This window comes from Amycolatopsis sp. NPDC048633, assembly GCF_040650695.1.
Lineage (GTDB): Bacteria > Actinomycetota > Actinomycetes > Mycobacteriales > Pseudonocardiaceae > Amycolatopsis.
The window spans coordinates 1,059,907-1,172,672 of the sequence record NZ_JBEZHS010000001.1 but is presented as its reverse complement, the minus strand read 5'-3'; the positions used below and the strand labels follow the sequence as shown (position 1 = coordinate 1,172,672).

Below are 112,766 nucleotides of genomic sequence, written 5' to 3'. Positions count from 1 at the left end.
CCACCGCGCCGATCAACGCGCCGTACTCGACGCCGATCCCCAGCAGCAGGGCCGCCGCGCCGCCGGTGAACGCCAGCTCCGACGTCCCGTGCACCGCGAACGACATCCGCCGCATCACGATCAGCGGCCCCAGCACGCCGGCCACCAACCCGAGGATCGCCGCCGCGAGCAGGGCCGTCTGGACGCCGTCCAGCTCGGTGATCAGCTCCCACGTCTTGCCGAAGTCGAACAGATCCAAGACTCAGCCCACTTGCTCTTCGACGTCGTGTTCGTGGTGGTGCGGCTCCTGCTCGCACAGCGAGCTCTGCGCGCCCGCGATGTGGATCTGGCCGCCCACCTTCAGCACCTCGACGCGCGTGCCGTACAGCTCCGACAGCGTCCGGGTGGTCATCACCTCGTCCGGCTTGCCGATCCGGAAGGACCCGTTGACCAGGTACAGCACCCGGTCGACGAACGGCAGCACCGGGTTGATCTCGTGCGTCACGAACAGCACCGCGGTGCCCGATGTGCTCCGGCGCCGGTCGATCAGCTCGCTGATCGCGCGCTGGTGCGCCAGGTCCAGCGACAGCAGCGGCTCGTCGCAGAGCAGCACCTCGGGGTCGCCGACCAGGGCTTGGGCCACCCGCAGCCGCTGCTGCTCGCCGCCGGACAGCCGCCCGACGGGCTGCTTCGCGTACCGCGTCGCCCCCACCGCTTCGATGGCTTCGGAAACCCGGCGTCGTCGTGCCCCCATGCCGAACAGGCCCGGGCCCCAGCGGTGGCCGTCGAGGCCCAGCCCGACCAGGTCGACGCCGCGCAGCGTCAGCGACTCGTCGATCGCGCGCTGCTGCGGGATGTAGCCGACCTTGCGGTTCGCGCCGCCCGGGCGGCCGCCGGCGATCTCGACCGTGCCCGCCGACAGGCCCTGCATGCCGAGCAGCGCCTTCAGCAGGCTGCTCTTGCCGGAGCCGTTGGGGCCGAGCACGGCGAGGAACTCCCCCGGCTCGACGACGAGGTCCAGCCCCGACCACAGGGTCCGGGGACCGAACGCGAGCCCCGCCCCGCGGACCCGGACCGCGGGGCGTACGTCGTCGGAGACGGAGGTGGGAGGCATACCTACTTCAACGCTCCTGCCAGCGCTTCGACTTCCCCGGTCATCCAGCCAATGTAGTCCGTCGCACCCTGCGGCAGCGTCTCGGTCACGTCGACGACGCCGATCCCGGCGGCCTTCGCCTGCGCCACGACGTCCTGCGTGAGCGGCGTGACCGTCTGGGCGTTGTTGATCAGCGCCTTGACCTGCTTGGTGGCGATGAGCTGCTTGTACTCGTTGACGGCGCCGGCCGGGACGTCGGTGTCGTTCTCCACGGCGTCCGAGAAGGCCTTCGGCGTCGCGTCCGTCAGCTTCGCGCTCTCGAGCAGGTAGTGCGCCACCGGCTCGGTGACGACGACCTTCGTGCCCGGGTGCGTGGTGCCGAGCTCGCCGAGCCGCTTCTCCAGCGCGTCCACCTTCGCCTTGAACGCCGTCGCGTTGTCGGTGAACGCCTGCTTCGACGCCGGTTCCAGCTCGCCGAGCTGCGCGGCGACCTGGTCGGCCACCTTGTCGACGCCCGGCAGGTCGTACCAGACGTGCTCGTTCTCGTCGCCGGTCGCGGCGATGTCGTAGGCGACGAGCTTCTTCGCGTCCCCGGCCTGGCCGGTGAGCTTGTCGAAGAACTCGTCGTAGCCGCCGCCGTTGGACAGCAGCAGCTTCGCGTCCTTCGCCGCGAGGGCGTCGTCGGCGGTGGTCTCGTACGAGTGCGGGTCGGCCGACGGGTCGTGGATGATCGACTTGACCTCGACCTTGTCGCCGCCGACGGCGCTCACGACGCTGCCCCAGACGTCCGTCGAGGCCACGACCTTGATCTTCCCGGAGCCGCCGGACTGCCCGCCGCCGTCGGAGCCCGACGTTCCACCGGAGCACCCGGCCAGGGCGAGGACGGACAGAGCCGAAGCGGCGGCGAGCACGCTCCTGGTGCGGCGGGAACTCATCGAGAACTCTCCTGGATCGAGACCGAAACGCTAATGGAAACCGTTGTCAGATTCACCTTACCCCATCCGGATGACTTCCTGGCCATCCGATCGCGGTTTGGTGTATGCGTCTTCGTGCATGCGGATCGAGACATCGACCACCCGGGGTGTCTCTTCATGAATTCGATCTGAACCGTTACGGTTTGCTGATGGGACGTCCTATTCGCACCCGGAGGCAGGCGACGCTGGCGTCGCTCGCGGCGGAGCTCGGTGTGTCCAGGACCACGGTGTCCAACGCCTACAACCGGCCGGACCAGCTGTCCCCCGAACTGCGCCGCCGCGTCCTCGAGACCGCGCGCCGCCTCGGCTACCCCGGTCCCGACCCGGTCGCCCGCTCGCTGCGCACCCGCCGGGCCGGCGCCGTCGGGCTGCTGCTCACCGAGAACCTCTCCTACGCCTTCCGCGACCCCGCCGCCGTCGGCGTGCTCGAAGGACTGGCCCTGGCCTGCGAAGACGCCGGTGTCGGCCTCCACCTGGTGCCGGCCAGCCCGGGCCGGGAAGACGTCGCCGCGGTGCACCGCGCGGGCGTCGACGGCTTCGTCGTCTACTCCGTGCCGGACGACGACCCGCACCTGGCCGCCGTGCTCGAACGGCCGGTGCCGACGGTGATCATCGACCAGCCGAGCATCGAAGGCATCGACCGCGTCGGCCCGGACGACGCGGCGGCCGTCGGCAAGATCGCCGAGCACCTCGTCGGCCTCGGCCACCGGCAGGTCGGCGTCATCTGCATGCGGCTGGCCCGCGAGCGCAACGACGACTTCGTCTCCCCGACGCGCCAGAGCGGCGCGCACTTCCACGTCCAGCGCACCCGGCTGGAGGCGCTGGCCGTGGCGTTCTCGGCGGCCGGCGTCGACTGGGCGGGCGTCCCGGTCGTCGAGCGCTTCGACCACACGGTGGACGACGGCGCGTCCGCCGCCCGTCAGCTGCTGGACGCGTACCCGCAGATCACGGCCGTGATCTGCACCTCCGACATCCTCGCGCTCGGCGCCATGGCCGAAGCCGAGCGGCGCGGGCTGCGGGTGCCGCAGGACCTCACCGTCACCGGCTTCGACGGCATCGCCGAGGCCGAGCGGATCGGCCTCACCACGGTCCACCAGCCGGTGCTCGAAAAGGGCAAGATGGCCGGACGGCTGCTGCTCAGCTCGGGCGAGCGGAGCGCGCCGAAGGTGATCACGCTGCCGACCGAGCTGCGCGTCGGGCGCACGTCGGCACCCCCTAGAACGGTCGAGGAGCCCTGGTTCGGGGGCTGACCCGTGACATAGCTCGTAGTGCATTGCTCGTAGAGGTGCGCACCAGGTCAAATGGAGTGGTACGCCCGCGCCGCGGGGCCACTGGCCGGAAGGTGACCGATGACCTCGATCGACGTTCTGCTCAAGCGCAACCAAGAGCTCGGCGAAGTGACGCCCGGCGACCGCTCGTCGCCCAAGCCGTCGCTGCACGTGGCCATCCTGACCTGCATGGACGCCCGGATCCGGGTGTTCGAGCTCTTCGGCCTGCTGCAGGGCGAGTCGCACGTCCTGCGCAACGCGGGCGGCGTGGTGACCGACGACATGATCCGCTCGCTGGCCCTTTCGCAGCGCAAGCTGGGCACCCGCGAGGTGCTGATCGTCCAGCACACCGAGTGCGGCCTTTCGATGGTCACCGAAGACGACTTCAAGGACGAGCTGGAGAGCGACACCGGACTGCGGCCGACCTGGGCGGTCGAGGCGTTCCGCAACGTCGAGAACAGCGTCCGGACGTCGGTGGAGCGCGTGCGCCGCAGCGACTTCCTGCCGCACACCGACAACGTCCGGGGCTTCGTCTACGACGTCAAGACCGGGAAGCTCACCGAGGTCGAGTAGCATTCCCGTTCAGATGTCGTCACCATCTGAACGGGGATCTCGTGCGCGTCCTCTTCGCCGGGCTCGCGTCCGCCGGCCACACGTACCCGATGATCCCGCTCGCGGTCGCGGCGCGGGACAACGGGCACGAGGTGCATTTCGCGGCGGGTGAGCACGTCCACCCACCGCTGCACCGGCTCGGGCTCAATCCCTTCCGGCCCGCGGACTCGTTCTACGAGATCTACGCCGAGGACCTCGAACCGGACCTCGCCCGGCTGCGGCCGGACCTGGTGGTGCACGGCTGGGGCGTCCCGGAGGTGGGCGTCGCCGCCCGGCGCGCCGGGATCCCCGCCCTGTGGCACGGGTTCGGCCGGATGATCCCCGACGGCATCGGGTTCGAGCGCCCCAGCGGCGGGGCGCACCTGGACGTCTGCCCGCCGTCGTTGCAGGACAAGGACTTCCTCGCGACCGCCGAGCGGATCGCCCTGCGTCCGGTGCCCTTCTCGGAGCCGGCGCCGTCCGTGCCCGGCCGCCCGGTGATCTACCTGACGCTCGGCACCGCGTTCGGCACGCCGGAAGTGCTCACCACCGCGATCCACGGCCTGGCCGCCCTCGGCGAGCACGTCGTCGTCGCCACCGGCCGGGTGCGGCCGGAGGAACTCGGCAGCGTGCCGGGCAACGTCACGGTCCGGGCGTGGGTGGACCAGGCCGAACTGCTGCCGCGCGCCGGTCTCGTCGTGCACCACGGCGGCAGCGGGACCACGCTGGGCGCGCTCGCCGCCGGCGTCCCGCAGCTGCTCCTGCCGCAAGGCGCCGACCAGTTCGCCAACGCCGAGACGCTCATCGCCGCGGGAGCCGCGCTGCGGCTCCTGCCTGGCGAACTGAGCGCGGACGCCGTCACCGAACAGGCCCGGAAAGCGTCCTCCTGCCGGGACGCGGCCCGCGCGATCGCCGACGAAATCGCCGCGATGCCGTCGCCCGGCGAGGTCGCTCGCGAGCTGCCGAAGTGGGCGAAGTAGCCTCCCGGCGTGGCTGTGGACGCTGACGTACTGCTCGACTGGTTCTCCACGCACGGCCGGGACCTGCCCTGGCGCGAGCCGGACTGCTCGGCCTGGGGCGTGCTGGTCAGCGAAATCATGCTCCAGCAGACGCCGGTCGCGCGGGTGCAGCCGATCTGGCACGAGTGGATGGCGCGCTGGCCGGTTCCGTCGGCGCTGGCCGCGTCGTCGCCGGGCGAGGTCGTGCGGGCCTGGGGCAAGCTCGGCTACCCGCGGCGCGCGCTGCGGCTCCACGAAGCCGCCGGGGTGATCGCGCGCGACCACGGTGACGTCGTTCCGTCCGATGTGGACACTCTGCTCGCGCTGCCCGGCATCGGCGCCTACACCGCTCGCGCCGTCGCCGCGTTCGCCTACGGGCAGCGCGCACCCGTAGTCGACACGAACGTGCGGCGTGTCGTCGCGCGGGCCGTGCACGGGGCCGGGGACGCCGGGCCCGCGTCGAACACCCGGGACATGAACGACGTCGAGGCCCTGCTGCCCGCCGACGATGCCCCCGCCGCCCGGTTTTCCGCCGCGATCATGGAGCTCGGCGCGCTGATCTGCACGGCACGAAGTCCGCGGTGCGCGGACTGCCCGGTCTACGACGAATGCGCGTGGCAGCTGGCCGGACGGCCCGAGTACGCCGGCCCGGCCAAGCCCGTACAGCGGTTCGCCGGCACCGACCGGCAGGTCCGCGGCCTGCTGCTGGACGTCCTGCGCGGGTCCGAGGGCCCGGTGGAGAAGGCCCGGCTCGACCTGGTGTGGCACGACGGCGGCCAGCGCGACCGCTGCCTGGACTCCCTGCTCGCCGACGGCCTCCTCGAACAGACCAGTGGCGGGCTGTTCGCGCTCCCAGGTGAACACTAACGCGCTACAACCAAAGTTGGTCAATAGTTGTCAACGGCGCGGTCCGGAGCTACCTTTTCCCGCATGGTCCATGTAGACCGCCGGACCCTGCTCAAGGCGGGGATGACCGTTACCGCGGCCGGCGCACTGGGGATGACGACCACGGGTACGGCCGCTGCGGCCGTGCCGACACCGACGATCCACCCCACCTCGGAGTGGGGCGCACGGGCCGCCACCGGCCCGATCGTCGTCGAGAACCACAAACCGACCTACATCGTCGTGCACCATGCCGTCGATCCGCCGATGAACAACGACTTCTCGCTGGCGCGCGCGTTCTACGTCGCGAAGTTCATCCAAGACCTGCACATGGACAAGAACGGCTGGATCGACAGCGGCCAGCAGTTCACGAACAGCCGCGGCGGGTTCGTCACCGAAGGCAGGCACCGCAGCCTGGAGATCCTGCGCGGCGGCACCCAGCACGTGCAGGGCGCGAACGTCGGCAACCACAACAGCGAAGTCATCGGCATCGAGAACGAAGGCCTGTACAGCACGGTCGACGTGCCGCAGGCGCTGTGGGACTCGCTGGTGAACCTGGTCGCCTACATCGCGCACCAGTACGGCATCGCGCCCGAGTTCATCAAGGGCCACCGCGACTTCAACTCGACCGAATGCCCCGGCCAGGTGCTCTACAACCGGCTGCCGGAGCTGCGGACGGCGGTGGGCCGCGTCCTCGGCGTCTCGGTGGCGCGGTCCGAAGCCGAATGGCCGCTGCTGAAGCCGGGCGACACGGGCCGTCAGGTCCAACAGGCACAGCGATTCCTGCGCACGTCGGGCTTCGGCGTGCCGACTGATGGCGTGTTCGGTAAGTCCACAAAGGACGCCGTGGCTGCTTTGTCCGTTCAGGCCGGGCTGCCGCGCGACACCTGCACAGCGGCGAAGGCGGCCGACGAGACCGGCTTCCTCGGCTCGGACGTCTGGCCGCTGATCGTCCCGTCCGACCGCTCGACGGCAGCCTGGCGAGCGGACCTGACCCGGGACTGAAGGGTCGACACGCGTGATTGGGGCGACGACACGGCGACTCAACGGCGCGCTCGGCGTGTCGTCCCTCTGATCACGCGTGTCGACTCCGCGATCACGCGTGTCGACCTTTTCAGCGCGCGAGCACCTGGGCGAGGAACGCCTCCACCGCGCCTCGGTAGGTCTCCGGGGCTTCGTCGTGGGGCAGGTGGGCCGAGCCCGGCACCACCAGGTGCTTCGCGCCGGCGACCCGTGACGCGACGAGCGCCTGCTGGCCGGGCGGCATCGCCGTGTGCTCGCCCTCGACCAGCAGCAGCGGGCAGCGGATCGCGTCGACGACGTCCCAGTAGTCCCGGCGGCCCCATTCGGCGGCGATGACGTACAGGTCCTCGAGGTCGGCGACCAGGTGGAACCCGTCGGAACGCTCCTCGACGCAGTCTGCGAAGTACTCGCCCGCGTCGCCGAAGAACTCGCGGACGTGCTCCAGGGACTCGAACGGCACCGGCCAGCTCTCGAAGTACCCGCGCCACGTCTCGACGGTCCGGCCGCGCTGGTCCGGCGCGAAGTCCTCGGACACGACCGCGCGCACCAGCTCCGGGTACTTCGCGGCGGTCGCCCACGCGTGCAGGCCACCCATCGAGTGGCCGATCAGCACCGCCGGGCCCGCGTCGAGGGTCCGCAGCGCGTCGGCGACGTCGTCGGTGAACCGCTCGGTCGTCCAGGGCCCGACGCGCGGCGCGCTGCCGTGGCCGCGCGCGTCGAGGCCGTACACCGCGCCGTAGGGCCGGAGCCACTCCGCGACACGCCGCCACGTCCGCGCGCGGCCCATCAGTCCGTGGAGCAGAACGATCGGCACGCCGGTGCCGCCGAAACAGAGCACGCGGCCACCTAACCACAAACCCGCTGGTGCGGAACGTGACCGAACCGTCGCTGTGGATGACCTAGGCTGGGTCGGTGCGCCGCCGACTGACCGCCCTCGCTGTCTGCGCCGCGGTGATCGTGGCCGCGGCCTGCAGCGGTGACGCCGTCACCGCGGTGCCCCCGCCTCCGCCCATGCACCCGGCGCCGGGCGCGTCCGGTGCCGGTGATCCGTATTACCCGGACGACGGCAACGGCGGTTACGACGCCCTGAACTACCACGTCGACGCGACTTACGACCCGCCGAGCGGCCACCTCGACGGCGACACGACGGTCACCGCGAAGGCCACCCAGGACCTCAGCCGGTTCGACCTCGACCTGCGCGGGCTCGACGTCCACAGCGTCGAGGTCGACGGGCAGCCGGCCAAGTTCACGCGCGAGAAGGCGTTCGAGCTGGTCGTCACACCGGCGGCGCCGATCCGCGCCGGGACGACGTTCCGCACGCGCATCCGCTACGGCGGCGACCCGGCGAAGACGCCGCACGACGGCGGCAGCGAGAACGGCTGGCAGCACTCGGGCGACGGCGGCGCGTACATGGTCGGCGAGCCGCACTCGGCCGCGTTCTGGTACCCCGTGAACGAAACCCCGCGCGACAAGGCGTCCTTCACGCTCACCGCGCACGTCCCGGCCGGGTGGACCGTGATCTCGAACGGCCGCGAGGGGCCGCCGGGGACGTGGACCGAGCCGAACCCGGTGGCGAGCTACCTGACGACGATCGCGATCGGCAAGTTCAGTGTCGACAGGTCGACGTTGCCGGACGGCACCCCGGTCGTCTCGGCGTACGCGCCCGGCACCGAGGACCGCCGTGCGATCGGCGACCGCCTGCCGGAGGTGCTCGGCTTCCTGAGCAGCAAGTTCGGGCCGTACCCGCAGTCGGCGGCCGGCGGGATCTTCCTGAACGAGGACGTCCACTTCTCGCTCGAGACGCAGACCCGGCCGACGTACGCGAAGTGGGCCGACCTGCCGACGCTGGTGCACGAGAACGCCCACGAGTGGTTCGGCGACTCGGTGTCGCTGCGCGACTGGTCCGACATCTGCCTGAACGAGTGTTTCGCGTCGTACGCGCAGTGGCTGTGGGCCGAGCGCGAGGGCCAGAGCCTGGACGACCGCTACCGCGCGGCGATCGAGATCACCCGCGGCAGCACGGACTTCTGGGCGCAGAAGCTGGTCGGCATGGGCCAGGGTCACGAGTTCGAAGGCGTCTACAACAAGGGCATCCTGGCGCTGCACGCGTTGCGCCGCCGGATCGGCGACCCGGCGTTCACCCGGCTGCTGCACGACTGGCCGTCCCGCTACCGCCACGCCAACGCGACCTGGGCCGACTTCGAGAAGATGGCTTCGCAGGTCAGCGGCCAGAACCTGCGATCGTTCTTCGACGAGTGGTTCCGCGGCACGAAGCTCCCCGCGGACGCCGACCTCTTCCCGGGCTCACTGCGCAGCTGAGCTGCCCAGCAACGACCGCGTCAACGCACTCCGCGCCTCCTGCATCTCCCGCAGCGCCGTCGTCAGCTCCTCGTCGCCCACCGCGACGTCCGCGTCCGGCCGGGCCGCCAGCGACAGCAGCGACGCCCGCCGCAGCAGCTCCTTCGCGAACGACGCCGTCACTCCCTCCGTCGCCGCCACGATCGGGGCCAGGTCCGCCGTCAGCTTCAACCCCCGCGCGTACAGGCGAAGCAGCGCCTCGCGGCCCACCGCGTCCGGCAACGGGATCTCCACCGCCAGGTCGACGCGGCCCGGGCGGTCGGCCAGCGCCTTCTCCAGCTCGCTCGCGCGGTTGGTGGTCAGCAGGAACGTCACGTCGGCGTCGCCGCCCACGCCGTCCATCGCGTCGAGCAGCGTGAACAGCAGCGGGTGCGCGCCCGGGCCGTAGCTGCGGTCCTGCGCGATCAGGTCGACGTCCTCCACCACGACCACGCTCGGCTGCAGCCGGCGCGCCAGCTCCGCCGCCTTCGCCACGAACCGCATCGCCGTGCCGGTCAGGATGATCACCGTGTTGCCCGGCAGGCGACCCATCAGGTACCGGACGGTGTGCGTCTTGCCGGTGCCGGGCGGGCCGTGCAGCAGCAGGCCACGCTTGAGGTGCTGCCCCGCGGCCAGCAGCCGCTCGCCGTGCCGCGCGATGCCGACGGTGTGCTGCTCGATCGCGTCGAGCACGCCGTCCGGCAGCACCACCTCCTCACCGCCCAGGGTCGGCCGCGGCAGGAACGTCAGCAGGTCGTTGCCGCGGTTCTCGCTGGTCCCGAAGGCCAGCACCTGCCCGCGCAGGACGTCGTGCTCGGCCATCAGGCGCTCGACGCGGTCGCGCACGCCGGTGGCGGTCGCCCGCGACGTCGCCAGCACCTCCAGCCGGCACTCCATCTGCCCCCACTGCGGGTTCGCGCCGCGGATCGCCACCAGCACCGGCTCGCCGCCGGGGGCGCTCGTGCCGACGAGCCCCAGCTGCACCGCCTCGGTCGCGTCTTCGGGACCGATCGCCGTCGTCGTGTAGTCCACCGAGCCGAGCTCGAAGGTCCCCTGCTTGCGCGCGATCACGAGCATCCCGATGAGGTCCTCGTGCGTGCGCTGGCCACCCGCGATGCCGAACCAGTCGACGGCCGTGCCGTGCTCGGCGAGGTAGGCCTCCACCCCGCGCTGGATGTTCGCGTGCTCCCACGCCGGCCAGTTGCGGGTCACCACCACGACTTCCGTCAGCGGGGCCGCCAGGTGGCCGGTCACGCGGTCGATGAGCTCGCTGCCCCGGCCGGTCGTCACCTCGTCGGCGGTCGCGCGGATGATCCGGGCGAGGTCGGTCGCGAGGTCGCGCTCTGTGCTGCCCATGTGATCCACAGTGGCACGGATCACAGCGCCGGGCCAACTAGGCTGGAGCCCATGAGTGTCGTGAAGATCAATGCGATCGAGGTCCCCGAAGGTGCCGGCCCCGAGCTGGAGAAGCGGTTCGCGGCGCGGCTGCACGCCGTCGACCAGCAGCCGGGCTTCCTCGGGTTCGAGTTGCTGCGCCCGGTCTCCGGCGAGACGCGCTACTTCGTCTACACGAAGTGGGAGACCGAGGAGGCGTACCAGGCCTGGGCGACGGGCGGCCCGGCCGCGGCGGCGCACTCGGGTGAGCGGGCCAAGCCCGTGTCGACCGGGGCGAACCTGCTGGAGTTCGAGGTCGTCCTCGGCTCTAACCCGGGTGAGTGAGCTCGCCAGGGCCGCGGAGCTCCTGGACGGCGCCGGCGCGCTGCTGATCTGCGCCGGCGCCGGCATGGGCGTCGACTCCGGGCTGCCGGACTTCCGCGGCGGCGAAGGGTTCTGGCGCGCGTACCCGCCGTACGCCCGGCTCGGGCTGCGGTTCGAGGAGCTGGCCGACCCGCGGCACTTCGCCGACGACCCCGAGCTGGCCTGGGGTTTCTACGGACACCGGCTGTCGCTCTACCGGAAGACCGTGCCGCACGAGGGTTTCCGGATCCTGCGCGAGCTGGGCGCCCGCCTGCCCGGCGGCACCGGCGTGTTCACGTCCAATGTGGACGGTCAGTTCCAGGAGGCGGGCTTCGGGCTCGTCTCCGAGGTGCACGGCTCGATCCACCACCTGCAGTGCCTCGCCGGGTGCACCCGCGCGATCTGGCCGGCTCCCGAAGAAACCGACGTTTCGATCGACCCCGAAACGATGCGCGCGGTGCCGCCGCTGCCGTCGTGCCCCCGCTGCGGCGGCCTGGCGCGCCCCAACATCCTGATGTTCGGCGACGACTCGTGGGTCCCGGACCGCGGCCAGGCCCAGCTCCAGGAGCTGACGGCGTGGCGCCGCACGGCACGCGACCTCGTGGTGGTGGAACTGGGCGCGGGCCAGGCGATCCCGACGGTCCGCCGCTACGCCGAACTGGCGAGCGCGGCGACCGGCGCGCTGATCCGGATCAACCCGCGGGAGCCGGAAATCCGCCACGACCGGGGTGTCTCGATCGCGGCCGGCGCCCTGGAAACGCTCACGGCGCTGGCCGCAGCCACAGGTCCCGGTTCCCCGCGAGCATGACCCGGCCGTCGGCCAGGGTGGCCGCCATCCGCACCGGGGCCTCCGCGCACCCCAGCTCGCCGCGTTGCCAGCCGGTGGCGTCCCGGACCAGCACAGCCGAACACGAGCGCGGGCGGGCGTTCGCCGGCACCGGTTCGAAGGTCCGCGTGGCCAGGACCGGGTGCCGTGCGCGTCCAGCGTGCCCGCCACGACCCCACCCGGCCCCGGAGCGTCCACTGTGGACCAGGCGCCCGGCTTGCCGGTGACCGCGAACGGCGTCTGCTTGAAACCATCCGTCGTTTCCCCGTAGAGCAGCCACTGCCCGGCCACCGGCAGAATGCCGTACACGAGCGTTTCGTCCGACGGCGTCGGGAGCTCCGACACCGTCAAGCTGCCGCCGCCGTCGTGGGACGCCCAGATCTGCAGCCGCGGGCTCGAATACCCGGCCGCGAGCAGCTCCGGCCCCGCGGCCGCCACCGTCGACGGCCCGTTCGCCCCGGTCACGCCGTCGAGGAGTGGCATCACAACCGTGCGTTCCGTCTTGCCTTCGTCGGGCGACACCCAGGCCACCGGCCGGGTCGTCTTCGCGTCGAGGAACGCCGTCCCGACCGCCACGAGGTTGCCGCCCGACCGGGTAAGCGCCTTCGAGTCACGCCGGCCGCGCAGCTCGCCGAGCTCGGTGACGGTGCCGCCGGCGTCCCGTTGCGAGAACTTCGTGCCGACCCCGGACACCGAGCCGTCCGGGCCCGGCACGGCGGCCACGGCCGGCAGGCCGCCGCCGATTGGACCGATCCGCAACGTCGTGCAGTCCGCACCGCCGGTCCAGTTCACGGTGAGCATGCGGTTGCCGGTCGCGTAGTCGCCGACGCCGAGCACACAGTCCTTCACCGGGACCAGGGCGTTCAGCCCGCCGGTCGTGGGAATCCAGTCGGTGTCGGACGGGAACTCCACCGCGCCCGCGCGCGCGGTGAAGCCGAGCGCGCTCTTCGGGCCGTCTTCCGGCGACGCGGCGGACTGCCCGCAGCCGGCGACGAGCAGGACCAGGGCCAGCGGCACGAGTCTTCGCATGCCCGTCAGCCTGCCAGGAACTCGATCACGGCAGCCGGACTTCCGCGAACACCGCGCGGTGGTCGCTGCCCGCGACGTCGAACACCCGGTAGTCCTGGACCGCCGCCCGGTTGTCGACCACCACGTGGTCGATCGTCACCACCGGGGACGACGACGGCCACGTGGGCGTCAGCGCCGAACCGTGCTCCTCCGCCGCGTCGTTGTAGCCGCGCGACAGCACCGTCCGGAACGCCGCGTGGTCCAGCGTCGCGTTGAAGTCGCCCGCCAGGATGCGCAGGCCGTGCTCGCCGGCCGCCCGCGAAAGGTCCTTGATCTCGCGCTCCCACTGCGGGGTGTCGACGTCCGGGGAGATCGGGTGGACAGCGACGATCTCGGCCACCACGCCGTCGCCGAGGTCGGCCTGCGCGCCCGGCTGCTTGGCCGCCGAATCACCCGTCAGGTTGACCTCCTTCAGCGGGAAGCGCGACACGATCCCCGAGCCGAACGCGCCCGGTGCGGGGTGCAGCACCCGGTACGGCAGGGCCTGGAACAGCCCGGCCGCGGTCAGGCCGTCGACCGCGCGGGGCGTCAGCTCGACCAGGTTCAGCACGTCGATCCGCTGCTCGCGCACCAGGTCGACGACGGCCTTCGGGTCCGCCTGGCCGTAGAGCAGGTTCGACGCGAGCACGCGCAGGGTCTTGCCGTGCAGTTCGCGCTGGTCGCTCGCCGCCAGCCGCGGGAGCACGAGGACGGCCAGCGCGATCGCCAGCACCAGCGCGGTCCCGCCGACCCACCAGCGCCGCAGGGCCAGGGACAGCCCGCCGAGCAGCGCGCCCGCGGCCGCCACGTACGGCGTCAGCGACAACGCGACGAGGGTGTACCAGTCGCCGTCGTAGCCGATCAGGCGCAGCGTGACCAAGGCCGCCAGCAGCACCAGCGGCACCACCAGCAGGGCCGTGACCAGCGGGTTCTTCCGCCGGACCCGCGTCTCTTCCGCAACGGTCATGTGCCGAGTATGCCGAGGCGGCGGGCAAGCGGCCCGGGCGCCGACAACTCCTCCACAAGATCTCCACCAGCGGCTGCCAGCGCCTGCCAGCGCGCTGTGCGCGGCTTGCCAGCGCCTACCACCACAGTTGCCCTCAGACAGCGACAGTGAAGGAGGAACGCCCATGTCGCACGCGATCCAGGCCGAGGGCCTGGTCAAACACTTCGGGGACACCAAGGCGCTCGACGGGGTGGACCTCGAGGTCCCGTTCGGGCAGGTCGTGGGGGTGCTCGGGCCGAACGGCGCGGGCAAGACGACCGCCGTCCGCATCCTGGCGACCCTGATGAAACCCGACGCCGGCAGAGCGACGGTCGGGGGCTTCGACGTCGTGACCGACCCGGTGCAGGTCCGCAGCCTGATCGGCCTGACCGGGCAGTACGCGTCCGTCGACGAGGACCTCAACGGGATCGAGAACCTCGTCCTCATCGGACGGTTGTACGGCCACTCCCGCGCCCAGTCCAAGGCGCGCGCGGTCGAGCTGATCGAGCGCTTCGAGCTGACCAAGGCGGCCAAGCGGCCGATCCGGACCTACTCGGGCGGCATGCGGCGGCGGATCGACCTGGCCGCCAGCCTCGTCGGCCGGCCCGAGGTGCTCTACCTCGACGAGCCGACCACCGGGCTCGACCCGCACGCCCGCAACGAGGTCTGGGACGTCGTCCGCAACCTCGTCACCGAGGGCGCGACGGTGCTGCTGACCACGCAGTACCTGGAGGAGGCCGACCAGCTGGCCGACAAGATCACCGTGTTCGACCACGGCCGCGTCGTCGCCGACGGCCGCGCCGACGAGCTGAAGCGCCGCGTCGGCGGGCAGACGCTGCAGGTCCGGCCGACCCAGCTGTCCGACATGGACGCCGTCAACCGGATCCTCGGCGACCTCACCGGCGTGCACCCGACCCGCGACAACGCGACCGGGCTGCTCACCGCGCCGGTCAGCGACCCGGTGCTGCTGTCCACTTTGGTCCGCAAGCTGGACGAAGCCGGGATCACCGCGGACGAGCTGGCGCTGCGGCTGCCCAGCCTCGACGAGGTCTTCCTCGCCCTCACCGGGCACGCCGCCGAAGCACCGACCGAAGACACCACCCGCGATCTCGAAGGGAGCCTGGCATGACGACGCTGGCGCTCGACCGCCCGGCCCCGCCGCGGCACATCAGCCCCGCCAAGGGCTTCCAGCACGCGCTTTCGCTGGCCTGGCGCGGCATCCTGAAGATCCGCAAGAACCCCGAACAGCTCGCCGACGTCACCTTGATGCCGATCATCTTCCTGGTGATGTTCGTGTACCTGTTCGGCGGCGCGCTGTCCGGGTCGACCGACGCCTACCTGCAGATGGTGGTGCCCGGCATCATCGTGATGAACATCCTGCAGGCCTGCCTCACGGTCGGCACGAACCTCAACACCGACATCACCAAGGGCGTGTTCGACCGGTTCCGCAGCATGCCGATCGCCCGGTCGGCCCCACTGATCGGCGCGGTGCTCGCCGACGTCGTGCGCTACATCGTCTGCCTGACCGTGCTGATGGTCGTCGCGACGATCATGGGCTACCGGATCGCGACCAGCCCCGGCGAGTTCATCGTGGCGATCCTGCTGGCGGTGGCGTTCGGGCTCTGCTTCTGCTGGGGCTCGGTGTTCGTCGGCATGATCATGAAGTCGCCGGGCGCGGCGACGGCGCTGATGTTCGTCTTCATCATGCCGCTGACCTTCGGCAGCAACGTGTTCGTCAGCACGAGCACGATGCCGGGCTGGCTGAAGGCGTGGGCGGACATCAGCCCGGTCAGCCTGATGGCCAACGCGTTGCGCGGCCTGATGAACGGCGGCGCCGTCGCCGGGCCGCTGGCCGGGGCGCTGGCCTGGATGGCCGGCGCGGTGATCGTGTTCTTCCCGCTGGCCACCTGGGCCTACCGCCGGCGGGTCTGAACGGCGCCGACCCACGGGGGTGAGTCGCGCCAGGGGGAGCTGAAGGGGACGTCCGCGAGGGCGTCCCCTTCAGCCTATTTCGACGTACACCCCGGCGATGGCGTCCACTTTGGACATGGCGCGCACCGCCGCGATCAGCTCTTCGTACCGCGCGTCGGAAAGCTCCGCGCGCAGGTGGGCGATCAGCTCGCGCACCTCCGGGCTGCCGAGGTCGAACCGGCCGCGGATCAGCGCCGACGTGCCCAGCATGCGGGCCGCCTGGACCGGCCGGCCCTGCGCACCGCGCACCAGCGCCAGCAGCTCCACGGCGCCGGCGAGATCCGGCATGTCCCCGCGGTCGCGGGTCGCGAGGATGGCCTTGACCACGTGCGCCTCGGCCACGTCCGGCCGGTGCTCGGCGAGCGCGACCCGCCCTTCGAACGCGCTGACCCACTCCACGCCCATGCCCTCGGGGAACGCGGTCTCCCACGTCAGCGCCCGGAGCTGGGCGAGCGCCGCGCGCGCGTCGGCCAGCCGTCCGCTGCGCAGGCACAGCTCGATCCGGCCGAACATCAGGATCGCCCGTTGCTGCGGGCTCTCGACCCCCTGCCCGTAGCGCTCGGCGGCCTCTTGGTCGCGCCACGCGCCCTCCATGTCCCCGAGCCGCGCCCGTTCGACGGCCAGGCGCCACCAGTGCTGGACGACGTCCTCCTGCGAGCGCAGCTCCATCGACAGCGCCAGCCCCTGCTGGTACACCTCGATCGCGCTCTCGCCCTCGCCGTCCTGCGACAACGCGTTCGCCTTGAAGCTCAACGTCATGGCCGTGCCCCAGCGGTCGCCGACCTCGCGGAAGCCCGCATACGCCAGGTCCCGGGCCCGGTCGGCGCCCTCGACGTCGCCCGCGTCGTCGAGCAGGAAGCTCTCCACCCAGAACCCGCCGGCGCGGGTCCACGGGTCGTCGGCGGCCTGCGAGCGGCGCACCTCCCGCATCGCCAGCTCGCGTTCGCCGCCGAGGAACGCCAGCATCGGCAGCGCCACGGCCAGCCCGGGGTACTTCCCCGCCGCGCCGGTGCGGACGCACTCGTCGATCAGCTCGCGGACGCCTTCGAACGGGAACCGGGACGGCATCTGGTGGAACAACCGCGTGATCGCGCGGTAGGCCGCCAGGACGTCCGGGGGCAGCCGGTCGCCGAAGGCGAGCACCGCGTCGATGAACTCCTCGGCCCGTTCCCCCTGCCCGAGGATGGTGTAGTACCAGAACAACCCGTTGAGCAACCGCACCGACGTGTCCACTTCGGACATTTCGATGGCCGTGCGCAGGGCACCGGTCAGGTTCGCCGACTCCGCCTCGTAGACGTCGATCGCGGACAGCTGTTCGCCGGTGCGCAGCAACGGTTCCGCCCACTCGGCCAAGTCGACGTAGTAGCCGGCCATCGCGCGCTGGAACGCGTCCCGCTCGCCGGACTCGGCCAGCCGCTCGCCGGCGTAGGCCCGCAGGGTCTCCAGCATCCGGTACCGCGGCTCCCCGCCGCGGTTCACGGTGTCCACGATGGACTTCTCGACGAGCGTGCCGAGCACGTACGGGACGTCCGCGGCGGGCAGCAGCCCATCCGCGCAGACCCGCTCGACGGCGTCCATCGGCGCACCGCTGGGGAACACCGCGAGCCGCCGCGCGAGCACCAGCTCGGGCTCGGTGAGCAGGTCCCAGCTCCACTCGACGACCGCGCGCAGCGTCCGCTGCCGCGGCAGCGCCGTGCGGCTGCCCGAGGTCAGCAGCCGGAACCGGTCGTCGAGCCGGGCGGCGATCTGGGCCGGCGTCATCGACCGCAGCCGTGCGGCGGCCAGCTCCAGGGCGAGCGGCATCCCGTCGAGCCGGCGGCAGATCTGGCCGACGTCGTCCACAGTGGACTCGTCGAGCACGAAGTCCGGCCGGACCGCGCTCGCCCGGTCGAGGAACAGCCGCGTCGAGTCCAGCTCGGCGGCTTCGGCGGGCGCCGCGCGTTCGGCGGGCACGGGCAGCGGCCCGAGCGGGCAGAGCGCCTCACCGGTGATGGCCAGCGGTTCCCGGCTGGTCGCGAGGATCCGCAGCCCGGGCGCGCGGCTCAGCAGCTCGTCGGCCAGGTTCGCGGCCGCGTCGATGACGTGCTCGCAGTTGTCCAGCACCAGCAGCGCCTCCCCGCCGGCCAGCACCTCGACGGCGTGGCGGAGCAGGTCCGGCCGCCGCCGCACCTCGGTGTCGGCGCTGCGGATGTCGCGCACCTCCAGCGCGCCGACCACCGCGCCGACGACGTCGGCGGAGTCGCGGACGCCGGCCAGCGGCACGAACCACACGCGGCCGCGCGCGTGGGCCGGGTGCCGCGACGCCGCCTCGGTGGCCAGCCGCGTCTTGCCCGCCCCGCCCGGGCCGGCCAGCGTGACCAGGCGGGCGCCGCCGAGCAGCTCGGCCAGCAGCTTGAGCTCGTCGTGGCGGCCGACGAAGGTGGTCAGCCGGGTCGGCAGCCGGTCGGTCACCGGCGACGGCGGCGCGAACTCGCCGCGCAGCGCGGCCAGGTGGATCTCCTGCAGCTCGGCCGACGGGTCGACGCCGAGCTGGTCGGCCAGGGTGCGGCGGATCCCGGTGTAGACGCCGAGGGCCTCCGACTGCCGCCCGGCCGCGCACAGCGCGCGGATCCGCAGCCCGGCCAGCCGCTCGCGCAGCGGGTCGGCGTCGGCCGCGGCGGCCAGGTCGGCGAGGACGCCGGCGTGCTCACCCAGCCGGATCAGCGCTTCGAAGCGGTCTTCGGCCGCCTCGGCCCGCAGATCGGTGAGCCGGCGGGCGGGCGCCGGGGCGAACGGCGCGTCGAGGACGTCGGCGAGGGCGCCGCCCTGCCAGAGCCCGAGCGCTTCGGCCAGCAGCTCGGCCGCGCGGGCGTCCCGGCCCGCGGCCAGCTCCCGGCGGCCGTCGGCGGCGAGCCGTTCGAAGCGCTCGGCGTCGACGTCTTCGCGGGCCACGGCGAGCCGGTAACCGCCAGGACCCGATTCGACGGCCACCGGCAGCGCCTTCCGCAGCCGCGAGACCAGCGACTGCAGGGCGTTGGCGGCGTCGGCGGGCGGCTCGGCGCCCCAGAGGCCGTCGACGAGCGCGTCGGCCGGGACCGCGCGCCCGGCGTCCAGCGCGAGCCTGGCCAGGAGCATGCGGAGGCGGGCTCCGCCGATGTCGATCGGCGTGCCTTCGTCATCGGTCGCCCGCAGCGGGCCCAGCAGCGCGACGCGCACGTGTCCAGCTTTCCAGACCTCGCCGGGGCGCCGGGGGCGGATGGCCGGAGCGGCACCGACGGAAGTGCTGATTTTCCGGACAAATGCGACGTCTGACCGCCCGGCGGGACGTTCGTGGCGATACGTTGCGGTTCCACGTCCACCCCAGACAGGAGCGTTCATGAGGGGACAGAAACCGGTCGTGCTCGCCGTCGCGCTGCTCACCGGCATCTGCTTGAGCAGCGGGGTCGCGGCCGCCGGGAACGACTGGGGCGCCGCGAAGCCGGGCAGCGACGGTGCCGGCGACAGCTACTACCCGCAGGACGGCAACGGCGGCTACGACGTCGCCGACTACAACCTGAAGGTCACCTACGACCCCGCCTCGCACCAGCTGAAGGGCGCGCAGGACATCTCCGCGCGGGCGACGCAGTCGCTCAGCTCGTTCAACCTCGACTTCCGCGGCCTGACCGTCGACTCGGTGAAGGTCGACGGCCGCGGCGCGAAGTTCAGCCGGACCGGCGACCACGAGCTGGTCGTCACGCCGTCGCGGTCGCTGCGGCGCGGCGAGCACTTCGAGGTCAAGATCGACTACCACGGGGTGCCCGCGCCGATCAACGACCCGTCGCTCGGCAACAACGGCTGGCAGTACGCCCAGGCGGGCGGCGCGTTCGTCGCCGGCGAGCCGAAGTCGGCCACCACCTGGTACCCGGTCAACGACACTCCGCTCGACAAGGCCACGTTCCACCTCGCGATCACCGTGCCCGACGAGTGGGGCGTGATCGCCAACGGCCGCGAGCACCCGTCCTTCAAGGCGCCGGGCGGCACCACGCACGTCTGGGCCGAGGAAACGCCGATCGTGCCGTACATGACGACGGTCGCGATCGACAAGTGGACCTTCGACCGCCAGAAGCGCAAGGACGGCACGCCGATCGTCAGCGCGTTCGCCCCGGGCGTCCCCGACTCGACCAAGCAGGCCGAGGCGCGGCTGCCGGAGATCCTCGACTTCCTCGAGTCGAAGTTCGGCAAGTACCCGATCGACGCGGCGGGCGGCATCTTCCTCAACGAGCAGATCGGCTTCTCGCTGGAGACGATGAGCCGGCCGATCTACTCCGCGGGCTGGGCCGGCACGGTGCCGACGATCGTCCACGAGAACGCCCACCAGTGGTACGGCGACTCGGTCGCGGTCGAGCACTGGCGCGATGTCTGTCTCAACGAGTGCTTCGCGTCGTACGCGACGTGGCTCTGGGACGAGGGCAAGGAAGGCGTCGACCTGAACAAGCAGTACGCGGACGACGTCAAGACGGCGTCGACGGCGTTCTGGAACGGCAAGCTGTACGACATGGGTGCCGGCAACGAGTTCACGTACGTGTACTCGAAGGGCCCGATGATGCTGCACGCGCTGCGCAACTACGTCGGTGAGCAGGCGTTCTCCCGGGTCCTGAAGACCTGGCCGTCGCTGCACCGCAACGGGAACGCGAGCATGCAGGACTTCCAGCGGTACACCGAAAGCGTCGCGCACAAGAACCTCAAGGGGTTCTTCGACGCGTGGGTGTACGGCGCCGGCAAGCCCGCCGACCAGTACCTCTTCCCGGGTGGGCTGAAGCCCGCCGCTTGACCTACTGCCGTGAGGGGCACCTTCAGGGACATGATGTCCCTGAAGGTGCCCCTCACGGCTTTTCAGGAGGATGCATGGCCGAGGTGCTGATGACGGGGTTCGCGCCGTTCGGCGGCGAGTCGGTGAACCCGTCGTGGCAGGCGGTTTCCTTGCTCGGCGCGCGCCGGGACGACGTCGCCGCGGTGGAGCTGCCGTGCGAGTTTTCCGCGGCACTGCCCGCGTTGCGGCGCGCTTTGCAGGAGCACCGGCCGTCGCTGGTGGTGTGCGTCGGCCAGGCGGGCGGCCGTCTCGAGGTGACGCCGGAGCGCGTCGCGGTCAACCTGATCGACGCTCGCATCCCCGACAACGCGGGCGAGCAGCCGGTGGACGTCCCGGTGGTCCCCGGCGGACCGGCGGCGTACTTCACGACGCTGCCGGTGAAGGCGTGCGTGGCGGCGATCCGCGCGGCGGGTGTGCCGGCTTCGGTGTCCCACACCGCCGGGACGTACGTGTGCAACCAGGTCTTCTACGGGCTGATGCACCTGCTTTCGGCCCTGCCGGACGTCCGCGGCGGGTTCGTGCACGTCCCGTTCAGCCCCGAGCAGGTGGCGACGTCCGGCAAGGCCGCGGCGTCGCTGGGGGTGGACCGGGTGGCCGACGCGCTGGAGGTGCTAGTGGACACGGCGTTGAAGACGACGGAGGACATCGTCGTCAGCGCGGGCGCGGAGCACTAGCCGCTCCCGTGATCTGGGGCACACCGGCCGTCAATCATCCTGCCGGGCGGCTGAACGGTGTTTACATGGCGGGATGGCAGACCGCTCGGAGAAACCGGACCGCGAAGCCCTTCTGGGCGAGCTTTCCGCGCTGTCGGCGACGGCGACGTCCGCCGATGGCGCCGTCTCGCTGTCGGTCAACACCGACGGCGTGCTGACCAGGCTGCGGCTCACCGACGCCGTCTCGCGGATGTCGCCGGACGAGATCGCCGACGCCGTGCTGCGGACCTACGTCGAGGCGCAGCGGGACTCGGCGAAGCGGACCGGGCAGCTGCTGGCGCCCCTGGGCTCCGGCGGGTATCTGATGGACCGGCTGCGCTGGCGGGAGCAGTTCGAGCCGGCCCCTTCGGCGCCGCCGTCGCCGCCCCCTCCCGCGGGAGACGCCGTGCTGCAGGACCGTTCTTCGGACGCCTCGGCCGCCAAGCCGCCGTCCGGGCCCGTCGGGGACGACGACTGGTACGGCAAGGGCATGCGGTTCGACAAGGCCTGGTGAGTCAGGCCTGGTGAGTCAGGCCTGGTGAGTCAGGCCTGGTGAGTCAGGCCGGCTTGAGCTGGTTGGTGAAGAACGTGACGAGGTCGTCGGCGCGGCGGTCGCCGACGTCGATCGAGACGTAGAGCCCGGCCGCTTGGCGGTTGTCCGCGCCGAAGAGGACGATCCCGGAGAAGCTGCCGACCCCGGCGACGTACCGGCCGTGGAGCCCGCCGCCGTCCCAGGTGCCGCGCTCGACATCGCCGTCACCCATCTGCAGCTTCGCGCCCGCCTCGATCGCGTCGACGGTCACGCCCTGGTAGTAGCTGACGACGTTGCCCTGGCCGAACCCACAGGTGACCGCCGCCTGAGCCTGCACCAGCTTTCCCACGGAGTCGGCGGCCTGGCAGGTGGCGCGGTCCGGGACGCTGCCGGCGAGCGAGCGCAGGCAGGGGGTGAAGCCGGCCTGGTCGCGCTGCGCCGTCGTCGTGCAGTCCACTGTGGACTCAGCCGAGGAGTCGCCGCTGGTGGCGAGAACGATGACGGTGACCACGATCGCGACGACGACGAGCACCGCGAGCGCGATGAGCCACGGCTTGCGGTTCTTCTGCGGCCTCGGCGGCGGCGCGTATTGAGGCGGCCGGACCAGCTGTTGCTGTTGCCAGGGCTGCGGCCGCGGCGGCGTCGCGGGCGGGCGCACCGGCGCGAAGGCGGGCATGGTGACGTCGGTGCTGTTCCCGAGCGGAACGTGGTGGAGGCCGAACGCGACGGCCGTCTCGGGCTGGTCCTGGGTGGTGGGCGCGACGCCGAGCTGGCGTCCGAGCAGCGTGGCCAGCAGCGGCATCCGGCTCGGCCCGCCGACGAGGTAAACGCCGGCGAGCTGACCGGGGTTCAGGCCGGCCCGGTGGATCGTCGCGGCGAGCAGCTCGGCACTGCGGAGCAGGCTGGGCCGCACGAGCGCTTCGAGCTCGTCTCGGCTGACCAGGACGTCACCGAACGGCTCGGGCATCGGCACGTGGGTCTGCGTGTGGCGGGAGAGGCTTTCCTTGGCGTCACGGACGTCCTGCAGCAGCGCACGCCGGGTCCGGCGGTCGGCGGTGGACTGCGGGCGCAGAAGCCGTTGCCACTGCGCCGGATCGGCGTGCGAGACCGAGCGGCCGATGTGCACGAGCAGCGCCTGGTCGATGTCGAGGCTGCCGAGGTCGGGCAGGCCACCTTCGGCGAGCACGGCGAAGCCTTGCTGGGACACGCCGACGACGGCGCAGTCGAAGGTGCCGGCACCGAGGTCGTAGATGCCGATGGGGCCGGCGTTGCGGTTGCCCATGCTCGCGTAGTGCGCGGCAGCGGCCACCGGCTCGGGGATCAGCCGGACATCGGTGAACCCGGCCTTGGCGGCGGCGGTGCGGATGGCGTCCTGCCGGGTGGCGCCCCAGCCGGCGGGGTGCGAGATCCGCGTCTGCCCGGGCGGGCGGCCGAGCTGCCGTTCGGCTTCCTCGCCCAGCCGGCGCAGGACGGCGGCGAAGGCGTCGGTGATGTCCACAGAGGTCTCGCCGAGCCGCAGGGTGCCTTCGTCGATGCGCCGCTTGGGATTGGGCTCGAACCGGCTGGGATCGAGCCGCGCCCGCCGTTCGGCATCCTGCCCGACGACGAGCAGGCCATCATCGCCGGCGAAGACGGCGGAGGACATGGTGACCGACCCATCGACCTCGATCGCCCGCGGCCCGCGCCCGAAGGCGGAGAGGACACCGACGGTGCTGGAAGTCCCGAAGTCGATCGACAGCACGTCCAAGCGGATTCCCCTCCCGAGCCCGCGGGCATCGTCTCATGCGCCCCGATGTGGCTTTCGGGGCCCGGACAGCGAGAAGGGCGGCTCCCCTTCCGGGGAACCGCCCTTCTCGCGTACTACGTCAGCCGATCACTCGCTCTCGGCTTCGCCGGTGTTCTCCTCGTGGCCCGCGCCGATGCTGACCGGCGGGGCGTCCGGGACCGACGACGGCTTGCGCTCACCGCGGAAGGTGAACTTGGCCTGGTCGTCCTTGTCCTCGGGGTTGCCGCTCCAGCCTTCGACGTCGACCAGGATGATCTGGCCGGGCTCGACCTCGCCGAAGAGGATCTTCTCCGACAGCTGGTCCTCGATCTCGCGCTGGATCGTCCGGCGCAGCGGCCGAGCGCCGAGCACCGGGTCGAAGCCGCGCTTGGCCAGCAGAGCCTTGGCCTTCGACGTCAGCTCCAGCTCCATGTCCTTGGCCTTGAGCTGCTTCTCCACGCGGCCGATCATCAGGTCGACCATCATGATGATCTGGTCCTGCGTCAGCTGGTGGAACACGATGATGTCATCGATCCGGTTCAGGAACTCCGGGCGGAAATGCTTCTTCATTTCCTCGTTGACCTTCTGCTTCATCTTCTCGTACCGGGTGCCGGTGTCGTTGGACCCGGCGAACCCGAGCGAGACGGACTTCGAGATGTCCGAGGTGCCCAGGTTGGACGTGAAGATGAGGACCGTGTTCTTGAAGTCGACCGTGCGACCCTGACCGTCGGTCAGGCGGCCGTCTTCCAGCACCTGCAGGAGCGTGTTGTAGATCTCCTGGTGCGCCTTCTCGATCTCGTCGAACAGGACCACCGAGAACGGCTTGCGACGCACCTTCTCCGTCAGCTGGCCGCCCTCTTCGTAGCCCACGTAGCCCGGAGGGGCACCGAAGAGCCGCGAAGCGGTGTAGCGGTCGTGGAACTCACCCATGTCGATCTGGATGAGCGCGTCGTCCTCACCGAAGAGGAACGCCGCGAGCGCCTTGGAGAGCTCGGTCTTACCGACACCGGACGGGCCGGCGAAGATGAACGAGCCCGAAGGGCGCTTCGGGTCCTTCAGACCGGCACGCGTACGGCGGATCGCCTGCGAGACGGCCTTGACCGCGTCCTCCTGGCCGATGATGCGCTTGTGGAGCTCGTCCTCCATGCGCAGCAGCCGGGTGGTCTCCTCCTCGGTCAGCTTGAACACCGGGATGCCGGTCCAGTTGGCCAGCACCTCCGCGATCTGCTCGTCGTCGACCTCGGCGACGACGTCGAGGTCGCCGTCCTTCCACTGCTTCTCCCGCTCGCCCTTCTGGCCGAGGAGCGTCTTCTCCTCGTCACGCAGGCGGGCGGCCCGCTCGAAGTCCTGCGCGTCGATCGCGGACTCCTTGTCGCGACGGACGTTCGCGATCTTCTCGTCGAACTCGCGCAGGTCCGGCGGCGCGGTCATCCGGCGGATGCGCATCCGGGCGCCGGCCTCGTCGATCAGGTCGATCGCCTTGTCCGGGAGGAACCGGTCGTTGATGTACCGGTCCGCCAGGGTCGCGGCGGCGACCAGCGCCGAGTCGGTGATCGAGACACGGTGGTGCGCCTCGTACCGGTCACGCAGGCCCTTGAGGATCTCGATCGTGTGCTCCAGCGACGGCTCGCCGACCTGGATCGGCTGGAACCGGCGCTCGAGGGCGGCGTCCTTCTCGATGTACTTGCGGTACTCCTCGAGGGTGGTCGCGCCGATCGTCTGCAGCTCACCGCGGGCGAGCATCGGCTTCAGGATCGAAGCCGCGTCGATCGCGCCCTCGGCGGCACCCGCCCCGACCAGCGTGTGCAGCTCGTCGATGAACAGGATGATGTCGCCGCGGGTCTTGATCTCCTTGAGCACCTTCTTCAGGCGCTCTTCGAAGTCACCGCGGTAGCGGGAGCCGGCGACCAGGGAGCCCAGGTCCAGCGTGTAGAGCTGCTTGTCCTTGAGCGTCTCGGGCACCTCGCCCTTGACGATGCTCTGCGCGAGGCCCTCGACGACGGCGGTCTTGCCGACGCCGGGCTCGCCGATGAGCACCGGGTTGTTCTTGGTCCGGCGGGACAGGACCTGCATGACCCGCTCGATCTCCTTGCCGCGCCCGATGACCGGGTCGAGCTTGCCCTCGCGGGCGAGCACGGTCATGTTGCGGCCGAACTGGTCCAGCACCAGCGACGACGACGGGGTGCCTTCACCACGGCCGCCGGAACCGGTTTCGGTGGACTCCTTGCCCTGGTAGCCCGAGAGCAGCTGCAGGACCTGCTGGCGGACGCGGTTCAGGTCCGCACCCAGCTTGACCAGCACCTGCGCGGCGACGCCTTCGCCCTCGCGAATCAGGCCCAGCAGGATGTGCTCGGTACCGATGTAGTTGTGGCCGAGCTGCAGCGCTTCGCGCAGCGACAGCTCCAGCACCTTCTTCGCCCGCGGCGTGAACGGGATGTGCCCGCTCGGCGCCTGCTGGCCCTGGCCGATGATCTCTTCGACCTGCTGGCGCACGCCCTCCAGGGCGATGCCCAGCGACTCCAGCGCCTTGGCGGCGACACCCTCACCCTCGTGGATCAGACCCAGGAGGATGTGCTCGGTGCCGATGTAGTTGTGGTTGAGCATCCTGGCTTCTTCTTGAGCCAGAACGACCACCCGCCTCGCGCGGTCGGTGAACCTCTCAAACATGTGCACTCCCTCGACTGCTGCGCCGGCGGCCCGTTATCCATCCGTGCTTTCACCGCGATGGATTCAGCACCGTGAGACCACTCTAGTAGCCAACTGGTAGCGCTGGCGTACCACTACGGCTGTTCGCGGTCATTTCCGCACCCGGACGTGGGGTCTTCCGGGTACTCCCATCATCAGGTTGCCCTGCACCTTTACGTCAACCCCAACGTGCGGGCAGCCACCCGGATTCCGCCAGCCGGGCGGTGTCCGCTCACCGCGAACAGGTCCGCAACCTGGGAGTGACCGGGGCGACGGCCACCCGATCGGCGGAGTCCTGTTAGGTTAGGCAGACCTAAGGAGGACGCCTTGACGCAACCGAGCACCCGCGAGACGGCAGACGGCCTCGCGCCGTCCCTCCGGCGGCTCGACCTGCGACGGAACGTCCCGGACGGCTGGATCCGCTGCTCCGCGGCCCCTGAGTTTTTCGACGAATGGCGCACGCGCCTGACCACCTGGCTGCGGCGCGAGTACGGCGAGGCACCACCCCGAACGGCTGACGCGTACCTGATCGCGTGGTACCTGCACGTCCCGGCCCAGGTCGGCGCGCTGCTGCTGCACCACGAGCGGCGAGTGCCCTCGCTCCGGCCCGCGGACCTGGCCTTCCGCATCGGAGCCGGTCAGCCGTACCCGGACGCGCTGGCGGTGCTCGGCGACGAGTTCTGCTGCCTGCCGACCGACCCGGCCTCGGCCGCCCAGGGAGCGACGGTGGTCCGCGACGAGCGAGCCCTGGCGGCGGTCCTCCGGGCCCGTTACACGGCACACGCGGCCCGGTTCATCCAGGCGTACGGGCCCCAGAGCCGCTTCGGCCACCGCACGCTCTGGGCCGCGGCGACCGACGCCCTGGAGAACGCCCTGTGGGGAGCGGGCCGGGCGGGCGGCACACCGGAGGCGGAGGGCGCGGGCGTCGCGGACGCGGCCCTGGTGCTCGACGCGCGGTACCCGCCGCTGACGTCGGCTTCGACGTTGCGCCTGGCGGACCGCGAGTGGACGCGGCGCCGCGAGAGCTGCTGCTTCTCGTACCTGCTCCCGGCGGAGCCGGAGTGCGACGGCTGCCCGCGCACCTGCGCCCGGTAGCCAGGCCCGACCTTCCCCGGCAAGGCCGGGTCCGCGTGGGCGGCTTGAGACTCTGGCGCTGTTCGGGTATGCCGGTCGGAGGGCGCGATCGCGCGGTTGTGGTGCAGTGAGTGAATGACTCGTTCACCTCGTCCGACGACAGGAATGAGTCATTCACGGCGTCCGCCACCGCGACCCGCCCCGACTTCGCCCGAATCCTGCCGTCCCTTTGCAGGGCCCCGGCAACGTCGGGTCTGCGTGGCCGGCACGAGGGCCTGGCCAGGCCCGGGGCGCCGTGTGATCACGCGCTTGCAGTGTTGTGAAAGACCCTTTCACCTCGTCCGACGAGGTGAAAGGGTCTTTCAAGACGTCAGCGAGTCCAGCGCGGGTCCCGCCCTGAAGCACCCAAAGCCCGCTCCAACGCCGAAGCGTCCGAAGGCACCGGAACAGCTGGCCCGTAAACTCCCATCGAACGCGCCTGCTCGCCCATCGCCACCGCGGACTCGTACACCGCCGTCGCGGCCTCCGGGGCCCAGCTGAGCTCCTGGCCGCTCGCCCGCGCCAGGTCCCAGCCGTGCAGGACGAACTCGCCCAGCACCATGTCGCCGACCAGCGACGCCGGCATCCGCGCCGTGCCCAGCGCCGTCATGCCGTCCCACGCCGGCGGCGTCCCGAACACGTCCACCAGCGTCTCCGTCTGCTTCTCCAGCGCCGCGCCCCAGTCCTCGGTCACCAATGCCGCCTCCGCCTCGCCCGCACCAGGCGACGGCGGGTCCTCGCGGCGTCCCGCGGCGACGAGCCACGGGCCCCAATAGAGAAGGTGGTTGAGCAGCCCGCGGACGTCGTAGCCGGCGCACGGCGTCGGGGCGGACAGGTCGGCCACGGCGTGGGCGATCCGCAGGAATTCGGCCGCGGCGGGCCGCATGAGCTCGGCAGTCATCCCGCGATCCAAACCCCCGACCGGAGAAGCCGTCTTGAAGGAACGCGACAGCTAACGTGGACGCGTGCACCGGATCCCGCGCGGCATCGTGGCCGAGGCCACCGCGCGCACGATGTTCACACTGACCAGGCACGCACCCGCGCCCGAGCTGGCGGAGTTCGTCGAATACCACTGGGTGCTGCACTGGGACCTGTGCGGCAAACCGCCCCATGAACAGCGCGTACTGCCGAACCTCTCGGTGCACGCGACGTTCTTCGCCGGCGCGTCCGGGGTGTACGGCCCGATGCACGACGTCTTTTCCCACCGTCTCGAAGGCCGCGTCCAGGGCTTGGGTGTGCGTTTCCGGCCCGGGTGCTTCCGCGCGTTCCTCGGCGGCCCGGTGAGTGACATCACCGACCGCGCTGTCCCGCTCGCGGACGTTTTCGGGCCGAAGGCGAGCGAAGCCGTGGAATCGGTGCGGACCGCCGCCGATGACGCGCAAATGGTCCGCGCGATCGACAACTTGCTGATCGCAAATCCCGCCCGGCTGTCGACGGCCGCGCGACGGGCCGCCGGGGCCGTGGAATCAATCGCCCGTGATCCGGGAATTACCCGGGTGGCGCAACTGTGCGCGGATACTGGTCTAACCACCCGGTCCTTGCAGCGGCTGTTCGCCGAACACGTCGGCTGCGCGCCCAAGTGGGCGATCCGGATATACCGCCTCAACGACGCGGCACAGCGGATCGCCGCGGAAGGAGAGCCGGATTACGCCGGTCTGGCGGTTCGACTGGGCTATAGCGACCAGTCGCACTTCATCCGCGATTTCCACGCGGTGACGGGTCAGCCGCCCGGCGAGTACGCGCGGGCGGCCCGGGCGGACACCGAACGGACATCGGACAGCGACCGGACATGAACAAAGCCGCCGGGCGAATTCGCCCGGCGGCCTCGGCTGGAACCCCGCGTCGAGGAGTTTCCCCAGTCGCCCCGGTGACCTGTGGCCACCCGGACAGCTGAAGAATCCTCAGTTCTTCTTGTGGTAGGCCTCGACGACCTCGGACGGGATCCGGCCCCGGTCCGAAACGGCGTAACCGTTCTTGCGCGCCCACGACCGAATGGCCTGGTTCTGCTCGCGGTCGACGGCGGCCGGGCGGGCGGACCCCTTACCCGAGACCGGGCGCACCGAAGCGCGCTTGCGGCCACCCGCGCGACGCGCGTGCTCGACATACTGGGCGAGGGCGTCCCGCAGCTCCTCGGCGTTATCCGAGGAGAGGTCGATCTGGTAGCTGACGCCGTCCAAACCGAACTCGACGGTCTCTTCCGCCTCACTGCCGTCGAGGTCGTCGACCAGCGAGACGAGCACCTTCTGTGCCATCCGATTCCTCCTGCGGGGACTTGCGCAATGATCTGGTTACGGGGCGGGCCCCGGGACAGAAGACTTTGTCTAGAACATTAGTACCCGCTTCTGGAGGACAGCGCAAATCTCATATGGATAACCGGCCGCTATCCACACGGCCGGGTTATTCAGGGCGCACGAGCGGGAAGAGGATCGTCTCCCGGATACCGAGACCGGTCAGCGCCATCAGGAGCCGGTCGATCCCCATTCCGACGCCGCCGCTCGGCGGCATTCCGTACTCCAGGGCCCGCAGGAAATCCTCGTCGAGCCGCATGGCTTCGCTATCGCCCTGCGCGGCCAGCCGGGACTGTTCGGTGAGCCGTTCCCGTTCGACGACCGGATCGACCAGCTCGGAGTATCCGGTGGCGAGTTCGAATCCGCGCACGTAGAGGTCCCACTTCTCGGCCACGCCGGCCCGTGAGCGGTGCTGCCTCGTCAATGGCGACGTCTCCAGCGGAAAATCACGGACAAACGTCGGGGCGTGCAGGTGATCTCCGACGAGGTGTTCCCACAGTTCCTCGACGAGCTTGCCGTGGGTCAGCTTCGGATCCACTTCCAGGCCCCTGGCCTGCGCGAATCCGTGCAGTTTGGCGGCGGGTGTCTCCGGCGTCACCTCTTCACCGAGGGAATCGGACAACGACTCGTACATTCCGAGTGTGGTCCATTCGCCGGACAGGTCGTACTCCGAACCGTCGGGCAGGGTGACGACCTGGCTGTCCAGCACCGCCTGCGCGGCCTCCTGGATCAGCTCCCGCGTCATCACCGCATTCGTGTCGTACGTGGCGTAGGCCTCGTAGTACTCGAGCATCGCGAACTCCGGCGAATGCGAGGAGTCACTGCCCTCGTTGCGGAAGTTGCGGTTGATCTCGAAGACCTTCTCGATACCGCCGACGACGCAGCGCTTGAGGTAGAGCTCCGGCGCGATCCGCAGGAACAGCTCCAGGTCGAACGCGTTCGAGTGCGTGACGAACGGCCGGGCCGCGGCGCCGCCGTGCAGCGTCTGCAGCATCGGCGTCTCGACCTCGGTGAACCCGCGGCGGTGGAACGACTCCCGCAGCGACCGGACCACGCCGGCGCGCGTGCGCACGACGTCCCGCGCGCGCGGGCGCAGGATCAGGTCGACGTAGCGCTGGCGGATCCGCGTCTCCTCGGCGAGGTCCTTGTAGGCGTTCGGCAGCGGGCGCAGCGCCTTCGACGTGATGCGCCAGGCGTCGGCCATCACGGACAGCTCGCCGCGCTTGGACGTGATGACCTCACCCTGCACGAAGACGTGGTCGCCCAGGTCGACGTCCGACTTCCACGCCGCCAGGGCGTCCTCGCCGACCTTCGCCAGGCTGATCATGGCCTGCAGCTCGGTGCCGTCGCCCTCGCGGAGGCTGGCGAAGCACAGCTTGCCCGTGTTGCGCAGGAACATCACCCGGCCGGTGACGCCGACGGTCTCGCCGGTGGCGGTGTCGACGGGCAGACCGGCGTGGGTCGCGCGCACCTCGGCGAGCGAGTGCGTGCGGGGGACCTCGACCGGGTAGGGATCGATACCCTCCGCGAGGATCCGGTCGCGCTTCTCCCGGCGTACCCGCATCTGCTCGGGCAGTTCGTCTTCGGCGGGCTCGCTGGTGGGAGGGGGCTTTTCGGTCATGGCCATAGGGTACGAACCCGGCCGCGCGCTACGCCAACCGGATTACCTTTCCTTTCCGTCCATTAACCTGGGCCGGTGAGTGATCCCACCCGCGCCCGGCGGGCTTCGTCCTTTGGCAGCCGAGCGGCCGCGTACGCCGAGCACCGGCCCGACTACCCGCGGGAAGCGATCGAATGGGGCCTTTCGGGCGCGAGCGGAACGCCGCGCCGGGTCCTCGATCTGGCCACCGGAACGGGCAAGCTCACCCTCGGCCTGACCGAGCTCGGGCTCGAGGTCACCGCGGTCGAACCCGACCCGGAAATGCGCGCCGAGCTGGGGCGGGTGGTGCCGTCCGCGACGTCTCTCGCGGGCCAGGCGGAACGGATCCCGTTGCCCGACGCCGAAGTCGACGCGGTATTCGTCGGCCAGGCGTTCCATTGGTTCGACGTGCCGGCGGCGATGACGGAGATCGCGCGCGTACTGCGCCCGGGCGGCGTGCTGGTGCCGCTGTGGAACTACGAAGACGATTCGGTGCCGTGGGTCGCGGAGTTCGGCGATCTCGGCCGCACCGGCGTGAGCCGCGCCTGGACCAACGGCGAGCAGGAGCCCGCCACGCACCCCGGGTTCGAACCGTTCGAAAGCCGCGCGTTTCACCATGTGCAACGGCGCACCGCGGAAAGCCTCGTCGAAACGATCGCGACGCATTCGCACCTGATCGTCGCGGATCCGGCGGACGCGGCCGCCCGCCTGGCGGAGATCCGGCGGTTCCTCACCGCGAATCCGCACACCGCGTCCGGCGAGTTCGATCTGCCGTTGCGCACGTGGACGTTCCGCGCGCGGCGCCGTTGACATTTTTTGTCATGGCGGCGTGCTAGCTTCGGAAGTGACCCCAGGTCCCGGACGAGCGCGTCGTACCCGGTCAGGACAAGACGGCGCAGTGTGAGCAAGCACTGCGAAAGGGTTCTCATGTCCTGGCTCGTTCTCGTCCTGTCCGGAGTCCTGGAAACCGTCTGGGCTGCCGCGTTGAAGGGGTTCTTCCGGCCGGCCGCGATCGTGACGTTCGTGGTCGCGCTCGTGCTGAGCATGAGCGGGCTGGCGTACGCGCTGCGCGAGATCCCGCTCGGCACCGGCTACGCGATCTGGGTCGGCATCGGCACGATCGGCACGGCGCTCTACGGAATCTTCGCGCTCGGCGACTCGGTCACGGCGGCCAGGCTCACGTGCCTGACGCTGATCGTCGCGGGCGTGATCGGGCTGAAACTGCTGCCTTGACTTCGATCGAACTAGAGGTTCGATACTGGAATGATGAGCAGGAAACCGTGGGGCCGAGCCCTGATCTCGGTGGTGTCGCTGGTGACCGCCGCCGGTCCGTACCGCGCCGACTGGAACGAAACGCACGTCAAGAACCCCGCCTGGCCACCGCACGCGAAGTTCCACAACGGCCAGACGATGAGCCTCGGGCTCGCGCTCGGCGCCACCAGTCTGTGGCAGCTCTGGCGACGACCGACCCGGGAGGGTCTCGACGCGGGTGCGACGGTGGCGTCCTTGTACTGGCTGACGCAGATCTCGGCGCTGGCCTACCCGGGTTCGAAGGCCGTCGACCCGCCCGGGACGGCGAAGTTTCCCCAGGCGGTGGTGGCGTTCCCGGCGTTGGCGGTGACGGCGTTGGGGTACGTGCTGGAGCGGCGCAGGCTGGCCCGCGGCTGACGCGGCCCCGCCCTCCCTAGCGGGGCTCCGGCGAAGTCGGAGTTCGGGTGCGCCGGTCGGAGGGCGCGATCGCGCGCTTGCGGTGCTGTGAAAGACCCTTTCACCTCGCCGGACGAGGTGAAAGGGTCTTTCAAGAACCCACCAAGCCAGGTCAGGGGCGGATGTTCCGCTCGAAGACCAGCCGCAGCCCGAGCAGCGTCAGATCCGGCACGTGGTCGGTGATCGTCTCCGACTCGCCGATCACCAGCGGCGCCAGACCTCCGGTCGCGAGCACCGCCACCGGTTCCGTCCCACCCGGCGACAGCTCCCGGACGATCCGCTTGACCAGCCCGTCCACCTGCCCGGCGAAGCCGTACAGGATCCCCGACTGCAGACACTCCACAGTGTTCTTCCCGATCACCGACCGGGGCGGGACCAGCTCGACCTTCCGCAACGCCGCCGCGCGCGACGCCAGCGCGTCCACCGAAATCTCGATCCCCGGCGCGAATGCCCCGCCCAGGAACTCGCCCCGGGCGGAGATGGCGTCCACATTGGTCGATGTGCCGAAGTCGACCACCACGCACGCCGTGGTGTGGAGGTGGTGCGCGGCCAGCGTGTTCACCAGCCGGTCCGCGCCCACCTCCTTCGGGTTGTCCACCAGCAGGGCCACGCCCGTGCGGACGCCCGGCTCCACCACGATCTTCGGGATCCGGTCGTAGTACCGCGCGAGCATCACGCGCAGCTCGCGCAGCACCGCCGGCACCGTCGACAACGCGCTGATGCCGGTCACCGCGTCCGCGTGCGGGCCCAGCAGGCCGCGCACCATCAACGCCAGCTCGTCGGCCGTGATGCGCGCGTCCGTGCGCATGCGCCAGTCGCCCACGAGCGAGCTGCCGGAGTACAGGCCCAGCACGATGTTCGTGTTGCCGACGTCGACGGTGAGCAGCAAGCGGGTCAGCTTTCCGCGTGCAGCAACGCGTCGAGGCGGCGAGCGTCCGCCGTCTCTGCGACCGGGAACACCGCCGTCTCCTCTTCGGGAGGCAGGGTCACCGTGCCGGACAGCAGCCCCGACCCCTCGGGCGCGTAGCCCGGGTCGGCGTGCCGGTGGGCGATCCGGTTGTCCGCGTCGACGAACACCACGCGCGGTTCGTACGTCGCGGCTTCGGCGTCGTCCATCTGACCGTACGAAATGAGGATGACCAGGTCGCCCGGGTGCACGAGGTGCGCCGCGGCGCCGTTGATGCCGAGCACGCCGCTGCCGCGCTCGCCCTTGATGACGTAGGTCTCCAGCCGCGAACCGTTGGTGACGTCCACAATGGACACCTGTTCCCCCGGCAGCAGGTCCGCGGCCTCCATCAGGTCCTCGTCGACGGTGACCGAGCCGACGTAGTGCAGGTCGGCCTGGGTGACGGTGACGCGGTGGATCTTCGACTTGAGCATGGTGCGGTACATCGTGGACTCCTATTCCCCTGCGTCCAGCCGCTCCGGATGTTCGACAGCAGCGCCGAGCAACACCGGAACGTTGTCGATCAGCCGGGTACTCCCCACCCGGGCCGCGATCAACAGTCGTGCTTCACCATCGACGGGCGCGGGCCCGAGGTCGGTTCCCCTCAACTCCAGGTAATCCACCTCGACCGCCGGCCGTGCGGCGAGGGTCTTCCACGCGGTCTCGAGGACCGCCTCGGCACCGTCGCGCCCGACGAACGCCCCCGCGGTGAGGGCGGCCGACAAGACGATGGCGTCTTCACGCTGCTCGGGCGTCAGGTAGACGTTGCGCGACGACAGCGCCAGCCCGTCGCGTTCCCGCACGGTCGGCACGCCGATGACGTGCGTGTCGATGTTCAGGTCCCGCACCATCCGCTTGATCAGGACCAGCTGCTGGTAGTCCTTTTCGCCGAAGAGCGCGTAGTCCGGGCGGAGCAGGTTGAACAGCTTCGCAACGACGGTGAGCACGCCGGCGAAGTGGCCGGGCCGGACCGCGCCCTCCAGCTCGTCGCCGAGCGGGCCCGGGTGCACGGTGATCGCGGCGCCGTCGCCGTAGAGCGCGTCGGCGCTGGGCGTGAACGCGATTTCGACGCCGTCCTCGCTCAGCACGGCCAGGTCGTTCTCCAGCGGCCGCGGGTACGCCTCGAAGTCCTCGCCCTCGCCGAACTGCAGCGGGTTGACGAAGATCGAGGTGGCCACGACGTTGTTCGGCAGCCGCTTCGCGCGGCGGATCAGCTCACGGTGCCCGGCGTGCAGCGCGCCCATGGTCGGCACGAGCGCGAGCTTGCGGCCGACGCCGTGCAGGGCCCGGCTGACCTGGCTCATCTGCTCGGGCGACGCGAACGTGTTCAGCGTGCCGCGGCTGAATTTCGGTGTGCTCACTGGTCTTGGTGCCCTTCGGCGGGTTCGTCGAGGAAGTCGTTGAGTTCTTTGGCGGCCGCGGTGTCCTGCAGCACTCCTGCTGCGAGGGAACGCGCCACCGTGCGCTTGGCCAGCGCGCGATAGGCCGGCGCCACGTCCGGCGCCCGGTCCGCCAGCACCTCCAGGTGCTTGCGGACGGTGCCGACGTCGCCACGGGCGACCGGGCCGGTGAGCGCGCGGTCGCCGTGTCGGAGCACATTATCCAACGCCGCCGAGAGCAGTGGCGCCACCAGGCGTTCGGAGTGCTCGATTCCCGCTTCCCGCAAGACTTCCGCACAGTCGGCGACCAAGGTCATCAGGTGGTTCGCGCCGTGGGTCAACGCTGCGTGGTAGAGCGCTCGCGCGGAGTCGGGGATGCGCACCGGCTCGGCCCCCATCTCGACCGCCAGCGCTTCACCGACGTTCCAGGCGGCGTCGTCGTCCGCCGTCGCCGTGACGCCGATGCTGCACGTCGCGAGCCGCTCGAGGTCCTCTTCGCGGCCGGTGAACGTCATCACCGGGTGCAGCGCGAGCGGGAGCGCGCCGGCCTCGGCCGCGGGCGCCAGGACGTCGATGCCCTGCGCACCGGACGTGTGCACGACGATCTGCCCAGGCCGCAGCGACTCGGTCGCGACGAGCCCGCGGACCATGCCGGCCAAAGCGTCGTCGGGGAGGGCGAGCAGCACCAGGTCCGCCCGGCGGACGGTTTCGTCGGGCGGCAGCAGGGGCACATCCGGGAGGAGGCGTTCGGCACGGGCCAGCGACGCGGCGGACAGCCCCGACGCGGCGACCACGGTGTGTCCCGCCCGGGCCAGCGCGGCGCCGAGCACGCTGCCCACCCGGCCGGCGGAGACGACCCCGACCGCGAGGCGAGCGGGTCTCATCATGGCGTGCGCCTGTGGACGCTCATGGTTGGCAGACTCCCTCTGCTCTCGTTCCAGTCCCGATCCGGGTACCGGACGAACGGCGCGAGACTAACTCGGTTGAGCGCGAAGCGTTGAGCCCGGGTGACCAGCTTCACCCGGACCGGGTCACCCTCGGGTGGCCTCGTCGGCGAGGCGCGTCGCCTCCGCCCGGGCGGTCTTCAACGTGCGCAGCAGCTCCTGCTGGCGCTGCCGGTCGGTGTCGGTCGTGAGCTCCCGCCGGTCCAGGAACGCGAGCTCCGTCACGCTCGCCTGGTACAGGGCGACAGCTTTCGCCGCTTGTTTGCCGGACTGGCGTTTCGCCTGCCGCCGCCAGGCCCGGCGGCCGGGCAGGCTGGCCAGCAGGTCGACCTCCGACGGCGCGATCCAGCGCGCCGCGGCCATGTGCGGCAGAGCGGTGGCGATGATCCGCTGTTCGCGTCGTCGTTGGAGGACGACCAGGTAGATCACGCCGAGGAACAGCGGCAGCATGATCAGGAAGTAGACGGTGAGGAACTTCGAGCCGCCGAGCAGCGCGGCACTGTTCCACAGCGCGTGCAGGCAGACGGCGGCCAGGTAGCCGGCGAGCGGCGCCAGGACCTTCATCGCCTTCGTCGTCGTCCGCGCGGCGATGCCGATCCCGATCCCGGTGAGCACGGCGAACAGCGGGTGCGTGAACGGCGCGAGCACGCCACGGAGGAAGAACGCCGTGATGACGCCCTGGCTGTGCCCGTCGCCGAAGCCGTGTTCGTAGAACGCGCGGCCGAAGTAGTAGATGTTCTCGGTGAACGCGAACCCGGCGGCGCTGAACCCGGCGTAGACGACGCCGTCCACGACGCCGTCGAACTCAGTGGACCGGCGCCACAGGATGAGCACGACGAACAGGGCCTTGGCGGCCTCTTCGACGACGGGCGCGGACACGAGCGCGGCGATCGTGTTGCCGCTGCCCTTGCCGAGCAGCTCGTCCCCGACCGCCTCGGCGGTGGTGTTGATGAGCAGCGCGGTGATCGTCGCGATGCAGGCGCCCCAGGCGAAGGCGAGCAGCAGGAACTTCGCCGGCTCGGGCTCCCAGCGGTCGACCCAGAGGAACCCGGCGACCACACCCGCGACCGGCACGAGCGCGGCGAGGACCCCGATGGTGACGGCCAGCGGGCCGACCCGCGCCGTCGCGAGGCCGAACAGGAACAGGCCGCACAGGGCGACCACGATCAGCCCGAGCACCGGCAACAGCACGGTGATCCGGCGAGGCCGCCGTCCGCGATCGAGTCCCGTCGCGGGCGAGAGGGTTCCGCTCACAGCGGGTCACCCTACGCAGACCGGACAGGAAGTTGAACGCCACCTGGCACACACGGCGCGTCCCGCACGTCAGCCGTTCCCGAGCGCCCCAATGTGGCCTTGGTTGCGTCAGACGCACCGAAGGGGCCCTTGGGTGCGTTGAACGCACCGAAGGCCACATTGGGGCGCTGGGGTCCCTGGGTCTCAGTCCTCCGCGCGACGGCGGCGGCGGGGCGTCGAGCCCGTGCCGCCGTTGGCCGCCAGGAGCTCGCTCACCGAGCGGCCCGCCGTGTGCGAACCGCTGCCCGGTGGGGCCTCGGGCGAGCGGTGGCCGTTGCGGGCGTGGCCGTTGCTCGCGCCGTTGTGGCCGTTGCCGTTCTGCGGCACGTCCGCCGGGTCGACCGGGGCCATGTTGCGGCGCGACATCGACGCCCGCTCGGCGACCATGCCTTCCCACGCCGGGGGCTCGCCGTCCGGACGACGGCGACGGCCGCCGCCCGTGGGCTCCGGGGCCGGGACCGCCGGCATCTGCTGCGACTCGTCCGGCTTGCGGCGACGGCCACCCGAGCGGCCCTGGTAGTCGCGGACCGAATCCGGGAGCGTCGGGTTCGCCATCGGCGCGGCGGCCTGTGCGGCCTCGGCGGGCGCACGGTGCGAGCCGCCGTGCCGGGAGGCCGGCTCGTCGAGGATCGGCGACATGTCCGCCCGCGAGAACTGCTCCAGCCGCGACGGACGGCGGCCGTCGGCGGCCGGGACCGGCGTGGTCGGCGGCACCACCGGCGGCAGGTTCGTGCGCGACGGCTGCTGCCGCGCGGCCGGGCTGTTGTTCGGCACCGGTGTCGTCGGCGGGGGGACCGGAGGAAGGTCACGCCGTGATGCCGTGGCGTCCCTCGGCATCGGCGGGGCCTTCGGCTCGGGCGGCTTCGGCCGGTTCGGCCGCTGCCGCTCGGCGAAGTCGTCGCGGTTCTGGAAAGCCGCGCTCAGGTCGGTCACCGGCCGGAGATCCGACCGGGACATCTCCGACGGCTTCACCGGCGGGGCCGGGCGAGGCGGCGCCGGCCGCGGCGGCTCGGGCGCCTTGCGCTGCTCGGGACGCGCGCCGTTCGGCTGGCCGCCGACGCGAGGCAGGTCCGTCCGGGACCGTTCGACGCGAGGCAGGTCCGTCCGGGATCGTTCGACGCGCGGGAGGTCGGGACGCGACATCTCCACCCGGGGAATGGCGGGCATCGACCGCTCGACCCGCGGGATGTCCGGCATCGAGCGCTCGACGCGCGGGATGTCCGGGCGCGACATCTCCACGCGAGGGATGTCCGAGCGCGAGACCTCGGCCGGGCGCATGGCCGGGCGCGACATCTCGACCCGCGGCAGGTCCGGCCGTGACATCTCGGCGGGTCGCATCGCCGGCCGCGACATCTCCGCCCGGCGGGCGGGCGGCGGCTCGGGACGGCGGATCTCCGTCTTCGGCTCCGGGGCGCGGCGGATCTCGGTCTTGGGGTCGGGCCGCGGCACCTGGCGCGTCGGCTCGGCGGCGGCCTCGGGACGGCGCTCGGGCTGCTGCTGCGCGACCTCTTCCGCATTCGGCAGCCGCATCGGCTGCGACTCGGCCTGGCGGCGGGCCGCCTCGGCCCGCAGCTCGGCGGCCTTCAGCTCGCGCTGCGCGGCGTTCAGGGCCGGGTCGACGGCCGGCACCGGCGGACGGCGGTCGCTCAGCGGCGCCGGCCGGGCGATCTGCTGGGTGCTCTGCGCGTTGACGTTCGCCGGGGCCTTCGGGGCCGGCTTGCCGCCGAAGCCCTTTCCCTTGCCGAGGCCCTTGCCGTTCGCGGGCTTGCCGTTCGACGCCTTGCGCCGGCGCTCGTCGAGCACCCGGTCGATCAGCTCGGTCGGCCGCTCACCCGACTCGGCGGGCTTCTTCCCGGCCATCAGCTGAGCCGGCTTCTTCTTCGGCGCGGCGTCGGGGATCATCCGGTTGTCGTCGGACAGCTTGCGCATCCGGGTCGCCTGCGCGGTCAGCGCGACGCGTTCGAGCAGCACCTCGCCACCGAACAGCGACTGGAGGCTGTCGCGCAGCGCGGACACCTCGACGCGCAGCGCCTCCAGCTCCTCGCGGCCGCGGGAGTCGGACTCGCTGCGGTTCTCCGCCTCCACCTCCAGCTCGAATTCGCGCCGGGCCGCGATCTCGCGTTCCAGCTCCAGCTCGTACACAGCCTGCGCCTCGGAAACTGCATCCTCGCTCTGTGCCGCGTGCTTGCGGTACTTCACGGCGAGGAAAGCGCCGATCAGGGCAGCCCAGAGGGCGGCGACGATCCCCAGCCGGAGATAGCGGAGATCGTCGCTGAGCACCAGTGCGAGGGTGGCTCCGATGGCGAGGACGAATCCGACGACTAGCCACGGCCTGCCCAGTAGGCGGCCGCGCGAGTCGTCACCCACGCCGGTCATGACTGACACCGTACCTGCTCGTAATCCGAACGAGACCTACTCGGTCCCGCGAGCGGTGGGAATCGAGCGCTAACCGGTCGTCCCGCGAGTGCGCTCCCGCTCTTGGTCCCGGGGGGTCCGGCAGCAGTGCTCGAGCCACAAACCCGCTGCTACCAGGGCTGACGAGGACGCCACGCCGACCACGCCGGCGCGGGTGTCGAGCACCGCCGCGACGAATTCGTCACGTCGCGGGAGGACATAGCCGAGCGCGGCCAGCCAGGCGCCGCCCATGAACGCTCCGGCGAGTGACGAAGCCTTGGCGAGGGCCACCGATCGGGCGATCCCGATAGCGGCAACTACGCGGCCGTTCTTGATCCGGGAGCGGATGGAGAACGCGATCCCGGCTTCGACCGCGGCCAGCACGGCGAAGGTGACGCCGGCGAACGTCGGCAGCTGCGGGAGCGAGCCGTACGCCACCATGAAGAGCAGGTAGCCGAGGACCAGGCCGAGCAGCCCGGCCGCCACCAGGTCACGGGGCCGGGTGAAGTGCATGGCCCAACCTTACCGAGCTGTGACATGCGGCGCTCCGCGCCGGCCGGGGCCTCCGCTACCCGGACCCCCGAAAGCATAAAGTTGACTCTCCCCCTACTGGAGAGTTCATCATGCGTCTTGTGGGCACCACCGCGACCTTCACCATCGGCGAGCTGGCCAAGCGGACCGGCCTGCCGGTCAAGACCATCCGCTTCTATTCGGACGAGGGCCTGCTGCCCCCGACCGAGCGGACGGACGCCGGGTACCGGCTCTACGACGCGGCGGCGATGGCCCGGCTCGAGCTGGTCCGCACGCTGCGGGAGCTGGGCCTGGGCCTCGCCGACGTCTCCGCGGCCTTGACGCAGTCGGCGACGGTCGGCGAGCTGGCGACCCGGCACGTCGAAGCGCTGGACGAGCAGATCCGGCGGCTGCGGCTGCGCCGGGCGGTGCTGCGCGCGGTGGCCAAGCGTGATTCCGAGCTGGAGGAAGTGAAACTGATGAACCGTCTCGCGTCGATGTCCGACGAAGAGCGCAAACGGCTGGTCGACGAGTTCTGGGACGAGATGGTTTCGGGGCTGGAGATCGACGAAGAGTTCTACCGGCGCATGCGCGCGGGCAAGCCGGAGCTGCCCGACGACCCGTCGCCCGAGCAGCTCGAGGCCTGGATCGAGTTCGCCGAGCTCGTGCAGGACCCGGACTTCCGGGCGCTGATCCGCGGCATGAGCGAAACCCAGTCCCAGCAGATCCGCGACGGCGAGTTCCAGCAGCCGGCCGACGCCTGGCAGCAGAACTGGCCGGGCTGGGTCTCCCGCGCGGAAGCGGCCGTGGCGGCCGGCGATTCGCCCACGTCGGAGGTGGGGCAAACGCTTGCGGCGGAAGTCGCGGCGGCGACGGCCCGCCCCGACCAGGACCCGTCGTCGGCGGAGTTCCGCACGGAGATGGCGGACCGGTTCGCGACGAGCGGCGACCCGCGGGCCGAGCGCTACTGGCAGCTGCTGGCGATCATCAACGGCTGGCCCCCGGTCCCGACGGCCCAGCCGGCGGTCGGGTTCATGATCGCGGCCCTGCGCGGCTGACCGGCCCGAACGTCATGAACGACCCTTTCATGCCACCGGACGGCTTGAAAGGGTCGTTCACCGCATTCGCCGAACCAAGACGGCAGCTCGGCGATCGGCGGGCGCCGGGGGCTTGACTTGCTCAGGGCTTGCTCAGCGCAGGGCGAGGTCGGTACGACGGACCGTAGCGACCTCGTCCGCCGGGCGGGCGGCCAGCAGCGCGGCGATCGGGCCGTGCCCCGGCAGCACCGCGGCCGGCTCGATCTCCGCCCACGGCACCAGCACGCTCGCGCGGTCCGGCGTCCCGGGGTGCGGCAGCAGCAGCTCCGGGTCATCGGACGTCACGCCGTCGACCGTGACCACGTCGACGTCCAGCGTCCGCGGGCCCCAGCGCAGCTCGCGCACCCGGCCCGCCGCCCGCTCGGCCGCCTGGCCCGTGCGCAGCCACGCCCAGTGGTCGCGCGCCGGGTCGTCGACGACGCAGACCGCGTTCAGGAAGTCCGGCTGGTCCTCGACGCCCCACGCCTTGGTCTCGTACACGCTCGACACCGCGACCAGCGCGGGCCGCACCGCGTCGAGGGCCAGCTCCAGGAAGCCGAGCCGGTCGCCGAGGTTGGCGCCGAGGGAGAGGACCGCCCGGCTCATCGGTCGCGCCGGACCGTGACGGCCACGTCGTCGAACGTCAGCGGGATCGGGGCCGACGGCTTGTGCACCGTCACCTCGACCGCGCCGAGCCGCTCGTCGCGCAGCACCTCGTCGGCGATCTTGCCCGCGACGCTCTCGATGAGGTCGTACGGCTCGCCCGCGACGATCCCCGCCGCCAGCTCGGCCAGCTCGCCGTAGTGCAGGGTCTTGGCCAGGTCGTCCGACGCGGCGGCCGGCCCGAGGTCCAGCCACACCGTGATGTCGACGACGAACTCCTGCCCGTCCCGCTTCTCGTGCTCGAACACGCCGTGGCGGCCGAACACGCGCAGGCCGGTCAGCGTGATCCGGTCAGACATCCGGCGAACCCTTCCACCAAGCGGCGGCCACGGCGACCGCGTCCAGCGACGCCCCGACCTCGTGCACCCGCACGCCCCACGCCCCCGCGGCCGCGGCCAGCGCGGAGATGGCGGCGGTGGCGTCCTCGCGGCCGTCCGGCGGACGCGGCGTGCCGTCCTTTTCGGACAGCAGGCGGCCGAGAAACCGTTTTCGCGAAGCGCCGACGAGCACCGGGAAGCCCAGCGAAAGCAGCGAATCCAGCCCGCGCAGCAACGCCCAGTCGTGCTCGGCGTTCTTCGCGAAGCCCAGCCCGGGATCCAGCACGATCGCGCTCTCGGCGACGCCCGCCGCCAGCGCTTCGTCCACTCTGGACAGCAGCTCGGCGCGGACGTCGGCGACGACGTCTTCGTACTCGGCGAGGGTCTGCATGTCCCTGCTGTGCCCACGCCAGTGCATCAGCACCCACGGCACGCCGGAGTCCGCGGCGACGCGCGCCATGTCCGGATCGGCCAGCCCACCCGAGACGTCGTTGATCACCTTCGCGCCGGCGTCGAGCGCCGCGGCGGCGACGGCGGCACGTGTCGTGTCGACCGACAGCTGGATGCCTTCACCGGCGAGCGTCCGGATCACGGGGATGATGCGCTTCAGCTCGGTGCCGGCGTCCACCCGGGCCGCACCCGGCCGGGTCGACTCGCCACCGACGTCGATCAGGTCGGCCCCGCGCGCCCACATCTCGCGGGCGTGCTCCAGCGCCTGGTCGAGCCCGAGGTACCGGCCACCGTCCGAAAAGGAATCGGGCGTCACGTTCAGCACGCCCATCACGACGCACCGGCCGGGAGCGGGAAGCCCCACGCTCACCGGCGCGCCCTGATCAGGTCGAGCGCCTCCGCCCGGGAAGAGGCGGAGTTCTTCAGCTGCCCCCGCACCGCGGAGGTGGTCGTGCGGGCGCCGGGCTTCCGGATACCGCGCATGGCCATGCAGAGGTGCTCGGCCTCGATCACGACGATGACGCCACGCGGCTCGAGCTTCCGCACGATGGCGTCGGCGACCTGGGAGGTCAGGCGCTCCTGGACTTGGGGGCGCTTCGCGTAGAGGTCGACGAGCCGGGCGAGCTTGGAGAGCCCGGTGACCTTGCCGCCGGCGTTCGGGATGTACCCGACGTGCGCGACGCCGTGGAAGGGCACCAGGTGGTGTTCACAGCTGCTGTACATCGGGATGTCCGTGACCAGCACGAGTTCCTCGTGGGACTCGTCGAACGTGCGGTCCAGCACCGAGTCCGGCTCGGTGTACAGCCCGGCGAACATCTCCTGGTACGCGCGGGCCACCCGGGCGGGGGTCTCCTTCAGACCGTCCCGCTCCGGGTCTTCGCCGCACGCCAAGAGGAGCTCGCGGATCGCCTTCTCCGCCCGGTCGTGGTCGAAGACCGGGCGGTCGGCGTCATTGGGGCTTCTCTGGTCCATCCACGTCACGACGCTCCCCCTCGCTCTGCTGGTTGCCGGCTTGGTCGGCGAACCAGCCGTGCTCGCGAGCGCGTTCGTCACCACCGGGCCGCCACGACTGGCCCGGCTGACCGCCCGGCGAGGTCGCGGGCGTCCAGCCCGGAGGGGCACCGTAGTTCGGGGGGCCGCTCTGGCCCGCCGGACCGCCTGGGTAGCCGCCGACCTGCTGGCCGTGGTTTTGCGGCCAGTGCGCCGTGCCGTTGGGACCCCCACCGTTCGGGCCGCCGTAAGAACGGCCGCCGTTCGGGTAGGCACCCGGAGGCGGCGGAGCGTACGGGTTGGCGTTGGGGTCCGGTGCCGACGTCGGGTACGGCGGGCCACCGGGCAGGTCGCCCGCGCCCTGGGCGGTGCCGACCGGAGTCGGCTCCGGCTTCAGGACCGGCTTCTCCTTCTCCGGCGGGGGCCACGGCTCGCCGCGCTCGATCGCCAGCTCGCCCGGGGTCTTGATCGGCGGCTTGTCCGACGGCGTCCGCTCACCGAACTCGTTGAACACGGTGATGTGCGGGCGCTTCTCGACCGTCGCGAAGATCCGCTCCAGGTCCTTGCGGGTCAGCGTCTCCTTCTCGAGGAGTTCGATGACCAGCTCGTCGAGCACGTCGCGGTAGGTGTTGAGCACGTGCCACGCCTCGGTGTGCGCGGTCTCGATGAGCTTGCGCACCTCCTCGTCGATCTCGTGCGCCACCTCGAGCGAGTAGTCCGCCTGACGGCCGGCCGAGCGGCCCAGGAACGGGTCGCCCTGCTCCTGGCCGTACTTGACCGCGCCCAGGCGGGCACTCATGCCGTACTCGGTGACCATCGCGCGGGCGATCTTCGTCGCCTGCTCGATGTCCGAGGACGCGCCGGTGGTGGGCTCGTGGAAGACGAGCTCCTCCGCCGTGCGGCCACCCATCGCGAAGACCAGCCGCCCGATCATCTCGGAGCGGGTCATCAGGTCCTTGTCGTCCTCCGGGACGAGCAGCGCGTGCCCGCCCGTGCGGCCGCGCGGCAGGATGGTCAGCTTGTAGACCGGTTCGATGTCCGGCATCGCCCACGCGGCGAGCGCGTGCCCGCCCTCGTGGTAAGCCGTGATCTTCTTCTCCTTCTCGGAGATGATCCGGCTTTTGCGGGCGGGGCCGCCGACGACGCGGTCGACGGACTCCTCCAGCTCGACCTCACTGATCACGTGCCCGTTCTTGCGGGCGGTGAGCAGCGCGGCCTCGTTCAGCACGTTGGCCAGGTCGGCGCCGGACATGCCGACGGTCCGCTTGGCCAGGCTGCCCATGTCAGTGCCCTGGGCGATCGGCTTGCCTTTGGAGTGCACCTCGAGGATCGCGCGACGGCCACGCATGTCGGGCGCGGACACCGGGATCTGCCGGTCGAACCGGCCGGGACGCAGCAGCGCGGGGTCGAGGATGTCGGGCCGGTTGGTCGCCGCGATCAGGATGATGCCGCCGCGGGCGTCGAAGCCGTCCATCTCGACGAGCAGCTGGTTCAGCGTCTGCTCGCGCTCGTCGTGACCACCGCCGAGGCCGGCGCCGCGCTGGCGGCCGACCGCGTCGATCTCGTCGACGAAGATGATGCACGGCGCGTTCTGCTTGGCCTGTTCGAACAGGTCGCGGACACGCGACGCACCGACACCGACGAACATCTCGACGAAGTCCGAGCCGGAGATCGTGTAGAACGGCACGCCGGCCTCGCCGGCGACAGCCCGCGCGAGCAGCGTCTTGCCGGTACCGGGTGGCCCGTAGAGCAGGACGCCCTTCGGGATCTTCGCGCCGAGCGCCTGATATCGCGCCGGGTTCTGCAGGAAGTCCTTGATCTCGTACAGCTCTTCGACGGCCTCGTCGGCACCCGCGACGTCCCCGAAGGTCGTCTTGGGCATGTCCTTGTTCAGCTGCTTGGCCTTGGACTTGCCGAAGTTGAGGACGCGGTTGCCGCCGCCCTGCGAGTTGTTCATCATCCACATCAGCAGGCCCAGCACGAGGGCGAGCGGGATGGCGAAGATGAGGATCTGCGTCAGCACGCCCTGCTGGGTCACCTTGGTGGTGAACTTGATCGGCTGGCCGCCGGTCTTGGCCGCGGTCAGCGAGTCGTAGATCGGGCGGGTGGCATCCGCCGGATACTGCGAAATGATCTGGGTGACCTGCTGGCCGTCGACGTCGATGGGCTTGGCCAGCAGCAGTTTGAGCTGCTGTTCCTTGTCCTCGAGGCTGGCTTCCTTGACGTTGTTCGAGGAGATCTGGGAGTTCGCCACCGAGATGGGTGCCTGGGTGTACCCACGATCACTGTCGAAGATCGTGTTGTACGCGAACAACGCCAGCAACCCCGCGACGATCCACAGCAGTGGGTTCCTGAGCACGCTCTTCCGGTTCATACGACTCGGCCCTGGTGGCCTCGACCCTCCCTGGTTGGGCGGCTCCTGTGATACCCGCCATCACGATCTTGACAACCCGTGGTGCCTGGACACCTGTCCCATCAGGGTACCGTCCGCTGCCGCGTTCATCCCCTGTGAGCCTCTCGCAGGTCAACGGGCGATACCGCGCCCGGGTTCCCGGCCGGTGTCCTCACCCGTCACGCTATCGCGTGCCGTCGGACACACTGTTCACCATCTCGCCCAGCCGGGTCCGCAGGGTGGCCGGGTCGGCGGGGGCCACGGTGACCCACTCGCGACCGTCCGTACCTGCGCGGGAGAGGCTGAGGTAGCGCCCGGTCGCGGTGTCGAACCAGGCCAGCACCCGGGACCGCTGCTTGGCCCCGACCTGCGAACGGCTGTTCGCTGCCAGCTGACCGCCGCACTGCCGCGGCTGCCCGGAGATGCGGCCGTAAGCCTCCCGCGGGTCGGCCGTGACGCGTTCGCTGAGCGGTGTCCGGCGCGCCTTCCCCCGCTCCTCGACCGGGCTCGAAGGCAGGGACACGGGCACCCGGATCGGCGCGGTGCGCAGCGCGTCGTCCAGCGGAAGTGTGACCGACGCCTCGCTCCCGCGCGGGCCGGCCGGGAGCACCCCGACGACGGCGGAGACCAGGCCGTCCGGGGGGACGTCCCGCAGCCAGATGCCGTCGGCGTCCTGGACCGCGAGGACGCCCTTGGTGTCATCGGCCGCCGCGAGGACGCCGATGGTGGGCGCCTCGAACCGCGGGATGTGCAGGGCGTCGATGGTCAGCGGGGCGAAGGCCAGCAGGTGCAGCGCGTCCTCGATCGGCGGCGCGAGCCTGCCGCGCGGTTCGCGGATGCCGCGGGCCTTCAGCTCGGCGTCGACGCGGTGGCGCAGCGAGAAGCGCTCGTCTTCGGTCGCGCCGTGCGACCGCACCAGCAGCGGGTACGGCAGCTCCCCGACCTGCGCCGACTCCCAGAGGAAGTCGAACGCCGGCGGCGAGAAGAACTCTTGCATCACTACTCTCCCGGATCCGACTCTTGCTCAGCGTAGCCCGCACCACCGACAAAAAGTGATCATCGGCCGAGCACGCTCGGAGAAGCCGGAGCCCGATCTTGGCAGAGACCGTCCGGGCACGGGACGGTGAGGCCGGGCGGACGAGCCGGGATCCCGGCGCAGTCGCCTCGGCGCTGCCATGAGGGTGCCCCTCATGGCTCTCGCGCGGGAGTCAGACCGTGCTGGTCGTCGACGCTCCCGCGAGCATCTCGCCGAGCCGGTGGCGCAGCGTCGCCGCGTCGGCCGGGGCGATCGTGATCCAGTCGCGGCCGTCGCGGCCACGGGTCGCCTGGGTGAAGTAGCGGCCCGTCTCCGTGTCGAACCAGCTCAGCACCGGCGTCCGTGTGCGGCCGCCCATGCGCGAACGCGCGTTGGCGGCGATCTGGCCCCCGCGCAGCCGCGGCTGGGCGTGCAGCTTCGCCAGTGCCTTGCGGTCCTCGTCGGCCGACGAGCGCTCGTCGCCGTTGCCGCGGCGCGAGAGGAAGTCGACGCCGTGGGCCCCGACCAGCTGCTCCAGCGGGACCGTGACCGACTTCTCGGTGCCGCGCGGGGCGCCCGGGAGCAGCGAGACGATCGCGCTCGCCAGCCCGTCCACCGGGCACGGCTGCAGGTGCAGGCCACGCGTGTCCTGCACGGCCAGCAGCCCCTGCCCGCCCAGCACGCCGGCGAGCGCCAGCAGCGGCTCGGCGTCCGGGGCGATCAGCTGGACCGCGTCCAGGCTCAGCTCGGACTGCGCCAGCACGCCGAAGTAGTCCTCGACGTGCGGTTCCGGCCGGCCGCGGCCGTCGGCCAGCCCGCGGGCGACCAGTCCTTCCAACGTGCGCTGACGCAGCAGCGACCGCTCGTCCTCGGTCGCGCCGTGCGAGCGGATGCGCAGCGGGTACGGCAGCTCGCCCAGCCCGGCGGACTCCCACAGGAAGTCCACCTCGACCGGGGTGAGCAGCTCAGCGTTCGGCATCGAGCCACCCCCAAGAGAAACGGGCCGGGCCCGCCGCAGCGTGCCCGGCCCGAAGGAATCAGCGGTCTTCGTCGTCCTCGGACCACGCGCCGATGACCGGCGGCGGGGTCGCCTGGTTCGCACCGAAGGCCGCGTCCGGGTCCGCCTCGATGAGGAACGACGCGTGCGTGTGCTCCTCGTCCTGCTGGCCCTGAGCGCCCTGCGGGGCCATGCCGCCCATGCCGCCCGGGTTCATCGGCGGCGGGGTCTGCCCGCCGATGGTGCCCGCCGACGAGACGAGGCCCTGCTGCGGCGCCTGGGCCGACGCGGCGCTCTGGCCCTGGCCGTCGGCCGAGGCCAGCGACGTCTCGTTCTGGTTCTTCGCGCCGGACCGGTTGCCCTTGCCCAGTGCGCGGGAGGCCAGCGCGCCGAGGCCGCCGGCGGCACCGCCGAGGCCGAGGCCCATGCCGATCTTGCTCAGCGGGTTGCTGCCACCCGGCTGCCCGGCGCCCGGGGCGACCTGGCCCGCGCCGGAGGTCGTACCCGCGCCCGCGCCTGCGACGGAGCCGCCGGCGCCGTCGCTGCCCAGCGTCGCCGCGTCCTGGCCGAAGCCGCCGACACCGGCGCCGTGGACGCCGTTCGGGCCGACTCCCGCGTGCTGCGCGTCGAACGCGCCGCCGTGGCCGCCGAAGCCCGAGGTGCCGGAGGCGAACACCGCGCCGCCCGCGCCGGAGAGGCCCTGCACCGGGCCCATGTTGCCGACGCTGTTGATCCCGTTGAACGACACCGAGTTGTGCGAGCCCGTCGGCTTCATGCCGAGCGACTCCGGGCCGAAGCTCGGGGTCGAGCCGTCGACCTCGCTCATTTGCTGGGTGTAGGTGTTGAAGAACGCGACCTGCTGCGCCTTGACGTCGTTGGCCGCGTCCGCCTGCACCTTCTGGTCGGCGATCAGCGCCGCCGGGCCGCCGGCCAGCGCGGCCGCCATGGCCTGCTTGGGGTCGTAGTCCTTGGGCTTCGGCATCTTCTTGACCTGCTCGGCCGCCGTGGCCTGCCGGGCGAGCCGGTCGGACATCGTGTGCGCGGCCTCGGAGGCCTGCGAGCCCGAGTTGGCGATGGCCACCAGCGCGCCCTGCGCGCCCGCGGCACCCCGGCCGACCCACGCGTTGCCCAGCTCGGAGATCGCGTTGTACAGGTGGTCGGACGCCTGCTTCAGCTCGGTGCCGTGGTGCGACCAGACCTGCCCGGTCGCGCTGGCCGTGCCGGGGTCGTTGTTGTTGACCGCGCCGTCGTACAGCTGCTGGCTGTCCTGCGCGTTCCAGTTCGGCGGGTTCGCGATCGCGCGGTCGCTGCCCATGTCGAAGCCGTCGGAACGGCCGCGGGCGTCCGCGACGATGTTCTGCGACGCCGAGTTGTCCCCGAGCGGGACGAGCGAGCCCGGGTCACCAGAGCCCGGAGTGGTCGACGGCTGGTCACTGTGGTTCGGAGCCATGATTTCGAGTCCCCCTCTGGGCTCAGGCGTTGCGGAACGGGTCGGCCGCGGCCTGGTCGATCTCGTGGTACCGGGACATCGCCGTGACGATGCCCTCTTCGGCGGCGGTGTACTGGTCGAGCAGGTTCTGCAGCGCGGAGGCGTAGGAGTCGTTCCCGCCGTCGGCGCGCTGGACGAACTTCGCGGCCATGGCGTTGCCGACCGGGTTGTCCCCGAGCTTCGGCGGCTGGGCGAGGGTGCCCGCTCCGCTGAGCAGTGCCTCGACCGCGTCCTTGCCGGTGCGGATCTTGTTCAGCACGGTCTGCGCGGCGTCGGGGTCGATTCCGACCTGACCCGCCGCGGCCGCGGCCTTGAAGGCGTTCGCGTCGGCAGCGCTGCTGTTCGCCATCTGAGCTCTCTCCCGTTCCCCCGACCCGGTCACCGCGGGCACGAATGGTCTTCGCATAGGTTAACGCACGTGATCAGAGCCTATGACGCAATCCGCGATGCCGGGGTTCCGCGAATCCGGTCGTTGCGGTGAACGGTCGGTGAACTACGCCGTGTAGACCTTCGGGTCCAGCGTCCCGATGTAGGGCAGGTCGCGGTAGCGCTCGGCGTAGTCCAGGCCGTAGCCCACGACGAACTCGTTGGGGATGTCGAAGCCGATGTACTTCACCGGGACGTCCACCTTGACCGCCTCCGGCTTGCGCAGCAGCGAGACGACCTCGAGCGACGCGGGGTTGCGGCTGGCGAGGTTCTTCAGCAGCCACGACAGCGTCAGGCCGGAGTCGACGATGTCCTCGACGATCAGCACGTCCCGGCCCGCGATGTCGCGGTCGAGGTCCTTGAGGATCCGCACGACGCCGGACGACGACGTCGCCGAGCCGTAGGAGGAGACGGCCATGAATTCCAGCTGCGTCGGCAGCGGCAGCGCGCGGGCGAAGTCGGTCATGAACATGACCGCGCCCTTCAGGACACCCACCAGCAGGAGTTCACCCTGCCCGTTGGCCGGATAGTCGGCGGCGATCTGCGCCGACAGCTCCGTGATCTTGTCCTGGATCTGCTGCTCGGTGACGAGCACGGAGGCGATTTCGCCCTCGTACACGGGTCATTCCCCTCGGGTGGTGGGTTGGGAGATGACGCAGAGCCTGCCACGGCACCGCCGGGCTTCCAAGTTGCCCGGCAACCAGACACCGCCCTGACCACGCCACCGGGCGACGAGGTCATCGACCGCCCGCAGGTGCGCGTCCGTGAGCTCGCGCACACCCGATTGCAGCAGCCACCTGCGGATAACCCGCCGCCGGATCGCCGCGGGTTCGGCCGTGAGGACGCCGACATCCAGCCCTTCGGAGCCGCCCGCGCGGGTGAAGATCATGTCCGCCATTGTGTCCAACGCCTCGCTGTCCTCACGCAGCTGCGCGGCCGTGCGGGCGAGTGCGCCGGCGACGCCGCCGTTGAGGACGTCTTCCAGCAACGGCAGGACTTCGGTGCGCAACCGGACCCGGGTGAAGCGCGCTTCGGCGTTGTGCGGGTCGTCCCAGGGCTCGACGCCGAGCTCGGCGCACGCGGCCCGGGTGGTCGCGCGCGGCACCGCGAGCAGCGGACGGCCCCACGGCGGGTCGTGCGGCCGCATCCCGGCGACGCTGCGCGGGCCGGAGCCGCGGCCGAGCCCGAGCAGGACCGTTTCGGCCTGGTCGTCGAGGGTGTGGCCGAGGAGGACGAGGTCGTGGCCGGCCAGCGCGCGGTAGCGGGCCTTGCGCGCGGCGGCTTCCGGGCCGCCCGGGCCGGTGACGTCGGTCCGGCGCACCTCGGCCTCGTCGGCGCCCAGCGACTTCGCGGCCGCGGCGGCGTCGCGCGCGATCTTCGCCGAGCCCTCCTGCAGGCCGTGGTCGACGACCAGCGCGCGGACGCGGTGGCCGCGGTGGTGCCCGACGTACGCCGTGGCCTCGGCGAGCGCGAGGGAGTCGGCGCCGCCGGAGACCGCGACGCACAGCTCAGGCGGGGCCTCGACGGTCTCCAGGAACGCACGGACCGCCCGCCGGACGGCCGCGACCGCCGTCCCGGTCATCCGTGCAGGCGCCGGACCCACGCGGCCGGGTCGGCGATCTCGGCGCGCGAAGGCAGGGTGTTCGGCGACCGCCAGACGGCGTTGAACCCCTCCATGCCGACGGCGTCCACGACGTACTTCGTGAACTTCGCGCCTTCTTCGTACTGACGGATCTTCGCGTCGACGCCGAGCAGCGCGCGCAGCAGCCGGTCGAAGACGCCGCCGCCCTTGCGCCGGGCGGTGAACCGCGCGCGGATCGTGTCGACGCTCGGCACGACCTGCGGGCCGACGGCGTCCATCACGAAGTCCGCGTGGCCTTCCAGGAGCGTCGAGAGCGCCAGCAGCCGGTCGAAGACCGCGCGCTCCTTCGGCGACTGGAGCAGCTCGGCGAGGTTCAGCTTCGGCCCCTGCTTGATCGCCTCGGGGAGCCGGCCGACCAGGTCGGCGAGGCTGTCGCTGCCGCCGCCGGCGAGCCCGGCGACGAGCCGCTCGACCTCGTCGGCGAAGTAGTCGCGCAGCCAGGTGACCGCGGTGAACTGGAGCCGGTGGGTGCACTCGTGCAGGCAGACCCAGAGCCGGAAGTCGTGGCCCGGCACGTCCATCGCGCGCTCGGCGGCGACGACGTTCGGCGCGACCAGCAGCAGCCGGCCTTCCCGGTCGGGGCCGCCGAAGGGGTCGTACTGGCCGAGCACGCGGCTGGCCAGGAACGCGAGCACCAGCCCGGTCTGCACGCCGGCACCGCCGGCCAGGATCGGCCCGAACGGCCCGCCCTGCTGCGGCAGCGCCCGCCCGGTCAGCGCGTCGAGCCCGGCCGCGGCCGAGCGCACCCAGCCGGGGCGGTCGACGACCTCGCCGGGCAGCAGCGGCAGGTCGAGGCCCAGGTTCGTGAGCTGCCGGACGTGCCCCTCGGCCTCCATGGTCAGCTCGCGCAGGTCGGTGACGGCCGCTTCGGCCTCTTCGCGCGGGACCTGCGGGCCGCCGCGCACCAGCAGCGCGCCGGTCTGCGCGGCGAGCGCCCAGTCGACCATGGGCCGGGTCTCGGTTTCCTGACTCACCCTTCCGACGCTACCTGCCCCGGGCGGGTTTCCGGCCACGATCTTCGTACGGTTCGGCGTCCGCGGTCACGAGCACCCGCACTTGCGGAGGCTCGTGGCGAGGGCGTCGATGGCGTCCCGGCCCGGCTGCTGGTCGGAGCCGTTGGACATGAACGCGAACACCAGCACCCGGCCGTCCTGGTCGAGGACCAGACCGGCGAGCGTGTTGACGCCGGTGAGCGTGCCCGTCTTCGCCCGCACCCAGCCGCGGCCGGCCTGCGACGCGGACGTTTCGAACCGCTTGTCGGCGAGGGTGCCGGAGCCGCCGGCCACCGGGAGGCCGGCCAGCATCGCGCGCAGCTTGGCGGTGTTCGGGTTCTTGCCCTCCGGCGCCGCCGCGGCCGCCATGAGCTGGGTCAGCAGCTTCGCCGGGATCTTGTTCTCCGTCGAGATGCCGCTGCCGTCGGACAGCTTGACGCCGGCGACGTCGAAGCCGGCGTCCTTGAGCACCTTGATGGTCGCCGCGGCACCGCCGGCGAAGGTCGCCTCCTGGCCGGTGGCCAGCGCCACGTGCCGGGCGAGGGCCTCGGCGAGGACGTCGTCGGACAGCTCCATCGTGTCGGAGACCAGCTCGGTCAGCGGCGCCGACTTGACCTCCGCGAGCACCTTGGCGTCCTTCGGCGCGGCCGCCTGGCCGCCGGGCGAGGCGCTGAGCTTCGACGCGATCGTCGACGCCAGCACGCTGCCCGCGTTGGGCACGCGCATCGAGTTGTTGTTCTTCGGGTCCTGGCGCCCGGCGTCGGCCATCACCGAGCCGATCTGGGTGGCGAACGTCGAGGGTGCGTCGCCCGCGGCCCAGCCCGGCGCGGTCGTCGCGCCCTTGAACAGGCTCAGGTCGACCTGCACCTTCTTGACGTTCGGGTTGGCCTTCTTCACCTGCGCGACGAGGTCGTCGACGTGCGCGGCGCCCGGGTACAGCGGCGATTCGGTGCCCAGCGGCAGCGCGGTGAGGGTGACGTCGCCGCCGCCGACCAGGATCGCCGTGCCCGGGTCGGCACCCTGGACGATCTTCGTCGAGAACCGCGTGTTCGGGTCCATCGCGAGCAGCGCGGCCGCGGTGGTCAGCACCTTCGTCGTCGACGCGGGGGTCACCGCCGCCGACGCGCTGTGGTCCCAGAGCGTGGTGCCGCTGACCGGGTCGACGACGCTGCCGTTGAGCTGGCCGAGCGCGCTGTTCCCGGCCGGGCCGGTCAGCACGGACTTGACGCCGTTCGCGGTCGGCGCCTGCCCGGCCGTGTCCGGCCCCTGCAGCTGACGCGTGGCCGCGACCGGGTCCGGGCTGTCGCCCTTCGGCGCGTTCGGCGCCCACGGCAGGCCGAGGCGGTTCGACACCTTCGGCATCGCGGCGGCCACCCCGCCGCCGGCCAGCAGCAGCAGGACGACCACGACGAGGGCGATGATCTTGCCCTTGCGCCGCTTCTTCGGCGGCTCACCGGCGGTCGCGGGCTCGGCCGGGGGCGGCGGTTCCGCGGGCGGCTCGGTGCGCGGTTGCGGCTGCTGCTGGAAGGCCGCGGGGAACTGGGTGGGCCGCTCGATCCCGACGGTCGCCTCGGCGTCGAACCGCTGCCCGTCCGGCTCGATCCGCATCGGCCGGGCCAGCGACCCGGCGGACGCCGGCGGGACGATCCCGCGCGGGGGCTCCGGCGGCAGGCCGGGACGGCGGCCGTCCGGTTCGGCGACGCGGTTGTCCGGCACGTCCAGGCGTTGCGCCCAGGGCGCCTCGGCGCGCTGCTGGAAGTCCTGCCGCGGCTGCGGCGGCTCCGGGTGCTTCAGCTGCTCTTCGCGGCGCTGCTGCTCCTCGCGCCAGAGCTGCAGCTCTTCCCGCCAAGGCTGCGCTTCGGGCTTGTCGGGCTGGGGCTCGCCGGGACGATCCGGCTTGTCACCGGGCCAGACGTCGCGCTCCACGGGCACCCACGGCGTCTTCCGCCGGGTATCCGGCTTCTCCTCGGGCGCCTCCGCCTCGATGTACTGGGTGCTCTCCCCGACCGGCGTCTCGGGCTCCTGCTCCGCCTCGATGTATTGAGTGCTCTCCCCGACCGGCGCTTCGGGCTTGAGCTCGGCCTGCTTCACCTGGATGTACTGAGTGCTCTCCGCGACCGGAGTCGGCGCCGGCTCGGGTTCGGGCTCGGCCGGCTTCGGCTTCGAGCCGCGCGAGCCGAGCCGGTCGGCCAGGTCCTGCTTGGCCGTGGTCGGCGGGGGCGGCGGCTCCTCCTCGGCGGGCGCGTTCAAGCCCGGGATCGGCTCGGGCTCGACGTTCGCCGCGAACCACGATCCCTTCGGCGGCTCACTGCCTGTGACCTTGGGCACGCCGGACCCCTCCGCGGGGCTCGCCGGCGGGTCGGGCAGCGACATCGGCGTGGTCTTCCGCGCGCCGGACGACGAGCGGTCTTCGTCCGACGAAGGCCACATCGGCTGGTCGTTTTCCGGCACCCACCACTCCTTCTCACCTGCCCCGGAAGGGGCCAAGCTCACATGCCAGGTGGCCGACATCGATGCGACCGCGAGGCAGGGCGTAGTCCACACTAGGAGACGTCAAGACCGTCATTAAGGTTGCCGCCCGCGACGTGCGGGCACGCCCAGATCCAAAAGAAGCAGTGAGGACGCCGTGGAGTTCGACGTCACGATCGAAATCCCCAAAGGGGAGCGCAACAAGTACGAGGTCGACCACAAGACCGGCCGCATCAAGCTGGACCGGACCCTGTTCACGGCCACGCAGTACCCGGCCGACTACGGCTTCATCGACGACACCCTCGGCCAGGACGGCGACCCCCTGGACGTGATGGTGCTCGTGCAGGAGCCCACCTTCCCCGGGTGCCTGATCCGCTGCCGCGCGATCGGCATGTTCCGGATGACCGACGAGAAGGGCCCGGACGACAAGGTCATCGCCGTTCCGTCGAACGACCCGCGCCTCGAGCACCTGCGCGACATCCACCACATGAACGAGTTCCACCGCCTGGAGATCCAGCACTTCTTCGAGGTCTACAAGGACCTGGAGCCCGGCAAGAGCGTCGAAGGCTCGTCCTGGGTCGGCCGCACCGAGGCCGAGGCCGAGATCGGCCGCTCGTACGAGCGCGAGACCGACCGCCTGGCCAAGGAGAAGGCCGACGGCGGCGCCGCTCACTGAGCCCGCAAATGCCGTGAGGGGCACCTTCAGGGATTCGATGTCCCTGAAGGTGCCCCTCACGGCGTTTCAGCGGGTCAGTGAGCCAAGGCCAGGGCCGGGGCGGCCTCCGCTTCGGCGTCCGCGCGCTGTTCCATTGCCGACTTGTCCGAGAGCGGCTTCTCCTTGAGGAACCACACCAGGGCGAAGCCGACGGTCAGCACGATCCCGCCGACCAGGAACACCGTGCTCATCGACTCGGCGAAGCCCTGCAGGATCGGCCGGGCCAGCGTCGGGTCGAGCGAGGACAGGAACGACGTGTCGTTGACGTCCAGGCCGCTCTTCATCTGCTGCGCGAACTCCGGGTGCTGGGCCAGCGCCGACACGTAGGCCGGCGTGGTCATCGCCGAGCGGATGGCGTTCGCGATCTTGTCGCCGACCGTGCCGAACAGGATCGACAGGAACACCGCGGTGCCCGCCGTGCCGCCGATCTGCCGGAAGAACGTCGCCGCCGAGGTGGCGACGCCGATGTCCTGCGGCCGGACGTCGTTGGTCGCGGCCAGCACCAGCGTCTGCATCGAGGCGCCGAGGCCGAGGCCGATCACGAAGGCGATCACCATGACCAGGTTGAGCGAGGTGTCGACGGTGATCGTCGACAGCGCGAACAGCGCCGCCGCCATCAGGCCGATCCCGGCCACCGCGAACATCTTGTAGCGCCCGGTCTTGGAGATCAGGCGGCCGCTGGTCAGGCTGGCGATCATGATGCCGAGCGTCAGCGGGAGCATCTGCAGGCCGGCCTGGGTCGGCGTCGCGCCCTTGACGATCTGCAGGTAGAGCGGCAGCGACATCATCGCGCCGAACATCCCGGCACCCTGCACGACGGTGACCAGCGTGGCCATCCGGAACACGGGCCGCTTGAACAGGCGCAGAGGCAGCAGGGCGGCGTCGCCCATGCGGCGTTCGATCCAGACGAAGGCGGCCACACCCAGCCCGCCGACGACGTACATCGCGATCGAAGCGGCCGAACCCCAGCCCCACTCACGGCCCTGCTCGGCGACGATCAGCAGCGGCACCAGGCCGGTGGCCAGCGCGACGGCACCCCAGTAGTCGACCTTCTGGTCGACGCGGGTGTGCGGGAGGTTGAGGACCTTGGTGACGACGACCAGCGCGGCGAGCGCGATCGGGACGTTGACCAGGAAGACCCAGCGCCAGCCGGTGATGCCGGCGAAGGTGTCGATGCCGGCGAAGAAGCCGCCGACGACCGGGCCCGCGACGCTCGAGATGCCGAAGACGGCCATGAAGTAGCCCTGGTACTTGCTGCGCTCACGCGGCGCGGTGATGTCGGTGATGATCGCCAGCGCGAGGGACATCAGGCCACCGGCGCCGAGGCCCTGGAACGCGCGGAACGCGGCCAGCTCGTACATCGACGTCGCCATGCCGCTGGCCAGCGAGCCGACCAGGAACAGCGAGATCGCCGTCAGGTACATGGGCTTGCGGCCGTAGAGGTCGGACAGCTTGCCGTACAGCGGCGTCGAAAGGGTGGCGGTGATCAGGTACGCCGTGGTGGCCCAGGCCTGCAGCGAAAGGCCGTGGAGCTCGTCGGCGATGGTGCGCATCGACGACGACACGATGGTCTGGTCGAGCGCGGCGAGGAACATGCCGAGCATCAGCCCGGACAGGATGGTCAGGATCTGGCGGTGGGACAGTTTGCCGTTCGTAGCGGCTGCTCCTTCCGCCGTGGTGGTGTCGCTCATGGTGGTCTCCCTCGGAAAGCTTCGCCGTAGTTGCTTGTACCTCTCAACTACTTGTCTTGGCCAAGTATTCCTCGGAAGCTTGTATGATGCAATCAAGTTTCCTGTGAGCCGCGTCTCCACACCCGGACGCGCCGAAGGCCACCTCCGAGCTGCGGAAGTGGCCTTCGGCGGACGAGGTCAGGCGGAGTAACCCGGGATCGGGAACGGCGCCAGGAACTCGCGGATCTCCGCGGCGATCGAGTCGAGCGAGGACTCGTCGGCCGCCGCGGCCGCCGTCACCGTGCGGTCGATCCAGTCCGCCACCTGCACCTGGTGCTCGGGCCGCAGACCGCGCGTCGTGATCGCGGACGTGCCGAGCCGGATGCCGGACGGGTCGAACGGCTTGCGCGGGTCGAACGGCACCGTGTTGTAGTTCAGCTCGATGCCCGCGCGGTCCAGCGCCTGCGCGGCCGGCTTGCCCGCGACCGCCTTGTTCGTCAGGTCGATCAGCAGCAGGTGGTTGTCCGTGCCGCCGGAGACCAGGTCGTACCCGCGTGCGAGCAGCGCGTCGGCCAGCGCGCGGGCGTTCGCGACGATCGTGTGCGCGTAGTCGCTGAAGTCCGGGCGTTGCGCTTCGCCCAGCGCGACGGCGATGGCCGCCGTCGTGTGGTTGTGCGGGCCGCCCTGCAGCCCCGGGAACACCGCCTTGTCGACGGCCTTCGCGTGCGAAGCGTCCGAAAGGATCATCGCGCCGCGCGGGCCGCGCAGGGTCTTGTGCGTCGTCGTCGTGATCACCTGCGCGTGCCCGACCGGCGACGGGTGCGCGCCCCCCGCGACCAGGCCCGCGATGTGCGCGATGTCGGCGACGAGCACCGCGTCCACCTCGCGCGCGATCTCGGCGAACGCCGGGAAGTCGATCGTGCGAGGGATCGCCGTGCCGCCGGCGAAGATCAGCTTCGGCCGGTGCTCACGCGCAAGGTCGCGCACCTGGTCGAGGTCGACGCGGCCGGTTTCCTTCGCGACGCCGTAGCGCACCGGGGTGAACCACTTGCCGGTCGCGGAGACGCTCCAGCCGTGCGTGAGGTGGCCGCCGTCCGGCAGCGCCATGCCGAGGACGGTGTCGCCGGGCTGCGCGAAGGCCAGGTACACGGCCAAGTTCGCCGGAGACCCGGAGTACGGCTGGACGTTCGCGTGGTCGGCGCCGAACACGGCCTTCGCGCGCTCGATGGCGAGCAGCTCGACCTGGTCGATGAACTGCTGGCCCTCGTAGTAGCGCTTGCCCGCGTACCCCTCGGAGTACTTGTTGGTGAGCACGGTGCCGGTCGCTTCGAGCACGGCCTGCGAGACGTAGTTCTCCGACGCGATCAGGCGGATCTTGTCGTGCTGGCGCTTGGCTTCGTCCTCGACGAGCCCGGCGATCGCGGGGTCGGCGGCGGCGAGGGCGTTCAGTTTCGGCTGGTGTGTCATGGCGTACTCCGGCTCTGGAGTGGCCTTCACCCAGGCGCGCGGTGCCGGCCTCGTCGTCGCTTCCCGGTGGTGCTCCACCTCGATGGCGCCAGTCGCTGCTGCAGGGGAAGAGCCTAGTCCACGGCGCTGGAGGCTCGACGGTGTTCGGCGCACCACTTGCGGGTGCAGCCCGAGGTGCGGTCGCAGAACGGCCGGGCGCAGGTCGCGCAGCGCTTCACCCGCCGCCAGCCGCCGACCGTGACGAGCTCCGCGAGTCCCGCGGCCCCGGCCGCCAGCTCGCTCTCACTCATCAGCGACGTCACGTAGACGATCCGCCAAGCCGCGCCCGTGTCGACGAGCCGCGGCCGCGCCCCGGCCTCCGCCAGCACGGCGTTGAGGCGGCGCGCGGCCGCGCGCTCGTCGGGCAGCTGCGCGGCGATCCCGCACAGCGCGGGGTTTCCCTTGCGCAGCAGCCGTTCCGCCACCCCGAGCTCGGGGTCGAGCGCGTGGAACGGCGGCACGACCGCGTGCTTGCGCACGTCAGTCGACGACCACGACGCCCATGGACCGGGCCGTGCCCGCGATCGTGCGCATCGCCATCTCGACGTCCGGGGTGTTGAGGTCCGGCAGCTTGCGTTCGGCGATCTCGCGCAGCTGGTCCTTCGTGATCTTCCCCGCGACCTCGTGCCCGGGTCGTGAAGAACCCTTGTTCCCCAACGCCTTCTTGATGAGGAACGCCGTCGGCGGTGTCTTGAGCCGCAGCGCGAACGAGTGGTCTTCGAACACCGAGACGACGACCGGCACGATGTCGCCGCGCTGGGCCGCCGTCGCCGCGTCGTAGGCCTTCTTGATCTCGACGAGGTTGACCCCGGTCTGCCCCAGCATCTTGCCGAGGTCGACGACCGGGGCGTTGCCCGCGGACAGTTCCAGGGTGACCTGGTGGGTGAGTTTCTTCGGAGCCATGCCCCGAAGCTAGAGTCTCCAGCTACTGGAGAGTCAACTTCAATCCAGGGCTTCGATGCCAGCCTTGTGCCGCTTCGCCAGGTCTTGGTAGACGGGCGCGTTGTGCTCCACCCACATCCGCGCGGAGTCGGTGAGCGGCACGAACTTCTTGGCCGGGCTGCCCATCGCGACGACCTCGGACGGCACCTCGGTCCCCGGCGTCACGGTGGCACCGGCCGCGACCAGCGTCCGCTCGCCGATCTTCGCGTCGTCCAGGATCGTGGAGCCGTTCCCGATCAGGGCCTGCTCGCCGACGGTGCAGTCGTGCACCAGGCACTGGTGGCCGACGGTGGCGTTCTTGCCGATCTCGCACACCTTGCCGACGTTGACGTGCACGACGGAGTTGTCCTGGATGTTGGCACCCTCCCGGACGACGATCTTGCCGAAATCGGCGCGCAGCACGGCGCCGTACCAGACCGAGGCGTCCTTCTCGACGACGACGTCGCCGATGAGCGTGGCGGTGGGCGCGATCCAGGCGTCCGGGTGGACCTGCGGGCTGAGCCCTTCGAACGAGAACAGAGGCATGCCCGCACCTTAAACGACGTAACACCCGCTCGACGGCTCGCGACTTCAGGCCGGTCACCGCCGACGAGCAGCGAATCGAGGTATCCATGCGGGTGTCCCTGGACCGGCACCAGGTCATGACGGCGACTGCGGTCATCGCGGGCACGTCGGTCAGCACGATCGTGCTGAACCTGGCCTACGACGTCACGCCGCGTGCGTGGATCTACTACCTGACGTTCGCCGTGTGCGCGGCCACAGTGATCATCGCTCCGTTCCTCTTCATGAACCTGCTTCGCAGCAGGCGGCCTGCTACGGCCGCGGCTGCGGATCGCAGCGCGATGCTCGAATCTCGCGCCTGGACCACCGACCTCGTTTCGGGAGAAGGGCCGGCCAGGCTCCACGCCATCTACGCACTGTCGGACCTCGCCAAGAGAGGCGCGCTGCCGCCGGAGTTCGTGGTCACCGTCCTCGAGGAGTTCGTCGGAACGTATGACGGCCCACGACCCGGAGCGCAGCCGCTCCCGGCAGCGGACCCGGCACCCCGCCGGCAAAGGGAGCAAAGCCGGTCGGACGATCTGCGGCTGGCGATCCGGGCGCTGGCCGACCTCGGGCCGCGGACCGAGCGCCCGGTGCACCTGTCCGGCGTCGACCTCACCGGTCTCGACCTGACGGGCATCGACCTCACCGGCTTCCAGCTGCGGAACGCGCGTCTCGGGAACACCAACCTGACCGGGGCGACGCTGACCCGTGCCGATCTCAGCGGGAGCTCGCTCAACGGAGTTCAAGCCCGTGGCGCCCGGTTCGCGCAAGCCGTCCTGAACGAGGCGAACTTCGCCGGCGGCCGGCTGGCCGACACGGACTTTTCGGGGGTGCTGGCCGTCGCCGTCAACTTCGCCTCGGCTGATCTTCGCGCGGCGAAGTTCGCTCGGGCCTCGGTCGCCGAGACCAACTTCAGCGACGCGAGGATGACCCGGGCGGATCTGGGTGACGCCTACGTGGCCGACTGCAGCTTCGCCGGGGCCGACCTGATCGACACGATCTTCACCGAGACCGAACTCGCCGGTGTTCTGGACTTCGCGGGAGCGAACGTGAACGAGCGTCCCTTGACCGGCGCGAAGGTCCGGATGATCGGCCGGCCCGAAACGGACGAGCTGCGGCGGCTCGGCGCGTACTTGGCCCCCGCAGCGCTTCCCGCGCTGGGCGAAGGCACCGAGAATGTCGTCTAGCCGCCAGCACCGCGACGACGGGACCCAGCACGATCCACACCGCATCGTGGTGGCGAACGCACACCGGATCTACGCCAGGAACATGCTGTCGGACGCCGACAACGCGGTGAGCCGGCTGCAGTCCGAGGAAGCCACCCTGCTGGGCCGCCGGACGTTCTGCTACCGCGTCCAGGCCTCGGCGATCGGGCTGATGTTCGTGGGCGGCGCAGCCGGCGCGGTCCTGCTCATGACCGGTCTGCTCCCACTGGCACTGATCGGCGGCGGGTTTTCGCTGCTGAACGGCGGCTGCGTGGCCGGCGCTCGCAGCTTGGACAAGCAACTGCGCGGCGATCTGAAAGAGGTCCGGCTGTCCCTCGAGCGAGAGCGGAAGCTCCGCCGTGAGACCTGGGAGAACCTGGCGAACAACGACCGGCTGCTCGACGCCGAGACCCAGCTGGTGCTGGCTCGCAGCGAGGAGGCGGCGACCGGGCGGCCCAAGGAGCTCGAAAGTGGCCGGCAGAAGAAACGTCGCAAGCTCCGCTGAGCGCCTCAGCCGGTGATCGCCGCGTTGATCAGGATGTCGACGGCTTTGTCGTTGCGCGTGGTCTGCGGGACGATCTGGGTGTCGCGCGGGTAGAAGCCCGGGCTGCTGCCCTTCGGGTACATCTCGAAGGTGAAGCTCCAGATCTTGTGCGTCGCCCACATCCAGTCGTTGACGCTGCCGTCGGTGATGTAGAGGTCGCTGGACTGCTGGGGCGTGTAGCCGTTGGTCGCGGCCATCTGCTTGCCGAGCGTCTCGAACTTCGTCGCCTCGGCCGCCGTGAGCCCGGGCGCGGTCCGGTCGTAGGTGTAGCCGAACGGCCACAGCACCAGCTCGGAGTAGGTGTGGAAGTCGATGTGCGTCTTGATCTGCTGGGCGCCGCCGACCACGCGCGAGGTCACCCAGTTCGAGACGGCCCGGGCCTCGGGCGCCGAGAACGCCGCCGTGCCGCGGTAGGTCTCGCTCGACGTCGAGCCCGACGAGCCGCCGCAGCAGCCCCACTTGTAGCCCCAGTTGCGGTTGGTGTCGGTGCCGCTGCCCTGGCGGTTCTTGCGCCAGCTGTGGAACGTGCCGCCGGAGATGTCGTACTCGGCGCCGTCCGGGTTGACGCTCGGGACGACCCAGATCTCGGTGCTGTCGACCAGCCGCTTGATCGCGCTGTCGGTGGCATACCCGCTGGTCAGCCGCTGGACGATGCGCAGGCACATCTCGGTGGTGAGGTGCTCGCGCGCGTGCTGGTTGCAGGTGAACAGCACCTCGGGCTCGTTCTCGTCGGTGGCCGCGTTGTCCGAGATCTTGATCAGCGAAAGCGCGCGGCCCTCGTAGGAGGTGCCGGCGCTGCCGAGCTTCGTCAGCGACGGGTAGTTCGCGACGGCCTTCTGCAGCTCGGTCTGGGTCTCGGCGTAGGTGTGGTAGCCGGTGTAGCCGGCCGGGAAGTCCTCGACGGTCGCGGTGGTCTGCGGCCGGTTGACCGCACCGAGCGTCCTGACGCCGAAGCCGAGCGCGCGCAGCTGGGCGGCTTCGGCCGGGTTGGCGATGACCGTGGTCGTCGCGCCTTCGGTGGCGAGGATGTCGGCGCCGGTCCGGGCGACCTCGGTGCGCTGCTGGGCCGTGCCGGTGCCGGTCACCTCGTACACCTGCGGTCCGGTGGGCTGGGCGGCACCGGCGTGGCCGCCGGTCGTGAGCATCAAGAGGGCGGCCGCGGCCGCCGCCAGGCACGTTCGTGGGCGCATAGCGTCTCCTGCTCTCGGGGGTGCTTCGACCTTGGCGGGAGCCGGACGTAACGCGCAATCCGTACGTCTACGGATCTAAAGGACGTTGCTAGCCGTAGTTGGCGAAGCAGAGCGCCTCGATGTCGGCACGCAGGGTGGCGAACGACCGCGGGCGCACCCGCTGCTGGACGACCGTGCCCAGCAGGTAGGACAGCAGCGCGCGGGCCCGCGCCCGCGGGTCGTCGACGTCGAGTGGGGCGAGCAGCTCGGCCAGCAGCTCCGTGAGCGAGGTGAGCATGACGTCGATGGCCTGCGGGTGCTGCGCGCGCCCGGCCGCGATCCAGTACTCGAACCAGAGGAACGCGGCGTTCGGGTTGGCGGCGAAGACGCGCAGGTACTCCTCGAGGACGGCGAAGAGGCGCTTGCGGGGCTCGTCGTGCTTCGCGCCGACTTCGCGCAGACCCGCGGCGAAGGCGGTGATGTGCGCGGCCATAGCGCGGTCGATGAGGACGTCGATGTCGGCGAAGTAGTAGTGGATCGCGCTCTTGGTGAGCGGCCCGGCGTCGGCGATGGCGCGCACGGTGCACCCCGCGAGCCCGTCGCGCGCGAGCACGACCCGCGCGGCTTCGACGATCTGTTCCTGCTTGGCCAGCTGGTTGGGAGAGAGCCGCTCGCTGCGACCGGGGACTGCGCTCACGGTGATTCTCGTTACCTTCTTCCTGGACTGCAGCCCCGAATCCTAGGGCAGACGTCCTGCGGGCGGCCCCGGGGTGAAAAACCGGATTGGCCACCCCGGTCCGCGCAGCGGACAATGCGCGCATGGTGATCTCAGGGGACAAGGGGCTCAGCCCGGCTGCGCGCAGCCAGCTGGAGAAGGAAATCGCGAACCTGCGCGCTCAACGCGAAGCTCTCGCGCCGCAACCCGGCGAGCAGGAGCGCACGGGGGACGCGGCGGACCAGGCGGACGTGATCGACCGCGCGGAGGCGGCAGCCCGGCTCGACCGCCAGATCGCGGATCTGGCCGCGAAGATGGAACACGGCGGCTACGGCAACGCGCAGCTCCCCGACGGCACAACGGTGGCCCTCCGCTTCTCGGACGGCGACGAAGAGACGTTCCAGGTGGTAACGGTCCCAGGCGAAGACGCGGACGCGATCACGTCGGACAGCCCCCTGGGCCTGGCCCTGGTGGGCCGCAAGGCGGGCGACGAGATCACCTACCGAACCCCCCGAGGCGACGCCAAGGCCACAGTCCTGAAGGTAACGCCCCCGAAGTAACAGCCCAAAGCCCCTCGCGAAGGCCCCCAGCCCACAAGGCCGGGGGCCTTCGCCATCCGAAACATGACCCATAAGGGTGGTTCTGAAGAACAAAATCCGCCGGCCGACAAGAGGACGCAACCCACGGCGGGGGCCGGGGCGGAGCCCCGGACGGGGTGTCGGGCGAAGCCCCACAAGACACGCGAGACAAGGAAAAAGGCCCCCGCCCACTGAGGGCAAGGGCCTTGCAACCTTGTCGAGCCGCCTAGGGGAATCGAACCCCTGACCTATTCATTACGAGCGCAATTCGTCACTTGTTGACCTTGGACTCAGGCCTCTGACCTGCACGTCCACGGTCCCTGAACGTCCGTGTACGTCCGAGGTCAGCTACGCCGATTGTCACTCACTTGGACACCCAGCCGGGCCAACGTGATCTCGTCCGCATACCGACACGGGGATGGGGCTGCCGGCTCTCCGAGTCGGCAGCCCCATCCCCGCTCAGTTACTTGCCCGACACCTCCTGCGCGTAGGTGGGCACCAACCCCGGGTGCGCGAGCAGCACCACGGTTGGCATCCCGACAAGGAGGACAAGGGTCACGCATACCGTCGTCATGAAGCGCATGAAGAGGCGAAACCGCCGCTCATCACTCAATGCAAGAGCGAGGAACCGGAGGGTATCTGCAGCCAAACGGCTGACGCCCATGTGATCATGCTCTTCATCTGGGGTAGGATTTCTAATTGCGACACTCCTAGACCTGGTTAACCGCCGACTTGGGGTGTCGTACGGGCACCTGGTCTGACGCAACCAGCCAGGTGCCCTTCTTATTGAACGGACCCCGATAGGAGTAACGAGTTCTACATTCCACGCGCCAATCTTTCGTGCCTTTTTCTTGAGCTCGCCCTCGTCCATGCCCCGGCGAGGGCGTCCTGATCAAGTTAGCACGAGCCGCCTTGTGCGTACATGTACATGAAGAGACTCCAAATAAACAAGACTTGGGATGTAGCACAGCGTACGCCACCTTTTCCCCCAGACGAACGAAATTACCGTCAAGTAACATGAAACCGTTTAATGTTTCGTCAGATTCTGACGCCTGACATCACTTAACAGAGTCGGCACCACCCGTTCGTGGATTCTAAAATCACACCCTTGGGGTACATCACCCGGCAAGGCTCTTACTACCCAGAGTGACAGGTTGGTACGAATGAGCGTTCCAGCCGAGACTCGTTGCCAACAGTGAAACTTCCAACGCGCAGAGCCTCAACGCGCGACCAGGCAATGTGAAAAATTCACCTCCGCGAGCGTCGCTCGGCGATGATTTTCAACCGGTTGCCGGCAGTGCAACGATCACCGTCTTGCAACCTCCCCCAGGCACGAAGACATCCACACTCGGCGCGTCTCAAACCGATTGCATCGATGACCACGCGTGCAGCTCCTGGCGGCTTCGCCGATTCCTCAGCCTTCTTCAGCTTTGTCGCGCGATCTAGCACAACGAGAAGCGGCCCTGACACGCACTCCAAGGCCACTTCTCGTTGTCGACTAGCTACTGTTCGACGACCTCGTCAGATTTGTCGGGTCGCTTATAGCGCCAGGCGCTTACCAACAGGCTCTGAGCAAGCTCTGCCATCTGACGATCTCCGTGCAGACGGAGGCGATTGACCGCCAGTTCGTAGCATTCGCCGTCTGCTCGTTCTTTGATCACCCAAACGACGACAACAGTCCCGTCTTCTTCAACCCGATAGACCGCTCGGTAGTCGCGGTCGCCAATGACGAGCTTCCGAAACGTAGTCAGGTTGCCATCTGCACGACTGCCGAGCGGCTGCCCTCGCTGCTCCGGCTCTTCCTCCAGCTTGACCAGGGCCTTCAAGACAATCTTTCGTGCGGACCCATCCAGGTCCCTAAGGTCTTCTTTAGCGTCGTCCGTCAGGTAGACCCTGGCCATCGATACTCATTCCTCGTCTAGATCAACGTCAAACTCGGCAGCGACGTCTTCCAGGCTGTGCCGAGCGCCGGAGTCGGTCATGGTCCTGACCCAGGCGATGCTCAGTAGCTTCAAGTCCTCTTCAACCTCCTCGATGCGCTGTAGCCGTTCCATGGATTCGATGTTCGCGATGACTGCGGCAGGACGGTTGTTACGCATGACAACGAAGCGGCGACCAGTCTCGCTGACGTCGCTGACCAGCCTGGAGAAGCGCTGACCAGCGTCAGTCACGCTGACGATGTCGTCGGAATCGATGTTCATAAGCTTGGTCCCTTGGGGATGCGCGGCACGGGTCTCGTCTCGTGGTTGTGGTGTGGTGGGCTGACGTGGTGGGTTCGGTGCGGTGGCGTCGCTTGCCCGTCGTGAGCGTGTTGTCGGATGCGCGGTTCCGCTACTGCAGCAGCCCCTGTATCCTACATAGAATCCTGTACAGGATTCCTTAGCTTATAGTAACGATCTCACCCGGAGGTACCGACTTCCCAACCCCCGAAGTCAACAAATCAGCAGGTCAGAGCCTTGGGCAACCTACTGGCGCACCGGATACTTGTCCGACAAGACAGAAGGGCACTGCCGCCAACACCGCCCAGACGGGTTACAATCACGATCAAAGTTTTCGAACCTAACACTTGGCACGTGCACCGACGCACCAAGTTAGCTTGCCAACGGCACCTGACGCAGCAAGTTAACTGACGCTTATCTTTGCGCGTTCTCCGGACTAGACAAGACCACTTGCAGTTACAACTGACGCTGCAAGCTCTAGGACGTGAGACTTGTCACGTCACCCCACGGACAAAGTCCGTCTGCAGCGCTGCGCCACACTGCAAGTCTGATCTCGACATGCTTGGCGCGTGTACATGACGTTGCAAGCTAACACCGAGTCTGCCTGTAGCGTGTGCACATGGACCCTCGGCGCTACATGTCGGACGCCTTCGGCAAGCCTGCTCGCGAGCCTGGTAACAAGTGGGCGTTCGACTACTTCCTCCCCAACCACCTCCCACGGCAACTCAACCTCGACGACAGCACTGTTCTGGCACTCTCGGACGCCGACAGCGCCCTGGGCCACCTGCAAGGCCTGGGGCAACTGGTCAGGGATCCTGACCTGCTCATCGGCCCGTTCGTGACTAGAGAAGCAGTCGCCAGCTCTCGCATCGAGGGGACACGAGCGTCCTTATCTGACGTACTGAAGGCCGAGCAGATGGCCGAAGGAGAGAGAACCAGCGACACCGACGAGGTGATTCGCTATCTCCGCGCTAGCGACCTGGGATTCCGTCTTATCGACAAGCTGCCAATATCGCAGCGGATGTTTAGCCAGATACACGAAGTCTTGATGGCCGGCGTCCGAGGCGAAGAGAAGCAGCCTGGCACGATCCGCACATCACCAGTATGGATTGGCACGGGAACTCATCGAATAGAGGACGCACAGTACGTTGCCCCTCTGCCGTCACATATACCCGACCTATTGACGGACTGGGAGAACTTTGTAAACGACCCAGCCAGTAAACTGCCAGTCCTAGTCCGCTGCGCCTTGATGCACTACCAGTTCGAGACCATTCACCCGTTCCTAGACGGGAACGGTCGAATTGGACGCCTGCTTATCGGAATCATGCTTGTAAACGAGCAGCGATTGACCAGGCCGCTACTTTATCTGTCTGGCTACCTGGAGAACCACAGGTCCGAGTACTACGAACGACTGCAAGCAGTCCGAGAGCGGGGCGACATACAGTCCTGGCTTCAGTTCTTTCTTCGCGCCGTACGCGAGCAGGCACTTGACTCTGTCAGAAGAGCCTCAGACATCGTAAACTTGCGCGAAAAGTATATTACTCAAAGTCAAACGGACCGGTCACGCGTGTCCGCGATTGTCCCTCTAGTCTTTCGCAACCCGTATATATCCGTTTTGGATGTTCAGCGCGCCATCGGAGTTACCACCCAGGGCGCCAGAGACCTGCTAAACAAAGCGGAATCTTATGGATGGGTACAGAAGTATACGACCATCGGGCGAGGCGGACGAACGCTTTGGGTTGCCGCTGAGGTCTTCGAAATCATCGAAGGGCCACTCGGCTATTCGACGGAGCCGAGTAGCTAGCACATAAACTACGATGTCCCGATTGCAAACAGACGACGTCGCAAGATCCGCGTCGTCAGCCAGCTTGTGCCACGTTACGCTTGCGCACTCGCAGCAGATCTGACGATATTGGCGCAGTTCCAAACGGTGGAGGCCCCTGACTTCTTCGCAATCGACCGTTGTGGACAGAACTGCCAAAGTCGTCGAACAGGGTCTACTCGACGACGCCGTAGTGGGTGGCGAGCGCGGCAAAGTCCGTCCCGCGGCGTCGGGTTGCTCGATCGACAAGCCGCCGCATCGTAGTCTTGCCGAGCGGCTGATATCGCACCCAGTCCGGCGCAAGGTCTCGTGCCTCGGCGAGCCAAGCCAAGGCGTTCCGATCGTGGCGGAGGTCCGCGGCCACAGCTGCAAGGAGCAGTCGGTGGCCGGCTTCCCAGAAGGCCGGGACGTCGCCCGTTGTGTCCGGCACTGCAGCTGCCAGACGGAGAGCTTGTTCGGGGTCGCCTGCGCGCGCCGCAAGCTCGATGTTCTGGAGTGCGGCGACGCGTGGGCCGAAGATCGCGGCCTCGGAAGCCGTGTCGCCTCGTGACCGGATCGCAGCAGCGTGAGCGGCAGCGAGAAGGTCCTCGGCGCGGCTGGCGCTACCCGTGCGCAGTGCCGCGGTTGCGGCGTTGAACAGCAGGTTGCCGAACACGCCAGCGCGTACCGGGTCTCGGTCGAGCATCCGCGGCTCGATCGCGGCGGCCGCCTGCGTAGCAACTCGCTCAGCGTCCTCCGCTCGGCCTTGGCGAACCAGCGTCCACGCCAGGTAGCGCAGCGAGATAGCGGCCTCGACCTCGGGAGCGTCCGACTCGGCAGCGGCCTCGATCGCCCGGGCGGCGGAGGTGTATGCCAAGTCGTCGAAGCCGAGTCGACCCGCGATGCCGGCGCCGAGCCGATACGCGGTCGACAAGACACGGTGCGCGCCGGCGCGCTCCTCGTCGCGGGTGTCGCGGACGCCTCGGCGAGCGTCGGCCAGAACGACCGGCAGCGCGTGCAGCAGCTCTGCGTGACGCCCGTCGACATACGCTCGCCAAGCGGCGTGCGCGCTGGTCGTGAGTTCCGGGAGTGGCAGCAGCTCGCGAGTGTCCGCCAGGTCTTCAAGACCGGGGATGGACGCATCCGCGGTGATCGCCCGGCGGAGCGGCGCTACGTCGACTTCACGGGAGTGCGGCGCCGGCAGCGAGCCGAGCAGCGCATCGACCGGGACGCCGAGTGCGGCCGCGAGCTTGCGGAGGGTGGCAGGGCGGCTGGTCGTGCGAGTGCCCTGCTCGATGCGGGCCACGGTGTCGACGCCGACTGAGGCTGCCTCGGCGAGTCCCTCTTGGGAGAAGTCGCGGGCTTTGCGGATGCGCGTCAGGTTCTCGGCGAGCGGGTTGTGAGCGGTCATCCGTCCTCCGGCTGTGTGCACGCAGTAACCAGACTATCGCGCTATGCGCCTGCCGTCCTCACATATCAGCAGCTCACCGGCGCGCGCAGCGTCGAGAGCAACCGCGATCCGGCGCGCGAGGATCGGCTTCAGGCGCGATGCCGCAGTGTCGAGCGGCAGTAGCTCCACCGACAGGATCTCGGGGTCCGTGATCTTCAGCGCCTTGATCTCGGCCTCGGTGACCTGACCGCCGTCGAAGACGTACGCCATTCCCTCCGGCATGCGCGAGTCGTCCGGGATGTAGTCGATCACCAGCAGGTTGCCGAGCGGCCGATCGATGCCGACCTCCTCCGCGACCTCCCGGGCCGCGGTACGCCAGGGAGGCTCTCCCTCCTCGCACGCGCCACCCGGGATATCCCAGTGCGACTTGTACGACGGCTCGACGAACAGCACGCGGCCGGCCTCGTCGCGGAAGAGGACGCCGGCGGACATGCGCTTGCGGTTGAGCGAACGCACGTACTCGTCGAAGGGGAGCAAGTCCACCAGGCGAGGCTACCGGCGGCGCGCGACGTCCCGCTGATCTATGCCTTTCACGCCTAGTTAGTACGCGTTGAGCTGCCGAAATCATGGTTACCGGCTGTGTTTTGAGTGTCCGCATTCGACAACAGTTGATCAGGTGACGGCACAAGACGGGGGCTCGACCGGGCGCGAGGACCGGCCGACGTTCTGGTGCGGCGGCTCGCTGTTCAACACCGGCGGCCAGCGGCTCAACGAGATCGACTGGAGCAAGACCCCGCACCCGAAGACCCACGCGAACATGACCGATACCGACTGGGAGCAGGCTGATGCCGCGCTTCAAGTGTTCGAAGTCGAGCGGGGCCTTCGGTGACCGCGCTGGACGACCGGCCGGTGAGTCGCGCTGCCGGACCACGGCGCGATTTCTGGGAGTGGCACGAGTTCACCGAGGGCGACGGGTGGGCTCACCTGTACCTGCACTCGGAGATGGCGAATCCGCGACTCGTCCTGTTGCTGCCCTGGTGCCTGGTCAACGATCCGTTTCCACTGGAGCACGACCGCCCGAGCGTCAGCCGCGGTCGGGTGATCCCGAAGCCTGGTCGGATGTGTCCCGTCTGCGCAAGCCAGAACGAGCACCGGCGAATCGAGGTGCCACATGCACGCCCGTGATCGCGAACTGCTGGCCGGCCTCTCAAAGGTGAATTCCAAGGTCGGGAGCGTGACGGTCGAGCTGCTGACCCTCCAACCGAGCGACGCGCGCTACGCGGCCGCGTTGCGCGCACTCGGCCATCAGCTAGCACAAATCGGCGCAGCGCTTGCTCAGCGCGCTAGCGAGCTGGACGGCAATGACCTGGCTCCGATGACGCTGCTGAACAGCCCGGACGAAGACATTCAACGACTGAACGGAGCGGTCTGAACTGTGACCGACCGCGTACCCCGGCCCGCCGTCATCGCTCTTGCAGGCGGCCTCCGCGACGCCCGCAACCGACGCGGCGTCGGCCTTCGCCGACTCGCTGACATGGTCAACCTTCGCCCAGGAGTGCTGTCGAGTTTCGAACTCGGCAATCGCACTCCTCCGGACACCACCGTGGCGCACATCCTCGGTGTTCTGCGATCACCGACCACCGTGTGCGATCAGCTCGTCGACCTTGCTCGTCGCGCTCGCGAACGCGACTTCATCGACCACACCGGGCACGCTGAGAACCTCCTGCGCGCGGCGTACGAGCAGCGATCGACACAGGTGTTCGACTGGTCGCCAACGCTGTTTCCGGAGGCGCTGCAAACCGTCGAGTACGCCCGTGCGTTGCGGGATACAGGCCTGGTCGACGTCGGCACCTCTGCCAACCGGCGATCCCTCGCCCTGACAGTCCAGGAACTCACTTCGCCGAGCGGCACGGAACCGCGACGTACCTACCTGATCGGCGAAGCCGCCACCCGTCCCGATTCCAGCTCGGCAGGCGAGTTCAGCGCCCAGCTCGACGCGGTAATCGCCCTGACACGGCACCCACACATGTCCATTCGTCTCGTTCCGTCCGCCGTGTGCCCACCCGGCCTGGTCGAACGATTCACCCTTTACGAGAACCGCGCCGGCGCATTCGCGGTCGCCGTGCCGCACCATCGCGGCGCCGTCTTCCTCACGCACGGAGACACCGTGACGGCCTACAAGAAGACGGCCAAGTCGCTACAACGCCGCGCGACGGACAACGCGTGGTGCTGATTCGCTCCCGGCCGGTGCGTCCTGACCTCCCTCTAGGCGGCGCGCCGGCCGGGTTCCACCCTCTGCGTCATTCGCCGAGCACACGTTCCTGCTGAAGCTCTAGCCTGGCTGAGGCACCCCGATAGAGGAGTCTGATGACCACGACGAAGGCCTTCACGTCAGAGCGGACACAAGCCGTCTTCGAGGCAGCTTGCGCCTTCGCCGGGCTCGACGCGGCCGGCGCAAAGCGAGTCCGATTCGGGGAGAACGCCATCTTCCGTCTGGCCGACAGCTCGGCTGTCGTCCGCGTCGGCCGCTCGATCCCGGCGGCGACGAAAGAAGTGCTCGTCGCTGGCTGGCTCGCGGAGAACGGGTTCCCTGCTGCCACGTCGCTGGCTGGCTCCGAACGGCCATTCGTCGAGGACGGGCTACCCGTCACGTTCTGGAACTGCCTCGAAGAGGACGACACTCCGGTCACGCCGGCGGAGTTCGGGACGCTGCTCCACGACCTGCACGCTCTCCCCCACCCGACGGATTTCCGTCTGCCGGCCTTCTCTCCGATGCCGAAGGTTGAACCGCGTCTGCAAGCCCTGAAGGGCAAGCTCCCCGAAGCTGACCTCGACTTTCTTCGCGAGCGGTACGAGGAACTTTCCGAGAAGTTCCAAGGCCTTGAGTTCCCGCTACCTGCCGGCCCTGTGCACGGCGACGCGCACCCGGGGAACGTCATGCGTGCGCCGGACGGGACGTTGAACCTGATCGACTTCGAGGACTTCGCCTTCGGACCGCGCGAGTGGGACGCGGCTGTGCTCTCTGTCCGCCATCAGGCGTTCGGGTGGGCTTCCGAGGCCGAATACGACTCCTACACAGAGGCCTACGGGTTCGACCCGATCAGCTGGCCGGGCTTCCCCGTGCTAAGGGCGACACGAGAGCTGAACATGACCATGTGGCTCTCGCAGACCGTTGATGAGTCCGCCGAGGTCAAGGCCGAGGTACAGAAGCGCATCGCCAACCTACGCGACGATCAGGCGCCCCGTCACTGGAAGGTTTTCTGACGGCAGGTGGATGCTGGCGAAGTCGAGGAATTCCTCACCAACGGGTCGCTTGCATGCCCGCCCAGTCGCCCGCGGAAGTCGTCGAGATACGAGATCACACGGAACGACTTCAGCTTCGCCGCGGTCTCGACGACCGACCTAGCCACGTCCAATGCCTCTTCGAGGTTCCCCCCTTGCAGGTGGGACGTCGCCAGCACGGTCCGACAGAACGAGAGGCTTCGAACGTAGGTGGACTCCGAGGCCGCTATAGACGCGGCGGCGTGGTGGTTCGCCAACTCCGCATTCCCGATGTCACGGAAGCAGTGCGCGAACTCGGCGTGTAGCTCGGCCTCGTCGAAGTAGTGAATCCAGTCGGGGTCGTTTTCACGAATCCCCTGGCAGTGCCACCGCTCAGCGGTGAGCAAAGCGGCTGTGACGTCCTCCTGCCGGCCGAGCGACGCGAGCGCCCTTGCTTCCATCGCATGGAAGAGCGCCATCGTCGTCGGGGTGGCGTAGCCGTTCGCCCCCTTGTACGCCGCGCGTGCAAGATCGACGGCCCGTTGGAAGTGACCGAGGAAGTTCGCCTGGTGCGACATGCCCGCGAGGATTCGGCCGCACAGCGGCTTGTCGCCGGCCGCCTTCGCCAAGCGGAACGCCTGCGTCAGGTATCGCTGTGCGAGCCCGTGCGCGCCTGTGTCGTACGCCGTCCAACCAGCCAGCCGCGTCAGGGCAGCGACCTCCCGGAAGTACTCCCGCCCGACCGGGTCATGCGGGGAGACGTGCCCAATGTTCGGCAAGATCTCCTGGTCGAGGAACGATGCGACGAGCGACTTCGGGCGGCCGCCGCCGTACTTGTAGTCGAAGCTGCTGAACATCGCGGTTGCCTCGCGAACCGCCTCGACGTCCACGACGGTGATCGAGCGCGGCTCGGACGGCGGCCGAGACCCTTCGGTGTCGGAGTCGGTCAACCACCTGATGACCAGGCCACTCCAGGCCTCCGGCACGACGGCCAGCGGGCCGACCCGCTTCGGTGTTCGCAGCTCGAGTTCGGTGATCGCGCCCAGCGCGACCAGGCTGTGTGCGATCTCCTCGGGGTACTCCAGGCCGACGTCGCCCGAGGTGGTCTCGGCGCCGCCGCCGAAGCCGAGCTCCTCCAGGCTGACAGGCCGGCCGAGCAGCTCGCCGAGGACGCCGGCGATCAGCTGACAGGTGCGCGGGTGCGGCTTCGTGCCGTCGAGCCAGCGCTTGACCGACACGTGGTCCGCGCTGACCAGCTCGCCGCCGTCTCTCTGGCTGCGTTCGCGCACACGGCGGGCGAAGCCCTTGTTCGTCGCCCCCGCCTGTCGCATAACCGCAGCTAGAAGTGCGTTCGGCTGCTTCCCCTTGTCGACCACCGGTACCTCCGAAGGTCATTAAAGCACCCCCCGTGCACCCCCCACGTGCAGAAATGCACCCCCGCGTGCACACTGCTGCACCCCCGCCCCTGCGCGGTTTCCTGTGTTCATCAGCGACAACGCCGAATCGAAAACTTCGATTCGGATCGGCCTCCAGGCCCGTCGCAGAACGAAAGGAGACCGTGATGGCGAAGAACAACTTCCCGGTTATGAAGAGCGGGGGCGGCCTGGTCGGAAAGGCGATCGGGCTGGTCGTCGGACTCGCGATCGTCGTGCTGATCGTCAAGTACCCGGCCGACTCGGCGAACTGGGCGAGCGGAGCCGCGCACGGCATCGGCGCCGTGATCGACGGCGTCGTGACGTTCCTCCGCGCCCTGTTCGGCTAGCTCTCCCCCAACTTCCGCTCGATCTCGCCGAGACGCTTCCTTATCTCGGCAATGGCCTGCCAGACCCGCTCGTCTCCCGAGGCCTCGGAGCGAACCGTGGAGTCACCCTCGGCTGGCTGGGTGCGGACGAACGAACCCTTGCCGTGCCGGATCACCACCAGGCCCTCTTCCCTGAGGTGGGCAACGGCGCTCTTGGCCGTGTTCACCGCGACCCCCCAGGAATCGGCCAGTTCCTGGTAGGTCGGCAGCTGCGCCCCGGGGGCGTACTCCCCCGACAGGATCGCGGCCCGGAGACCGCCGGCTACTTGCAAGAACGGCGCACGCGGGTCGTCCGGGTTCAGGGATGCCATACCACCAGCGTAGGCCAAGTCAGTTGGCTAAGTCAGTTCTCCCATGTCAGTTGACAGAGTTAATAGACAGGACTTACGTTGGATCTCGGCCGCCCCGGCCGCTCCCGAGCGGGAGACCTACGAATCGTTGGAGTTCACACCAATGGATGACCTCATCCCTTTGCCCAGCTACGCGCCGGACGGCCTGACCGAGTCGGACATTGACGCGATGATCGCCGAGTACTTCGTGACGGCTCACGACCAGGAAACGGTGAGCACCAGCCTGGCGCCGAGCACGGACCGGGCCGCCACGCATCGACACGTCCGGCGCATCAGCCGCCAGACCATCAGCTCGGCTCTCCGGGGCCGGTCGGACAGCCCCGGCGCGGCTGCTTGAAGCCGCCCCGGCCCGGCGCACGGAACCGCCAAGAACCACCCGCCGGACCGGGCTTCTCCCAACCACTTCCAAGCCAGTCAGGAGAACACCCATGGTAGGGCTCGACACGCCCACGAACACCCGAAGCGCGTACCCGCCTTCGGTCGCCGACCTGCTGCCTCGTGTCCGGGAGTTCGCCGCGGACCTGGGTGAATGCCCCTCCCGGAACCGGATCATGACCGAGTTCAAGGTGGGTGCGCCGAAGGCCCGCGCCATCCTCGCCGCGCTGAACGAGGACGCCGACACCAAACCCGTCCGGAAGCTGCACGCCGTGGCTGAACCCGCCGAGGCCGCGGAAACGACTCCGGAGTTCGAGGTTCCCGAAGGACCGACCACAGACGAATCGGAGCCGCAGGTCAGCACCACTGCAGACCCGGGCGCAAGGCCGGAAAAGGCACGGCGGATCAAGCTGTGGCCGGTGCTCCTGCTGGCCCTACCGGCGTTCGTCGCCGTCTGGAGCGGCTGGGTCGGCCTCGGCAGGCTGACCGGGTTCGGCCCGATCCAGCTCCTGCCGGGCATCTGGGATCACCTGACGATCAACTCGGCGATCACGCTCCCGATCGGGGTCGAGACCTACGCGGCATTCGCCCTGCGGGTCTGGCTGTCCCCGGCGACCCGGACCCACCGAGTCCGCAACTTCGCGAAGTGGTCCGCCCTGGGCTCGCTCGTCCTCGGCATGGTCGGCCAGGTCGCCTACCACCTGATGTCCGCCGCGGACGTCGAACGCGCTCCCTGGCCGGTGACCACGCTCGTCTCCTGCCTGCCGGTGGTCGTCCTCGGCTGCGGTGCTGCCCTTGCACACCTCGTCCGCGACACCACCGACAGGAGGTGAACGACTGATGAGCACCACCAACGAACCGCACGGTGGCCGCGTGATCGCCTTCCCGAACACGGCTCCCGTCGAGGCCGACCAGTTCGTCATCGACGCCGAGCCCGGCGACGAGTCCGCGGAGCAGTCGCCGGCCGTCCCGGTGGACCGCCCGGTCTCGAACGGCTCGTCGTGGCTGGACCGCCTCCGCTCGCAAGACCGCCAGGCGATCATCCCCAGCTACCTCAAGTCCGCGGCCGACGCGAAGGACGCCGCGAAGTGGGTGGGGAAGCACTACGCGCACAAGGCCGGCTACCACGCTGCCCGGTCACCGCTCTACGCGCTCCGGCTCGCGGTGCGCTCCCCTCGTGGCCTTCTCCTCCTGCTGGCAGCAACCGGCCGGTACGTGACCGACGCCGAGGGGCGTCCGGCCCGATCGGAGACGGCCACGGCCGATAAGGCCGACCTGTACCTGAAGCTGTCGCAACAGCGTGACCGGCGGGTTGTGCTCCGGCTGATTCAGCTCGGTCTCGTGTCGACGGTGGGCCTGGTCCTGGTGTTCACACTGCCGAACGTCCTGCCCGAGTGGGTGATCTGGGCCTGCGGTGCAACTGCCTTGGCTCTGCTGGGAAAGCTCGGCTCCACGCGGGACAACCCGGTCGTTCCGTCTCGCGCGGTGCTGTCGACGCAGGTGCAGAAGCTGACGAGCGACAACGTCATTCAGGCACTGTCGGTGCTCGGCATCGCAGGTATCAACCAGGCCCTCACCAAGAACCCGAACGCGATCGGGTTCACGGCGCCGATCACCCGGGACGGCCCCGGCTGGCGGGCCGACGTCGACCTTCCGCCCGGCGTCACGGTGTCCGAAGTGGTCGAGCGGCGGGCGAAGCTCGCGTCCGGCCTCGGCCGTCCCCTCGGCTGCGTCTGGCCGGAGGGCAACGCCGAGGTTCACCCCGGGCGGATGGTCCTGTGGGTCGGCGATCAGGACCTGTCCAAGTCGCGACAGGCAGCTTGGCCGCTGCGGAAGCTCGGCACCGTCGACCTGTTCAAGCCTCAGCCGTTCGGCACCGACCAGCGCGGCCGGTGGGTGGACGTCACCCTGATGTTCATCTCCATGGTCATCGGCGCGATCCCGCGGATGGGCAAGACGTTCACGCTGCGAGAACTGCTGCTTATCGCCGCGCTGGACCCGAGGGCCGAGCTGCACTCGTTCGACCTCAAGGGGACCGGCGACCTCTCGCCGCTGGCGCCGGTGTCGCACCGGTACCGCGCCGGCGACGAGCCAGACGACATCGCGTACGCCGTCGCCGACCTCCGGGCGCTCGCCGACGAGCTGCGGCGGCGAGCGAAGGTGATCCGGGAGCTGCCGAAGGATCTGTGCCCGGAGAACAAGGTCACGCCGGAGCTGGCCGACAAGAAGTCCCTTGGCCTGCACCCAATCGTGATCGGTGTCGACGAGTGTCAGAAGTGGTTCGAGCACCCGGAGTACGGCGCGGAGATCGAGGAGGTCTGCACCGACCTCGTGAAGCGCGGCCCGGCACTGGGGATCGTCATCATCCTGGCGACGCAGCGACCGGACGCGAAGAGCATCCCGACCGCGATCAGCGACAACGCCGTGATGCGGTTCTGCCTCAAGGTCACCGGCCAGCAGGCCAACGACATGGTGCTCGGCACCTCGTCGTACCGGAACGGCATCCGGGCAACCACGCTGTCCTTTCGGGACAAGGGCATCGGGTACCTGGCCGGCGAAGGCGACGAGCCGCGCATCACCCGCGGCGTGTACATCGACGGCCCGGACGCCGAGAAGATCGCCGCCCGCGCACGAACGGCGCGGCTGGCGGCCGGACGGCTGACCGGCTACGCCGCGGGCCTCGACCTCACGCCCGAGGACGACGAGGACACGAGCACCTTGCTCGCCGACGTGCTGACCGCGATCGGCGACGCCGAGAAGGCGTGGTCGGAGCGGATCGTTGACCGGCTCGCCGAGTTGCGGCCGGCGGTCTACGGCCCGTGGGCCGAACTGCCGACCGGCTCGGCGAAGGCAACCCAGCTCTCGACCGCGCTGAAGCCGCTCGGGATCACCACCAAGCAGGTGTGGGGCAACGACGTCGACACCGGCAAGGGCGCCAACCGGATGGGCGTCAAGCGCGAATGGATTGCCGACGCACTGACCGAGCGTGATCGGAAACGCAAGAGCGGCTAGCTCTCGCAGGGCTCTAGGTCTAGAGCCTCGTCCCTCTAGACCTAGAGCCCTCCCTAGACCACCACAACACCGCTGATCAGCGCCCTAGCACCTAGAGGCGCGGGTCGAGTGCGGCCAAAAACAGCTCCGGAGGATCCGTTGAACCCCCTCAGCAACCCGACCGTCCTGCTGCTGATCCTTCTCTCACTCGTCACTCTTGGTTACTCCTGGTCGTGCGCGATCTACCCCTACAAGCCGTGCCGCTCCTGCCGGGGCTTCGGTGCTTTTCGCTCGCCGTTGCTCCGCGCGATCCGGCTCTGCCGCCGGTGCAGCGGCACCGGCCGCACGCTCCGCGTCGGCCGCCGCGCCTACAACTCCTGCCTCCGCGCTCGCCGGTCGTACCGCGATCTCCGCGACCGCGACCGCCGCGACAACAGCCGCTGACTCGCAGGTCACCCGAAAGGCAACCCCATGAAGACCACATTGCTCGACCCCGAGCGTCAGTTCCTTGGCTGCGTGATGCAGGTCCGGCTGACCGGGGCCTGCCGACTGCTCGCCGGCATGCGCGCCGACGACTTCGGCTCACCGATCGCCGCTCGCGTTCTCCAGCTGGTCATCGAGCTGACCGGCGCGGGCCACGCACCGACCCCGATGGCTGTGATGGACCACGCCCGCGAGAGGACAGCGACCGAACCGCGGTCCGGTGGCGCGCACCGCCTGCACAGCCTCGGCCTCTGGATCGTCGAGACCTACACGGACGGCCCGATACTGCCGCCGCCGTACTACGGCGCCTGGCTAAAAGCCGTCGTGCTCAAGAACGCGTACCGCCGCGCGGTCCGGGAGCACGCGGCTCGGCTGGTGCAGGCCGTCGAGGACGACTCGCCGACGGACGTCCTCCGCCACCAGGTCGACGACACCGAGCGGCTTGACGATCTGTGGCGGCGCTACCGCGAAGCCGGAGACGACGACGAACCGACCGCACGTCTGGAGGTGGCCGCCTGATGTCCGGATTCGACGACACCCTGTCCGTGATCGACTTCGTGATCTCCGACCAGGCGGCACCGAAGTGCCAGCAGTGCGGCCGGCCGCGTGGTGACTCGCCGTCCGGCGACTTCTGCTCGGAGAACTGCCAGCGCGTCTGGCGCGGCCGCCACATCGCGGCCAAGCCAGCCGCCGACGGCGGCGCCCACCCGAGCGAGCTGCCGGAAGCCGCGCCGGTCACCCCGCTCGCCTGGCTCGGGCCGGTCCCTGCCGGTGCCGTCACGAAGCCGGGTCACGAGGTCCTCGACTCGGTCGTGACGTTCGTGTCGCGTTTCTCGGCCTTCGCCAACGAGCACGCCGCGCCGACGCTCGCGCTCTGGTACGCCCACACCCACGTCGCCGACCGGCTGTACGTCACGCCGAGGCTGATCCTCGACTCGGCGGAGCCCGGCAGCGGCAAGACGCGCGTGCTGGAGGTCGCGCAGTACCTCGTGGCCAAGCCGGAGATGACCATCAGCATCACGCCGGCCGCGATCTTCCGCATGCTCGCCGACGGACCGATGACGCTGCTGTTCGACGAGATCGACGCGGTGTTCAACCCGAAGACGGGCGGGAACAACGAAGACCTACGCGCGCTGCTCAACGCCGGCTACAAGCGGTCGGCGACCGTGACACGGTGCGTCGGCGACGCCAAGAGCATGAACGTCACGCGGTTCCCGGTCTACGCACCGGTCGCGCTCGCCGGGATCGCCGGCGGCATGCCAGACACCATCACCACCCGAGCGATCACCATCCACATGCGCAAGCGCCGGTTCGACGAGGTGGTCGAAGAGTTCATCGAAGAGGACGTCGAACGCGAGTCGGCGACGGTGCGCACCGAGCTGGCGAACTGGGTCGGCCGCGTCGGCGACGAGGTGAGCCGCGCACGACCGGACCGGCCGGACGGCGTGCGCGACCGCGCCGCGGAGATCTGGCGCCCGCTGCTGGCGATCGCGGACACGGCCGGTGGGCACTGGCCGGAGACAGCGCGCAAGGCCTGTCGTCACTTCGTGCTCGAAGCCACCGCGCAACCGGCCTCGATCGGCGTGCGGCTCCTGGCGGACATCCGGCAGATCTTCACGGTCGAGAACACCGACCGCATGGTGACGGCCGAGCTGATCCGCGAGCTGCACGCCATCGAAGACGGGCCGTGGACGGACCTGCAGGGCAAGCCGCTCGACAGCCGCCGCCTGGCGAAGGAACTGGAGCGGTACTTGGTCCGGCCGAAGGACCTCAAGGTCAGCGGCAAGACGCTGAAGGGCTACCGCATCGACGGCGACAGTGGACTGGCCGACGCCTGGAGCCGCTACCTGCCACCGCTCGATTCCAGGGCGACCTCCGCGACCCACGCGACCCCGCAGGTCAACGCCATATCCAGCGCCGCGGAGTCGCCGAGCTCGGCCGCGACCTCCGCAACCGGGGTCGCGGACAGTCGCGGCACCCAACAGCCGCTCGCACCCGCGCTGGCCAGCCCGGTCGCGGAGGTCGCGGACGTCGCGCCCGCCAAGCCCGACCACGACACCGAGGGGGATCGATGAACGCTCTACCGATGCCGGTCGCAGTGCCCGAACGGCACCTCTACCGGATCACCGAAGCGATGCGCCTGCTCTCGATGAGCCGCTCGGTCATCTACGAGCAGTTGCGCTCGGGGCGCTTGCGCTCGGTCAAGCAGGGACGCGCCCGGCTCGTGCCGGCCGTCGCTATCCAGCAGTACGTCGAGTTGCTGATGAGGGAAGCGGAGGTCAGCTATGGCGAGTCGGCGTAGTCGCGGGGACGGCGGGCTCTACTGGTCGGAAGCGCGCCAGCGCTGGATCGCCGAGCTGACGACCGGCTACCGGCCGAACGGGAAGCGGATCGTCCGCAAGGCCAGCGGCAAGACCAAGACCGAAGCCAAGGACAAGCTCAAGGAGCTGGTTCGTGACGTCGAAGAGGGCGCCGCCAACGCGTCGGCCGGGTACACGGTCGAGCAGGCGGTGAACGACTGGCTCGTGAGCTACGAACGCGGCGAGCGGGACCCCAACACCGTCAAGGCCGTCCGGTCCCTGGTCAACAACCACATCGTGCCCTCGATCGGAGCCCGACCGCTGGTGAAGCTCGAAGTCGACGACGTCGAAGACTGGCTGGCCGAGAAGGCCGAAGTACTGGTGACCTCGACCTTGCGAAACCTCCGCTCGATCCTCCGCCGGGCGATCAACCGCGCTCAGGTGCGCAAGCGGGTTCGGTACAACGTGGTGCTGTTGTGCGATGAGCTGCCAGCGGGGAAGGGGGCCGGGCGGCCGTCGAAGGCGCTCACGCTCGTTCAGGCGGAGGCGGTGCTCGCGGCAGCAGAGTCGTCGCCGATGCGCGCCTACATCGTGGTGTCCTTGCTGACCGGCGCGCGGACCGAGGAGATGCGGCCGCTCACGTGGGACCACGTGGACCTGGTGGGCAAGCCGGAGGCGACGCCGGCGATCCCGCCGAACGTGAAGGTGTGGCGTTCGGTCCGCGCCCGCGGTGAGACGAAGACGAGGAAGTCCCGGCGCACGCTCGCGCTGCCTGAGCGAGCCGTCAAGGCGCTGGAGGCGCACCGAGTGGCCCAGCAGGCGGTGAAGGCGGTGGCGGGCGACGATTGGCGCGAACTAGGGCTCGTGTTCGCAACCAACGTCGGCACCGAGCGAGACGTCAACAACGTCCGGCGAGACTTCCGCCGGGTGATCAAGGCGGCCGGGCTCAACCCGACCCAGTGGACGCCCCGGGAGCTGCGGCACAGCTTCGTCTCGATCCTCTCGGACGGCGGGATGCCGATCGAGGAGATCTCACGACTGGTCGGGCACAGCAGCACCGCCGTGACGGAACTGGTCTACCGGAAGCAGATCCGGCCGGTGGTCGAGTCGGGTGCCACCGCAATGGACCGGCTCTTCCCCGCAACGGGTGAAACTGCGGAACGTTCTCCGTCCATCGACCAGGCGCCTTAGCCGCCCACCAGACGAGCCAGGCCTCGCCCGAGCTATCGGGTGAGGCCTGGCTCGGAACCGTCACGTCCAGCCGCAGCGCTACGACGTTGAGGAGATCCCCATGCGCCGCGGTTGACACGAGCCGTCTGAATAGATGGCTAGCCTGTACCCAGAGCCATTGCGCGGCGATCTAACGCTGGAGGCAGACGCCCACGGCGAGCTGGTACGCCCGGCCCAACCGAAAGACACGACCGACGTGCCACCGAACAGTGCGAACTCATATACGCTACCGACCCTCTTCGGCTTCGTGCTCACCAAACAGGGTTCGCAGTTTGTTCAGGGCATCGGGGTCACCTGCGGCGGCGGCGCGGTAGGCCCGTTCGGCCTCAGCTTCACGCCCACGCTGCCCGCTCAGCAAAACACCCAGGTTGAACAGGGCCTTGGTATCGCCCGCAGCGATGGCGTCGCGGAAGACCTCCTCAGCCTCAGCCTCACGCCCAGACTGCCCGCCGAGCAAAATCCCCAGGTTGTTCAGGGCGTCAGTGTCGCCCGCGGTGATGGCGTCGCGAAGGACCTCCTCAGCCTCGACTTCACGCCCAGGCTGCCCGCTCAGCAAAACACCCAGGTTGAACGGGGCCTTGGTGTTACCTGCGGCAGCGGCGTCGCGGAAGACCTCCTCAGCCTCGACTTCACGCCCAGACCGCCCGCTCAGCAAAACACCCAGGTTGAACAGGGCGTCAGTGTCGCCCGCGGCAGCGGCGTCGCGGAAGACCTCCTCAGCCTCGACTTCACGCCCAGACCGCCCGCTCAGCAAAACACCCAGGTTGAACAGGGCCTTGGTATCGCCAGCAGCGATGGCGTCGCGGAAGACCTCCTCAGCCTCAGCCTCACGCCCAGACTGCCCGCCGAGCAAAATCCCCAGGTTGTTCAGGGCGTCAGTGTCGCCCGCGGCAGCGGCGTCGCGGAAGACCTCCTCAGCCTCGACTTCACGCCCAGACCGCCCGCTCAGCAAAACACCCAGGCTGTTCAGGGCCTTGGTGTCGCCAGTGGCGGCGGCGTCGCGGAAGAGTTGCTCACCCTCAGCCTCACGCCCAGACTGCCCGCCGAGCAAAATCCCCAGGTTGACCGGGGCCTTGGTGCTACCTGCGGCGATGGCGTCGCGGTAGGCCCGCTCGGCCTCAGCCTCACGCCCAGACTGCTTACTCAGCAACGCCCCCAGGCTGTTCAGGGCCTTGGTGTCGCCAGCGGCGGCGGCGTCGCGGAAGAGCTCCTCAGCCTCAGCCTCACGCCCAGACTGCTTGCTCAGCAAAACACCCAGGCTGACCGGGGCCTTGGTGCTGCCTGCGGCGATGGCGTCGCGAAAGACCTCCTCAGCCTCGACTTCACGCCCAGACTGCTTACTCAGCAACGCCCCCAGGCTGTTCAGGGCCTTGGTGTCGCCAGCGGCGGCGGCGTCGCGGAAGAGCTCCTCAGCCTCAGCCTCACGCCCAGACTGCTTGCTCAGCAAAACACCCAGGTTGACCGGGGCCTTGGTGCTACCTGCGGCGATGGCGTCGCGAAAGACCTCCTCAGCCTCGACTTCACGCCCAGGCTGCCCGCCGAGCAAAATCCCCAGGTTGTTCAGGGCGTCGGTGTCGCCCGCTGTGATGGCGTCGCGGTAGACCTCCTCAGCCTCAGCCTCACGCCCAGACTGCTTGCTCAGCAAAACACCCAGGTTGCCCAGGGCATCGGCGTCGCCCGCTGTGATGGCGTCGCGGAAGACCTCCTCAGCCTCAGCCTCACGCCCAGACTGCTTGCTCAGCAAAACACCCAGATTGTTCAAGGCCTTGCTGTCGCCCGCGGTGATGGCGTCGCGAAAGACCTCCTCGGCCTCGACTTCACGTCCAGGCTGCCCTATCAGTAACGCCCCCAGGTTGTTCAGGGCCTTGGTGTCGCCTGCGGCGGCGGCGGCGCGGAAGACCTTCTCGACCTCACCTTCACGCCCGGGCTGCTCGTCGAGCATGATTCCGAGGTAGAGCAGGGCTTTCGAGTCGTAGGTGGCGGCGGAGATGAAAGCCTGTTCGGCGACGTCATGACGGCTGGCGAAATAGGCGCTAACGCCGATGCGGAGGTTTTGCATGGGGGTGAGCGCGGCGGTGAGGACGGTCCAGGTTCTGTCTCTGACGGGTCCAGTGAGCGGTGCGGCTGAGTCGGTGGGGGTTTGCTGGGCGCGGTCGAGCAGGTAGTCGGAGGCGAGGTAATGGTGGTCGGAGGCGGGTTGTAGGCAGGAGCTGGCGCCGAGGACCAGCCGGGTAGCCCAGCGCAACCCAATGTCGAGCGAGGGCAGGTCGGCGCGGTTCCGCCAGGCGGGCGGCAGAAATTGGGTGTGCAGGTCGGCCAGGAGTGCGGTGGGCACGGGGTCGTGGTGTCCGGCACGGCGGCAGTCGACCGCCGCGCTGATAAGGGCTTGGCCGCGGATGAACTCGGGCGTCTCGCCGGTGCTCCAGCGGTCCATCATCGCCGGTCCTGCGGCCAGATACTCAGCGAATCCTTCCGGAGCGGCGACCGCCCGCCTGACCCGGGCGTCACGTTCACCAACCTGGGCAGCACGGGTTCGTTCGGTGTCGGTGAGCGCCGCGGCAACCCTGATTCGCCGGCGACCACGGACCCCGGCGAGGATTTCTATCGCAGCCTGGTCGATACCTGTGCCGGTCTCGGCGATTGGGCGGGTAGTGGCGTGGGTGTGGAGGGCGAGTTGCTCATCGCGCATTGTTGCGACCACCGCAATCCCGGTACTCCCGGGCGCGCATAGTCGCTGCAACAGCCCGACATCGAGGCCCTCGGCGCCGAGATAGCGTTCGAGGTCGTCGAGCCAGAGCACCGTATCCGATAAGTCCACGCCGGCGTCGACGATTTCCCGCAGCGCCGGGCCGCCGTCCGGAACGAGTAGCTTGTGGTCGGGTCGTAGCCGGCGCAGCGCCTCGGCCGCGGCCCGAGATTTACCCACCGCTGCTGGGCCGTGCAACAGCACCATCCCTCCGGCGTGGATGGCCCACTCCAGGTCCTCATCGATGTCCCTGGTTACATAAGGAGGTAGATCGGAGCCGTCCTCGGCGTGGGTGTCGATCGCCGGCTTCACCCGCAGGTCGAGCAATCCCACGCCTGACACCGGCGGCAGCTCACCATCGACCAGGTGCAGCGCTCGTCCCACGAGCGGACTTAGGGCCCGTCCCTCCATCGCTGAGGGCAAGGTGGCCGATCGGCCACGGATCCATCGCCACCATCCAGGCACGCCTAGCGCCAGAGCAGCCACGATTCCCGCAGGCCAGCTCAGTCCCTCCAAAACGTTGCGTATCGGATGCTGATCGGCCACCAGCCAGCCCGGAAGACCGAACGTTCCCACCGCCCAGACCGCCGCGGCCACCACGCCGAACACCACCGCGACTCGCGGCCAACGGCGAAACCTCACCACAATTCCTCCACCTCGCCCGCGCCTCCGCTCGGTAACCACCCACCACTTTTACTGTCGCGCGCGACCTCCATTCTGATACCAACTCTGCGTAGTCAGCCCATCACTGAACACTCGATCCACCATTCCTGCAGGCGGCGTACCAAGCCCGCAGGTCGCGGCGCGGGAGCCCGACACTTTCACCGAGTGGTCCGGCGGATCCCGGTGGCCACGACCGACCGAATCTTCCCCGCGACGGGTGAACCTGCGGAGCTTTCTCCACCCACGGACCAGGCGTCTTAGTCACCCACTTAGTCACCCACCAGACGAGTCAGGCCCCACCCGAAGACTCTCGGATGGGGCCTGACCTGCGGAGCCGCCTAGGGGAATCGAACCCCTGACCTATTCATTACGAGTGAATCGCTCTGGCCGACTGAGCTAAGGCGGCATGTCTCCGGCTCGCGCTGGCGACGGGGACAAGTGTAGCGGAGGCTGTCAGCGTCACTTTCCGGGGGGACTGTCGTTAGGGCCCTATGACGTCGGTCTCGTCCCCCGATCGACCTATCTGGAGGCTCTGGCACATGCGGCGAAGACTGCCCCGTTCGGTGGCCCTGCCGGCGGCCGCGGCGTTGCTCCTGCTCAGCGCGGCGCCGGCGAATGCCGATCCGACCTATCCGACGACGCCGATCCCGCAGCCGGCCAGTTCCGGGCAGGCGCCCATTTCGGCGCCGAACGGGCCGCAGCCGCTGGGGCAGGCCGTCGGGGACGCGGGGACCGCGCTCGGGATCATCCGGTTGCTGCCCAACGCCGTGCCGACGACGACGATCCTGCCCGGGTTCGGCGACACCCTGCCGAAGCAGTCGGCGCTCGAGGCCGGGATGGGCCTGTCGAGCGCTTCGGCGAACTCCGACGCCTACCTGAGCTACGAGAAGGCGGTCGCGCAGGCGTCGCCGTTCGGGCTGTCGGTGGGCGGGAACGCGCCGCAGACGCCGGGCAGCGTCGTGCAGACCGCGTTGCCGGACAACCCGCAGCCGATCAGCGGCGGGCTGAACGCGCCGCCGAACCCGCTGCTGAACGTGGGGCTGCTCAACGGGAGCGCGCACGCGCGGTGGAGCCCGACGCTCGGTCCGTGCGTCGACACCATCGCGGACGCGAGCACGTCGGTGGCGAGCCTGTCGCTGCTGAACGTCATCCCGTCGATGCCGAACCTGGGCCTGGAGGCGCTCAAGCCGAAGCTCGACCCGGGTTCGCTGGCGAGCGGGTTCGACCTGACCAAGGGCCTGCAGAGCCTCGGTGGCCTGCTGCAGGGTGGCGGGCAGACCGCGGCGAACGGCAACGGTTCGCTGCTGAGCCTGCCGAACACGCTGTCGTCGCGGTCGCAGGTGAAGCTCGTCGACGTGCCCGGCTCGAAGAACAAGGCCGTGCAGTCGACGTCGACGCTGCAGGCCGCGGACATCGAGATCCTCAAGGGCACGCCGCTGGCGCTGAGCATCAAGGTGGCCAGCCAGCCGACGCTGAAGGTGACCTCCACCGGCGACGCGAAGACGTCCAAAGTGGAGTACTCGGCGCCGGTGCTGACCATCGAGGCGGGCGGCAAGACGCTGTACACGCTGGATGCCGCGCACCCGACGAAGGACATCCCGATCGGGCTGCCGCTGAAGGGGCTGAGCGACCAGTTCGGGCAGCTCAACGACATCCCGGTGGTCGGCGGGCTGGTCTCGACGCTGACCAAGGGCCTGCAGCAGGTCGGCAACACCGCGGGCACCGTGCTGGACCTCGGTGTCCTGCGGCTGAGCATCGCCGGGCTGGACCAGAAGTCGGCGCAGATGTCCGCGCCGTTCAAGGGCTTCCAACTGGGCGCGTCGGCACGCCTGTTCGACCTGCAGCTGTTGCCGACGACGAAGCTCAAGAGCCTGCTGCCGGACGAGCAGGCGAAGAACCTGCCGTCGTCGCTGGCCCAGCTGTCGCTCGGCGAGCAGGTCGCGCGGGCCTACGCGCCGACCGGCGGCGTGATCTGCGGGACCGCGTCGACGCCGCCCGCGGGTGGCCAGGCACCGAAGGGGCCGGTGAAGAACCTCGCCTACACCGGCGGCGCGTACGACACCGTGCCGCTGTTCTGGTCGGGCACCGCGATGCTGCTGCTCGGCGTGGTCATGGTGGCCGCGATGCCGGGCGGGCGACGTCGTCCGCTGGCCGTCGCAGTCGAGGAGAAGCCGTTCAAGCCGTCACCGCGTCCGCGCGAGTGACCTGGAAGCACCCCCGGGGGCAGTGAAGGAACCCGCCAAGAGCTCCGGCTCTTGGCGGGTTTCTTTGTGCTCAGCCCTGGCGAAGCGTGGTGACCATCGCCTCGACGGCGATGCGCGGCTTCACGTTCAGGTCGATCGCCTCGCGGCATTCCAGCACCGCTTCGAGCCGGCGAAGGATCGATTCCGGCGTCCACGCCGAAGCCGCTTCGGCGATCTGGTCGGCGTGGTCGGGGTGGTTGAGCGTCGCGCCGGAGCGGGTCGTCGTCACCAGGACGTCTCGGTAGAAGCCGGCGAGGTCGATCAGCGACAGGTCCAGCGTGTCGCGCTGGGTGCGGGTCGCGCGGGACTTCTGCTTCTTCTCGAGCTGCTTCACCGCCGCTTCGGCGGCTCGCTTCGCGCCGGCGACACCCTTGCCGATGCCGTCGCCGCCCATCGCCGTCCGCAGTTCGTTGCGCTCGTCCTCGTCGCGTCCCTTGCTCGCCTCGCCCGCGTCGGCTTCCGCCGCGCTGATCAGCTGGTCGGCGCAGGTGAAGACGTCACCGGGCCGGCGCAGGCCCGTCGGGATGCGCAGCACGGTGGCCCGGCGCTGCCGCGCGGCCTCGTCGGTGGCGAGCCGCCGCGCGCGGCCGACGTGGCCGCCACACACCGAAGCCGCCCACTGCGCGCGCTCCGGGTCTACGTGGTCGCGACGCACCAGGACGTCCGCGATCGCCTCCGGCGGCGGTGTCCGCAGCGTCACCAGGCGGCAGCGCGAACGGATCGTCACCGAGACGTCGTCGGGGTGGTCCGACGGCGCGCAGAGCAGGAAGACCGTGCGTTCCGGCGGCTCCTCGACGGCCTTCAGCAGCGCGTTCGACGCGCCTTCGGTGAGCCTGTCGGCGTCTTCGATGATCACGACCTGCCAGTGGCCGCTGGTCGGCCGGCGTGCGGCCGCCTGCACCAGCGCGCGCATCTCGGCGACGGAGATGGAGAGGCCTTCCGGCACCACCAGCCGGACGTCGGCGTGGGTGCCCGCCATCGTCGTGTGGCAGCCCGGGCAGGCGTCACAGCCGGTGCCGGTGCTGCACTGCAGGGCGGCGGTGAACGTCCGCGCGGCCACCGACCGGCCGGACCCCGGCGGGCCGGTGAGCAGCCACGCGTGCGTCATCGCGCCGGGCGGCGCGGGCTCGCCGGCGACGATCTTCGCGGCGGCCGCCGCGGCCGAGCTCAGCGTTTCGACCGCGGGCTCCTGGCCGACCAGCTGGTTCCAGACGCCGATGCGTTCGGTCGTCGTCACTTCGCCTCCACGCGAGGCTCTTCCGGCGTCTCGACGGGCAGGGGGTCGTCGAGATCCAGCGGGAGGGTGGCCGGGCGGTCCGTCGCCGGCCCGTCGGTGGTGGCCTGGAGTCCGGTGACCGGCCCGGCGCCCGCCGGGGCGAGCGCGGACATGCGGCCGACGAACACGGCGCGCAGCGCGGTGCGGATGCGCTCGGCGACCTCGGCGTCGCTGCCGTCGGCATCGACCACGACGTACCGCTCCGGGTCGGCCGCGGCCATCTCGGTGAGCAGGTGCTGGACGCGCCACTGGTCGTTCATCGCCGTCGACCGGTCGACCGGGGCGCCGGGCGGGGCGGAGTCCAGGAGGACGGTCAGGTCCGGCCGCAGCCGCCCGGTCGCCCAGTCGGCGAGGCCTTCGAGCTCGTCGCTGTCCAGCCCGGCCACGGCCGAGAGGTGCGCCAGCGGCGAGTCGACGAACCGCTCCATCACCACGACCGAACCGGCGTCGAGCGCCGGCTGCACGTGCCGCTCGACGATGTCGGCCCGCACCGCGGCGGCCGCCAGCGCCTGGGCCCGCGCCCCGGTCAGCGAAGCGCCGGAAACCAGTGCGGTGAGCCGCTTATCGTCGAGGGCCGGGTCGGCGGCGACCACCACGGGCCGGGTACCGCCGCGCATCCAGTCGGCCAGGTTGACGGCCTGGATCGCCGTGTTGATCGCGGTGGTGCCCTCGACGGCGATGAGGAAGCCGTTGACGCGCCGGGGTGTGCGGCGCAGCGCGTTGCGCAGGTCGGAGAGGATCGGCTCGGTGCGCTTGTCGTCCATCTGCCGGTAGGCGAAGAAGCCGGCGATCAGGGCGAGCGCGGCGCCGACGAGCATGATCGGGCGCGTGCCGTCGATCGTGACCGGGCTGCCCCAGACGTTGATGGTGTGCGGTGCCACGACGCCGACCAGGACCGGGACGGTGACCGTGGTGCCGAACAGCACGAGCTTCATCATCAGCTGGTAGATCGCGTTGATCCGGCCGCGGATGGCGTCTTCGACGCGGGAGCCGATGATCGTGACACCGGTGAGGAACGCCGTGCCGGCCCAGAACCCCACCAGGACCACGGTGATCAGCGAGACCGACAGGTGCGGTGACAACGCGACCAGCGCGAGCGAGAGCCCGGCCGCGATGATGGAGACGCCGAACAGCCGGTCGTGCGGGAGCCGCCGGGAAAGCTTCGGCGCGAAAGCCATGCCGGAAGCGAGGCCGAGGAAGATGGCCAGCACCAGGAGGCTGAACGCCGAGTCACCGGCCAGCAGGCTCGAGGAGTACGGCTTCGCGGAGCCGATCACGGCGCCGCCGGCGGCGAACGCGCCGAACGCGCCGACCAGCAGGCCGCGCACGAGCGGCGTGCTGCGGATGAACCGGAAGCCGTCGGCGATCATCGCGCCGATGCCGAGCTTCTCCTCGTCGGCCGCCTTGACCTTCTGCTCCGGCAGCGCGTGGACGTTGCGCAGCGACAGTTCGGGGATGCGGGTCGCGATGATGATCGCGCTGGCCAGGTAGAGCAGGCCGGTGATGATGACGACCAGCTTCGCGATGCTGAGGCTCGCGCTCTCCCCGGGGAAGAGGTGGAAGGTCGTGTTGACGCCGGTGATGATCGCGTTCGCGCCGGCCGCGGTGATGACGGCGAGGCCGTAGGTCATCACCATGCCGAGCTGGTTGGCCGTCTCGACCTGGTCGGGCCGGCGAAGCAGGTTGGGGACCGCCGCTTCCTTGGAAGGGATCCACATGCTCGCCGCGCTGCCGACGAGGAAGTTGCCGGCCAGCAACCACCAAGGCGCGCTGATGAGGGCGATGGAAAGCAGGAAGCCGCACCGCAGCAGGTCGGCGACGACCATCACCTTGCGGCGGTCGAACCGGTCGGCGAGCAGCCCGCCGACCGGGGCGAACAGCAGCCCCGGGGCCAGGCCGGTCAGCACGACGCCGACGAAGGCGAAGTTCTGGGCGAAGTAGTTGTTCGTCAGCTTCGTGGCCAGGCCGGTGAGGGCGAGGATGTTCAGCCAGTCGGCCACGCTGCACAGGTACGTGACGCCCCAGAGGCGCCGGAACGGTTTGATCGCCAGTACCCGCCGGACCCGGCTGATCGTGGACGCCTCGGCGCCCGACGACCCACCCGGGCCGGCCCCGGGTACCGATCGCACGCCCTCGCTGATACGCCCACCCCACTAGTCACGCGGTGCCGGACGCCCTCGTGAGGTCGCCCGACCGTGAAGCCAGGGTAGCCCGATCGGACCTTGCCTCGCGGACGACCCCGAGGTCCCAGTGGGGTGGGGAACAGCGAGCGAACGCTAGTCGAACAGCCCGGTCACGCTGCTGACCAGGCTGGACACCAGCTCGATGGCGACGAAACCGAACACGATCAGCAACACCACCGCGAGCATGACGCCCGCCGCACTCGACGACGGCCGGTTGAACGCCGGCATCGACATCGCCGGCAGCCTCCGCCGCTTGACGGGCACCACCTCGAGGTCTTCGTCGACGTCGTCCTCGGCGGCTGCCTTCTGCCGCACGGGCCGTTGCAGCGGCGGCCGGTTCGGCCAGGTGCGCCGCCGGTTCCGCTGCCGCGGAAGCACCCCGGCCGGCGGACCCATGTCCTCGCCGACGTTGCTCGTGGTGCCCGCCGGCGGGATCGCCCTCGGAGTCCCGGCGTCATCCTCCCGGAGAGTTTCCTCGACCATCCGCCGCACGGCTTCCTCGTCGTGCGGCACGGGCCCGGCTACCTGGATGGCGCCGGGCTCTTGGCCATTGGCGACCGCGGCCCGGGGCTCGGGGGCCGCCGTGACCAGTCCCGAGACGGGGTCGGCGAACATCTCGCCGGGAACTTCGGACAATGTGCCGTCGCGCTGAGTGAGCTCGGGGGCATTGAAGAAGGGAGCCTCACCGTTCGCGCTCATGGTGACCACCTCACTACGGAATGTCCTCGCCTTTCCAGGGTAGCGACGATGGCGGATAACGCATCCGCCCAATGGCTCTGTCTGTAATGGAGGGACGGTCACGCAGCGCAAGCCCGTACCCGAACCCCCTGCAGTGTCCAGTCCGCCGGTGGTCCGGTCGACCGCTAATGGTGACGGATCGTAGTGAGTCCGCTCACAGGGGTGCCGGGCGGGCACTGGCCAGCGGCGGGCCGGCGGTGACCAGTTTGCCGGTTAGCGGTCGGGTCGGGCATGGGTTTGCCTGGAGCCTCCGGGATAGTGGGGTGCGCCGGCTGGGGGCTTGGTTTCGGCTGGTTGGAGCACTGGATCGTCGCGGGGCGATCGGCCGCTTCGACTGCGCGACCAAGTACCGACACGGTCAGTGACGGCTCGCCGGCCGGGCAACCGGCCGCGCCGGGTGGTGTGCGGCCGAGCAGTGGGCTGCGTGGGGCCAGGCGGCAAGGGGTCCGATGACCGGGTAACGGGCGACCAGGTGGCAAGTCTGATGGCTTGGACGTGCCGCGGTCTTTCCACCGGCCCCTTCCTCTCAGGGCACCTCCTCCTGTCCCAGGTCGATCATCTTCCGGCACCAGTCGCGGAGCATGCCGCGGCTGAAGGGGCTCAGGACCAGCTGGCGGCGACCGTCGCCGCGATCCAGGGCCGCCAGGGCGAAGCGGCCCAGGTCCGTGTCCACCAGGACGAACCCGTGGTCCGGGAACTCCGCGCACAGGCCGCCGAACGCCAGCATGTCCAGCACCGCCGTGCCGGAGCGCGGGCGGGCCAGCAGGTCGCGCATCGCGCCCACGTCGTCGTCCTGGCCGTCGTGGACCAGGCCGTCGCTGTCCACCGACAGCCAGATCGCGCGGGGCGAAGCGCCGAACGGGGCCTCCGGCAGCTCCGCCACCAGCATCTCCGGCAGCTCCTCGAAGTCGGCGAGGTGGATCGCCGTGCGACCGGGCAGCGAGCCCATCATGAACGCCCGCTCGCCGTCCGCGTAGCAGCGGATGTCCGCCGTCTCCGGCCCTTCGTCGAACACGCCGCACAGCGCCGCCCGAACCGAACCGCGCAGCATCAGCGACACGACCTCGAAGCCGACCTCGTTGAGCTCGCCGTCCACGCCGAACGGCGTGCCGTCGATCCACGCCGCCCACGCCGTGTGCCGCTCGACCTCCTCGATCAGGTCGGCCGGGTCGTCGGAGACCGGACCGTGGACCAGGATTTCGTGGTCGCTGACCTCCGGGTTGTAGAGCCGGTCGACCGGCTCGCGGTCCGGCATCGCGGCCAGCACCGGCCCGGCGGCCAGTTCGAGCAGCTCCCGGGCCGCCGTGCGCTCAGCCATGGCTTCGCACCTCCTCTCCCGCCGACGGCTCCCCGGCCGGCGCCGGACTCCGCGGGATCGGCACGTCGCTGATCAGTTCGGCCGCCGCGAGGATCGCGTCGCGGACCGTGAGGCCCATCCGCGCCGGCTCCTCCACTCCCTCCTGTGACACCTGCTCAGGCATGGTTCTGCACCGCCTCGACGATCCACTGCTCGGCCGTGCTCCGCGACGCCGGACCCCACGTGACCGTCCAGCGCCCGGTCCGGCCGACCGCGGCGCTGAACTGGTACCGGCCCAGGTCGTTGTCCACCAGCCCGAACGCGCCGTGCGGGTACTCGGCCAGGATCGCGTCGCGCACCGCGAGGTCGACCAGCACCGTGCCCAGCCGCGGCCGGGCCGCGCACTCCCGGATCAGCTCGACCGCCCGCTCGCACCGGCGCGGGATCAGCCCGCCCTCGTCGGTCTCGATGCGCACGTGCTGCCCCGGACCCGGCGGCCGGTCGGGCAGGCCGTCGAACACCCAGCCCGGCAGCTCGCTGAGGAAGCCGGACCGCAGGCGCGCGCGGTTGCCCAGCTTGTGCAGCACCGTGGTGTAGTCCTCGTCGCCGAAAAACCGCACCTCCCACGGCTCCCGCCGCGCCGGGAAGACGCCGGTGACCACACCGCGGATGAAGCCGCCCCGCAGCGCCCGGTACAGCCCGACGGCTTCCGGCGTGACCTCGCCGCCCGGGGCGAGGCCGATCGCGGCCATCCCGGCGACGAACCGGGTGTACTGCTCGACCTCGTCAGCGAGGCTCCGCGCGGGCGAGGAGCGGCGACCCGGCAGCGGTTCGGTGTCCGCCAGCACCGGCGGGATCTCGAACTCGGGGTCGTAGAACTCCATCACCGAGGGCCGCTCCGGCACCTCGGCCGACAGCGGGGCGATGACCTCGTCGATGACGTCGAAGACGGCGACTGAAGTGTTCACCCCTAGATTGAACACCCTGGCACCGACAATTTCTCGCACATATGTTCGACTTGGCGAGATCGTTCGGCGAGCGGTCGGCGAGCGCCTCAGGCATGCTGTGCCGCTGGGTGTCAATCCGACCACAGCCACGGCCATCCAACTGCGCGACAACAGTTGCGGACCGCTCGGGTCGGCCTACTTTTGGTCGGATTGACACTCCGACACCCGCCCTTCGACGAACTCCGCGAGCTTGTCCACGCTTCCGGGCAGCCATCAGAACCGGCGGTGACCGCCCTGGCGTCTGCCCAGCGCCGCCAGGTGCCGGCCGCGGTCGTCGTCGACGAACGCCAGCATCTCCCACGGCCACCGCGAGCCGTCACGGGTGATGTCGAGCTGGACCGTGCCGAGCCGCTTCCGGCGCAGGTCCTCCATCAGATCGAAGACCAGGCACTCCTGCTCGGGCTCGAGCACTCCGCGTTCGTCGGCGTCGAGGTACAGCCCTTGGCCCGGCGCCGGCGGGCGAGGCGGCAGGCGCGTCAACGCCAGCGCGAGGAAATCCGCGACCGAATCCGGCGAAGGCCCGGACAGGCGCAGGCCGTCCCCCGCGACGCCGAACCGCGTCCGGTCGTCGAAGAACGCCGACGTCCACGGCTCGTCGAACGCCGCGACGGCCACGCCGCAGACGCCGCCGCTGCCGGCGAAGCCGGGGAGCGACTCGATCAGGTCGATGGCGGTGGAACTGCCGGCGGCCGCCGCCCGGACCGGCTTGAGGATCTTGGTGGTCACCGTGTGCACGGTGCGTGGTGTTGTGGTCACGCGTTCATGAAACCCGGGACCACCGACAATTTCCCGAACATCCGTTCGAGGTGTCACCCGAAAGTGTGGCCGGACGCCATGAAGGCCCCTGGCGCACCAGGGGCCTTCATGAGCGGTCTTACTTGGACTTCGTCGCGGTCGAGCTGGCGCGCTTCGTCGTGGTGGACTTCGAAGCAGCGGCCTTGGCGGTCTTGCTCGTGCCCGCCTTGACCGTCTTCGCCGTCGTCGAAGCCGGCTTCCGCGCCGGCGCCTTCCGCTTCGGCGCCGGGCCCTTCGCCCGCTTCTCCGCGAGCAGCTCGGACGCCCGTTCGGCGGTCAGCGACTCGATTTCGTCGCCCTTCCGCAGCGTCGCGTTGTACTCGCCGTCGGTCACGTACGGGCCGAACCGGCCTTCCTTGACGACCATCGGCTTCTTCGACGCCGGGTCCTCGCCGAGCTCCTTGAGCGGCGGCTTCGCCGTGGCGGAACGCCCACGCTGCTTCGGCTCGGCGTAGATCTTCAGCGCCTCTTCGACCGTGATCGAGAACAACTGGTCCTCGGTCGAGAGCGAACGCGAGTCCGTTCCCTTCTTCAGGTACGGCCCGTAACGCCCGTTCTGCGCCGTGATCTCGTCGCCGGACTCCGGGTCCTTGCCGACCACGCGCGGCAGCGAAAGCAGCTTCAGCGCGTCCTCGAGCGTGATGGTCTCGATGTCCATCGACTTGAACAGCGAACCCGTACGCGGCTTCGGCGCCTTCGCCTTGGCGGCCTTCTTCTGCGCCGGCGTGGCGTCCTCGGGGATCTCGATCTCCGGCAGCACCTCGGTCACGTACGGCCCGAAACGGCCTTCCTTCGCGACGATGTCGAGCCCGCTCACCGGGTCGGCGCCCAGCGTGCGGCCCTCTTGCGGGGTCGCGAACAGCTTCTCCGCGATCTCCTGCGAGAGCTCGTCCGGCGGCAGGTCCTCGGGCAGGTTCGCGCGCTGCGACTCGCCGTCGACCTCGCGCTCGAGGTACGGCCCGTAACGGCCGACGCGGACGACGACCTTGTGCCCTTCGGAGTCGCTGAACAGCGGGATCGAGTTGATCTCGCGCGCGTCGATGTCCTCGACACTGCCTTCGACGAGCTTCTTGAGCCCGCCGAGGCGGCCGATCGAGCCGTCGACGCCCATGTCACCGCCGAAGTAGAACTTCGACAGCCACTGCGCGCGCTGCTCGTCGCCGTTGGCGATGCGGTCGAGCTCGTCCTCCATGCCGGCGGTGAAGTCGTAGTCGACCAGCCGCTCGAAGTGCCGCTCCAGCAGGCCGATCACGGCGAACGCGACCCACGAGGGAACGAGCGCGGAGCCCTTCTTCCAGACGTAGCCGCGGTCCTGGATGGTCTTGATGATCGACGCGTACGTCGACGGGCGGCCGATGCCCAGCTCCTCCAGCTTGCTGACCAGGCTCGGCTCGGAGTACCGGGCCGGCGGCGACGTGGTGTGGCCGTCCGGGTTCAGCTCGGTCGCGGTGAGGGCCTGATCCTTCTCCAGCACCGGCAGGCGGCTCTGCTTGTCGTCGGCTTCGCCACCGGTCTCGGTGTCGACGGCCTCGACGTACGCCTTGAGGAAGCCCGCGAAGGTGATCGTGCGGCCCGAAGAAGCGAAGGTGCACTCCTCGCCCGAAGTCGCGTTGCCGACGATGCGCACGGACATCGTGGTGCCCTTGGCGTCCGCCATCTGCGACGCGATCGTGCGCTGCCAGATCATCTCGTAGAGGCGGTACTCGTCGGTGTCCAGCTCGCTCGCAACCTGGCCCGGCGTGCGGAAGACCTCGCCCGAGGGACGGATCGCCTCGTGCGCTTCCTGCGCGTTCTTGACCTTGCGCGTGTACTGGCGCGGCGACGGCGAGACGTACTCCTTGCCGTACAGCTGCGTGGCCTGGCTGCGCGCCGCCGAGATCGCCGACTCGGAGAGAGTCGTCGAGTCGGTACGCATATAAGTGATGTAGCCGTTTTCGTAGAGCTTCTGCGCGATCCGCATCGTGCGCTCCGAGGTGAACCGCATCTTGCGGCCCGCCTCCTGCTGCAGCGTCGACGTCATGAACGGCGCGTACGGCTTCCGCGTGTACGGCTTCTCTTCGACGCTCGAGACCTTGAAGTCACGCTGCTTCAGCGCGTCGGCCAGGCGTCGTGCGTCGGCCTCGGCCAGCACGCGGATTTCGTTGTTCGAAGACTTGAGCTGACCGTCCGAGCCGAAGTCGCGGCCGGTGGCCAGGCGCGCGCCGTCGACGGCGACCAGGCGCGCCCCGAAGCTGCGCGGTGAGGCCTCCTCGCCCGCGTCCATGGTGGCCGAGATGTCCCAGTACGACGCCGAGGTGAAGCGCATCCGCTCGCGCTCACGCTCGACCACGATCCGGGTCGCCACCGACTGCACGCGGCCCGCCGAGAGCTTCGGCATGACCTTCTTCCACAGCACCGGCGAGACCTCGTAGCCGTACAGACGGTCGAGGATGCGGCGGGTCTCCTGGGCGTCGACCAGGTCGGCGTCCAGCTCACGGGTCGAGTCGGCGGCCGCGAGGATGGCCTGCTCGGTGACCTCGTGGAAGACCATCCGGCGGACCGGGACCTTCGGCTTCAGGGTCTCGAGGAGGTGCCACGCGATGGCCTCGCCCTCGCGGTCGGGGTCCGTCGCGAGGTAGAGCTCGTCGACGTCCTTCAGCAGGCTCTTGAGCTCGGTGACCTTGGACTTCTTGTCCGGGGTGACCACGTAGAGGGCCTTGAAGCCGTTGTCGACGTCGACGCCGAGGCGCGCCCACGACTCGCCCTTGTACTGGGCTGGGACGTCGGCTGCTCCACGCGGCAGGTCGCGGATGTGCCCGACGGAGGACTCGACGACGTAACCGCCGCCCAGGTAGGGGGCGATCTTGCGGGCCTTCGTCGGGGACTCGACGATCACCAGCCGCCGGTGCCCGGCGCCGTTGTCCGCCGAGTCTCCGGTCTTCTTGGTCCGTGCTCCTGCCACGCTGTCCTGCTCTCCGCTCATCTCGTCCCACCGCCGCGGGACTGCACAACGCCCCGGCCCCCTGAGGGTCCGGGCCCGTGTCTCGGCCTGCCAGTGTGCACGCTGTTCCGGCCCGGACGGCGCGGAGGTGGCCCAACACGCCGCCGGTCCTGTGCCCAGCGCATCGCCGCTGACCTCGGCGATGTTTCCCCAACGTACCTGCAAGGTGATTTCGGCCACGTCCCGCGCAGCCTAGCGCGTGACCATCCGGATACCCTCCGTTCGACGGTGGTGGGAGCAGGGACGTCACCGCTTCACTGGTTTCCCCGCTCAGCCGAAAGGATCCGCCATGACCCGACGCCTCCTCGGCGCCCTGCTCACCGCCGCGACCGCCACAGTATTACTGGGGACCACTCCGGCGAGTGCGGCCGCGGCGAACTTCGCCGGCACGGTAGCCCTGTCCAACTGCTCGGGTTCGGTGGTCAAGCCCGCCGCGACCCCCGACACCGCACCCGCGCTTGTCATGTCCAACGGGCACTGCCTCGAGACCGGCTTCCCCGGCCCCGGCCAGGTCATCACCAACCGGACCTCCAGCCGCACGTTCACGCTGCTCAACGCGAACGCCGGCAACGCGGGCACCCTGCGGGCGAAGAAGATCGTCTACGGGACGATGACCGACACCGACGTGTCGCTCTACCAGCTCACCACCACCTACGCGCAGATCAAGTCGAGCTACGGGATCTCGCCGCTCGAGCTGTCCAACACCCACCCGTCCGCCGGCGCCGCGATCGACGTCGTCTCGGGCTACTGGAAGCGGATCTACTCCTGCAACGTCGACGGCTTCGTCTACCGGCTGAAGGAGGGCAGCTGGACCTGGAAGGACTCGATCCGCTACACGTCCGCCTGCCAGACCATCGGCGGCACGTCGGGCTCGCCGATCGTCTCCGGCGGCAAGGTCATCGGCGTGAACAACACCGGCAACGAGGACGGCCAGCGCTGCACGGAGAACAACCCGTGCGAGGTCGACCAGGCCGGCAACGTGACGGTGCACCACCTGACCAACTACGGCCAGGAGACCTACGGCATCCCGGCCTGCCTCACGGCGGCCAACGAAATCGCCCTCACCCAGGCCGGCTGCACCCTGCCCCGGCCCTGATGCTGCTCTCGCATCCGGTCAGGCCGTGCTCGTCACGGCCTCCGGGTGCGAGACCGGCTGCGGCGGCGCCGCGCCGGGCCACGCCGCTTCGGCGCCCGGCGGCGGCTCTCCGATGAGTTCCAGCAGCGCCTCCAACCGGCGTTTCCCGCTGACCTTGACGGCCGGGACCTCGGCCTTCGGGCCGGTCAGCTTCGCCGCGACACCCAGCGGCGTCAGCGCTTCGACCAGCCGCTCGTGCATGCCGGGCGCCAGCGGGTCGACGCCCAGCAGGTAGCCCTGCGTGCCGGGACGGCCGCCGGCCAGCGCCCACATCCGCAGCATCGCCCCGCTCAGCCGGAAGCCGTCCGGCACCGCCTTGCCCGAGTCGTCCTCGACCGGGCCCGCGCGGCCCTCACGCAGCCACCGCAGGGCCAGTGGGAGCAGGTCGACCCGGAAGGACGTCCGGACCTGCGGACTGCCGCAGTCGGCCTTCGAGACCTGCGCGTCCGCGCCGCGGCTGCGGAACTCGCGCGCCAGGATGTGCGCCCGCCACGGCTCCTCGACGACCACCGACAGCCGGGCGGCGGTGCGCCCGAAGCCGGTGATCTGGCCGTGACAGCACAACAGCCCGGCCAGGTCACCCAGACCCGGCCCGCTGGCCTCGGCGGAGAAGAGCGAGATCGTCCGATCCACCGCGCCATACTAGAACACAAGTTCGATTCGTGGCGATAGTCACGACCGATCTTCACCGGGGCGGTTGATCCAGCTGCCGGCAGGCGGGGGCGCGCTGCTCGGCCGCCTCCAGGGCCGGGACGTCCTTGAGGCCCCTGAGGTAGTCGAGCGCGTCGATGCGGTCGAGCGTGGCCCTGGCTTCGCCGAGGGCCTCCTTGGTCGCTCCCGCGTCGCCGCGGACGGCTTCGATGCGCTGACGCGCGTTCTCGGCCTGCGCGCGGATGTCGGCGAACTGCCCGATGACGTCCTCGCGGCCGCCGTCCGCCGACGGCACCGGTGGCGCGCCGAGCGCGTTCAGCCCGGCGAGGCTCTGGTCGAGCCCGCCGACCACCGAGGAGAGCAGGTCACTGGAGGTCCGGGACGCCTGTTGCGGCGTGCTGGGATCGACGGCGGGCAGTGCCGCCAGGGTGCGGACCAGGTGCGTCACCGCACTGCAGTAGTCGTCCGCCCATCTCGCCGCGGGATCGGCCCGCGGCACCACGGTCGTCACCGACAGACCCTGGTCCCGCGCCGGCGCCTGCGTGGCGGCTTGCTGCCCGCAGCCGGCGAGGCCGATCGTGATCGTCGCTGTTGCCAATCCGGCCAAAAGCAGGCCGACCCGCGAGCGGCACGTAACCGTTTCCACGGGCCGATTCGGCCGTGACTGTGGTCGGATTGGCAACGAACGGCGCAGTAGGGCGGCGAAGACGGTTGACCGCGGCCGCACCTGTACACCTCCTGCTCGACGACGTCCCGGAACGCCCGACGGTACCGACTCGGTGCCGCTTCGCAAGTCGCCGAGCCTGTGTGGGATGGCCTGACACGCCCCGGGCCCGGCACGCGACGCTGCGTGCCGGGCCCGGGAACGGGTTACTGCGTCAGGCCTTGATCTCCGTCGGGGTGTCGGTCAGGACCGTCCCCCGGCGCTTCGAGACCACGATCGCCGCCACGATGATCGCGACCGCGACCAGCGAGATGATGATGCGCACCGCGGCGTTCTCGTCCGGGCCGATCGAGAACTGCACGACGGCCGGCGCGATCAGCACGGAGACCAGGTTCATCACCTTGATCAGCGGGTTGATCGCCGGGCCGGCGGTGTCCTTGAACGGGTCGCCCACGGTGTCACCGATGATGGTGGCCTCGTGCGCGGCCGAACCCTTGCCGCCGTGGTTGCCGTCCTCGACCAGCTTCTTCGCGTTGTCCCACGCGCCACCGGAGTTGGCGAGGAAGATCGCCATCAGGGTGCCGCACGCGATCGCACCGGCCAGGTAGCCGGCGAGCGCGCCGGTGCCCAGGCCGAAGCCGACCGCGATCGGGGCGAAGACCGCCAGCAGACCCGGCGTCGTCAGCTCACGCAGCGAGTCGCGCGTGACGATGTCGACGACCTTGCCGTACTCGGGACGGGTGGTGCCCTCCATGATCCCCGGGATGTCGCGGAACTGGCGACGAACCTCGTAGACCACCGCGCCTGCGGCGCGGGACACGGCGTTGACCGCGAGACCGGAGAACATGAACACCACGGCCGCGCCGACGATGACGCCGACGAGGGTGTTCGGGCTGACGATCGTGTTGACGAACGACTTGGCCGCGTCCATGCCGGTGACGACACCGTTGCCCATGCCCGCCAGCGTCTTCGTGATCGCGTCGGAGTAGGAGCCGAACAGCGCCGTCGCCGCGAGGACCGCCGTGGCGATCGCGATGCCCTTGGTGATGGCCTTGGTGGTGTTGCCCACCGCGTCCAGCTCCGTGAGGATCTGCGCCGCCTTCTCGTCGACGTCGCCCGACATCTCGGCGATGCCCTGCGCGTTGTCCGAAACCGGGCCGAACGTGTCCATCGCGACGATGACGCCGACGGTGGTCAGCAGGCCGGTACCGGCCAGCGCCACGGCGAACAGCGCGATGCCGCCGCCCAGCAGGTACGCGCCGAACACGGCCGCGCCGATGACCAGCGCGGTGTACACAGCGGACTCGAAGCCGACCGAGATGCCGGAGAGGATGACGGTCGCGCCGCCGGTCTCCGACGTCTGCGCGACGTCCTTGACGGGCTTGTACTCGGTGCCGGTGTAGTAACCGGTCAGCTTCAGGATGACCGCCGCGAGCACGATGCCGATGATCACCGCGATGGTCGCGATGACCGCCGGGTTGCCCGAGTTCTCGAAGCCGGCGCCGAAGTCGGAGAAGCTGCTCGGCAGGTACACGAACGCCGCGATCGCCGACAGCACCGCGGAAATGACCGCGGAGATGTAGAAGGAGCGGTTGATCGTGACGAGGCCGGGCTCGCCGACGCGGGCCTTCGTGATGTAGACACCGATCACCGCGGTGATCACGCCGATGGCCGGCACGATCAGCGGGAAGATCAGGCCGTGCACGCCGAAGGCGGTGCTGCCCAGGATCAGCGCGGCGACGAGCATGACGGCGTAGGACTCGAAGAGGTCCGCGGCCATGCCGGCGCAGTCGCCGACGTTGTCACCCACGTTGTCCGCGATGGTCGCGGCGTTGCGCGGGTCGTCCTCCGGGATGCCCTGCTCGACCTTGCCGACCAGGTCGGCGCCGACGTCGGCGGCCTTGGTGAAGATACCGCCGCCGACACGCATGAACATCGCGATCAGGGCGGCACCGAAACCGAAGCCTTCGAGGACCTTCGGAGCCTGGCCGGTGTAGACCAGCACGACGACCGCGGCGCCGAACAGGCCGAGGCCGACGGTGATCATGCCGACCACACCACCGGTGCGGAAGGCCACGCGCATGGCGATCTCACGACCGCCTTCCTCGCGCGACGCGGCGGCCACGCGCAGGTTCGCCTGCGTGGCCAGCCACATGCCGAGGTAACCGATCGCGAACGAGAACACCGCGCCGACCAGGAAGAAGATCGAACGACCGATCTTCTCGTTCCAGTCGTCGGCGGGAAGTGCGAAGAGCAGGAGGAACACGATCACGCCGAAAATGGCGAGGGTGTTCCGCTGCCGCTTGAGGTAAGCGGCCGCGCCTTCCTGCACCGCCTTGGCGATGTCCTGCATCTTGGCGGTGCCCTGGCCCGCGGCCAGCACCTCCTTGAGCAGGACGTAGCCGATGACGAGTGCGGCAAGCGCGACCACGGCGACTACACCGACAATCGTGTAGCCACCTCCGGAGAGCGCAATACTGCCCGCGCCCTCCGCGAGGAACTGCCGTGACATTCGTCCTCCAGGAGACGTCGCCGATCGCCAGCGTCGACGGCAAGCCGAGGGTTCGACACGGCCGGCGCTGGCATGGACCCTGTACGGAGCGACACGCTAGCCGGGCAGCAACGCACGTCTCACATGACGCTCACCACAGAGGGTGTGGATTGCGGGAGTGTATTGGTATCGCAACCAGCACCTTCACGCCGTCCCGGTGACGGTACATTCCGTTACCTTGTGAGGCTCCTCACTTGATCGATCACTCATTCGCCGATCCGTTGCCGCGCTTGGGGATCGCTCGGGGATGCGGAAACTGTCGGACCCCTGTGCGAAGCTCGGCTGGTGGACGACTCACGGGGGCGGCGACTGCTGGGGCGAGTGACCGCCGGCATCCCGTCGCGCGAGGACCCGGTCACGCACGTCGCGGACCTGCCGGGCCGGAACGCGCGCTACGCAGAGTGGCCATCGTGGACCGATCCGGCCGTGGTGACTGCGCTGCGTGACTGCGGCGTTTCGGCTCCTTGGGCGCATCAAGCCGAGGCGGCGGCGCACGCGTACGAGGGCCGGCACGTCGTGATTTCGACCGGAACGGCGTCGGGGAAGTCGCTGGCCTACCAGCTGCCGGTGCTGTCCCGGCTCGCCGCGGGCGAGAAGGCGAACGCGCTGTACCTGTCGCCGACGAAGGCGCTGGGCGCGGACCAGCTGCGGTCCGTGTCCTCTTTGGACGTCCCCGGCGTCCGGGCGGCGTCGTTCGACGGGGACACGCCGATGGTGGAGCGCGACTGGGTGCGCGCGCACGCCAACTGGGTGTTCACGAACCCCGACATGCTGCACCGCGGGATCCTTTCGCAGCACGGGCGGTGGGCGCGGTTCTTCCGGCGGCTCAGCTACGTGGTGGTCGACGAGTGCCACAGCTACCGCGGCGTCTTCGGCTCGCACGTCGCGCTGCTGCTTCGCCGGCTTCGGCGCGTAGCCGAGTATTACGGCGCTTCGCCGGTGTTCGTACTCGCTTCGGCGACGACGGCTTCGCCTGCTTCGTTCGCTTCGCGGCTCACCGGAGTTTCATGTGTGGCGGTGACGGAGGACGCGTCGCCGCGCGGGGCTCGGACGGTTGTGTTGTGGGAGCCGCCGTTGCTCGAGGAATTGACCGGGGAAAACGGCGCGCCGGTCCGGCGTTCGGCAGGCGCGGAGACGTCGCGGATCCTGGCCGACCTGGTCGTCGAAGGCGCGCGGTCACTGGCGTTCATCCGGTCGCGGCGGGGCGCGGAGCTGGCCGCGCTGGGTGCGCGTCGCATATTGTCCGAAGTGGACCCAGCGTTGGCGGAAACCGTTGCGGCGTATAGGTCCGGTTATCTTCCGGAGGAGCGGCGGGCGCTTGAGGCGGCGTTGCTGTCGGGGCGTCTGCTCGGTGTCGCGACGACCAACGCGCTGGAGCTCGGCGTCGACATCGCGGGGCTGGACGCGGTGGTGCTGGCCGGCTACCCGGGCACGCTCGCGTCGTTCTGGCAGCAGGCCGGGCGGGCGGGCCGCTCCGGCGACTCGGCGCTGGTGGTGTTCGTGGCGCGGGACGATCCGCTCGACACGTACCTGGTGCACCACCCGGCGGCGCTGCTCGAGCGTCCGGTCGAGACGGCGGTGCTCGACCCGGCGAACCCGTACGTGCTGGCGCCGCAACTCGCGTGCGCCGTGGCCGAGCTGCCGCTGACGCTCGCCGAGCTGGCGATGTTCGGCGGCGCGGCAGCCCAGGAAGTGCTGGCCGAGCTGGCGGAGCAGAAGTTGCTGCGCCGCCGGTCGAGCGGCTGGTACTGGACGTCCCGGGACCGGCCGCACGCCGAGGTCGGGATCCGCGGGACGGGCGGCGAGCAGATCGCGGTGGTCGAGTCGGACTCCGGGCGGATGCTGGGAACGGTCGACCCGGGGTCGGCGTGCTTCGCGGTGCATCCCGGCGCGGTGTACCTGCACCAGGGGTCGTCGTACGTGGTCGACGAGCTGGACCTGGAGCAGGGGCTGGCGATGGTGCACGCGGAGAACCCGGACTGGACGACGACTCCGCGCGAGATCGTGGACATCGCGGTGCTGGGCACGCAGGAGAAGCAGGACTTCGGCGGGGTGAGCGTGTGCCTCGGCGAGGTGGCGGTGACGTCCCAGGTGGTCGGCTACCTGCGGCGACGCCCGTCTGGTGAGGTGCTGGACCACACGCCGCTCGACCTGCCGGAGCAGAGCCTGCGCACGCGGGCGGTCTGGTACACGGTCTCGTCGGAACTGCTCGGGCCTGCGGAGCCGCGGCGCGTTTCCGGGGCTGATGGCGTGGCGGGGACCGGGGGCCATCGGGTGGGGACCGAATCTGCGGGGCCGGTGGGGACCGGGGAGGAGACCCTGGCGAGCGGTCGGGGGTCCGCTCACGAGGGTGGCAGGACACCGGGGGGTGCCGGATTGGTTCCGGCACGGGTCCCCGGTGCCCTGCATGCCGCCGAGCACGCGGCGATCGGCCTGCTACCGCTGTTCGCTACGTGCGACCGATGGGACATCGGCGGGGTGAGTACCGCGTGGCACGAAGACACCGGGGAGGCGACGGTGTTCGTGCATGACGGCCATCCCGGGGGTGCGGGATTCGCCGAACGCGGTTATGCCGCGATTGTCCCGTGGCTGGTCGCTACGCGGGAGGCGATCGTCTCCTGCGAGTGCCCGACGGGTTGCCCGTCCTGCGTCCAGTCGCCGAAGTGCGGGAACGGCAACGATCCGCTGGACAAGGCGGGTGCAGTGGCTGTCCTGGACACCGTGCTCGGGGCGTTGCGTCAACACGGCGCCTAGAACGGCCACTTCGTGGTTCATGGAGTTGTGTCCTGCTCCGCCTCGGCCGGGTTGGGACCGGCCGGCGGCGGTGGTTCGGGTGGATCAGGCCGCGGTGGTCTGAACCAGCTGCGCGGCGTCGGCGCCGGCCAAGGCGCGGACGAGGACGTCGTGCACCTCGGCGGCGTCCGGCAGCTGCCAGCCGCAGACCTCGGGCTTGACGCGCCAGTGCACGACACCGTGCTGGAACGGCGACGGGGGCAGCGGGATGTAGCTGTCCTTGCCGTGCCACTGGATCGACGCGCGGGTGGCCAGCTCGGCCGGCACGTGGTCGGCGACGGTGGTGAGGAAGAGCCAGCGGCCGTTCGGCAGCGCGATGATCGGCGCCGGGTGACCGAGGGTGCGGAGCAGGCGGCAGGCGCGCTTGCCGAGTTCGTCGTCGACCTCGATGGCGTCGAGAACGGTGCCGGTGGCGACGAGCAGGCTGTGGGTGCGGTCGGAGAACCAGGTGGCGACCTCGTGGGCGTGGGTGCCGATCTGCTCGCGCCAGTTGTCAGAGGCCGGGACCGGACGACGCCAGGTGAGGTCGTCGCCGCCGCTGAGCGGAGCGGGGTTGACGCCCGGCAGCACCGGCCAGCCACGCCAGGCGAGACCGATCGCCTCCGCGCGCAGTTCGATGCGGAAGGCACTCCGCCAGCTGTCCGGCCAATTCGCGTCCAACATTGTCTTCCTGCCTTAGGGGTTCCGGTTCTCCGCGACCCCCGAGCTAAACGCTGTCGTGGTGTCGCACATCTCACTTAACGGCAAGTTGCACATTGCCCGGAACCCCCGCGCGACAACCGGTGGTTACGCGGCGATGAACGCCCGGTAGCCCGAACCGCCCGACCGAACCCGGCGGCGCGGATCGACGGTGAACGGCACCCGCTGACGGACCGTTCGTCGCGCGGAACCCCAGGATCCAGGGGCCGTCCGCAGGGCGTGTGGCCGCCGAGACGCGCCCTATCGGCCCAGGTAGGCGGCGGTTTCGACCGCTCGCCGTGCACGACCGACCGCTGCCCGTGACCACCAGCCGCTCATCGTCCGGCCCGACGGATCAGCCGGTCACCGTGGCATACCGACCGGTCGGCGTCCGCTGGGCGGAGGGTGGTGAGAGGGGTCCCGGTGAGCGGGCAGCGGGGGTGGTTGCCGGTTGTTGTGGGCGATGGGTCGCGGTCGGGGCTGGGCCGAGCTTTGCTGGGCGGCGGCTGCGGCTGGACCAGAGCCGGGGCGGGGCCGGGGCGAGGCGAGGCGGGGCGGGGTTGGGCTGGTCGGGGTTGGGCTGGTCGGGGTTGGGCTGGTCGGGGTTGGGCTGGTCGGGGTTGGGCTGGTCGGGGTTGGGCTGGTCGCAGCCCGGAGGGCGCTCGTGCCGCACTGCCCGGGTGGCGCGGCTGCTCTCCTCGGCCTCACGGTGGTTGGCCGGTGGGTCCCGCGCGGGCCCTTGCTGATGGGCCTGGCAGGCCGGCGAAGCCGAGGGTTGGTGCCTGGACCTCGATGAACGCGTCCAGTCGCTGCCATCGGCAGGTCAGGAGGCTGACCGCCATCCGGTCGGCGATCCACCTTGCGCGATCGCAGGCTCGGGTTGGGCCTTCCGCTGCGTGCGAGGCCGCGGCGAGTGCGCTCAGGTCGGCCGCGCTCTCTGCTCGGTGGCGGGCGAGGACCGCCGTGCCTAGCCAGAACGCGAGGACCGCCACTCCGGTCAGTGCGGCCACCGCCATCGCTGTCCAGATCGTGGCCACGCCGTCGTCCGGGCGCTTGGTGCCGTGGTGCGGCTCAGCCTGGTGCACCGGCGGCCTCCGTTCCCGGCTCGGCCACCGCGTACGCCGTTGCGTTCAGGTCGATCGCCGGGAGCAGGCCGCCTGCTGGGTGGGCGCTCACCTTGACCGTGATCGCGTCGCCTGCCTGGTGGATGTCGAGGTTCGCTCCGGGTGGGGCTATCTCGTGGACCGCTGCCGCCGCCTCGTGGGGCTGGCCTCTGGCCAGGAGCCGTGCGGCCTCGCGGGCCGCGTCCGTGCAGCGCAGCTGGCTCGTCAGGAGCGTGAGGCCCGCGACCAGCAGGACCGTCACCACCGTCAGGCCGGCCAGGCCGAGGGCCGCTTCGACCGTTACCGCGCCTTCGTCCTTGCGGCTCACGACGGCACCGTCAGGGCCTTCATGACCAGGCTCGTCAGCCACGAGACCACCGAGTCGCCGGTGAGGAGGGTGTAGAGGACAGCCGCGAAGGCCGCGACGGCGACCGTGACGATCGCGTACTCGACCGTTGTGGAGCCGTCGTCGGAGGTGGGCCGGCGGTGGGACGCGCGCATGGGTTTTCCCTTCAGTACTTGTCGGGGGTCAGAAGAGCGGGCCGAGACGTCCGGCCAGGCCCAGGACGACCGGCAGCACGCCCAGGCAGAAGAAGGCCGGCAGGAAACACAGGCCGACCGGCAGCGCCAGGGCCACGCCGGCTCGTTCCGCACGCTCCTCGGCCTCGGTGGCCAGCTCCTCGCGGAACCGTCCGGCGAGGTCGGCGGCCGCCGCGGCGAAGGCCGCGCCCGAACGGGACGTCCGGATCGCCGCGGCCGCCAACTCGCCGAGGCCCGGGATGGCCTGCACCGGCGCCCACGCCTCCTCCGGACCGGAGCCGAGGGCGATCAGGCCGGCGGTCGAGCGCAGTGCCGCGCCTGCCCCGGCCGGTGCCGTGGCGGCCACCGCGTCGAGGGCCGAGGGGACCGGTAGTCCGGCTCGGAGGCAGGCCGCCAGCAGGTCGAGCGTTCCGGCCAGGCGGAGTTTGGCCGCCAGGTCGATGGTGGGTGCCCGCGGTCGCCGGGTGCGGCGGATCGTCCACCATCCGGCGGCGGTCACCAGTGCTCCTACGACCACTCCGGGCAGTCCGCCGATGAGCACTGCCGTCGATACGCCGCCCAGGGTGGTCGCGATGTGCGGGACTGCTCGGGACCACTTGCGCGGCTCGGGCTTTTGGCTGCCGGCCAGCCAGGTGAAGCGCCGCTCTGCGGCAGAGTCGCTCGGCCAGATGAGGAGAGCCGCGGCAAAGAGAAGGAGAGGGATTGCGTTCATCGGCGCCGCCTCTGTCCGATGGGGAGGTCGGCGAAGTGGGCGGGTCTCGTTGACTTCATCGGATTTGCACCCGGCCCGTCAGGGCTCGGCACCAGGCTGTTCCTGCCCAGAGCAGAATGCTGCCGACGACCAGCAGCAGCTGGCCCGGTGCGCTCTCGGTCAGGACCGGCACCGGCGATGCGCCCATGGCTTGGCCGAGCAGGATGCACAACGCCGGGAGGCCCGTCAGTACCGCTGCGCTCGCTCGGGGGCCTGCCAGCTTCGCTCGCGTTCGGCGGGCGAATGTCAGGCTTGCTTCCGCGTCGCGGCGGCTTGCGTCCAGGACGTCTGCCATTGGTAGGCCGTGGCGCTTGCCCAACGTCCAGGCCGCGGCCAGCTCTGGGAGGGCCGAAGCCCGCAGCTCGCCGTCGAGGCGGGCCGATGTCGCCAGGGCGCGGAGGTCGCCCGATACCGCCGGGACCACCTCGGCCGCCGCTTCCGCTGCCGTTACCGGGTGGGCGCCGGAGCGTAGTTCGGACACCATCGTGCGCAACGCCGTTGCCGTGTGGGCCGCCGTCTCCAGGTCCGCCGTCACTCGGCGGTGGGCTTGGTGCTCCTGGCGCCACGCCAGCGTCAGCACTGCAGCAGCGATCGCGCCTCCGGCTCCTGCGAGCAGACCCGCGACGGCCGCCGGGAGCAGCCATCGGAGTACGGCCCACACGTCTGGCAGGTGGACTGTCGTGGGTTGCTCGACCACTGCTTGGAGCCGGGTCGGCGCCGCGGGCCAGCACGCCAGGGCCGCGCCGACGCAGAGCGGGAACCACGGCGTGATCATCGTCGTCTCCTTCCGCGGCGCGGGAAGATGTTCACCAGCAAGGAGATGCGCACGAGCAGCAGGGTCAGCACGCGATCGCTCCCGTCGTGACGAACAGGTGACGGTCGACCGTCCAGCGGCCCGCGCGCCACACCGGCACGACTCGCGCCCGGCCGTGGTCCGCGCGGAGCACGCCGACCTCCGCGAGACGCCTTCGGCCGCCGGGCTCGCGTCGCATGTGGAGGACCACGCGGATCGCCGCGACGAGCTGGCTGTGCACCGCTTCGCGACCCAGGCCGCCGAGTGCCGCCAGGGCCTCGATGCGGGCCGGTACCTCGGCCGGTGAGTTCGCGTGGACCGTGCACGCGCCGCCGTCGTGGCCCGTGTTCAACGCCGTGAGCAGGGCGCCGACCTCGGCGCCGCGGACCTCGCCGACCACCAGGCGGTCGGGACGCATGCGCAGTGCTTGGCGGACGAGCTCCGGCAGGCCCACCGCGCCCGCACCCTCCACATTGGCCGGGCGGGCGACGAGGCTGACGAACTGCGGGTGTGCGGGCTGGAGCTCGCCGGCGTCTTCGACGCAGACGATCCGTTCGGCCGGGTCGACCGCGCCGAGCAGCGCGGCCAGGAGCGTCGTCTTGCCCGCGCCGGTCCCGCCGGTCACGAGGAACGCCATCCGCCGCGAAACAACCGACTTCAACAGCTTCGCGCCGTTCACGTCGAACGCGCCGAGCTCTTGCAGCGTCGCGAGGTCGTGCGTTGCCGGGCGCAGGACGCGGAGGGACAGGCACGTGCCGCCGGCCGCGACCGGCGGGAGGACGGCGTGCACGCGGATGCGGCCGTGCGGGCCGGCGCCGGGCAGCCAGCCGTCCACATAGGGCTGTGCGTCGTCGAGCCGGCGGCCGGCCGCGAGCGCGAGGCGCTGGGCCAGGCGACGGACGGCTTCTTCGTCTTTGAACCGGATGCCGGTGCGGGTGAGGCCCTCCGGACCGTCCGTCCAGACCTCGTCCGGGCCGGTCACCAGCACGTCGGTCGTCGCCGGGTGCTCGAGGAGCGGGACCAGCGGGCCGGCGCCGACGAACTCGTCGCGGGCCTGGCGGGCCGCGTCGAGCACCGCCTCGTGGCCGAGGGCACCCCCGGCTTCGGCTCGGACCGCCGTCGCGACGGCGACCGGATCGGCTTGGCGGCGGTCGCCGGCGAGGCGGTTGCGGACGCGGTCCACGAAGTCGGTGGTCACGGGTTCGCCGCCTTGGACCGGGCGCTGTCGGCTGTCACGCGGGTGCCGGCCAGCACGGCCAGGAAGTTCGCCGCGCTCACCGGGCCGCGGCCGGCGAGGGCCAGGACCGTGGGCAGCAGGAGCTCGGCCACCCTGATCGGCGGTCCCGGCGGGCGGAGCAGGGCGCTCATCGGGCCGCCGCCCGGGCCTCGCGACGCGCTACCGCCAAGACGTCCGCTGCCGCCGCGGCCAAGGGACCGGCCCGCTTGGCCGGGAACTCGCCGCGTTCGATCGCCACTGGTAAGCCTCGCTCCGGGGCCATCGACGCCAGCAGGGGCGGACCGAGGAGACCGGCCGTCCGGACGGGCGAGACGCCGGCCCTGGACCGTCCACACGCGACCACGCCCAGCCGGGCCGTCAGGGCCGAAAGGTTCCGCAGCACCTGCTTCGCCGCCATGCAGGCGCGAAACTCCACGGGTACCACCAGCACCACCAGGTCGGCCACCGCGACCGCTTCGGCCGCCGCGTCGCCCAAGGTTCGCGGGAGGTCGCAGACCACCGTGCGGCCCGAACGCCGACCGGCCGCGAGGACCGCCGACAGGGACTCGACCGCCGGGCCCTCGCCCTCCCGGCCGCACGCCAACACCGGCAGGCTGCCACCACGATGTCGTCGTTGCGGGAGGGCCGCCGCCAGTGCCGGCACCGAGAGGCGGCCGCTCAGCCGCACCTCCGACCAGCGCGGTCCTGGCGTCTTTTCCAGGCCCAGCAACAGGTCCAGGCCGCCACCGAGGGGGTCGCAGTCCACCAGCAGGGCGCCGCCCGGATCCCGGTCGGCCGCCAGCGCCAGCGTCGCGGCGAAGACGGACGCGC

Annotated in this window: 109 protein-coding genes, 1 tRNA gene and 1 riboswitch (2 of these 111 only partly in view); of the genes, 41 read left to right on the top strand and 69 right to left on the bottom strand. The window is 70.1% G+C overall.

From position 1 onward, the window contains the following. The 3 genes in view from AB0C38_RS05905 to AB0C38_RS05895 are tightly spaced (at most 3 nt apart) and all read right to left on the bottom strand, a layout consistent with a single transcriptional unit that may run on beyond the window. Positions 1-238, bottom strand: partial view of a metal ABC transporter permease gene (locus tag AB0C38_RS05905; RefSeq protein ID WP_360667054.1) — the beginning only. The gene continues 644 nt to the left of window position 1, outside the view; the window shows 238 of its 882 coding nt (coding positions 1-238); its start codon is at positions 236-238; its stop codon lies off the left edge, out of view. A gap of 3 nt (positions 239-241) precedes the next feature. After that, the gene (locus tag AB0C38_RS05900) at positions 242-1,093 is read right to left on the bottom strand and encodes a metal ABC transporter ATP-binding protein (protein WP_360667051.1); all 852 of its coding nucleotides are present in this window, start codon (positions 1,091-1,093) and stop codon (positions 242-244) included. 2 nt (positions 1,094-1,095) lie between these two features. Further along, the gene (locus AB0C38_RS05895; protein ID WP_360667048.1) at positions 1,096-2,007 is read right to left on the bottom strand and encodes a zinc ABC transporter substrate-binding protein; all 912 of its coding nucleotides are present in this window, start codon (positions 2,005-2,007) and stop codon (positions 1,096-1,098) included. Positions 2,008-2,195: 188 nt separating this feature from the next. Between AB0C38_RS05895 and AB0C38_RS05890 the strand changes: the two genes are divergently transcribed. The 5 genes from AB0C38_RS05890 (at position 2,196) to AB0C38_RS05870 (ending at position 6,790) form a co-directional block, all read left to right on the top strand. Next, entirely contained in the window at positions 2,196-3,296 is a 1,101-nt protein-coding gene (locus tag AB0C38_RS05890) for a LacI family DNA-binding transcriptional regulator (protein WP_360667045.1), read from the top strand. 99 nt (positions 3,297-3,395) lie between these two features. Further along, the gene (locus AB0C38_RS05885; protein WP_360667042.1) at positions 3,396-3,887 is read left to right on the top strand and encodes a carbonic anhydrase; all 492 of its coding nucleotides are present in this window, start codon (positions 3,396-3,398) and stop codon (positions 3,885-3,887) included. 41 nt (positions 3,888-3,928) lie between these two features. Further along, on the top strand, positions 3,929-4,885 hold the full coding sequence (locus tag AB0C38_RS05880; protein ID WP_360667039.1) for a glycosyltransferase: 957 nt from the start codon (positions 3,929-3,931) through the stop codon (positions 4,883-4,885). Positions 4,886-4,894: 9 nt separating this feature from the next. Then, the gene (locus AB0C38_RS05875) at positions 4,895-5,770 is read left to right on the top strand and encodes an A/G-specific adenine glycosylase (protein WP_360667036.1); all 876 of its coding nucleotides are present in this window, start codon (positions 4,895-4,897) and stop codon (positions 5,768-5,770) included. A 63-nt stretch (positions 5,771-5,833) separates the two neighbouring features. Then, positions 5,834-6,790, top strand: coding sequence for an N-acetylmuramoyl-L-alanine amidase (locus AB0C38_RS05870; protein ID WP_360667033.1), 957 nt, complete (start codon positions 5,834-5,836; stop codon positions 6,788-6,790). 109 nt (positions 6,791-6,899) lie between these two features. Here the strand turns inward: AB0C38_RS05870 and AB0C38_RS05865 are convergent, their stop codons facing one another. After that, a complete protein-coding gene (locus AB0C38_RS05865) occupies positions 6,900-7,646 on the bottom strand; it encodes an alpha/beta hydrolase (protein WP_360667030.1) in 747 nt (248 codons plus the stop codon). Positions 7,647-7,720: 74 nt separating this feature from the next. Between AB0C38_RS05865 and AB0C38_RS05860 the strand changes: the two genes are divergently transcribed. Further along, a complete protein-coding gene (locus AB0C38_RS05860) occupies positions 7,721-9,127 on the top strand; it encodes a M1 family metallopeptidase (protein WP_360667027.1) in 1,407 nt (468 codons plus the stop codon). Here the strand turns inward: AB0C38_RS05860 and AB0C38_RS05855 are convergent. Next, entirely contained in the window at positions 9,113-10,501 is a 1,389-nt protein-coding gene (locus AB0C38_RS05855) for an ATP-binding protein (protein ID WP_360667024.1), read from the bottom strand. The two genes, AB0C38_RS05860 and AB0C38_RS05855, sit on opposite strands and share 15 nt — an antisense overlap. Positions 10,502-10,552: 51 nt before the next feature. On the opposite strand from AB0C38_RS05855, the gene AB0C38_RS05850 reads away from it, so the two are divergent. Beyond that, positions 10,553-10,864, top strand: coding sequence for an antibiotic biosynthesis monooxygenase (locus AB0C38_RS05850; RefSeq protein WP_360667021.1), 312 nt, complete (start codon positions 10,553-10,555; stop codon positions 10,862-10,864). Continuing rightward, positions 10,857-11,690 (top strand): Sir2 family NAD-dependent protein deacetylase, encoded by an 834-nt coding sequence (locus AB0C38_RS05845; RefSeq protein ID WP_360667018.1) that lies wholly within the window; start codon positions 10,857-10,859, stop codon positions 11,688-11,690. Before AB0C38_RS05850 ends, AB0C38_RS05845 begins: the two co-directional genes overlap by 8 nt. Here AB0C38_RS05845 and AB0C38_RS05840 read toward each other — a convergent pair. Next, positions 11,644-11,820, bottom strand: a complete 177-nt coding sequence (locus AB0C38_RS05840) for a hypothetical protein (protein ID WP_360667015.1) — start codon at positions 11,818-11,820, stop codon at positions 11,644-11,646. The genes AB0C38_RS05845 and AB0C38_RS05840 overlap by 47 nt on opposite strands. A gap of 186 nt (positions 11,821-12,006) precedes the next feature. Here AB0C38_RS05840 and AB0C38_RS05835 point away from each other — a divergent pair, with 186 nt between their 5' ends. After that, on the top strand, positions 12,007-12,528 hold the full coding sequence (locus AB0C38_RS05835; RefSeq protein ID WP_360667012.1) for a hypothetical protein: 522 nt from the start codon (positions 12,007-12,009) through the stop codon (positions 12,526-12,528). Between the two features lie 234 nt (positions 12,529-12,762). On the opposite strand, the gene AB0C38_RS05830 is transcribed toward AB0C38_RS05835, so the two are convergent. Then, positions 12,763-13,722 (bottom strand): endonuclease/exonuclease/phosphatase family protein, encoded by a 960-nt coding sequence (locus tag AB0C38_RS05830; RefSeq protein WP_360667009.1) that lies wholly within the window; start codon positions 13,720-13,722, stop codon positions 12,763-12,765. Between the two features lie 163 nt (positions 13,723-13,885). Here AB0C38_RS05830 and AB0C38_RS05825 point away from each other — a divergent pair, with 163 nt between their 5' ends. Both AB0C38_RS05825 and AB0C38_RS05820 read left to right on the top strand, forming a co-directional pair. After that, a complete protein-coding gene (locus AB0C38_RS05825) occupies positions 13,886-14,869 on the top strand; it encodes an ATP-binding cassette domain-containing protein (protein ID WP_360667007.1) in 984 nt (327 codons plus the stop codon). Then, positions 14,866-15,672 carry an ABC transporter permease gene (locus AB0C38_RS05820; protein WP_360667002.1) on the top strand — a complete coding sequence of 269 codons (807 nt, stop codon included), beginning with the start codon at positions 14,866-14,868 and terminating at the stop codon, positions 15,670-15,672. The genes AB0C38_RS05825 and AB0C38_RS05820 overlap by 4 nt, the downstream gene beginning before the upstream one ends. A gap of 69 nt (positions 15,673-15,741) precedes the next feature. Here AB0C38_RS05820 and AB0C38_RS05815 read toward each other — a convergent pair whose 3' ends face one another. After that, entirely contained in the window at positions 15,742-18,906 is a 3,165-nt protein-coding gene (locus AB0C38_RS05815; protein WP_360666999.1) for a BTAD domain-containing putative transcriptional regulator, read from the bottom strand. A gap of 160 nt (positions 18,907-19,066) precedes the next feature. On the opposite strand from AB0C38_RS05815, the gene AB0C38_RS05810 reads away from it, so the two are divergent. The 3 genes from AB0C38_RS05810 (at position 19,067) to AB0C38_RS05800 (ending at position 21,745) form a co-directional block, all read left to right on the top strand. Beyond that, the gene (locus AB0C38_RS05810) at positions 19,067-20,500 is read left to right on the top strand and encodes a M1 family metallopeptidase (protein ID WP_360666997.1); all 1,434 of its coding nucleotides are present in this window, start codon (positions 19,067-19,069) and stop codon (positions 20,498-20,500) included. A gap of 74 nt (positions 20,501-20,574) precedes the next feature. After that, entirely contained in the window at positions 20,575-21,213 is a 639-nt protein-coding gene (pcp, locus tag AB0C38_RS05805) for a pyroglutamyl-peptidase I (protein ID WP_360666994.1), read from the top strand. Positions 21,214-21,286: 73 nt separating this feature from the next. Then, complete coding sequence (locus tag AB0C38_RS05800; RefSeq protein WP_360666991.1) at positions 21,287-21,745, top strand: YbaB/EbfC family nucleoid-associated protein; 459 nt, start codon at positions 21,287-21,289, stop codon at positions 21,743-21,745. Positions 21,746-21,788: 43 nt separating this feature from the next. On the opposite strand, the gene AB0C38_RS05795 is transcribed toward AB0C38_RS05800, so the two are convergent. Both AB0C38_RS05795 and AB0C38_RS05790 read right to left on the bottom strand, forming a co-directional pair. Then, positions 21,789-23,510, bottom strand: coding sequence for an Hsp70 family protein (locus AB0C38_RS05795; RefSeq protein WP_360666988.1), 1,722 nt, complete (start codon positions 23,508-23,510; stop codon positions 21,789-21,791). A gap of 126 nt (positions 23,511-23,636) precedes the next feature. Next, positions 23,637-26,195, bottom strand: coding sequence for an ATP-dependent Clp protease ATP-binding subunit (locus AB0C38_RS05790; RefSeq protein ID WP_360666985.1), 2,559 nt, complete (start codon positions 26,193-26,195; stop codon positions 23,637-23,639). A gap of 345 nt (positions 26,196-26,540) precedes the next feature. On the opposite strand from AB0C38_RS05790, the gene AB0C38_RS05785 reads away from it, so the two are divergent. Then, positions 26,541-27,308 (top strand): (2Fe-2S)-binding protein, encoded by a 768-nt coding sequence (locus AB0C38_RS05785; protein WP_360666982.1) that lies wholly within the window; start codon positions 26,541-26,543, stop codon positions 27,306-27,308. Positions 27,309-27,657: 349 nt separating this feature from the next. On the opposite strand, the gene AB0C38_RS05780 is transcribed toward AB0C38_RS05785, so the two are convergent. Next, on the bottom strand, positions 27,658-28,227 hold the full coding sequence (locus tag AB0C38_RS05780; protein ID WP_360666979.1) for a TIGR03086 family metal-binding protein: 570 nt from the start codon (positions 28,225-28,227) through the stop codon (positions 27,658-27,660). A 64-nt stretch (positions 28,228-28,291) separates the two neighbouring features. Here AB0C38_RS05780 and AB0C38_RS05775 point away from each other — a divergent pair, with 64 nt between their 5' ends. Next, entirely contained in the window at positions 28,292-29,119 is an 828-nt protein-coding gene (locus tag AB0C38_RS05775) for a helix-turn-helix domain-containing protein (RefSeq protein WP_360666976.1), read from the top strand. A 108-nt stretch (positions 29,120-29,227) separates the two neighbouring features. Here the strand turns inward: AB0C38_RS05775 and AB0C38_RS05770 are convergent, their stop codons facing one another. Beyond that, positions 29,228-29,578: an Lsr2 family protein gene (locus AB0C38_RS05770; protein WP_360666973.1), complete on the bottom strand. Its 351-nt coding sequence runs from the start codon at positions 29,576-29,578 to the stop codon at positions 29,228-29,230. A gap of 145 nt (positions 29,579-29,723) precedes the next feature. Then, a complete protein-coding gene (gene lysS, locus AB0C38_RS05765; RefSeq protein ID WP_360666970.1) occupies positions 29,724-31,235 on the bottom strand; it encodes a lysine--tRNA ligase in 1,512 nt (503 codons plus the stop codon). A 75-nt stretch (positions 31,236-31,310) separates the two neighbouring features. Here lysS and AB0C38_RS05760 point away from each other — a divergent pair, with 75 nt between their 5' ends. The 3 genes from AB0C38_RS05760 to AB0C38_RS05750 all read left to right on the top strand — a co-directional run bounded on the left by AB0C38_RS05760 (position 31,311) and on the right by AB0C38_RS05750 (position 32,921). Then, positions 31,311-32,063 carry a class I SAM-dependent methyltransferase gene (locus AB0C38_RS05760; protein WP_360666967.1) on the top strand — a complete coding sequence of 251 codons (753 nt, stop codon included), beginning with the start codon at positions 31,311-31,313 and terminating at the stop codon, positions 32,061-32,063. A gap of 31 nt (positions 32,064-32,094) precedes the next feature. Then, positions 32,095-32,153, top strand: a riboswitch (guanidine-III (ykkC-III) riboswitch). A 27-nt stretch (positions 32,154-32,180) separates the two neighbouring features. After that, positions 32,181-32,486 carry an SMR family transporter gene (locus AB0C38_RS05755; protein ID WP_360666964.1) on the top strand — a complete coding sequence of 102 codons (306 nt, stop codon included), beginning with the start codon at positions 32,181-32,183 and terminating at the stop codon, positions 32,484-32,486. A 33-nt stretch (positions 32,487-32,519) separates the two neighbouring features. Then, entirely contained in the window at positions 32,520-32,921 is a 402-nt protein-coding gene (locus tag AB0C38_RS05750) for a DUF6640 family protein (RefSeq protein ID WP_360666957.1), read from the top strand. A gap of 151 nt (positions 32,922-33,072) precedes the next feature. Here AB0C38_RS05750 and AB0C38_RS05745 read toward each other — a convergent pair whose 3' ends face one another. The 7 genes from AB0C38_RS05745 to AB0C38_RS05715 all read right to left on the bottom strand — a co-directional run bounded on the left by AB0C38_RS05745 (position 33,073) and on the right by AB0C38_RS05715 (position 40,429). Further along, entirely contained in the window at positions 33,073-33,849 is a 777-nt protein-coding gene (locus AB0C38_RS05745; protein ID WP_360666954.1) for a type III pantothenate kinase, read from the bottom strand. A 5-nt stretch (positions 33,850-33,854) separates the two neighbouring features. Then, positions 33,855-34,352 carry an aspartate 1-decarboxylase gene (gene panD, locus AB0C38_RS05740; protein ID WP_360666951.1) on the bottom strand — a complete coding sequence of 166 codons (498 nt, stop codon included), beginning with the start codon at positions 34,350-34,352 and terminating at the stop codon, positions 33,855-33,857. A gap of 9 nt (positions 34,353-34,361) precedes the next feature. After that, positions 34,362-35,267: a pantoate--beta-alanine ligase gene (gene panC / locus AB0C38_RS05735; protein ID WP_360666948.1), complete on the bottom strand. Its 906-nt coding sequence runs from the start codon at positions 35,265-35,267 to the stop codon at positions 34,362-34,364. Continuing rightward, entirely contained in the window at positions 35,264-36,172 is a 909-nt protein-coding gene (locus AB0C38_RS05730) for a DUF2520 domain-containing protein (protein ID WP_360666945.1), read from the bottom strand. Before AB0C38_RS05730 ends, panC begins: the two co-directional genes overlap by 4 nt. A 144-nt stretch (positions 36,173-36,316) precedes the next feature. Next, on the bottom strand, positions 36,317-37,420 hold the full coding sequence (locus tag AB0C38_RS05725; protein WP_360667536.1) for a PrsW family intramembrane metalloprotease: 1,104 nt from the start codon (positions 37,418-37,420) through the stop codon (positions 36,317-36,319). A 246-nt stretch (positions 37,421-37,666) separates the two neighbouring features. Continuing rightward, entirely contained in the window at positions 37,667-39,898 is a 2,232-nt protein-coding gene (locus tag AB0C38_RS05720) for a DUF6779 domain-containing protein (RefSeq protein WP_360666942.1), read from the bottom strand. Positions 39,899-39,967: 69 nt separating this feature from the next. Beyond that, entirely contained in the window at positions 39,968-40,429 is a 462-nt protein-coding gene (locus tag AB0C38_RS05715; RefSeq protein WP_360666939.1) for a DUF3180 domain-containing protein, read from the bottom strand. 119 nt (positions 40,430-40,548) lie between these two features. Between AB0C38_RS05715 and AB0C38_RS05710 the strand changes: the two genes are divergently transcribed. Continuing rightward, positions 40,549-41,484 (top strand): MerR family transcriptional regulator, encoded by a 936-nt coding sequence (locus AB0C38_RS05710; RefSeq protein ID WP_360666936.1) that lies wholly within the window; start codon positions 40,549-40,551, stop codon positions 41,482-41,484. Positions 41,485-41,616: 132 nt separating this feature from the next. On the opposite strand, the gene folK is transcribed toward AB0C38_RS05710, so the two are convergent. The 13 genes from folK to dacB form a co-directional block, all read right to left on the bottom strand. Then, complete coding sequence (folK, locus tag AB0C38_RS05705; RefSeq protein WP_360666933.1) at positions 41,617-42,108, bottom strand: 2-amino-4-hydroxy-6-hydroxymethyldihydropteridine diphosphokinase; 492 nt, start codon at positions 42,106-42,108, stop codon at positions 41,617-41,619. Next, positions 42,105-42,464 carry a dihydroneopterin aldolase gene (folB, locus tag AB0C38_RS05700; protein WP_360666930.1) on the bottom strand — a complete coding sequence of 120 codons (360 nt, stop codon included), beginning with the start codon at positions 42,462-42,464 and terminating at the stop codon, positions 42,105-42,107. Before folB ends, folK begins: the two co-directional genes overlap by 4 nt. Further along, positions 42,457-43,263 carry a dihydropteroate synthase gene (folP, locus tag AB0C38_RS05695; RefSeq protein WP_360667534.1) on the bottom strand — a complete coding sequence of 269 codons (807 nt, stop codon included), beginning with the start codon at positions 43,261-43,263 and terminating at the stop codon, positions 42,457-42,459. The genes folB and folP overlap by 8 nt, the downstream gene beginning before the upstream one ends. A 35-nt stretch (positions 43,264-43,298) precedes the next feature. Continuing rightward, positions 43,299-43,904, bottom strand: coding sequence for a GTP cyclohydrolase I FolE (gene folE / locus AB0C38_RS05690; protein WP_360666927.1), 606 nt, complete (start codon positions 43,902-43,904; stop codon positions 43,299-43,301). Next, complete coding sequence (ftsH, locus tag AB0C38_RS05685; protein ID WP_360666924.1) at positions 43,882-46,296, bottom strand: ATP-dependent zinc metalloprotease FtsH; 2,415 nt, start codon at positions 46,294-46,296, stop codon at positions 43,882-43,884. Before ftsH ends, folE begins: the two co-directional genes overlap by 23 nt. A 202-nt stretch (positions 46,297-46,498) precedes the next feature. Then, positions 46,499-47,314, bottom strand: a complete 816-nt coding sequence (locus tag AB0C38_RS05680; protein ID WP_360666921.1) for an ESX secretion-associated protein EspG — start codon at positions 47,312-47,314, stop codon at positions 46,499-46,501. A 208-nt stretch (positions 47,315-47,522) separates the two neighbouring features. Beyond that, complete coding sequence (locus tag AB0C38_RS05675; protein WP_360666918.1) at positions 47,523-48,308, bottom strand: ESX secretion-associated protein EspG; 786 nt, start codon at positions 48,306-48,308, stop codon at positions 47,523-47,525. A 58-nt stretch (positions 48,309-48,366) separates the two neighbouring features. Then, entirely contained in the window at positions 48,367-49,776 is a 1,410-nt protein-coding gene (locus AB0C38_RS05670; RefSeq protein ID WP_360666915.1) for a hypothetical protein, read from the bottom strand. A gap of 22 nt (positions 49,777-49,798) precedes the next feature. After that, positions 49,799-50,164 (bottom strand): hypothetical protein, encoded by a 366-nt coding sequence (locus tag AB0C38_RS05665; RefSeq protein ID WP_285477115.1) that lies wholly within the window; start codon positions 50,162-50,164, stop codon positions 49,799-49,801. A 144-nt stretch (positions 50,165-50,308) separates the two neighbouring features. Further along, the gene (gene hpt / locus AB0C38_RS05660; protein WP_360666911.1) at positions 50,309-50,860 is read right to left on the bottom strand and encodes a hypoxanthine phosphoribosyltransferase; all 552 of its coding nucleotides are present in this window, start codon (positions 50,858-50,860) and stop codon (positions 50,309-50,311) included. A 3-nt stretch (positions 50,861-50,863) separates the two neighbouring features. Beyond that, the gene (gene tilS / locus AB0C38_RS05655; protein WP_360666909.1) at positions 50,864-51,823 is read right to left on the bottom strand and encodes a tRNA lysidine(34) synthetase TilS; all 960 of its coding nucleotides are present in this window, start codon (positions 51,821-51,823) and stop codon (positions 50,864-50,866) included. Beyond that, positions 51,820-52,830: a zinc-dependent metalloprotease gene (locus AB0C38_RS05650; RefSeq protein WP_360667531.1), complete on the bottom strand. Its 1,011-nt coding sequence runs from the start codon at positions 52,828-52,830 to the stop codon at positions 51,820-51,822. The genes tilS and AB0C38_RS05650 overlap by 4 nt, the downstream gene beginning before the upstream one ends. 93 nt (positions 52,831-52,923) lie before the next feature. Then, positions 52,924-55,326, bottom strand: coding sequence for a D-alanyl-D-alanine carboxypeptidase/D-alanyl-D-alanine-endopeptidase (gene dacB, locus AB0C38_RS05645; protein ID WP_360666906.1), 2,403 nt, complete (start codon positions 55,324-55,326; stop codon positions 52,924-52,926). A gap of 175 nt (positions 55,327-55,501) precedes the next feature. On the opposite strand from dacB, the gene AB0C38_RS05640 reads away from it, so the two are divergent. Further along, positions 55,502-56,020, top strand: a complete 519-nt coding sequence (locus AB0C38_RS05640) for an inorganic diphosphatase (protein ID WP_360666903.1) — start codon at positions 55,502-55,504, stop codon at positions 56,018-56,020. A gap of 74 nt (positions 56,021-56,094) precedes the next feature. Here AB0C38_RS05640 and AB0C38_RS05635 read toward each other — a convergent pair whose 3' ends face one another. From AB0C38_RS05635 to AB0C38_RS05615, 5 genes are all read right to left on the bottom strand, one after another. Continuing rightward, positions 56,095-57,750: an MDR family MFS transporter gene (locus AB0C38_RS05635; RefSeq protein WP_360666900.1), complete on the bottom strand. Its 1,656-nt coding sequence runs from the start codon at positions 57,748-57,750 to the stop codon at positions 56,095-56,097. Positions 57,751-57,927: 177 nt separating this feature from the next. Beyond that, positions 57,928-59,196 (bottom strand): serine hydroxymethyltransferase, encoded by a 1,269-nt coding sequence (gene glyA / locus AB0C38_RS05630; protein WP_360666897.1) that lies wholly within the window; start codon positions 59,194-59,196, stop codon positions 57,928-57,930. Positions 59,197-59,309: 113 nt separating this feature from the next. Then, positions 59,310-59,714 (bottom strand): hypothetical protein, encoded by a 405-nt coding sequence (locus AB0C38_RS05625; RefSeq protein ID WP_360666894.1) that lies wholly within the window; start codon positions 59,712-59,714, stop codon positions 59,310-59,312. 1 nt (position 59,715) lies between these two features. Continuing rightward, positions 59,716-60,138: a 50S ribosomal protein L11 gene (locus AB0C38_RS05620; RefSeq protein ID WP_360666892.1), complete on the bottom strand. Its 423-nt coding sequence runs from the start codon at positions 60,136-60,138 to the stop codon at positions 59,716-59,718. A 39-nt stretch (positions 60,139-60,177) separates the two neighbouring features. After that, complete coding sequence (locus tag AB0C38_RS05615; RefSeq protein WP_360666889.1) at positions 60,178-60,702, bottom strand: gamma carbonic anhydrase family protein; 525 nt, start codon at positions 60,700-60,702, stop codon at positions 60,178-60,180. Between the two features lie 86 nt (positions 60,703-60,788). Here AB0C38_RS05615 and AB0C38_RS05610 point away from each other — a divergent pair, with 86 nt between their 5' ends. Together AB0C38_RS05610 and AB0C38_RS05605 are read left to right on the top strand one after the other, a co-directional pair. Continuing rightward, entirely contained in the window at positions 60,789-61,907 is a 1,119-nt protein-coding gene (locus AB0C38_RS05610; RefSeq protein WP_360666886.1) for a pentapeptide repeat-containing protein, read from the top strand. Beyond that, complete coding sequence (locus tag AB0C38_RS05605) at positions 61,897-62,430, top strand: hypothetical protein (protein ID WP_360666883.1); 534 nt, start codon at positions 61,897-61,899, stop codon at positions 62,428-62,430. The genes AB0C38_RS05610 and AB0C38_RS05605 overlap by 11 nt, the downstream gene beginning before the upstream one ends. Before the next feature lie 5 nt (positions 62,431-62,435). Here the strand turns inward: AB0C38_RS05605 and AB0C38_RS05600 are convergent, their stop codons facing one another. Continuing rightward, on the bottom strand, positions 62,436-63,641 hold the full coding sequence (locus AB0C38_RS05600) for a M14 family metallopeptidase (RefSeq protein WP_360667528.1): 1,206 nt from the start codon (positions 63,639-63,641) through the stop codon (positions 62,436-62,438). Between the two features lie 106 nt (positions 63,642-63,747). After that, positions 63,748-64,335: a TetR family transcriptional regulator gene (locus AB0C38_RS05595; RefSeq protein ID WP_360666880.1), complete on the bottom strand. Its 588-nt coding sequence runs from the start codon at positions 64,333-64,335 to the stop codon at positions 63,748-63,750. A 122-nt stretch (positions 64,336-64,457) separates the two neighbouring features. Here AB0C38_RS05595 and AB0C38_RS05590 point away from each other — a divergent pair, with 122 nt between their 5' ends. Further along, the gene (locus tag AB0C38_RS05590) at positions 64,458-64,913 is read left to right on the top strand and encodes a GreA/GreB family elongation factor (protein ID WP_360666877.1); all 456 of its coding nucleotides are present in this window, start codon (positions 64,458-64,460) and stop codon (positions 64,911-64,913) included. 481 nt (positions 64,914-65,394) lie between these two features. On the opposite strand, the gene AB0C38_RS05585 is transcribed toward AB0C38_RS05590, so the two are convergent. The 3 genes from AB0C38_RS05585 to AB0C38_RS05575 form a co-directional block, all read right to left on the bottom strand. Next, the gene (locus AB0C38_RS05585; protein ID WP_360666874.1) at positions 65,395-65,595 is read right to left on the bottom strand and encodes a hypothetical protein; all 201 of its coding nucleotides are present in this window, start codon (positions 65,593-65,595) and stop codon (positions 65,395-65,397) included. Positions 65,596-66,433: 838 nt separating this feature from the next. Then, positions 66,434-66,832: a type II toxin-antitoxin system mRNA interferase toxin, RelE/StbE family gene (locus tag AB0C38_RS05580; protein ID WP_360666872.1), complete on the bottom strand. Its 399-nt coding sequence runs from the start codon at positions 66,830-66,832 to the stop codon at positions 66,434-66,436. A 6-nt stretch (positions 66,833-66,838) separates the two neighbouring features. Beyond that, positions 66,839-67,132: a type II toxin-antitoxin system Phd/YefM family antitoxin gene (locus AB0C38_RS05575; RefSeq protein WP_360666869.1), complete on the bottom strand. Its 294-nt coding sequence runs from the start codon at positions 67,130-67,132 to the stop codon at positions 66,839-66,841. A 637-nt stretch (positions 67,133-67,769) separates the two neighbouring features. On the opposite strand from AB0C38_RS05575, the gene AB0C38_RS05570 reads away from it, so the two are divergent. Next, positions 67,770-68,954: a Fic family protein gene (locus AB0C38_RS05570; RefSeq protein ID WP_360666866.1), complete on the top strand. Its 1,185-nt coding sequence runs from the start codon at positions 67,770-67,772 to the stop codon at positions 68,952-68,954. A 193-nt stretch (positions 68,955-69,147) separates the two neighbouring features. Here AB0C38_RS05570 and AB0C38_RS05565 read toward each other — a convergent pair whose 3' ends face one another. Then, positions 69,148-70,362, bottom strand: coding sequence for a helix-turn-helix domain-containing protein (locus tag AB0C38_RS05565; protein WP_360666863.1), 1,215 nt, complete (start codon positions 70,360-70,362; stop codon positions 69,148-69,150). A gap of 33 nt (positions 70,363-70,395) precedes the next feature. Then, complete coding sequence (locus tag AB0C38_RS05560; protein ID WP_360666860.1) at positions 70,396-70,884, bottom strand: NUDIX hydrolase; 489 nt, start codon at positions 70,882-70,884, stop codon at positions 70,396-70,398. A 133-nt stretch (positions 70,885-71,017) separates the two neighbouring features. On the opposite strand from AB0C38_RS05560, the gene AB0C38_RS05555 reads away from it, so the two are divergent. The 4 genes from AB0C38_RS05555 to AB0C38_RS05540 all read left to right on the top strand — a co-directional run bounded on the left by AB0C38_RS05555 (position 71,018) and on the right by AB0C38_RS05540 (position 73,605). Next, positions 71,018-71,230: a hypothetical protein gene (locus AB0C38_RS05555; RefSeq protein ID WP_360666857.1), complete on the top strand. Its 213-nt coding sequence runs from the start codon at positions 71,018-71,020 to the stop codon at positions 71,228-71,230. 282 nt (positions 71,231-71,512) lie between these two features. Next, on the top strand, positions 71,513-71,773 hold the full coding sequence (locus tag AB0C38_RS05550; RefSeq protein WP_360666854.1) for a hypothetical protein: 261 nt from the start codon (positions 71,513-71,515) through the stop codon (positions 71,771-71,773). A gap of 3 nt (positions 71,774-71,776) precedes the next feature. Further along, positions 71,777-72,574, top strand: a complete 798-nt coding sequence (locus tag AB0C38_RS05545; protein WP_360666851.1) for a Scr1 family TA system antitoxin-like transcriptional regulator — start codon at positions 71,777-71,779, stop codon at positions 72,572-72,574. A 134-nt stretch (positions 72,575-72,708) separates the two neighbouring features. Further along, on the top strand, positions 72,709-73,605 hold the full coding sequence (locus tag AB0C38_RS05540) for a phosphotransferase (protein WP_360666848.1): 897 nt from the start codon (positions 72,709-72,711) through the stop codon (positions 73,603-73,605). Here the strand turns inward: AB0C38_RS05540 and AB0C38_RS05535 are convergent. Further along, entirely contained in the window at positions 73,587-74,978 is a 1,392-nt protein-coding gene (locus AB0C38_RS05535) for a hypothetical protein (RefSeq protein ID WP_360666845.1), read from the bottom strand. The genes AB0C38_RS05540 and AB0C38_RS05535 overlap by 19 nt on opposite strands. Before the next feature lie 185 nt (positions 74,979-75,163). On the opposite strand from AB0C38_RS05535, the gene AB0C38_RS05530 reads away from it, so the two are divergent. Next, the gene (locus AB0C38_RS05530; protein WP_360666842.1) at positions 75,164-75,364 is read left to right on the top strand and encodes a hypothetical protein; all 201 of its coding nucleotides are present in this window, start codon (positions 75,164-75,166) and stop codon (positions 75,362-75,364) included. Here AB0C38_RS05530 and AB0C38_RS05525 read toward each other — a convergent pair. After that, positions 75,361-75,714: a winged helix-turn-helix domain-containing protein gene (locus tag AB0C38_RS05525; RefSeq protein WP_360666839.1), complete on the bottom strand. Its 354-nt coding sequence runs from the start codon at positions 75,712-75,714 to the stop codon at positions 75,361-75,363. The genes AB0C38_RS05530 and AB0C38_RS05525 overlap by 4 nt on opposite strands. Positions 75,715-75,856: 142 nt before the next feature. Here AB0C38_RS05525 and AB0C38_RS05520 point away from each other — a divergent pair, with 142 nt between their 5' ends. The 8 genes from AB0C38_RS05520 (at position 75,857) to AB0C38_RS05485 (ending at position 83,093) form a co-directional block, all read left to right on the top strand. Further along, positions 75,857-76,090, top strand: coding sequence for a hypothetical protein (locus AB0C38_RS05520; RefSeq protein WP_360666836.1), 234 nt, complete (start codon positions 75,857-75,859; stop codon positions 76,088-76,090). Positions 76,091-76,181: 91 nt separating this feature from the next. After that, a complete protein-coding gene (locus tag AB0C38_RS05515; protein WP_360666833.1) occupies positions 76,182-76,961 on the top strand; it encodes an ABC transporter permease in 780 nt (259 codons plus the stop codon). Between the two features lie 7 nt (positions 76,962-76,968). Further along, positions 76,969-79,140: a cell division protein FtsK gene (locus tag AB0C38_RS05510; protein WP_360666831.1), complete on the top strand. Its 2,172-nt coding sequence runs from the start codon at positions 76,969-76,971 to the stop codon at positions 79,138-79,140. 138 nt (positions 79,141-79,278) lie between these two features. Next, on the top strand, positions 79,279-79,563 hold the full coding sequence (locus AB0C38_RS05505) for a hypothetical protein (protein ID WP_360666828.1): 285 nt from the start codon (positions 79,279-79,281) through the stop codon (positions 79,561-79,563). Between the two features lie 27 nt (positions 79,564-79,590). Next, complete coding sequence (locus tag AB0C38_RS05500) at positions 79,591-80,121, top strand: hypothetical protein (RefSeq protein WP_360666825.1); 531 nt, start codon at positions 79,591-79,593, stop codon at positions 80,119-80,121. After that, complete coding sequence (locus AB0C38_RS05495) at positions 80,121-81,677, top strand: DUF3631 domain-containing protein (RefSeq protein ID WP_360666822.1); 1,557 nt, start codon at positions 80,121-80,123, stop codon at positions 81,675-81,677. Before AB0C38_RS05500 ends, AB0C38_RS05495 begins: the two co-directional genes overlap by 1 nt. After that, a complete protein-coding gene (locus tag AB0C38_RS05490; protein WP_360666819.1) occupies positions 81,674-81,904 on the top strand; it encodes a helix-turn-helix domain-containing protein in 231 nt (76 codons plus the stop codon). Before AB0C38_RS05495 ends, AB0C38_RS05490 begins: the two co-directional genes overlap by 4 nt. After that, on the top strand, positions 81,888-83,093 hold the full coding sequence (locus AB0C38_RS05485) for a site-specific integrase (protein ID WP_360666816.1): 1,206 nt from the start codon (positions 81,888-81,890) through the stop codon (positions 83,091-83,093). The genes AB0C38_RS05490 and AB0C38_RS05485 overlap by 17 nt, the downstream gene beginning before the upstream one ends. Positions 83,094-83,358: 265 nt before the next feature. Here the strand turns inward: AB0C38_RS05485 and AB0C38_RS05480 are convergent, their stop codons facing one another. Further along, positions 83,359-86,490 (bottom strand): hypothetical protein, encoded by a 3,132-nt coding sequence (locus AB0C38_RS05480; protein WP_360666813.1) that lies wholly within the window; start codon positions 86,488-86,490, stop codon positions 83,359-83,361. A gap of 383 nt (positions 86,491-86,873) precedes the next feature. Next, positions 86,874-86,947: transfer RNA gene (locus AB0C38_RS05475), tRNA-Thr, on the bottom strand. Between the two features lie 133 nt (positions 86,948-87,080). Here AB0C38_RS05475 and AB0C38_RS05470 point away from each other — a divergent pair. Then, positions 87,081-88,745, top strand: a complete 1,665-nt coding sequence (locus AB0C38_RS05470; RefSeq protein ID WP_360666810.1) for a hypothetical protein — start codon at positions 87,081-87,083, stop codon at positions 88,743-88,745. Positions 88,746-88,815: 70 nt separating this feature from the next. On the opposite strand, the gene AB0C38_RS05465 is transcribed toward AB0C38_RS05470, so the two are convergent. From AB0C38_RS05465 to topA, 8 genes are all read right to left on the bottom strand, one after another. Continuing rightward, entirely contained in the window at positions 88,816-90,021 is a 1,206-nt protein-coding gene (locus tag AB0C38_RS05465) for a DNA polymerase III subunit delta' (protein WP_360666807.1), read from the bottom strand. Beyond that, positions 90,018-92,189 (bottom strand): dTMP kinase, encoded by a 2,172-nt coding sequence (locus AB0C38_RS05460; RefSeq protein WP_360666804.1) that lies wholly within the window; start codon positions 92,187-92,189, stop codon positions 90,018-90,020. The genes AB0C38_RS05465 and AB0C38_RS05460 overlap by 4 nt, the downstream gene beginning before the upstream one ends. A gap of 147 nt (positions 92,190-92,336) precedes the next feature. Then, entirely contained in the window at positions 92,337-92,942 is a 606-nt protein-coding gene (locus AB0C38_RS05455; RefSeq protein ID WP_360666801.1) for a hypothetical protein, read from the bottom strand. Positions 92,943-93,507: 565 nt separating this feature from the next. Beyond that, complete coding sequence (locus tag AB0C38_RS05450) at positions 93,508-94,299, bottom strand: hypothetical protein (RefSeq protein WP_360666798.1); 792 nt, start codon at positions 94,297-94,299, stop codon at positions 93,508-93,510. Further along, positions 94,292-94,462, bottom strand: coding sequence for a hypothetical protein (locus AB0C38_RS05445; protein WP_360666795.1), 171 nt, complete (start codon positions 94,460-94,462; stop codon positions 94,292-94,294). The genes AB0C38_RS05450 and AB0C38_RS05445 overlap by 8 nt, the downstream gene beginning before the upstream one ends. After that, positions 94,455-95,246 (bottom strand): ESX secretion-associated protein EspG, encoded by a 792-nt coding sequence (locus tag AB0C38_RS05440; RefSeq protein ID WP_360666792.1) that lies wholly within the window; start codon positions 95,244-95,246, stop codon positions 94,455-94,457. The genes AB0C38_RS05445 and AB0C38_RS05440 overlap by 8 nt, the downstream gene beginning before the upstream one ends. Positions 95,247-95,498: 252 nt before the next feature. Beyond that, positions 95,499-96,041: a hypothetical protein gene (locus AB0C38_RS05435; RefSeq protein ID WP_360666790.1), complete on the bottom strand. Its 543-nt coding sequence runs from the start codon at positions 96,039-96,041 to the stop codon at positions 95,499-95,501. A gap of 118 nt (positions 96,042-96,159) precedes the next feature. After that, on the bottom strand, positions 96,160-99,042 hold the full coding sequence (topA, locus tag AB0C38_RS05430) for a type I DNA topoisomerase (protein ID WP_360666788.1): 2,883 nt from the start codon (positions 99,040-99,042) through the stop codon (positions 96,160-96,162). A 307-nt stretch (positions 99,043-99,349) separates the two neighbouring features. Between topA and AB0C38_RS05425 the strand changes: the two genes are divergently transcribed. Beyond that, positions 99,350-100,156, top strand: a complete 807-nt coding sequence (locus AB0C38_RS05425) for a serine protease (RefSeq protein ID WP_360666785.1) — start codon at positions 99,350-99,352, stop codon at positions 100,154-100,156. Positions 100,157-100,174: 18 nt separating this feature from the next. Here AB0C38_RS05425 and AB0C38_RS05420 read toward each other — a convergent pair whose 3' ends face one another. The 3 genes from AB0C38_RS05420 to AB0C38_RS05410 form a co-directional block, all read right to left on the bottom strand. Continuing rightward, positions 100,175-100,828, bottom strand: a complete 654-nt coding sequence (locus tag AB0C38_RS05420) for a hypothetical protein (protein ID WP_360666783.1) — start codon at positions 100,826-100,828, stop codon at positions 100,175-100,177. Between the two features lie 52 nt (positions 100,829-100,880). After that, positions 100,881-101,492 (bottom strand): hypothetical protein, encoded by a 612-nt coding sequence (locus AB0C38_RS05415; protein WP_360666780.1) that lies wholly within the window; start codon positions 101,490-101,492, stop codon positions 100,881-100,883. Positions 101,493-101,724: 232 nt separating this feature from the next. Beyond that, entirely contained in the window at positions 101,725-104,022 is a 2,298-nt protein-coding gene (locus AB0C38_RS05410) for a sodium-translocating pyrophosphatase (protein ID WP_360666777.1), read from the bottom strand. 360 nt (positions 104,023-104,382) lie between these two features. Between AB0C38_RS05410 and AB0C38_RS05405 the strand changes: the two genes are divergently transcribed. Continuing rightward, the gene (locus tag AB0C38_RS05405; protein WP_360667525.1) at positions 104,383-106,815 is read left to right on the top strand and encodes a DEAD/DEAH box helicase; all 2,433 of its coding nucleotides are present in this window, start codon (positions 104,383-104,385) and stop codon (positions 106,813-106,815) included. Positions 106,816-106,899: 84 nt separating this feature from the next. On the opposite strand, the gene AB0C38_RS05400 is transcribed toward AB0C38_RS05405, so the two are convergent. From AB0C38_RS05400 to ssd, 9 genes are all read right to left on the bottom strand, one after another. After that, on the bottom strand, positions 106,900-107,517 hold the full coding sequence (locus AB0C38_RS05400; protein WP_360666775.1) for a bifunctional DNA primase/polymerase: 618 nt from the start codon (positions 107,515-107,517) through the stop codon (positions 106,900-106,902). 719 nt (positions 107,518-108,236) lie between these two features. Continuing rightward, the gene (locus AB0C38_RS05395; RefSeq protein ID WP_360666772.1) at positions 108,237-108,617 is read right to left on the bottom strand and encodes an Rv3654c family TadE-like protein; all 381 of its coding nucleotides are present in this window, start codon (positions 108,615-108,617) and stop codon (positions 108,237-108,239) included. Next, positions 108,604-108,963 carry a TadE family type IV pilus minor pilin gene (locus tag AB0C38_RS05390; RefSeq protein WP_360666769.1) on the bottom strand — a complete coding sequence of 120 codons (360 nt, stop codon included), beginning with the start codon at positions 108,961-108,963 and terminating at the stop codon, positions 108,604-108,606. Before AB0C38_RS05390 ends, AB0C38_RS05395 begins: the two co-directional genes overlap by 14 nt. After that, positions 108,960-109,136 (bottom strand): DUF4244 domain-containing protein, encoded by a 177-nt coding sequence (locus AB0C38_RS05385; protein ID WP_360666767.1) that lies wholly within the window; start codon positions 109,134-109,136, stop codon positions 108,960-108,962. Before AB0C38_RS05385 ends, AB0C38_RS05390 begins: the two co-directional genes overlap by 4 nt. Positions 109,137-109,164: 28 nt before the next feature. After that, entirely contained in the window at positions 109,165-109,887 is a 723-nt protein-coding gene (locus AB0C38_RS05380; RefSeq protein ID WP_360666765.1) for a type II secretion system F family protein, read from the bottom strand. A 55-nt stretch (positions 109,888-109,942) separates the two neighbouring features. Further along, a complete protein-coding gene (locus AB0C38_RS05375) occupies positions 109,943-110,701 on the bottom strand; it encodes a type II secretion system protein (protein ID WP_360666762.1) in 759 nt (252 codons plus the stop codon). A 64-nt stretch (positions 110,702-110,765) separates the two neighbouring features. Then, a complete protein-coding gene (locus AB0C38_RS05370; protein WP_360666759.1) occupies positions 110,766-111,917 on the bottom strand; it encodes a TadA family conjugal transfer-associated ATPase in 1,152 nt (383 codons plus the stop codon). Beyond that, positions 111,914-112,087: a hypothetical protein gene (locus tag AB0C38_RS05365; protein WP_360666756.1), complete on the bottom strand. Its 174-nt coding sequence runs from the start codon at positions 112,085-112,087 to the stop codon at positions 111,914-111,916. The genes AB0C38_RS05370 and AB0C38_RS05365 overlap by 4 nt, the downstream gene beginning before the upstream one ends. After that, on the bottom strand, positions 112,084-112,766 hold the 3' portion of the coding sequence (ssd, locus tag AB0C38_RS05360; RefSeq protein WP_360666754.1) for a septum site-determining protein Ssd. The gene runs 391 nt beyond the window's last position; only the last 683 of its 1,074 coding nucleotides appear in the window; its start codon lies off the right edge, out of view; the stop codon is at positions 112,084-112,086. The genes AB0C38_RS05365 and ssd overlap by 4 nt, the downstream gene beginning before the upstream one ends.

Bases quoted from the DNA above. Each gene is read 5' to 3' on its own strand.
- AB0C38_RS05900 (WP_360667051.1), bottom strand. From the start codon at position 1,093: ATGCCTCCCACCTCCGTCTCCGACGACGTACGCCCCGCGGTCCGGGTC.
- AB0C38_RS05895 (WP_360667048.1), bottom strand. From the start codon at position 2,007: ATGAGTTCCCGCCGCACCAGGAGCGTGCTCGCCGCCGCTTCGGCTCTG.
- AB0C38_RS05890 (WP_360667045.1), top strand. From the start codon at position 2,196: ATGGGACGTCCTATTCGCACCCGGAGGCAGGCGACGCTGGCGTCGCTC.
- AB0C38_RS05885 (WP_360667042.1), top strand. From the start codon at position 3,396: ATGACCTCGATCGACGTTCTGCTCAAGCGCAACCAAGAGCTCGGCGAA.
- AB0C38_RS05870 (WP_360667033.1), top strand. From the start codon at position 5,834: ATGGTCCATGTAGACCGCCGGACCCTGCTCAAGGCGGGGATGACCGTT.
- AB0C38_RS05855 (WP_360667024.1), bottom strand. From the start codon at position 10,501: ATGGGCAGCACAGAGCGCGACCTCGCGACCGACCTCGCCCGGATCATC.
- AB0C38_RS05850 (WP_360667021.1), top strand. From the start codon at position 10,553: ATGAGTGTCGTGAAGATCAATGCGATCGAGGTCCCCGAAGGTGCCGGC.
- AB0C38_RS05835 (WP_360667012.1), top strand. From the start codon at position 12,007: ATGCCGTACACGAGCGTTTCGTCCGACGGCGTCGGGAGCTCCGACACC.
- AB0C38_RS05830 (WP_360667009.1), bottom strand. From the start codon at position 13,722: ATGACCGTTGCGGAAGAGACGCGGGTCCGGCGGAAGAACCCGCTGGTC.
- AB0C38_RS05825 (WP_360667007.1), top strand. From the start codon at position 13,886: ATGTCGCACGCGATCCAGGCCGAGGGCCTGGTCAAACACTTCGGGGAC.
- AB0C38_RS05820 (WP_360667002.1), top strand. From the start codon at position 14,866: ATGACGACGCTGGCGCTCGACCGCCCGGCCCCGCCGCGGCACATCAGC.
- AB0C38_RS05810 (WP_360666997.1), top strand. From the start codon at position 19,067: ATGAGGGGACAGAAACCGGTCGTGCTCGCCGTCGCGCTGCTCACCGGC.
- pcp (WP_360666994.1), top strand. From the start codon at position 20,575: ATGGCCGAGGTGCTGATGACGGGGTTCGCGCCGTTCGGCGGCGAGTCG.
- AB0C38_RS05800 (WP_360666991.1), top strand. From the start codon at position 21,287: ATGGCAGACCGCTCGGAGAAACCGGACCGCGAAGCCCTTCTGGGCGAG.
- AB0C38_RS05790 (WP_360666985.1), bottom strand. From the start codon at position 26,195: ATGTTTGAGAGGTTCACCGACCGCGCGAGGCGGGTGGTCGTTCTGGCT.
- AB0C38_RS05780 (WP_360666979.1), bottom strand. From the start codon at position 28,227: ATGACTGCCGAGCTCATGCGGCCCGCCGCGGCCGAATTCCTGCGGATC.
- AB0C38_RS05770 (WP_360666973.1), bottom strand. From the start codon at position 29,578: ATGGCACAGAAGGTGCTCGTCTCGCTGGTCGACGACCTCGACGGCAGT.
- lysS (WP_360666970.1), bottom strand. From the start codon at position 31,235: ATGACCGAAAAGCCCCCTCCCACCAGCGAGCCCGCCGAAGACGAACTG.
- AB0C38_RS05755 (WP_360666964.1), top strand. From the start codon at position 32,181: ATGTCCTGGCTCGTTCTCGTCCTGTCCGGAGTCCTGGAAACCGTCTGG.
- AB0C38_RS05750 (WP_360666957.1), top strand. From the start codon at position 32,520: ATGAGCAGGAAACCGTGGGGCCGAGCCCTGATCTCGGTGGTGTCGCTG.
- panD (WP_360666951.1), bottom strand. From the start codon at position 34,352: ATGTACCGCACCATGCTCAAGTCGAAGATCCACCGCGTCACCGTCACC.
- AB0C38_RS05730 (WP_360666945.1), bottom strand. From the start codon at position 36,172: ATGATGAGACCCGCTCGCCTCGCGGTCGGGGTCGTCTCCGCCGGCCGG.
- AB0C38_RS05720 (WP_360666942.1), bottom strand. From the start codon at position 39,898: ATGACCGGCGTGGGTGACGACTCGCGCGGCCGCCTACTGGGCAGGCCG.
- AB0C38_RS05715 (WP_360666939.1), bottom strand. From the start codon at position 40,429: ATGCACTTCACCCGGCCCCGTGACCTGGTGGCGGCCGGGCTGCTCGGC.
- folK (WP_360666933.1), bottom strand. From the start codon at position 42,108: ATGAGCCGGGCGGTCCTCTCCCTCGGCGCCAACCTCGGCGACCGGCTC.
- folB (WP_360666930.1), bottom strand. From the start codon at position 42,464: ATGTCTGACCGGATCACGCTGACCGGCCTGCGCGTGTTCGGCCGCCAC.
- folP (WP_360667534.1), bottom strand. From the start codon at position 43,263: ATGGGCGTGCTGAACGTGACGCCCGATTCCTTTTCGGACGGTGGCCGG.
- folE (WP_360666927.1), bottom strand. From the start codon at position 43,904: ATGGACCAGAGAAGCCCCAATGACGCCGACCGCCCGGTCTTCGACCAC.
- ftsH (WP_360666924.1), bottom strand. From the start codon at position 46,296: ATGAACCGGAAGAGCGTGCTCAGGAACCCACTGCTGTGGATCGTCGCG.
- AB0C38_RS05675 (WP_360666918.1), bottom strand. From the start codon at position 48,308: ATGCCGAACGCTGAGCTGCTCACCCCGGTCGAGGTGGACTTCCTGTGG.
- AB0C38_RS05670 (WP_360666915.1), bottom strand. From the start codon at position 49,776: ATGGCTCCGAACCACAGTGACCAGCCGTCGACCACTCCGGGCTCTGGT.
- AB0C38_RS05665 (WP_285477115.1), bottom strand. From the start codon at position 50,164: ATGGCGAACAGCAGCGCTGCCGACGCGAACGCCTTCAAGGCCGCGGCC.
- tilS (WP_360666909.1), bottom strand. From the start codon at position 51,823: ATGACCGGGACGGCGGTCGCGGCCGTCCGGCGGGCGGTCCGTGCGTTC.
- AB0C38_RS05650 (WP_360667531.1), bottom strand. From the start codon at position 52,830: ATGGTCGACTGGGCGCTCGCCGCGCAGACCGGCGCGCTGCTGGTGCGC.
- AB0C38_RS05635 (WP_360666900.1), bottom strand. From the start codon at position 57,750: ATGAGCGACACCACCACGGCGGAAGGAGCAGCCGCTACGAACGGCAAA.
- glyA (WP_360666897.1), bottom strand. From the start codon at position 59,196: ATGACACACCAGCCGAAACTGAACGCCCTCGCCGCCGCCGACCCCGCG.
- AB0C38_RS05620 (WP_360666892.1), bottom strand. From the start codon at position 60,138: ATGGCTCCGAAGAAACTCACCCACCAGGTCACCCTGGAACTGTCCGCG.
- AB0C38_RS05615 (WP_360666889.1), bottom strand. From the start codon at position 60,702: ATGCCTCTGTTCTCGTTCGAAGGGCTCAGCCCGCAGGTCCACCCGGAC.
- AB0C38_RS05610 (WP_360666886.1), top strand. From the start codon at position 60,789: ATGCGGGTGTCCCTGGACCGGCACCAGGTCATGACGGCGACTGCGGTC.
- AB0C38_RS05605 (WP_360666883.1), top strand. From the start codon at position 61,897: ATGTCGTCTAGCCGCCAGCACCGCGACGACGGGACCCAGCACGATCCA.
- AB0C38_RS05590 (WP_360666877.1), top strand. From the start codon at position 64,458: ATGGTGATCTCAGGGGACAAGGGGCTCAGCCCGGCTGCGCGCAGCCAG.
- AB0C38_RS05585 (WP_360666874.1), bottom strand. From the start codon at position 65,595: ATGGGCGTCAGCCGTTTGGCTGCAGATACCCTCCGGTTCCTCGCTCTT.
- AB0C38_RS05580 (WP_360666872.1), bottom strand. From the start codon at position 66,832: ATGGCCAGGGTCTACCTGACGGACGACGCTAAAGAAGACCTTAGGGAC.
- AB0C38_RS05575 (WP_360666869.1), bottom strand. From the start codon at position 67,132: ATGAACATCGATTCCGACGACATCGTCAGCGTGACTGACGCTGGTCAG.
- AB0C38_RS05570 (WP_360666866.1), top strand. From the start codon at position 67,770: ATGGACCCTCGGCGCTACATGTCGGACGCCTTCGGCAAGCCTGCTCGC.
- AB0C38_RS05565 (WP_360666863.1), bottom strand. From the start codon at position 70,362: ATGACCGCTCACAACCCGCTCGCCGAGAACCTGACGCGCATCCGCAAA.
- AB0C38_RS05550 (WP_360666854.1), top strand. From the start codon at position 71,513: ATGCACGCCCGTGATCGCGAACTGCTGGCCGGCCTCTCAAAGGTGAAT.
- AB0C38_RS05540 (WP_360666848.1), top strand. From the start codon at position 72,709: ATGACCACGACGAAGGCCTTCACGTCAGAGCGGACACAAGCCGTCTTC.
- AB0C38_RS05530 (WP_360666842.1), top strand. From the start codon at position 75,164: ATGGCGAAGAACAACTTCCCGGTTATGAAGAGCGGGGGCGGCCTGGTC.
- AB0C38_RS05525 (WP_360666839.1), bottom strand. From the start codon at position 75,714: ATGGCATCCCTGAACCCGGACGACCCGCGTGCGCCGTTCTTGCAAGTA.
- AB0C38_RS05520 (WP_360666836.1), top strand. From the start codon at position 75,857: ATGGATGACCTCATCCCTTTGCCCAGCTACGCGCCGGACGGCCTGACC.
- AB0C38_RS05515 (WP_360666833.1), top strand. From the start codon at position 76,182: ATGGTAGGGCTCGACACGCCCACGAACACCCGAAGCGCGTACCCGCCT.
- AB0C38_RS05510 (WP_360666831.1), top strand. From the start codon at position 76,969: ATGAGCACCACCAACGAACCGCACGGTGGCCGCGTGATCGCCTTCCCG.
- AB0C38_RS05500 (WP_360666825.1), top strand. From the start codon at position 79,591: ATGAAGACCACATTGCTCGACCCCGAGCGTCAGTTCCTTGGCTGCGTG.
- AB0C38_RS05495 (WP_360666822.1), top strand. From the start codon at position 80,121: ATGTCCGGATTCGACGACACCCTGTCCGTGATCGACTTCGTGATCTCC.
- AB0C38_RS05490 (WP_360666819.1), top strand. From the start codon at position 81,674: ATGAACGCTCTACCGATGCCGGTCGCAGTGCCCGAACGGCACCTCTAC.
- AB0C38_RS05485 (WP_360666816.1), top strand. From the start codon at position 81,888: ATGGCGAGTCGGCGTAGTCGCGGGGACGGCGGGCTCTACTGGTCGGAA.
- AB0C38_RS05470 (WP_360666810.1), top strand. From the start codon at position 87,081: ATGCGGCGAAGACTGCCCCGTTCGGTGGCCCTGCCGGCGGCCGCGGCG.
- AB0C38_RS05455 (WP_360666801.1), bottom strand. From the start codon at position 92,942: ATGAGCGCGAACGGTGAGGCTCCCTTCTTCAATGCCCCCGAGCTCACT.
- AB0C38_RS05450 (WP_360666798.1), bottom strand. From the start codon at position 94,299: ATGGCTGAGCGCACGGCGGCCCGGGAGCTGCTCGAACTGGCCGCCGGG.
- AB0C38_RS05445 (WP_360666795.1), bottom strand. From the start codon at position 94,462: ATGCCTGAGCAGGTGTCACAGGAGGGAGTGGAGGAGCCGGCGCGGATG.
- topA (WP_360666788.1), bottom strand. From the start codon at position 99,042: ATGAGCGGAGAGCAGGACAGCGTGGCAGGAGCACGGACCAAGAAGACC.
- AB0C38_RS05425 (WP_360666785.1), top strand. From the start codon at position 99,350: ATGACCCGACGCCTCCTCGGCGCCCTGCTCACCGCCGCGACCGCCACA.
- AB0C38_RS05410 (WP_360666777.1), bottom strand. From the start codon at position 104,022: ATGTCACGGCAGTTCCTCGCGGAGGGCGCGGGCAGTATTGCGCTCTCC.
- AB0C38_RS05400 (WP_360666775.1), bottom strand. From the start codon at position 107,517: ATGTTGGACGCGAATTGGCCGGACAGCTGGCGGAGTGCCTTCCGCATC.
- AB0C38_RS05385 (WP_360666767.1), bottom strand. From the start codon at position 109,136: ATGCGCGCGTCCCACCGCCGGCCCACCTCCGACGACGGCTCCACAACG.
- AB0C38_RS05380 (WP_360666765.1), bottom strand. From the start codon at position 109,887: ATGAACGCAATCCCTCTCCTTCTCTTTGCCGCGGCTCTCCTCATCTGG.
- AB0C38_RS05375 (WP_360666762.1), bottom strand. From the start codon at position 110,701: ATGATCACGCCGTGGTTCCCGCTCTGCGTCGGCGCGGCCCTGGCGTGC.
- AB0C38_RS05365 (WP_360666756.1), bottom strand. From the start codon at position 112,087: ATGAGCGCCCTGCTCCGCCCGCCGGGACCGCCGATCAGGGTGGCCGAG.